We start from the raw sequence: 112,221 nt of genomic DNA, 5'->3' as shown, positions 1-112,221 counted from the left end.
GTTCGCCTTTCAGGCGTTTTGCTTGCCATTTGTCCGCCGCACCAAAGATGAAATCATGCAACGTATAGCATCATCCCGAAGGCAGTTTATGCCTCCGGGCGACATATTTTTTTCCTCAGGCCGAAGCGGCCAGCGGTACGACAGCATTTGCGTTGTCAGCAGGCGCCTTGGTCATGATCTTGAGCAGATTGGCCAGCGTGTCGGGAATTTCGCGGCGGTCGATCACCATGTCCACCATGCCGTGTTCCAGCAGATATTCCGAGGTCTGGAAGCCTTCGGGAAGCTTTTCGCGAATGGTCTGCTCGATCACGCGCTTGCCTGCGAAGCAAATCTCGGCGCCCGGCTCGGCGATATGCACATCGCCCAGCATGGCGTAGGAGGCCGTGACACCGCCGGTCGTCGGGTTCGTCAGAACCACGATATAGGGCATGCCGGCTTCTTTCAGCATGTTCACGGCAACCGTGGTACGCGGCAGCTGCATCAGCGAAAGAATGCCTTCCTGCATGCGCGCGCCACCCGAGGCCGGGAACATCACGAGCGGGCAACGCTCGGAAATGGCACGCTCGAAGGCCTTGACGATGGCTTCGCCGGCGGCAATGCCAAGCGAACCGCCCATGAACTGGAATTCATGCACGACGGCGACGATCTTCAGGCCTTTCAGGAGGCCGACGCCGGCAAGGATCGTGTCTTCCTGCTCAGTCTTCGTTCGGCTGTCGCGCAGGCGGTCGGTGTATTTTTTGGAATCGCGGAACTTCAAGGGGTCCTGCGCTACCTTCGGCTGCGGCAGTGCCTCATAGACGCCGCCATCGAAAAGATCGGCAAGGCGCGCCTTGGCCGGCATCTTCATATGGTAGCCGGAAGCCGGGATGACCCACTTGTTGTCTTCCAGATCCTTGTGGAAGACCATCTCGCCCGTTTCCGGGCACTTGATCCACAGGTTCTCCGGAACCTCCGGGCGGCGGCCGAGCATGGAATTGATCCGCGGCCGAACGTAATTGGTGATCCAGTTCAACTGTCTACTCCTGACTGGGCCGCGCGCTTATTCCGCAGCGGCAAGGCGCGACGCACGCACGCCCGTTGAAAGTCCTTTTACCAGCGTCGTAACGGCCGGCACGGTATCGGCGGTAGCCTGCCCGTCTTTGGTCAGGCTGCCCGCAATCTGGTTGACGATGGCCGAACCAACCACCACGCCATCCGCAACGGCACCGATCGCTTTTGCATGATCGGCCGTCTTGACACCAAAACCGACACAGACCGGCAGTTCCGTATGCGCCTTGATACGACCGACAGCGCCCGATATCAACGAGGGATCGGGAAGTGCTGAACCGGTAATACCGTTCATCGAGACGTAATAAACGAAACCTGAGGTATTTTTAAGGACGGCAGGCAGGCGCTTGCCATCCGTCGTCGGCGTGGCCAGACGGATGAAGTTGATGCCGCGCGCAAGTGCCGGGATGCAGAGTTCATCGTCCATTTCCGGCGGCAGATCGACAACGATCAGGCCATCGATGCCGGCCGCGATTGCGTCGTCCAGAAACTTTTCGACGCCGTAGATATAGATCGGATTGTAATAGCCCATCATCACGATCGGCGTTGCATCGTCTTGCTTGCGAAACTCGCGGGCGAGATCGAGCGTCGTCTTCAGCGTCTGGCCGCCCTTCAGCGCACGCTGACCGGCCAGCTGAATGGCCGGGCCATCCGCCATCGGATCGGAAAAGGGCATGCCGAGTTCGATGACGTCGGCACCGGCTTCCGGCAGGGCCTTCATGATACCGAGCGAGGTTTCGAAATCCGGGTCGCCGCCCATGAAATAGGTAATCAGGGCCGGGCGATTTTCAGCGCGCAGATCGGCGAAGCGCTTGTCCATACGTGCAGTCATGATCTTATACATCCATTCCAAGGAACTTGCTGACGGTGTGGACATCCTTGTCGCCGCGACCGGAGAGATTCATCAGGATGATTTCATCCTTGCCCATCTTCGGTGCGCGCTTGATGACCTCGGCCAGGGCGTGGCTCGGCTCCAGAGCCGGAATGATGCCTTCAAGGCGGGTCAGCATCTGGAAGGCGTCCAGCGCCTCATGGTCCATGATCGGTACGTATTCCACGCGACCGATATCGTTCAGCCAGGAATGCTCAGGGCCGATGCCGGGATAATCGAGGCCTGCGGAGATCGAATGGCCTTCCTTGATCTGGCCGTCCTCATCCTGCAGCAGATAGGTGCGGTTGCCATGCAGCACGCCCGGCGAACCGGCGGTGATGGAAGCGCAATGCTCGTCGCCCGAAAGACCCTTGCCGCCGGCTTCGACGCCGACGATGCGGACATTCTTGTCATCGAGGAAAGGATGGAAAATGCCGATGGCGTTCGATCCGCCGCCCACGGCTGCCACGACCAGATCCGGCAGGCGGCCTTCGGCCTCCAGCATCTGAGCCTTGGCTTCCTCGCCGATAACGGCCTGGAAATCGCGAACCATTTCCGGATAGGGATGCGGGCCGGCCGCGGTGCCGATCAGATAATAGGTATCCTCGACATTGGTGACCCAGTCGCGCAGGGCCTCGTTCATGGCATCCTTCAGGGTGCCGTGGCCAGCCGTTACCGGCTTCACCTCGGCACCGAGGAGCTTCATGCGGAACACATTCGGGGCCTGACGGGCAACATCCGTCGCGCCCATATAAACGACGCAGGGCAGGCCAAAGCGTGCAGCGACGGTAGCGGAGGCCACGCCGTGCTGGCCGGCGCCGGTTTCGGCGATGATGCGGGTCTTGCCCATGCGCTTGGCAAGCAGGATCTGGCCAAGGCAATTGTTGATCTTATGCGAGCCGGTGTGGTTCAGCTCTTCGCGCTTGAAATAGATCTTCGCGCCGCCAAGTTCCGCGGTCAGTCGTTCCGCAAAATAAAGCGGGCTCGGACGACCGGTATAATGCGCGCCGAGATGCTTGAGTTCCGCCTGAAACGCGGGATCGGTCTTGGCCTTGTCCCATTCCGCCTGCAAATCCAGAATGAGCGGCATCAGCGTTTCGGCAACGAAGCGACCTCCGTAAATGCCGAAACGGCCGTCCTCATCGGGACCAGCGCGAAAAGAATTGGGTGTTGGCGCGTCGTTCACTTCAAGCTCCCTTTGGGCCTTTCGACCAATCATTCACCACATCGAAAAATGCGTCGATCATGGACAGATCCTTGACCCCCGGCGCGCTTTCCACACCGGACGATAAATCTAGTCCGCTTGCCCTGGTCTCCGCCAGCGCCTCGGCGACATTGTCCTTGTTCAATCCCCCGGAAAGCATGTAATCCACACTTGCGTCAAGTGATCGCAGGATGGTCCAGTCGAAGGAGACGCCGTTGCCGCCCGGAAGCTCGGAACCGGCGGGCGCCTTGGCATCCAGCAGAAAACGGTCGGCTATTCCAATATAAGGGTCGATTTTGGCAAGATCAGCGGCATCGCGAATGGAAATCGCCTTCATGACAGGCAGGCCATACAGCGCCTTGATGTTCAGCAGCCGCTCCGGGCTTTCATTGCCGTGCAGCTGCAGGATGTCCGGTTTTACGAGATCGACGATTTCATCGAGATAATCATTATCGGCATTGACGGTGACGGCAACCACCTTGGCGGCGCCTCGGGCGGCTTCCGCCAGCCTGCCGGCAATATCGGGCTCGATGTTGCGCGGGCTCTTTTCAAAGAAAATAAAACCGACATGGGACGCGCCACGCCTGACGGCGCGCTCCAGCGCTTCCGGTGTCTTCAATCCGCAAATCTTGATATCCGGTTTCATACCCGCGACCTGACATGAAATGCGACAAGAGTCGAGCCAAATCGCATCCATTTCCGATGGAATGTTTCACGTGAATCCAGATGGCGATCCGCGCCGCAGGTTTCAATCGAAATCGATGGCGTGAAGTTTGGAACCATGGCGTTTCAGCCAGCTCTTAGCTTCTTCCGTATGCGGGCAGAGCTTTTCGCATAATGCCCAGAATTTCGGGCCGTGGTTCATCTCGCTCAGATGCGCAACCTCATGGGCGGCGAGATAGTCGATGACCCTGTCCGGGGCCATGACAATGCGCCAGGAAAAGCTCAAGTTGCCGTCATGGGAACAGGAACCCCATCGGCTGCGCGTATCCTTCATGCTGATGGAGCGCACCGGCCGGCCGGCTGCGCGCGCGTGAACGGCAACCAGTCGCTCCAGATCCGCCTTCGCTTCCTTTTTCAGAAATGTCGCTATCCGTCGTCTCAGATGTTCCGGCGCACCGCTGACCTTCAAAACGGCCACCCCGTCGGCGTCTTTCGCGACATGTGTCAACCCTCGCAGGCTGCCAGTATGGTCAATGCGGTGGGCTATGCCGCGAATATCGATGGTCGCACCGGGACGTAAACCGTCATCGGGGCTGAATTTTACAAGCTTGCCTTCCAGCCAGCCCTGATGCCTCTCGAGAAAATCATCCACCTGGCGGTGGTGCAGGCCCATAGGGATCGTCAGCTTCAGTGCCCTGCCGCCCGGTTCGATGCGCAGGGTAATGCGCGTGGCGCGCGGATTCTCCCTGACCGTGATCGGCACCTGCCTGCCCGCCACGGCGACCGTGCGCTGGCTCGGTGCAACCTTCTTTGGGGCCGGCGATTTCAGGGATTTTCTGAGGAGCGAAAACATGAACCCTTCATAGCCGATTCGTCCATCGCTTGGCCATGCAAATGCGTGGCACGGCCGGCCGTCTGCCCTAAGCTGCCTGGTGTTTGCGGATGAAGTCCAGCATGCGCGGCACGATTTCCTTGCGGAAGCGCGACCCGTTGAAGACACCATAGTGACCGACATCCGGCTGCATGTAATGGGCGCGTTTGTCTTCAGGAATGTTCCGGCAAAGATCGTGCGCGGCCTTTGTCTGGCCAACGCCGGAAATATCGTCGTTCTCGCCTTCCACCGTAAACAATGCGACTTTGCGAATGGCCGCGGGATCGACCGCCCTGCCCCGGTGCAGCATGTTCCCTTTCGGAAGCGCATGATCAATGAAGACCGTTTCCACCGTCTGCAGATAGAACTCCGCCGTCAGATCCATGACAGCCAGATATTCATCGTAAAATTCGCGGTGCTTTTCAGCGGAATCGCCGTCATTCTTGACGAGGTTGAGGTAAAAATCCTTGTGCGCCGTCATATGCTTGTCGAGGTTCATCGACATGAAGCCGGAGAGTTGCAGGAAGCCGGGATAGACATTGCGGCCAAACGCGGGCTGCGGCCACGGCACCTGCATGACGACATTGTCGCGGAACCATTCAATGGGTTTCGCCTTGGCAAGACCGTTGACGGCAGTGGGGTTGATGCGCGTGTCAATCGGACCGCCCATCAGCGTCATGGATGCCGGCGCGAATTTATCGCCATCGGCCTCCATCAGCGAAACGGCGGCCAGCACCGGTACGGACGGCTGACAGACGGCGATCACATGCGCCCCCGGCCCGATCGCGCGCAGCATCTCGATGACGTAGCTGATGTAATCATCGAGATCGAAGGTGCCCTCACTCACCGGCACCGTGCGGGCGTCAGCCCAATCGGTGATGTAAATATCCGCCGAAGGCAGCAGGGCCTCCACCGTCCCCCGCAAGAGGGTAGCGTAGTGGCCGGACATCGGCGCCACCAGCAGCACCTTCGGATCGGACTGGCTGGCTGGATCAAGTTCTTTCTTGAAATGCAGCAGATTGCAGAACGGACGTGACCAAACCGTCTCTTCGACAATATTGACGGTCTGGCCATCGACAACCGTACTGCAAAGAGCGAATTCCGGTTTCGCGTAACGGCGCGTCATGCGCTCAAAGACCTCAAAACCGGCGTCGAGGCTTCTCCCGAAAGCCGTGCTGGAAAGCGGGTTGAGCGGATTGTTGCAAGCCTGGCGCATCATGTCGGCGCCGGCGCGCAGCGGCGCCATGGCCGCATGGTTCATTTCATAGAGGTGGTAGAACACTGATGACGCCTCCCTCGCGATCACGCTCTTTTTTTCAACCATAGCAGCTTTTCGCAGGTGCACAAAATCGAAGGCGCCGGCGGTTTCCCGCCGACGCCTCACTTTCCGTTGAACGCCGTGGCGATCAGATGTCGGCGACGAAGGTCTGCTTCTGGGAACCGAGGCCCTCGATACCGAGTTCCACGACATCGCCAGCCTTCAGGTAACGCGGCGGCTTCAGGCCCATGCCGACACCGGGCGGGGTGCCGGTGGAGATGACATCACCGGGATGCAGCGACATGAACTGGCTTAGATAGGAGACAACGTGCGCGACGCCGTACACCATGGTCTTGCTGGAGCCGTCCTGCATGGTCTGGCCATTGACCTTCAGCCACATGCCGAGGTTCTGCGGGTCAGTGATTTCATCCTTCGTCACCAGCCAGGGGCCGATAGGGCCGAAGGTGTCGCAGGACTTACCCTTGGTCCACTGCCCGGCACGCTCCGTCTGGAAGGCTCGCTCGGACACATCGTGCGAAACGCAATAACCGGCGACGTAGTCGAGAGCATCGGCTTCCGAGACATATTTGGCGGTCTTGCCGATGACGACGCCGAGTTCGACTTCCCAGTCCGTCTTTTCAGAACCGCGCGGAATGGTGACGTTGTCATTCGGACCGACGATGGCAGAGGTCGCCTTCATGAAAATGACCGGTTCCGGCGGTACGGTGGCGCCCGTTTCAGCGGCGTGGTCCGAGAAATTGAGGCCGATGCAGATGAATTTCCCCGTTCCGGCAACGCAGGCGCCGATGCGCTCTTCGTTCAGCACCGGAAGTGTGCCGAGATCGATCGCGGCGATCTTCTTGAGGCCTTCAGGAGAAATAGCTTCGCCGCCAATGTCTTTGACATGGGCGGACAGATCGCGGACTTTTCCTTCCGCATCGAGGATTGCAGGTTTTTCCTGGCCGGACTGGCCGACACGCATCAATTTCATGGAACTCTCTCCCGGTTGTCAGACAAGGTGATGCATATATGAACGATGCATTCATACTTGTCACCCCTTGACTGCGCCAAGTTTCGAAAAATACCTTTTCCTTCCCGTCAATCAAAAGGACATGGCCCGTGACGAACAGCAATTCCCGGCAATCCGAATATCCCGTCGATCCCCTCTTCCTCGATCGCTGGTCTCCGCGCGCCTTCGATGGCCACCCCATGCCGGCCCAGCATCTGATGACCATTCTGGATGCCGCGCACTGGGCGCCTTCCGCCTCCAACTATCAGCCATGGCGGTTTGTCTATGCGCACAAGGATAGTGAGGACTGGCCGCTCTTCGTGGAACTGCTGATGGAGGGAAACCAGCGCTGGGCAAAAAACGCCTCCGTGCTGCTGTTTGTCATTTCCCGCGACTACAACATCTCGCGCGACGGTGAGAAAAAACCATCCGCGACCCATTCCTTCGATGCCGGCGCTGCCTGGTTTTCGCTTGCCATGCAGGCCCACCTGCTCGGTTACCACGCCCATGGCATGGCTGGCATATTGAAGGACAAGATCGTTGAAAAACTGAACATCCCGGAAGGCTACAAGGTGGAGGCCGGGGTCGCCATCGGCACGCTGACCGACAAGTCCGTTCTCCCTGAGGATCTGGCGGAACGGGAAGTGCCGAGCAAGCGTCTGCCCCTTTCGGATGTGGCCTTCGAAGGGCGCTTCACCGGCAAGGTTGATTGATGTTCTCCGAATGACAAAAGGCCCGGCAGAAATTGACCGCCGGGCCTTTTGTTAAATTTTCGTTTCACGTGAATCGTTACGCGAAACACCCCACAGGATTAAATGTCGAGGTTGGCGACACTCAGCGCATTTTCCTGAATGAAGTCGCGGCGCGGTTCCACTTCATCGCCCATCAGGCGGGCGAACAGGCCGTCGGCGTCCGTCGCGTCGCTCACCCTTACCTGCAGCAGCGAGCGGACATTGGCGTCGAGCGTGGTTTCCCACAGCTGCTCGGCATTCATTTCGCCGAGGCCCTTATAGCGCTGCATGGAAAGACCCTTGCGGCCGGCGGCAAAAATCGCATCCAGAAGCGCGCGCGGACCGGCGAGTTCCATGGTGCCATCCTTGCGTTGCAGGACCGGCGGCGTGGCGTAGATATCGCGCGTGCGGGCTGCGAGCTGATCGATATGGCGGGCATCGGCCGAACCGAGCAGTCCCATATCCAGCGTCGAGACTTCCTTGACGCCGCGCACCATGCGCTCGAAGCGCAAGCCGCCATCCTGCAGCACGGTGCCGGACCAGCCACGTTCGGTTTCTTCCGCGATCATGTCGAGACGCCGAGCCACTTCGGCAACGGTTTCCTCGGCGCGGGCAGCATCGGCCGAAAGTTCGGGGTTCAGCGCGCCGGCTATTGCCGCCTGTTCCACGATCGAGCGGCTGTAACGGGAATGGAGCCCGTCGATCAGTGAGCGCATGCGCACCGCATCCAGAATGACTTCGCGAAGATCGGCACCGATACGCACTTCGCCAGAACCGAGGGTCAGCGAAGCTTCCTCGATACCCATGGAGATCAGGTACTCTTCCAGCGCCTTTTCATCCTTGAGGTACTGCACGGATTTGCCACGCGTGACCTTATAGAGCGGCGGCTGGGCGATATAGAGATGGCCGCGCTCGATCAGTTCCGGCATCTGGCGGAAGAAGAAGGTCAACAGCAGGGTGCGGATATGGGCGCCGTCGACGTCAGCATCCGTCATGATGATGATCTTGTGGTAACGCAGCTTGTCGGCGTTGAACTCGTCCTTGCCGATGGAGGTGCCGAGCGCGGTAATCAGCGTGCCGATTTCCTGGCTGGACAACATCTTGTCGAAACGGGCGCGCTCGACGTTCAGGATCTTGCCGCGCAGCGGCAGAATGGCCTGGGTTTCGCGCGAGCGGCCCTGCTTGGCCGAACCGCCAGCGGAGTCACCCTCAACGAGGAAGAGTTCGGATTTCGCCGGATCGCGCTCGGAGCAATCGGCAAGCTTGCCGGGCAGAGAGGCGATATCGAGTGCGCCCTTGCGGCGCGTCAGTTCGCGCGCCTTGCGGGCGGCTTCGCGGGCGACCGCCGCTTCCACCACCTTGCCCACGAGGATTCTTGCGTCGGAAGGATGTTCTTCCAGCCAGGTGGAGAGCGCTTCGTTGACAAGGCTCTCCACGACCGGACGCACTTCGGACGAAACGAGCTTGTCCTTCGTCTGCGAGGAAAACTTGGGGTCGGGAACCTTGACGGAAAGAATGGCCGTCAGACCTTCACGGCAGTCCTCACCCTGCAGGCTGACTTTCTCCTTTTTCAGGATGCCCGAGGTTTCGGCATAGGAGGTCACCTGACGGGTCAGCGCCGCGCGGAAACCGGCCATATGGGTGCCGCCGTCGCGCTGGGGAATGTTGTTGGTGAAGCAAAGCACGTTCTCATGGTAGCTATCGTTCCACCAGAGCGCGACCTCAACCGTAATGCCGTCCTTTTCGCCCTTGATGGCGACTGGCTTGTCCACCAGCGGCTTCTTGGCACGGTCGAGATAACGAACGAAGGCTTCGAGACCGCCATCATACAGCAGCTCTTCCTGCTTGATGTCTGAATGGCGCTTGTCGGTGAGCAGGATGCGCACGCCGGAATTCAGGAATGCCAGTTCGCGCAGGCGATGCTCCAGCGTTCCATAATCATAGTCCGTCATGGTGAAGGTCTGCGGGCTCGCCAGGAAGGTCACTTCCGTGCCCGAGCGGCCTTCATATTCGCCAATGACGGAAAGCGGCGCATCGGCGACACCGTGGGTGAAGCCGATTTCGTGCAGCTTGCCGTTACGGCGAATCCTGAGCTTCAGCCAGACGGAAAGCGCGTTGACCACGGAGACGCCGACGCCATGCAGGCCGCCCGACACCTTATAGGAGTTCTGGTCGAATTTGCCGCCCGCATGCAGCTGGGTCATGATGACTTCGGCGGCGGAAACGCCTTCGGAGGAGTGAATGTCGGTGGGAATGCCGCGTCCGTTATCCGTCACCGTCACCGAGCCGTCGGCGTTCAGCGTCACCGTCACCAGATCGGCATGACCGGCAAGCGCCTCGTCAATGGCGTTGTCGACGACTTCATAGACCATGTGGTGCAGGCCGGAACCGTCATCGGTATCGCCGATATACATGCCGGGCCGTTTGCGCACGGCATCAAGGCCCTTGAGGACCTTGATCGAATCGGCTCCATATTCCGCGTTCGCGCCGACTTCGCTTGACGATGTTTCGGTCATAAATACTCTTTCCAAAGTTTTCTCGGGCCAGGTTTCCAGTGAGAGGGCCTGAAGCCAGCGAATCACTCAAATCCGACATACGACTATAGAAATTCTACACCCAATCCCAAAGGCCGCATGCTTCAGGATGCTGCATAAAGCAGGGGATAGAGGGGTTTCAATCGCAAGAACGGCTTTTTTGCAGCACGGCTGACAGTTCCTCTACCACACTCGGCGGCAGCTTGCGAATATCCCGTGCCAGCCTGTTGGCGAAAGCCGTATATTGCGGCGGCAGACCGATGGTGTCGATCACCACTTTCGGGTCGGACGAACCGGCCAGAAAGAACAATTCCTCCGCCTCGTCCCAGATGATGTTGAAATATCCGGCGATGCGCTGGAGGAGATCGAAACTCGGCTTGCCGCGCTTGCCATGCTCCAGCGCCGAAAGATAGGCGGGTGACACGCCGATTGCGGCGGCCATCTGTTTCTGCGTCACGCCCTTGCGTTCACGAAGCTGCCGCACGGCCTCCGCAAAGGGCGTCATGACTTTTCACCCCGCCGACGCGCCAGCCGCACATAAAGCGCGCCGTCGCCGCCATGATTGGCGGATGCATCCTCATAGGATGAAATCAGGTGGCGATATTCCGGCTTGGAAAACCACATGGGCACCGCCCTTTTCAACGCGCCGTCGCTGCCGATGGAGCGGCCCTTACCCGTTATGACGAGCACGTGTCTCAGACCGCGTTCATGCGCGCGCAACAGAAAATCAAGCAGCACCGCATGGGCTTCGCTCTGGAACATGCCATGCAGATCGATCCGCCCTTCCAGCGGCAACCGGCCACGGGTGAGCTTACGCTTGACCGGTTTTTCCATCGGCTGATGAATCTTCGGCTTCTTGTCCGGAGCGGGTGGCGACGGCTCGGTCGGCTCCAAAAGCATGCGCGGAAAAGCGCCTTTGCCGGTCTGCGGAACATCGGGTTCCACCGGAGGCTCCTCTATGTCGTCAAAAGCCAGCAGGTCTTCCAGTCTGCCGGAGATCGGCCGCGTGGTTTTTGCGACCTTTCCCCACAGAATGCGCTCTTCCTTGCCGAGCTTGCGACTGCTCTTCATCGCCTATACCTCTGCGCAGCCACCTGCGGTATCAGTATATAAAAATCGGCCTCATTGCGCACCGTACCGGCCAGCTCTCCCGCTTCGAAACCGGAGCCGGTAAAAATATCGCCACGCGCCGGGCCAACGATGGCCGAGCCGGTATCGAGCGCCAGCATCAGACGCGCGAAAGGTTTTCCGTCATCGAGATGGGTGAGCGACGGCGCATGGATGAAGAAGGGAAGCCCGAAAGTGTGGATGAGCCTGTCCACCGCAAGCGCTCGCCCCGCGACCAACGGAACCTTCGCAGCTGCAATCGGCCCCATGTCCTGATCGGCGACATCCGCCTCCCGGAAAAAAATATAGGAGCGGTTATGCCATAGCACCCCGTCCACCTTATCCGGATGGTCAGCGAGCCATTTGCGGATCGTCTGCATCGACACGGTTTTCGGATCGAGTTCCCCCCGATCGAGCAGCAGACGGCCAATCGGTGAAAAAGCGTGGCCGGCCTTTGCCGCATAGGTGATGCGCTTTACCGCGCCATCGCGAAACACCAGACGCGCCGCACCCTGCACATGAACGAAAAACAGGTCGACCTTCGATCTTGCCCAGGCAATCTCAAGGCCCCTGCCCTCCAGATATCCTTCGTCGATCTCCCGGCGGTCAGGAAAATAGGAAATACCGTTTTCATCCTCCCTGCCGAAAGCATAGGACGTGTCGAAGCCGGCGGGCCGATTGGCGTTGTCGATATCCACCAGCTCCGACGGCCGGCGGTAAATCGGATAACGCCAGATGTCGTCGGGCTCGGACGACACTTCCAGTTCGGGTTCGTAAAAGGCGGTTACGAAACCGCTTTTTCCCTGAGCTGGAGAAATCCTGAAAGGCACGCAATTGGTTTCAAAAAACCGGCGCGCCTGTTCCGGACTGCTTGTCTGGTTTTTCTCGGCGCTTTCCAGAAGCGGGACCAGTTCCGCCGCCGTGACCCCGAGCGCGCCGGTCCTGTAGGGTTTTGCATTCCGAAGATGCGACAGGATTGTCGCCATCGCCGGAAAAAGCTTGCCCGGATCGTCTTGCCGCCATCCGGGCAGGTCGCTGAAAGAAACTTCTTCGATCGAAAAGGGCGCGGTCATTGCTCGGATTCGGTAGCGATCAGCTTCCAGTTCGGATCGCGTGAGCGGATATCGCGCGAGAAGGTCCAGATGTCGTCCACCTCCGCAACCGCATCCGGATCGCCATCCACCAGCTTGCCATCCTTGTCATAGGTCGCGGAAATCAGCTGGCTGACGATCCTCAGCGTGATCTGCACTTCGGAATCACGTACACTGGCCTGCGTGATATCTGCTTTCTCGATACCCACGAAGGTAGACTTCACCACCTCGCCACGACCTTCTCTCTCGGAAATTGCCGCCTCGAAACCGTCGAAAACCTCCTTCGACAGAAGGTTCTTGAGCGTCTTGCGGTCGCCATCGGCAAAGCCCATGACAATCATTTCATAGGCCATGCGGGCACCGTTCAGGAATTCCTTCGGCCCGAAGGACGGGTCCCTGGTCATCACCTCACGCAGCGACGCATTGAGCGGCGTATCGACAGGCGCAAGCGCATCCGCCTCGGCAAAACGGTTTTCGTCGTCACCCTCGCTGCGCCTCGGCAGGGTCACGACCTTGTTATCGTCTGCAACGGGACCCTTTGCCACATCTCGCGGGCTATAGGGGTCGAATGGCGGCTTCTCATTGCCCGTGCGACGACCGAGGACACTGCGCAGCTGAAAGAAGATCAGCACCGCTGCAACGAGAAAAAACAATGTGATAAAGTCGCTGAAGCCCATCTTTTACCAAAACCGCCATTTAAATTCGAAAACCACACCATCATATAGTCTGCATCTTATCATCATTCAAATGTGCAGATTCAATCATCGGTGTCCCGGGAACCGGCAATCTGCCAGAGATGCACACGCAAGGCTAGAAGATGCGTTTTTCCTTTCTCCCCATCGTCATCCTGATGATGCCCATCCTCGAAATTGCCGGTTTCATAATCGTCGGCAAGGCAATCGGTTTGTGGCTGACATTGGCGCTTGTCCTGTTCACCTCGTTTCTGGGGTTGCTCATCCTGCGGCTCGGCGGCATCGGCATGGTGAGAAACCTTCAGGATGCGGGGCGTACCGGTGCGCAGCCGGCGGATGAGCTGGTGAATGGCGCCATGCGCGTCGTTGCCGGGATCCTGCTTTTCATTCCCGGTTTCATTACCGACATTCTCGGCCTTCTGCTTCTGTCGCCCACCGTGCGGCGCTTTTTCTGGAAAGCCTTCGGGCCGCGTGTCGTCGTTGCTGGTTCGTTTCGGCAATCCGGCCAGCAATCCGGTCCTCAGCACGGTGATTTTTCCGGCTTTCGGAACGATCCGGGACATGCGGGTAATTCGAAGGTGGTGGACCTCGACGAGGAAGAGTTTCATCGCGAAGAGCCAAAGGGTTCGCCATGGTCGCACAAACCGGACGATCGCGATCTGCCCAAACCCTGATCCCGGGCGGAATGGATCGCGATGAGCCGATCACGAAGGGTTGTAAGCCCCCGGTCGAAATGATAGACCGCCTTCCACGAATTCACGCCGTGAGGAAATGTAATGACCGCTGAAAATGGTGCACAGGGCGCAGTAAGTCCTTCCCTCAACATTCTTGCCCAGTACATCAAGGATCTTTCCTTCGAAAATCCGGGTGCTCCTCGCTCGCTTCAGGCCCGTGACAATGCGCCGTCGATCAACATCAATGTCAACGTCAACGCAAACCCGATCTCGGGTTCGGATTTCGATGTTGTCCTGACGCTGAACGCGGAAGCCAAGGATGGCGACAAGGTGCTGTTCGCGGCCGAGCTGGTTTATGGCGGCGTGTTCCGCATCGCCGGCTTCCCGCAGGAACATATGCTGCCGGTGCTGTTCATCGAATGCCCGCGCCTGCTGTTCCCCTTCGCGCGCCAGATCATTGCGGACGTTACCCGCAATGGCGGTTTCCCGCCGCTGATGATCGATCCGATCGATTTCGCGCAGATGTTCGCCCAGCGCGTTGCCGAGGAACAGGCAAAGGCCAAGGTTCAGGCCGTACCGAACTGAGCGACGCGGCTCTGCGCTGAAGAATTCAGACAAAACAAAACCCGGGTTCATGCCCGGGTTTTTCTTTGACGGCATTCACCGTTTCCGGTGCCTGGACAGGTATCAATTCTGGTAACGGTTCCAGATCGCCTTGTCGCCCATGCCGAGAACGAGTTTGCCATGGGCCGCAACCGTTTCCGCATCCAGCCTTGAGGGCAGAGCCCGCGGCCTTTGCAGCGGCTCAAGCGGAACGTCTTCCTCGACGATGATGGTTTCCTGCTTGGCGGCGGAACCGAAACCGAGCGCTGTCTGGCGCCCGCCGATCATTTCAATATAAACTTCGGCGAGCAGTTCGGAGTCGAGTAGCGCGCCGTGCTTGGTACGGTGGGAATTGTCGATGCCGTAACGCCGGCAAAGCGCGTCGAGTGAGTTCGGTCCCATCGGGTGCTTGCGACGGGCGAGCGAAAGTGTATCCGTCACCAGATCGGCAGCGACCGGTTCAATACCGAGACGGGCAAATTCCGCATTGATGAAGCCCATGTCGAATGTGGCGTTATGCGCTACCCACCGCGCACCCTCGAAGAAGTCACGAATCTGGTCAACGACCTCGGCGAATTTGGGTTTATCCTTCAGAAACTCGTCGGTAATCCCGTGAACGGCAAGTGCGTCGGGGTGAACCTTGCGATCTTCCGGGCTGATGTAGAGATGCAGCGTGCGGCCCGTGGGAAAGTGGTTGATCAGCTCGATGCCGCCGATTTCAATCACGCGGTCCAGCTTCGATTCCAGTCCCGTGGTTTCCGTATCGAAAATGATCTCACGCATTCGTCTCTCCGCGGCGCGACTCAGCGGCCAGTTTCTGCAGAATCTCTCTTACCTGATCCCGTGCCGCTTCGACACCATTTCCGGAATCGACGATAAAATCGGCACGGCGGCGTTTTTCGGCGTCGGGCATCTGCCGGGCGAGGATCATTTCGAATTTCTCTTCCGTCATTCCCGGCCGGGACAGAACCCGCTCGCGCTGAATCTGCGGCGCGCAACTGACGACAACGACTTTATCGACGCGGCTTTCCGCCCCGGTTTCGAACAGCAGAGGAATGTCGAGGAGGGCGAATTGCCGATCCTCTTTCCTTGCCTGCTCCAGAAAAGCCTCCTGCCTTCCGCGCACCAGCGGATGCACGATCTCTTCCAGTCTGCTAAAATTAGCCGGATTCTGCCGCAAGACCTCACCGAGTCTCTGCCTGTCCACCGTGCCGGAAACGGTTGTGCCCGGAAAGGCCGCCTCGATCAGCGGAACGGCTTCCGCCCGGTAAAGCCCGTGCACGACCTCATCCGAATCGAGAACCGGAACCCCCTCCCCGGCAAACAACTTTGCCGTCGTCGTTTTTCCCATTCCTATCGAGCCGGTGAGACCGATGACGATCATCAATGTTTCTCCATATCCTCGATGATGAGAGAACGCAGGGCCTCATCGACCTCCGGCATTTTGCCGAACCATCGCTTGAAACCGGGTTTTGCCTGATGGAGCAGCATGCCGAGTCCGTCGACGGTTGCGATGCCCTGCTCTTCCGCCATTTTCAGGATCGGGGTTTTCAACGGCACATAAACGATATCGGTTACAATGGCCTGATCTGCCAGCGGCGAGAAATCGATATGTGGTGCTTCCGTTCCATCCATGCCGAGCGACGTCGTATTCACGAAAAGCCCGGCACCCTGCATGACCTCATGAAGTGCTGCCTGGGGATGGGCAAAAACCCGCGGCCCAAAACGGTCGGCCAGTTCGCGCGCGCGTTCGACGGTACGGTTGAGAACATGGATTTCGGCGATACCGCGATCACGCAGCGACTGAATGACCGCCCGACTTGCGCCGCCGGCACCCAGAACCACTGCCCGCTCTGTCCTGTCCCAGCCCGGACGCCGCTCATCGAGATTGGAGACGAAACCATAACCATCCGTATTGGTGGCGTGAAGCTCGCCCTCCTCCATCCAGACAGTGTTGGCGGCACCGAGTTCTTCCACCAGAGCATCTGGTCTGTCTGCCAGCCGATAAGCCGCTTCCTTATGGGGAATGGTGACATTGCCGCCGACGGCCGTGCCTGGCCTACCCTGCTTCAGTGTTGCAATGAAATTCGCGAAATCGTCCGGAGAGATTTCCACCGCCTTATAGGAACCGGCAATGCCGAATTTCCTCAGCCAATAGGAATGGATAATCGGCGATCGAGAATGCTTGATCGGATAGCCGACAACGAAGGCGTTTATGGTTAATGTTTCACGTGAATCAGCCATCGATGACATCCATGTCGCGCAGTTTCGATAAAAGCGGCAGAAGCGGCAGGCCGAGAATCGTGAAATAATCGCCCTCGATAGAGGTGAATAGCTGGATTCCCTCTCCTTCGAGCTGATACGCGCCGACGCTGCTCAGGGCCTTTTCTCCCACCCGTTGCAGGTGGCGGGAGACAAATTCGGCGCTCAAAGTCCGAACGGTCAGCTCGGCGCTGGAAACGATCTGCCATACCACCTCACCATGTCGGACGAGAACGGCAGCGCTGTTCAGGCGATGGACCTTGCCGGACAATGACAGCAGATGCGCTTCGGCCTCGGCCATGGTTTTTGGCTTGTGATAGACGCGGGCGCCGAGCGCCATGGTCTGGTCGCAGCCGAGAACCAGTGCTTCCGGATAAAGCGCACCGATCGCAAGAGCCTTGGCCCTGGCGAGTTCCAGCGCAACCTCTTCCGGACTGGCGCCGTCTCGTTCCAGTTGTTCATCGAGCGCACGCTCGTCAATATCCGCCGGGATGGCCGAAAATGTCAGCCCTGCATTGCGCATCAGCATCTGGCGGGATGCGCTGGACGAGGCGAGGATCAATTCTTGTTGCATCGACTGTCTGCTCCGAATGGTGCGATTCGGATTATCGTGTCCTCGAACGAAGGGCAAGGATCGCCGCCGCCGTTTCCTCGATGGAGCGGCGCGTGACATCGATCAGCGGCCAATTGTTGCGGGCGCAGAGCGCTCGTGCATATTTCAGCTCTTCCATGATGGTGGCCCGATCCGTGTATCGGCCGCTGTCAAATCCGCCCGTCGCGCCGAGTTCCCGGTTTTCACGCACCTGCGATATCCGGTCCGATGTTGCGACCAGCCCGACGATCAGCGGCCGCGTGGCCGCATAGAGGCTGTCGGGCAAAGGCACATTGGGAACGACCGGTATATTGGCGGTCTTTATCCCCCTGTTGGCGAGATAGATGCTGGTCGGTGTTTTTGAGGTGCGGCTGATGCCGATGATGACGATATCAGCCTCGTCATAGGTCTCGGGCATTTGCCCGTCATCATGATCCATGGCGAAATTGAGCGCCTCGATCCGGGCGAAATAATCCGCATTCAAGGCATGTTGCGCGCCCACCCGCCGTCTGGACGGCGCACCTAAATAGGTCTGGAAGATGCCGATGATGGGTTCAAGGACATTCACGCAGGGCACCCCGATCGCATGGCACCGCAGATCCAGAAACTCGGCCAGCTGCTGGTCGACGATCGTATAGAGAACGATGCCCGGTTCCTTGTCGATGAGATCGACGACCTGCGCGAGCTGCTTCTGGTTTCGAATCATCGGATAGACATGTTCCACCGGCATGGAGGCGTGGAACTGGGCCGAAACGGCCCGACCGGCCGACATCAGAGTCTCTCCCGTTGAGTCCGAAATCAGGTGCAGATGGAAGAAGCTTTTTTTGTTCTCCACGCTGTTTTTCTCCCGCTGTTGATAAACCGGGACAAATCTCCGAATTGTCCTGCGGGTCGAACCGCGACGTGAATAAAGTGGTGTTTTTCCACAATCCGCAAGCGACTTCAATCGTCTCCGATGTGCTTGTGAATTGTTGGAAGAATGCGAAACCGTTCAAAATTTTCCCCAGATTATCCACAATCTTCCTGTTTTTCTGGGTCGCCATAAATAACTGAAATTATTTATAAAACTCCTATTTTCCAGATTATTCAAAAACCAGCGGGCCGACAACATCCGCAGGCACGCTTGAAACTTTGCGGCTGCGGCATTTCGACTGGAATGATTTTAATCCTTGCTACCCACAGACTCTAAGAAATAGAAAATCTTTTAAATCTCTTTGATTTTATTTTTTAGAAGCTGGGTGCCATGAGCGAACGCAAGGTTATGACGGTGTTGAACGGGCAGACGGTCACACCGCCGCCCATATGGCTGATGCGACAGGCTGGGCGTTATCTTCCCGAGTACAGGGAAACGCGAAAGAGCGCCGGTAGTTTCCTCGATCTCTGTTATAATCCCGAACTGGCGACCGAGGTGACCCTTCAGCCCATTCGTCGGTTCGGGCTGGATGCTGCCATTCTCTTTTCCGATATTCTGGTGATACCCGATGCGCTTCACCGCAACGTGTCTTTCAGCGAAGGAAAAGGTCCGGCCATGGACCCAATCGATGTCAGCGGTATCGAGAAGCTGGACGCCGCAAATGTCATGGCGCATCTTTCTCCCGTTTTCGAAACCGTTTCCCGTCTGCGTACCTCTTTGCCCGATGAAACGACGCTTCTCGGTTTCTGCGGCGCGCCGTGGACGGTTGCGACTTATATGATCGCCGGACACGGAACGCCGGATCAGGCCCCGGCGCGGCTGTTCGGTTATCAGGAGCCGGCCGCCATGGAAAAGCTGCTGGCTTTCCTCGCCGACGTTTCCGCCGATTACCTGGTGGCGCAGATCGATGCAGGTGCGGATGCGGTTCAAATCTTCGATTCCTGGGCCGGCGTGCTCGGTGAGAAGGAATTTGAGGATTATGCGATAAAACCCGTTGCACGCATTATCGCATCGGTGCGCGCCCGTCGGCCTTCGGCAAAAATCATCGCCTTCGCCAAGGGGGCTGGTTATCTTCTCAAGGATTATCGTCGCAAGACGGGCGCCGACGCCATAGGGCTCGACTGGTCGGTGCCGCTGAGCTTTGCAAGAGATCTGCAGAAGGAAGGGCCCGTGCAGGGCAATCTTGACCCCATGCTGATGGTGGCGGGCGGCAGGGCGCTGCAGGATGGTATAGATGCCGTGCTGCAGGCTCTTGCACAGGGTCCGCTGATCTTCAATCTCGGCCATGGCATCACCCCGCAGGCTGACCCGGAAAACGTCACCCGGCTGGTGCAGCAGGTGCGTGCCGGCGGAGCCGGGGCATGAGCGGCGAAAAACAGACCTCCGCCCGTTCCGGGAACCGGGCCGCTTTGCGCGCCGGCATCGCGCTCGGTGTCTTTGCTGCCTTCGTTGCCCTGTTATTTTATGTCGATCCGGCCGATCTCTATCTCTGGATCAAGGCGCTGCATATCATCGCCGTTATTTCCTGGATGGCGGCGATTTTTTACCTGCCGCGGCTCTTCATCTACCACACCGATGCACCCGCCGGTTCGCAGCAGTCTGAAACCTTCAAGGTGATGGAGCAGCGGCTGATCAAGGTAATCATGAACCCGGCGATGATGATATCCTGGATATTGGGACTTTATCTCGCATGGTCGGTTTATGGTTTTTCCGGCGGCTGGCTGCATGCCAAGATCGCGCTGGTGGTGCTTCTGACCGCGACCCATGTTTATTTCACGCGCAGTGCAAAACGTTTCGCGCGGGATGAAAATACACGGCCTGCCCGTCACTGGCGGTTGATGAACGAGGTTCCGACGGTGCTGATGATCCTCATCGTCATACTTGTGGTTGTGAAACCCTTCGGTTAAGACCGTGCGACGATAAATTTCGCGGAATTCGTGCTTTCCTCTTGCAGCGGCCGTGTTCAATCGCTATTTTCGGGCCACTCATCTTCGTGGCATGTGAATTATTCAGTCATCTGCGGTATCTCCCACAGCATCTGATTCGCGAACACGCCCTCCCCCGACATTACATTATCAAACGGTCTTCTCTTCATGGCTGAAATGAAGCTTCAGGAACTTAAGAGCAAATCGCCTACCGACTTGCTGACTTTTGCCGAATCCCTGGAAGTTGAAAATGCGAGCACCATGCGCAAGCAGGAGCTCATGTTCGCAATCCTCAAGGTTCTCGCGAGCCAGGACATCGAAATCATCGGCGAGGGCGTCGTTGAAGTCCTGCAGGACGGTTTCGGGTTCCTGCGATCCGCAAATGCAAACTATCTGCCCGGTCCGGACGATATCTATATCTCGCCCTCGCAGATCCGCCGCTTCTCGCTTAAAACCGGTGATACGGTCGAAGGCCCGATCCGCGGCCCCAAGGAAGGCGAACGTTATTTCGCGCTTCTCAAGGTCAATACGATCAATTTCGACGATCCGGAAAAGATCCGCCACAAGGTTCACTTCGACAATCTGACGCCGCTTTATCCGAATGAGCGCTTCAAGATGGAACTGGATGTTCCGACCTCGAAGGACCTGTCGTCGCGTGTGATCGATCTCGTTGCGCCGCTCGGCAAGGGTCAGCGCGGATTGATCGTGGCGCCGCCGCGTACCGGTAAGACCGTTCTGTTGCAGAACATCGCCCATTCCATCACGGCAAACCATCCGGAATGCTACCTGATCGTTCTCCTGATCGATGAACGTCCGGAAGAAGTGACCGACATGCAGCGTTCCGTGAAGGGGGAGGTTGTCTCCTCCACCTTCGACGAACCCGCTGTCCGTCACGTGCAGGTCGCCGAGATGGTCATCGAAAAGGCGAAGCGTCTGGTCGAACACGGCCGTGACGTCGTCATCCTGCTTGATTCGATCACACGTCTCGGCCGCGCGTATAATACGGTTGTTCCCTCCTCCGGTAAGGTTCTGACGGGTGGTGTGGATGCCAATGCCCTGCAGCGTCCGAAGCGTTTCTTCGGCGCCGCTCGTAATATCGAAGAAGGCGGTTCGCTGACCATTATCGCAACCGCGCTGATCGATACCGGCAGCCGTATGGATGAAGTCATCTTTGAAGAATTCAAGGGTACCGGTAACTCGGAAATCGTGCTCGACCGCAAGGTTGCCGATAAGCGCATCTTCCCGGCACTGGATATTCTGAAATCCGGTACGCGTAAGGAAGACCTGCTGGTGCCGCGTCAGGATCTGCAGAAGATTTTCGTTCTTCGCCGTATTCTCGCGCCGATGGGTACGATGGACGCCATCGAGTTCCTCATCGACAAGCTGAAGCAGACCAAGAATAATTCCGATTTCTTCGAATCGATGAATACCTGATCCGAACTTTAGCCGGATTCATCATAAGAGCTTTAAAGCCGTATCCGTTTATTCGGATGCGGCTTGACTGTTTTAGACCGAGGTGAATGATGCCAGCTTCCGCCGATACGATCTATGCGCTTTCCAGCGGTGCGCTGCCGGCGGGTGTTGCTGTTCTGAGGATCAGTGGCTCCAAGGCTTTCCATGCCCTAGAGATGTTGACGGGCCGGGAACTTCCTTCACCCCGAAAGGCTACGCTCTGCTCGATTCGGAATCGAAACGATGAGATCATCGACCAGACGCTGGTAATAGTCTTTCCAGCTCCAAATTCTTTCACGGGTGAACATTGCGTTGAAATTCATAGCCATGGCAGTCGCGCGGTCATGGCTTCGATTTTCGCCGAACTGGAAAATCTTGAGGGACTTCGGCCTGCCGATGCCGGTGAATTCTCTCGTAGAGCCTTCGAGAATGGGAAGATGGATTTGCTTGAGGTCGAAGGCCTCGCCGATCTGTTGCAGGCCGAAACGGAAATGCAGCGACGGTTGGCGGTAGAGCAGAGTACCGGTAAATTGTCGGCACTCTATGACGGCTGGGCCAGCCGCCTGACGCGCGCTCGCGCTCTCATCGAAGCGGAACTGGATTTTGCCGACGAGGAGGACGTTCCAGATTCCGTGGCGGCTCAAGTTTGGGAAGCCATGGCGCTTCTCAAAAAGGAAATCCGTGATCATCTCCAGGGCGGCGAAAGCGGCGAAATCATTCGCGACGGATTCAAGGTCGCTCTCGTCGGTGAACCGAATGCAGGCAAATCCACTCTTCTGAACGCCCTTAGCGGCCGCGATGTTGCTATCGTTACCGATATTGCCGGTACCACGAGAGATGTCTTGAGCGTCGATGTCAATCTGGAAGGATATCTGGTCCGGATATTCGATACGGCAGGAATACGGGAAACACAGGATGTTGTGGAGCTAGAAGGCGTGAGGCGCGCGGTTCTGACAGCGGAAACAGCAGATCTCATTCTGCTGCTGCAGGATAAGGATTCGTTTCCGAAACAATCTCTAGAATCGTTTAAGAACCGGAGCTATTTACGGGTTAGAACGAAAACGGCGCTCAATTCCCCTGTCTTGGATGATGGATTTGATTTGTCTATCTCAGCCAAGGAAGGAATAGGCTTGAACGAACTGCGTTCGATACTGAAGCAGGAGATAGAAAAGCGCGTCGGCGCCGGCCAGACTTTGGTTCCCGCGCGCGCCAGGCATAAAAAACGACTTGAAGAGACGCTGAACTATGTTAGTGATGCGCTCAATTCCGGGACCCTGGACCTTGCGATAAGGTCGGAATATTTAAGGCTCGCCGCGACATCGCTCGGACGGATTACGGGTCGCGTTGATGTGGAAGATTTGCTCGGCGTGATCTTCTCGGAATTCTGCATAGGAAAATGATTCACGTGAAACATCGACGGCCGGGGCGGTGATGTCGATGCTGATAGAACAGGGCGCAAGGATATGCACCATTCATTCGATGTCGTTGTTATTGGCGGCGGCCACGCGGGCAGCGAAGCCGCGGCCGCCGCTGCAAGGCATGGTGCAAGAACCGCCCTTGTTACTCACAAGCGTGAGACGATTGGCGTCATGTCCTGCAACCCTGCTATCGGCGGTCTGGGCAAGGGGCACCTCGTTCGGGAAATCGATGCACTGGATGGCTTGATGGGTCGGGTTGCCGATGCAGCTGGCATCCAGTTCCGCATGCTCAATCGCAAAAAGGGACCGGCCGTCCGCGGTCCGCGCACACAAGCCGACCGGCGGCTCTACCGCGAAGCCATGCAGCGTGAGATCGATGCTATTGAAAACCTGACCATCATTGAAGGTGATGCTTTCGATATTGAGATGGCAGATGATCGCGTCGCAGCCGTTATCATGAAGAACGGTAGCCGGATTCCTTGTGGCGCGGTTGTGCTGACGAGTGGCACCTTCCTGCGCGGTCTCATTCATATCGGTTCCGAAAAGATTCCGGCGGGGCGCGTGGGAGAAATGCCGTCTGTTGGCCTCTCAGACACTCTCGCGAGACTGGGTCTCGTTATGGGTCGCCTGAAAACCGGCACCCCTGCCCGACTGGACGGACGCACGATTGACTGGAACGCGGTGGATCGGCAGGCTGCCGATGAGGATCCTGTCCCTTTTTCCTTCATGACGGATCGTATTCTCAATCCGCAAATAGAATGTGGCGTAACTCGCACTACTCCGGCTGGCCATAAGATCATTCAGGACAATATTCATCTGTCGGCGATGTATTCGGGACAGATCGAGGGGGTGGGTCCGCGTTATTGCCCGTCGATTGAGGATAAAATCACCCGTTTCGGTGAACGGGACGGTCATCAGATATTCCTCGAGCCGGAAGGTCTAGACGATCACACCATTTATCCAAACGGCATATCGACCTCTCTTCCCGCTTCCGTGCAGGAACAATTTATCCGAACTATACCGGGCCTTGAACAGGTGACGATCCTGCAGCCGGGTTACGCGATCGAATATGACTATGTCGATCCGCGCGAGCTGAAGCCGTCGCTGGAATGCCGCAAGATTCCGGGATTGTTTCTGGCCGGCCAGATTAATGGCACGACGGGTTATGAAGAAGCGGGCGCTCAGGGTCTCGTTGCAGGCTTGAATGCATCGCTTTATGCGGGCAATGCGGATCCCGTCTATTTTAGCCGAACCGAGTCTTATATCGGCGTCATGATTGATGACCTGACATCGAAGGGCGTCAGCGAGCCCTACCGCATGTTTACGTCCAGAGCGGAGTATCGTCTATCCCTGCGCGTGGACAATGCGGATCTGCGGCTTACACCAGTTGGCCAGATGGCTGGAATTGTCGGCCGTGCACGGCAGGAACGCTTCGCAAATTTCATTTCCGATCTGGATCGCGGTCGAGAGCTGATGAAGGCGATTTCCATCAGCCCATCCCAGGCGGCGAAGCAGGGGTTGAAACTTAATCAGGACGGCCAACGCCGGTCCGTTTATGAATTGCTGGCCTATCCGGATATGACTCTCGAAGTCCTTACCGAACATTGGCCGGAATTGGGCGCCCTTGACGGAAAAGTTGCCGAGGTCTTGCAGATCGAGGCGAGTTATGCGGTCTATATGCAGAGGCAGAGCGCTGATATCGTTGATATCAAACGGGATGAAGACAGAAAAATCCCTGATGACTTTGATTTTAAGAGTCTGTCCGGCCTTTCCAACGAGCTTAAACAAAAGCTGGAAAAAGCCCGTCCTGAGAATATTGCCCAGGCCGCGCGTGTTGACGGCATGACGCCGGCTGCGATATCGCTGCTGCTCGCACTTCTGCGGAAAGATTCCGCAACGCGAAGTGAAAAATTACGCATGCACCAATAGCGAGTCGGATTATGAAGATAAACGGCCAGAGTGTTTCACGTGAAACACAGGAAAGGCTCGAACATTTTGTCGAGCTTTTCAAGAAGTGGAACAGAACCACAAATCTGGTAGCGCCTTCCACTCTCGCCGAGCTTTGGAACCGGCATGTGGCCGACAGCGCGCAAATATTCCAACTCTCTCCGGAGCCAAAAAAGTGGATTGATCTTGGAAGCGGCGGCGGATTCCCCGGTGTTGTCACCGCGATTTTTCTGGCGGAGCTTGGCGACGGTTGGGTCGATCTGGTCGAAAGCAATAATAAAAAGGCGGCATTCTTGCGAATTGCACTGAAGGAAACCGGTGCAAGAGGTGCAGTTCATCCCGTCAGGATCGAAGCAGCACCGGAAATCATCAAAAATTGCGACGCTGTTTCAGCGCGTGCACTCGCCGAACTGGATCTACTTTTCGACTATATTCATCCGTGGGCGCAGAATAATCCGAATCTCAAGGCCTATTTTAATAAAGGCCGGGATTATGATTCTGAAGTGCAGAAAGCACATGGTCGCTGGGAGTTTGATCTGGTAAAACACCAGAGTGCCATTGAGGCAGATTCTGTTGTTCTTGAAATCAGCAACCTCGCTTTGAGGCGCTGACGAGCTGGCCAGGTGCGGCATGACTTTGGAAAAAAACCGGATTATCGCAGTTGCAAACCAGAAAGGCGGCGTTGGTAAAACAACAACCGCCATCAATCTGGCTACCGCGCTGGCGGCTATTGGTGAGCGCGTACTGATCGTGGATCTGGACCCGCAGGGTAATGCGAGTACCGGACTTGGAATCGACCGCAAGGAGCGCAAGCTTTCGTCCTATGATCTTCTGGTGGGGGATCATGGAGTAGCGGAAGTTGCTGTTCCGACCGCCGTTCCCAATCTCGACATCGTGCCTTCCACGATGGATTTGCTTGGTTTCGAGATGCAGGTCGCGAATGTTTCCAACCGCGTTTTCCTGCTGCGTGCGGCAATGGAGACGCAGGAAGCCAGAGGCTACTCGTATATTCTCGTCGACTGCCCCCCTTCTTTCAATCTTTTGACGATGAATGCCATGACGGCCGCACATTCCGTGCTCGTGCCGCTGCAATGCGAGTTCTTTGCGCTGGAGGGTCTTAGCCAGTTGCTGGATACGGTCAGTCAGATTCGTGGATCGGTGAACCCGCAGCTCGATATACAGGGCATTGTCCTTACAATGTTCGATGCGCGAAATAATCTTGCACAGCAGGTTGTTTCCGATGTGCGCACGCATCTGGGCGAAAAGGTTTACCACACGCTCATTCCACGCAATGTGCGTGTTTCCGAAGCGCCGTCCTATGGTAAACCGGCAATTCTCTATGATCTGAAATGTGCCGGCAGCCAGGCCTATCTGCAACTGGCGTCCGAAGTGATTCAGAGAGAGCGTCTGCGTAAAGCCGCCTGACGTTTGCCGGAATGTATGGAGTAATATCTTATGAGTGATGATCTTTCCAAGCGTCGGCTGGGGCGCGGTCTTGCCGCATTGATCGGAGAAATGGACCAGCCTGTGCCGGTGGGTGAGCCCCAGCGCGCTGTTAACGCTGATCGTACCATCCCCATCGAATTCATCGCTCGCAGCCAGAGAAACCCGCGACGTCACTTCGACGAGAATGAGCTGCAGGATCTTGCCGCCTCCATTCGTCAGCATGGAATAGTTCAGCCTGTGGTCGTGCGAACGGTCGGAGTCAACCGCTACGAGATTATTGCGGGTGAGAGGCGTTGGCGTGCAGCGCAACTGGCGGGCTTTACCGATGTTCCCGTCATTGTTCGCGATGTGGATGACCGCACGGCGCTGGAACTGGCGATTGTCGAAAACGTACAGCGTTCCGACCTCAATCCGCTCGAAGAAGCGATGGGGTATGAGCAGCTGATCGCCGAACACGGCTATACGCAGAATGATCTCGGCGAAATCATCGGCAAGAGCCGAAGCCACGTTGCCAATAGCCTGCGGCTTTTGAAGCTTCCCGATCCGGTGCGGGATATGCTGGCGGATGGCTCGCTCTCCGCAGGTCATGCCCGTGCGCTTGTTTCCACCTCCGATCCGGCGACGCTTGCTAAAACAATCGTATCCAAGGGACTTTCGGTGCGTGATGCCGAGCGCCTGGCGCAGAACGATATCAAATCGCAGGGCGATGTCGCGGAGAAGCGACCTGCTGCGGAGAAGGATTCCGATACGATCGCGCTCGAACGCAGCCTGTCCGATGCTCTCGGGCTGGATGTGAAAATCAGCCACAAGGGCGGATCGGGTCAAATCCGTATCGGTTATCGCACATTGGAACAGCTTGAAGCGGTATGCCGGCTTCTCGAGCAGAAATAAGTAACTATTTGTTTTAAAATATAAAATACCCGCCTTTGGCGGGTATTTTTATTTACGGCGCTCAAAAATCGATGGCCCGGCCTTTTATTTCGTAATCGCCGAAACGCACGGGTTCGGCGCCGCCGCGGCCGCCGGTTTCCGGCGGCAACTGGAGATCGGTCTGTTGTTTGCGCCGCTCGTCCGCTTCTTTCAACGCTCGCTGCGCGGCGGGCGAAAGTCGCTTTACACTTTCCGCGCCACTGTCTGTGGCGTTGTCATTATCCGCATTCTGCATGAAATCCTCCCTATGACGGGATATTGAAATACGTTTGCCGCTTACCAGATTATATAATCTGAGGGGCTTTATAAACCCCGGAATATTCCCGGTGAGTGACAAGGAGAGTTTAACGGATGAACATGATGCGCACGGCAATGCTTCTGGCCTTCATGACCGCATTGTTCATGGGTGTCGGTTTTCTGATCGGCGGCAAGGGCGGCATGATGATCGCCCTGGTCATCGCAGCCGGTATGAATATTTTTTCCTACTGGAACTCTGACAAGATGGTTCTCTCCGCCTATCATGCGCGGGAGATCGACGAGGCGAATGCGCCCGAATTTTTTCACATGATCCGCGACCTGTCGCAGAATGCCGGTCTGCCAATGCCGAAAGTCTATATTTACGATAGCCCGCAACCCAATGCCTTCGCGACCGGGCGGAATCCGCAGAACGCCGCTGTTGCCGCTTCGACAGGACTGCTGGAGCGTCTGACGCCCGAGGAAGTGGCCGGTGTCATGGCGCATGAGCTAGCGCATGTGCAGAACCGGGACACGCTGACCATGACAATCACCGCCACGTTGGCGGGCGCCATCTCCATGCTCGGCAATTTTGCCTTCTTCTTTGGCGGTAACCGGGAGAATAACAATAACCCGCTCGGCTTTATCGGCGTGCTGGTCGCGATGATCGTGGCGCCGCTGGCAGCGATGCTGGTGCAGATGGCGATCAGCCGCACGCGGGAATATTCCGCCGACCGGCGCGGCGCGGAAATATGCGGCAACCCGCTCTGGCTTGCTTCCGCCCTGCAGAAGATTTCAGGCATGGCGCAGCGCATTCACAATGACGATGCCGAGCGCAACCCGGCAACGGCGCATATGTTCATCATCAATCCGCTTTCTGGCGAGCGCATGGACAATCTCTTCTCCACGCATCCGAATACGGAAAACCGCGTGGCGGCGCTGCATGCGATGGCGCAGGAGTTTTCCCCGCGAGGATCGACGCCGCCGCCATCGGGTGATAGACCTCTGCGCAAATCAGGCTCCGTTCCCAAAACAGGCTGGGGACGAGGCAATGAAAACGAGCGCAAGGGGCCGTGGTCTTGACATCCGATATTCAGAATAAGCCGGCGCGGTCCAGAAAACCGAGACCGGCAAATGGGAGGGGCCGTGAAGACGGCCCTTCGTCTTTCCAGGACAAGCCGGGTCTCGCTGCGCGCATTGCCGCCACCCGCATTCTGGCCGCCGTTCTGGAAAAGAAGACCTCGCTGGATGGGATGCTCGACAGCGAAAACGGCAATCCCGTCTATCGAGCCCTGTCGCTTGCCGACCGGGCGCTGGTGAGGGCCATCGTCAACAGCGCGCTTCGCCACCTCCCCCGGATTGAAACGGCATTGTCGATGCTGCTTGATGGGCCGCTGCCGCAGGGCGCGCGATCGCTGCATCACGTTCTTGTCGTCGGTGCGGCGCAGATGCTTTACCTCGATGTGCCGGATCATTCCGCTGTCGATCTCGCCGTTGAGCAGGCTCACCGCGATCCGCGTAACCGGCGTTTCGTCAAGCTGGTGAACGCCGTTCTCCGACGGCTCGGTCGTGAAAAAGCGGATATCGAGAAGGCCGTCGCCAGTGTTCCCGTACTGCCGGACTGGTTCCATGCGCGGCTTGTTTCCGCTTACGGCAATGAGGTTGCGCAAAGGATTTCGGAGGCGCAGCTGACACCCTCCTCGATCGATCTGACAATCAAGGCTGATCCCACTCTCTGGGCGGAAAAACTGGGCGGTACGCTCATGCCAAATGGCAGCGTGCGTCTGGGTGAATTCGAGGGGCAGATCCCATCGCTCGAAGGCTTCGCTGAGGGTGCATGGTGGGTGCAGGATCTCGCCGCGAGCATGCCGGTTCGGCTTATGGGTAATATCGCGGGCAAACGTGTCGCAGATCTCTGTGCTGCTCCTGGCGGTAAGACGGCCCAGCTTGCACTGGCGGGCGCCAATGTGACGGCACTGGATCAGTCCGGTAACCGTCTTCGTCGTCTCAGGGAAAATCTCGACCGACTTGGCCTCCGTGCCGAAACGGTGGAGGCCAATATGCTGAAGTACCAGCCGGAACAGCTTTTTGACGCGGTCCTCCTCGATGCCCCCTGTTCTTCCACCGGGACAATTCGCAAACATCCCGATGTCTGCTGGACCAAGGATGAGAACGATATTGCCAAACTCGCTGCCCTTCAGGGCCAGATGCTGCGGCATGCGCTGACCCTTGTTGGTCCCGGCGGCCTCGTGGTCTTCTCCAATTGCTCCCTCGATCCTTCCGAAGGAGAAGCGATGATTGCCGAGGTTCTGGCGGAAAATCCCGGCGTGGAGCGTGTTGCCGTCCGCCGCGAGGATTGGCCCGGAATGGAAGCGGCCATCAGCCCCAGTGGCGATCTTCGCACGACACCGGACATGTTCGGGGGCGTCGATGGGTTTTTTAGCAGTGTCTTGCGTAAGAAGTAGAAAAAAGCCAAGCTTTCGCGAATCATTAGATATTTATCGAAAACGTTCCGGTCGTCGCGGTTCACTGATAAAAACAAAACATGTGAAACGGGAAACACAGCTTGTTAGGGTCCTTTGCAGGCAGCATGAATGCCGCCGGTCTTCTGTCGCGGATGGCGTATCGTCATCTCTGTGTCGGCCTCACCCCTTTGCGCCTGCATGTGTCGCGATTTGCCACTCGGGCGCCGGACGGTCTGGTGGCGGCGCCGACCGATCTCAGAGCCATCGATCCCTATTTCGCCGAGGAACTGTTGCGGGGCCGCATCGCGCTGGCTGGACGTGTTGTCGAAACCGGCGGAGCTTCGCCATTTCAGGTGGAATATCCCTCGGCGGTCTTTGAAGAACGGCTGCATGCGTTCAGTTGGCTGCGGCATATTCGCTCCGATAAATCGAGCGAGGCCTGCAAACGGGCGCGTCGTATCGTTGCGGAATGGATGGTGCTTCATGGCAAACGGCTTGCAGGCACCGCCTGGTCGCCGGAAATCGCCGCACAAAGGCTGATTGCCTGGCTTTCGCACTCTCCCGTGGTTTTATACGAGGCCGATGCCGGCTTTTATCGCCGGTTCCTGAAAAGCCTCGCCTTTCATGTGCGTTATCTCGAAAGAATCGTCAGACACGCGCCCGATGGCGAAGCGCGGCTGAGGATCAGGATTGCCTTGGCCATGGCTTCCATCGCCATGCCAACGCGCCTTTCGCGGATCACGCGGAACGGTATGAAGCTGGCTCAGGAAATGGAACGCCAGATTCTGCCCGATGGCGGGCATGTTTCCCGCAATCCACGCGTCATGCTGGACCTGCTGCTCGATCTCCTGCCGCTTCGGCAAAGTTATATCAATCTCGGCCATGATCTGCCCTCCGGCCTGGTGCCTGCGATAGACCGCATGTTCCCGGCGATCCGGTTCTTCCGGCATCAGGGCGGCGATCTCGCGCTGTTCAACGGCGCCACGGCGACGCTCGCCAATGAGCTTGTTTCCGTGCTGCGCTATGATGAAACGGCAGGCCGGCCTTCCAAAGTCCTGCCAGACGTGAACTACCATCGGCTTGCGACGGACGACACGGTCATCATTGTGGATACGGGTTATCCCGGCTCGGCGGAGCTTTCACGCAATGCCCATTCGGGTTGCCTGTCTTTCGAAATGTCCTGCGGCAAGAACCGCTTCATCGTCAATTCCGGCTTCCCACGCAACGCCGCGCCGGAATATCAGCGGGCCAGCCGTTCCACGGCGGCGCATTCCACCGTCACGCTTGCGGATACATCATCGTGCAGACTGTCACGCTCGCGGCTGCTTGGTCCGATCATGGTGTCAGGCGTCAGCCATGTCGACAGCCGGCGTGGAACGGATGCAAACGGCAATGACGTTCTCTGGGCGTCTCATGACGGTTATTTGCAGAATTTCGGCTGCTACCATGAGCGGGAAATAGAATTGAATGCGGCCGGTACCAAGATAAAGGGTCGGGATCTGCTTCGGGCCGATGCGAGTGCGGCGAAAACGCAATTGCAGTCGGTCACGGCGGTTTCACGTTTCCATATTCATCCCCACATTCAGATACACCAGCGGGATGAGGAGTCTGTCTATCTGGAGGCAGCGGATGGAACCGTCTGGCTGTTTTCCGCACCCGGGCTCGAGCTTTTCGTCACCGAGGATGTCTTCATGGCCGATGCATCCGGTATGCGCCCGTCGCAGCAGATCGAGCTCCCCTTCAATCTCGCAAATACGCGGGAAATCCGCTGGCTCATCGAACGCCAGGCCTAGACAATTTCCGGCGGTTCCGGTCAAAAACCACCATAGTTTTCACCGTTCGGCATCCCTGCTGTTTATTAATCCGGTAAGCTGTGTTAACGCGGCGGCAATTGCTGGATCAATCCCATTCCAGCCTGTCCTCCCCGTTAAACGGAGTATGCCTGATGGCCGTCGTGTCCAAGAAAATCCCCGCCCCCGATAAGGTCAAAATCCGCACGGCGCTTCTTTCCGTGTCCGATAAGACTGATATTATCGAGCTGGCGACGGTTCTGTCGAAGCTTGGCGTCAAGCTTCTGTCGACCGGTGGAACGGCGAAAGCCATTGCCGAAGCAGGCCTGCCTGTGACGGATGTCTCCGACGTAACGAATTTTCCCGAGATCATGGATGGCCGCGTCAAGACGCTGCATCCCAATGTCCATGGCGGGCTTCTGGCCATCCGGGACGATGCGGAGCATGTCGAGGCAATGAAGGCGCACGGCATCGAGGCGATCGATCTCTCGGTCATCAACCTCTATCCTTTCGAAGAAGTTCGCGCCAAGGGCGGCGATTATCCGACGACGGTGGAAAACATCGATATTGGCGGCCCGGCGATGATCCGCGCTTCCGCCAAGAACCACGCCTATGTCACGGTGGTTACCGATCCGTCTGACTATCCCGATCTGGTTGAAGCCCTGCAGGCCGATGACGGCCAGACATCCTATGCGCTGCGCCAGCGTTTTGCCGCCAAGGCCTATGCCCGCACCGCCGCCTATGATGCGGTGATTTCCAACTGGTTCGCCGAGGCGCTTGCGATCGAAGCGCCGGATTACCGCGCCATCGGCGGCGCGCTGAAGGAAAAGATGCGGTATGGCGAAAACCCGCACCAGAGCGCTGGTTTTTACCTCACCGGCGAAAAGCGTCCTGGCGTCGCAACCGCGACGCTGCTTCAGGGCAAGCAGCTTTCCTATAACAACATCAATGACACCGATGCAGCTTACGAACTCGTGGCGGAATTCCTGCCGGACAATGCGCCGGCAGTCGCCATCATCAAGCACGCCAATCCCTGCGGTGTGGCGACGGGTCCGACACTTGCCGAAGCTTACCGGCGGGCGCTGGCATGCGATTCCGTTTCCGCTTTTGGTGGCGTGATTGCCCTGAACCGTACGCTCGATGCGGAAACGGCGGAAGAAATCGTCAAGCTCTTCACTGAAGTCATCATCGCGCCTGATGTCACCGAAGAAGCCAAGTCCATCATCGCCCGCAAGCCGAACCTGCGCCTTCTGGCCGCCGGCGGCCTGCCTGATCCGCGCGCGGCCGGTATTACCGCAAAGACCGTCTCGGGTGGCCTGCTCGTGCAGAGCCGCGACAATGGCATGGTCGAGGATCTGGACCTCAAGGTCGTCACCAAGCGTGCGCCGACGCCGCAGGAACTTGAAGACATGAAGTTTGCCTTCAAGATCGCCAAGCATGTGAAGTCCAATGCCGTCATTTACGCCAAGGACGGGCAGACCGCTGGCATCGGTGCCGGCCAGATGAGCCGTGTGGATTCGGCCCGTATCGCTGCCCAGAAGGCGGAAGATGCCGCCAAGGCTCTTGGCCTTGCCGAACCGTTGACGCGTGGCTCCGCCGTCGCTTCGGAAGCGTTTTATCCCTTTGCCGACGGCTTGCTCGCCGCGATTGCCGCAGGCGCCACCGCTGTCATCCAGCCGGGCGGCTCCATGCGCGATCAGGAAGTGATCGACGCTGCGAATGAGCATAATGTTGCAATGGTCTTTACCGGCATGCGCCACTTCCGCCACTAAGCGCGGAAACAACCAGGAATAACGAAGGCCCGGAAATCACTTTCCGGGCCTTTTGTTTCACGTGGGACAGTCCTGGTGCGGCAGGTTCAGGTCACGGCCCCAACCTGCCACGGCACAAATTCATTGTCGCCGTAGTCGTAGATCTCGCTGACCGTCTTGTCGCCGGAAGCGACGGCTAGAATATGCTCGAAAATTCGTTTGCCGGATTCTTCGATGGTTTCAGCGCCGGTGACGATCTCACCGCAATTGATATCCATGTCTTCCTTCATGTGTTCATACATTTCGGAATTGGTGGCTATCTTGATGCAGGGCGACGGCTTGAAGCCCGAAACCGAGCCGCGGCCGGTGGTGAAACAGATGACGTTGCAGCCGCCAGCAACCTGGCCGGTGACGGCAACAGGGTCATAGCCGGGCGTATCCATGAAGACGAAACCCTGTTCCGTCACGGTTTCGGCGAACTCATAAACCGCCTTCAGCGGCATGGAGCCGCCCTTGGCGACCGCGCCCAGCGATTTTTCCAGAATGGTGGTCAGGCCGCCAAGCTTGTTGCCGTGGGAGGGGTTGTTATTGAGTTCGTCGCCATTACGGGCGGTATAATCACGCCACCAGTCGATACGCTGTAGGAGCTTCTCGGCGACGGCAGGGGTGACGGCGCGCTTCGTCAGGAGGTGCTCGGCGCCATAAATCTCCGGCGTCTCCGAGAGGACAGTGGTGCCGCCGTTACGGACGATGAGGTCGGAGGCATAACCCAGAGCCGGGTTGGCGGAAATGCCGGAATAACCATCCGAACCGCCGCATTCCAGCGCCACCTTCAGCTTGGAAAGCGGTTGCTCCGTGCGGCGGGCGGCATTGACCATCGGCAGCATGGCCTTGATCTCGGCAATCGCCGCATCGATCGTCTTGCGGGTGCCGCCATGCTGCTGAATCGTCATGGTGCGCAGCCGCTCACCCTCTTCCATCTTGTAATGTTCGAGGATGGGGGCGATCTGGTTGGTTTCACAGCCGAGGCCGATCAGCAGAATGCCGCCGAAATTCGGATGGCGGGCGTAGCCCTGAATGGTGCGGATCAGCAGGCGGTAACCTTCCGATTTCGTATTCAGCGCACAGCCGCCGCCATGGGTCAGCGCCACGACGCCATCGACATTGTCGAAACCATCAAGGCCGCCCTGCTTGTTGAAATAATCCGCGATGTAACGCGAAACCGTGGCGGAACAGTTCACCGAAGCGATGACGCCGATATAGTTTCTTGTTCCGACGCCACCGAGGCCGCGGTCATAACCCTTGAACGTCCGGCGTTCGGCTTCCGGCACCATGCCCTTTTCTTCGATATCGACGCTGAACTGATGCGCGTGTTCGGAAGGCACCATGGCGAGATTGTGCAGGTGCACGTGCCGGCCGGGCTCGATATCCTGGGTGGCGATACCGATGACCTGTCCGTATTTCAGCACCTCATCGCCCGATTTGATGAACTTCAGGGCCACCTTGTGCCCGCGCCCGATCAGTTCGAGCGCTGCCAGATCGCCCCTGCCCGTCGCACCGCCGGCCGGAATGGACCGACGCGCCACTGCGACATTGTCGTTGGCGTTCAGCAAAATGGTTGCCTCGGAATTCTCACTCACGGGTTTTCCTCCTCCCGGTATATTGCCTGCTATGTTTCTAGATCAGTTTTCGACCCAGCGTCTCTTCGAACCTTCCAGATGGGTATGCATGGCGGCCTGCGCCAGCAGCGGGTCTTTCAGTTCAAGCGCCGCTAGAATGGCTTCGTGTTCCTGAAGCGCATGGGTCCAGGTATCGCGGTCTTCGAATTTCACGCGAAGCTGGGCCGAAATGGGGCTGTGGCGCTCATCGAAAAGGTTCGCCACCATTCGCGCCAAAACGCTGTTACCGGATTGTTCGGCTATGGTGACGTGAAACAGCCGATCCTGATCCAGAGGCTTGCGGCCGGCCTCAATTTCCCGCTGCATGGTATTGAGTATCTGGCGGAGGGTCGCGATTGTCTCATCGGTCATCCGGCTTGCCGCCAGCACGATGGTGGCACCCTCAAGCGCGCCGCGCGCCTGCATCAGTTCGGAGGGGCTGTCACCCAGCGATTTGGTATGGTGGGTCGTCTGCAGCGCTTCCGCCGAAACATAAACCCCGGAACCCATGCGAATTTCGACCGTGTTGTCGATTTCAAGCGCAATCAGCGCCTCGCGCAGGGACGGCCTCGATACACCGAGCTTCTGTGCCAGTTCGCGTTCGGCGGGAAGCCGCGTGCCGGGCAGGAATTCACCCATGTCGATGAGTTCGCGTATCTGATCCGCAATCTGCTGATAAAGCCTGCGCGGTTCCGCTATTTTGGCCTGACCACTCATGTGTTTTTTGACGAGCCCTGTCTGCAATTCGTATTTGGCCTTACCGTAACGCCAAGCGTGTCAATACGCAAGGAATTACTTAAGTACATGAAATTACGTATTTATTATCGGTTATCGTTTCATGTATTGCTTCTGTTTTGGATATGGCTTCGCAAATTTTGGCCTAATTGGCTTGACCATTCAGAAAAACCGGCCTAACCATTTGGCCTGTTCATGACCCCGGTGGAGCGGGGATACGGGTGGGAGGTTTCCAGATGTCGCAGGGCGCATCGACAATTCGGGGCGATTTTTCGCCTGAACAGATGGCGCATGGACAGCGTGCGGTGCTCCTGCGCCTCGATAACATCAGCAAGGAATTTCCCGGCGTCAAAGCACTGTCGAACGTGCATTTCGATCTGCGCGCCGGCGAGGTGCATGCCGTCTGCGGCGAAAATGGCGCGGGAAAATCGACGCTGATGAAGATCGTCAGCGGCGTCTATCAGCCGAGCGACGGCACCATCCTTCATAAAGGTGTGAAGGTGCAATATGCATCGCCGCTGGAATCCGAAGCCGCCGGCATCGCCATCATCCATCAGGAACTGAACCTCGTTCCGCATCTTTCCGTCGCCGAAAACATCTATCTTGCGCGCGAACCGCGTCGCGGTTTCCTCGTCGACCGCAAGAAGCTGCGTCTCGATGCCAAGCGCTGTCTCGACCGCCTGGGTGTCGATATCGACCCCGACCAGATCGTCCGCGGTCTTTCGGTCGCCCAGTGTCAGATGGTGGAAATCGCAAAGGCGCTTTCTCTTGACGCTGAAGTGCTCATCATGGATGAGCCGACCTCTTCGTTGACCGAACAGGAGACCCGGCTCCTGTTCAAGGTCATCCGCGATCTCAAGGCATCCGGTGTCGGGATCGTTTATATTTCCCACCGTCTCGATGAAATGGCCGAAATCGTCGACCGTGTGACGGTTCTGCGTGACGGACGTTATATTTCGACCGACGATTTCGCTTCGATCACCGTTGACGACATCGTCACGCGCATGGTCGGGCGTTCGCTGGAAGACAAATTCCCCGAGCGCACATCGCGCCCCACGGAAGATGTTATTTTTTCCGTCGAGGGCCTGACGCGCAGCGGCGTGTTCCACGACGTCGGTTTTTCGCTGCGACGTGGTGAAATCCTCGGTTTTGCCGGGCTGATGGGTGCTGGCCGCACCGAAGTCGCCCGGGCCATCTTCGGCGCAGACCCGCTTGATGCTGGCAGGATCGTTTTCAACGGGCGGGAGCTTTCGATCAGCTCGCCGCAGGACGCCATCGAGGAGGGCATCGCCTATCTCTCGGAAGACCGCAAAAGCGATGGCCTCGCTATCAAGATGTCGGTGGCGGCCAATACGACGCTTGCCAATCTCGGCGAGGTTTCCAACCGTTTCGGCCTGATCGATTTCAAGAAACATGACGATGTGGCAAAACGCTACGTCGATCTCCTGAATATCCGTACTCCCTCGATCGGGCAGACGGTGCGGCTGCTCTCCGGCGGCAATCAGCAGAAAATCATCATCGGCAAATGGTTGTTCCGGCAATCTCGCGTGCTGTTCTTCGACGAGCCGACACGCGGCATCGATGTCGGCGCGAAATTCGCGATCTACAAGATCATGGACGAGCTCGCCGCGCAGGGCATCGGTGTCATTCTCATCAGTTCGGAACTGCCGGAAATTCTGGGGCTGACGGATCGTATCGCCGTTTTCCACCAGGGCCGGATTACGGGCGTGCTCGAAACCGCCAAGACCAATCAGGAAGAAATCATGCGGTATGCGTCCGGTTACGGCCGGACCGCGCAGTGAGGAACGACATGGCCAATATTGCAGAAACCAAGAAGAGCTTCGCAGTCAGCGACCGCCAGAAGGACATTATCCAGAAGTTTGCCGCACTTGGCAGTCTTTTTGCGCTTGTCGCGGTCTTTTCCGCCACCAGCAGCGCCTTCTTCACCGTCAATAACGGCATGACGATTGCGTTGCAGGTCACGTCCATCGCCCTGCTCGGCATCGGGGCCACCTGTGTCATCATCACCGGCGGCATCGATCTTTCCGTCGGTTCGGTGCTTGCGCTTGCCGGCGTCGTCGCCGCCCTTGCGGTGAAGGAACTCGGCATGCCGGTGCCGGTCGGCATGTTGCTCGGCATTCTGACGGGATCGCTCTGCGGGCTCATCAACGGTCTTCTGGTCACCCGTTTCAAGCTGCCGCCCTTCATCGCCACCCTTGGCATGATGCTGATCGCCCGCGGCGTGGCGCTGCAGATCACCGGTGCGCGCGCCGTCTCCGGTCTTGGCGAATCTTTCGGCGAACTCGGCAACGGCGCCCTCTTCCGCATCGTTAACATTGGCGATGACGGCTTTCCGAATGTGGTGTTTCCCGGCATCCCCTACCCCGTCATCCTGATGGTGGTGATTGCGCTTGCGGTTTCCTTCATGCTCAACCGCTCGATCCTCGGCCGTCACATTTACGCTGTCGGTTCCAACGCCGAAGCCGCGCGCCTTTCCGGCGTCAATGTCGCCCGCGTTACCAATTTCACCTACATCCTGTCCGGGACGCTCGCCGGGTTGACGGGCTGTGTGCTGATGTCTCGCCTCGTCACCGCCCAGCCGAACGAGGGTGTGATGTATGAGCTGGACGCCATTGCCAGCGCCGTTATCGGCGGCACATCGCTGATCGGCGGCGTGGGCACGATTTCCGGCACGGCCATCGGCGCCTTCGTCATCGGCATCCTGCGCAACGGTCTCAACATGAACGGCGTGTCCGCCTTCACGCAACAGATCATCATCGGCCTCGTCATTCTGGTCACCGTCTGGATCGACCAGTTGCGCAACCGCCGCTGATCAAGGGCCTGCGGACCCTTTCCGCAAAAAAGATCGGCAAGGGGAGGCCCGGTATGCCGACATCACGGAGGAAGAAATGAAGAAAATTGCGACTGCCCTTCTGACATCCGCAATCGCGCTGTGGAGCGTTTCCACCGTGCAGGCCGGTGAAATCGCCGTCATCGTCAAGACCGTCAACTCCACCTTCTGGCAGAACGTCCAGAAGGGCGCTGATGCGGCGATGAAGAACTCTTCCGGCAATACCATGACCTTCCAGGGTCCGGCTGCCGAGTCCGCCATTGCCGACCAGGTCAACATGGTCGAAAACGCCATCAACCGTAAGGTCGCGGGCATTGTTCTGGCGCCTTCCGATCCGGACGCGCTGGTGCCTGCCGTCAAGAAGGCCTGGGAAGCCCGTATTCCGGTGGTTCTGATCGACTCGCAGCTCGCAAAGGGCTCGGAGCAATATTACCAGTCGTTCCTGGCGACCGACAACAAGAAAGCCGGCGAACTGGCAGCGCAGGCGCTGATCGACAAGGTGGGCAAGGAAGGCAAGATCGCCGTCATGTCCTATGTCGCCGGTGCCGGTTCTGAAATCGGTCGTGTCGGCGGTTTCACCGATTACATCCAGATGAATTCCAACCTGAAAATCGTCGGCCCGTTCTATTCGCAGTCGCAGATGGCGACCGCGCTGAACCAGACGACCGACGTTCTGGCCGCCAATTCCGACCTCAAGGGCATTTTCGGCGCCAATGAGCCGACTGCGATCGGCGTCGGCCGTGCGCTGGCCCAGAGCGGCAAGGCCGGCAAGGTCGTCGCCATCGGCTTCGACGGCAACCAGGACCTTCAGGGCTTCGTCAAGGATGGCACACTGGCCGGTATCGTGGTTCAGGGTTCCTATCAGATGGGTGAAAAGGGCGTAGAGACCATTTCCAAGCTCATCGGCAAGGAAAAGGTCGAGAAGTTCGTCGACACCGGCGTCGTTGTTGTCACCAAGGACAATATCGAAAAGCCGGAAGCCAAGAACGTTCTTTATTGATTGCGTGATGACGCGCCGCTTTGCGGCGGCGCGTCTTTCCAAAGACAAGCTGGAAAGTCCCTGCGATGAAAGTCTCCGATACACGTAAATTGCCGCGCCGCGCCGTCGACGTCACCGTCATGGGCCTCGGTTGCGCCCAGATGGGTAATCTCTACCGCGTCACGCCCTATGAAGAGTCCAAGGGTGCGTTCGACAAGGCATGGGAAAGCGGTATGCGTTATTTCGATACCGCGCCCTTTTACGGCTATACGCGGTCGGAGCGTCGCCTCGGCACCATGGTGACGGAGCATGACCGGAGCGAATATACGCTGAGCACCAAGGTCGGCCGTGTGATGGTGCCTGACGAGACCGTAGGTCCGGAGGAGGATGCCTATATAGCGCCCCTGCCGTTCCGCCCGGTCTATGATTATTCCTATGACGGTATCCTGCGCTCCTTCGAGGCAAGCCAGCAGCGGCTCGGCGTTCTGAAGCCGGATATTCTTTATGTGCACGATATCGGCTCCTTCACCCATGGCGAAAAGCACCAGCATTACTGGGAGCAGCTGACCACGGGCGGTGGGTTCCGGGCGCTTGGCAAACTACGCGAGGAGGGATCGACGGGGGCCGTCGGTCTTGGTGTCAATGAATGGGAAATCGTCAGCGACACGATGGATGTCTTCGATATCGACGTCGCCATGCTCGCCGGCCGTTATACGCTGCTGGAGCAGCAGAGCCTTGCTTTCATGAACCGTTGCGCTGAAAGCGGTGTTGGCATCGTTGTCGCGGGCGCGTTCAATTCCGGCATTCTGGCCGGTAACCGCAAATTCAATTATGCCGATGCGCCCGCCGATATTCTCACGCGTGTCGATGCGCTGCAGGGTGTTTGCGAGGAACTCGGCGTATCGCTGCAGGCTGCTGCACTGCAATTTCCGCTTGCCCATCCGGCGTCGGTCACGGTCGTTTCGGGTGCGCGCAATGCGCAGCAGCTCGCCTCCAATATCGAATGGTTCGAACAGTCGATCCCGGATGAATTCTGGTCCGAACTGCACAGGCGCGGTCTGATTGCCGAAGGTGCGCCCGTACCGGGCGGAAAGGCCTGAGGCAATGCTCATCGACGCCCACCAGCATTTCTGGCTGATGAAGGATCGCGCCGGGCAATGGCCGCCGCCGTCGCTCGCCGCCATCTACCGGGATTTTCTCCCCGTCGACCTGTCGCCTTTGCTGGCCGCTGCCGGAGTTACCGGTACCGTGCTGGTTCAGACGATGGAGACGGCGGCCGACACGGATTTCATGCTGGCGCTGGCGGAAAAGACCGATTTCATCAAGGGCGTGGTTGGCTGGGTGGACATGAAGTCTGCTGATGCGGCAGCGGAAATCGCACGCCGCGCGAAACATCCGGCTTTCAAGGGTGTCCGCCCGATGCTGCAAGGCATGGAGGATGTGGCCTGGATCGATGATCCGGCGCTGGAGCCTGCCGTGGCGGCGCTGGTAAAACATGGTCTGGCGTTCGACGCACTGGTCCTGCCGCCCAATCTGCCGCATCTCCTCGCTTTTGCCCGCCGCCATCCGCAATTGCCGATAGTCATCGACCATGGCGCGAAGCCGTTGATTGCTACCGGTCACTACAGCGACTGGCGCAAGGATATGGCCGCTCTGGCGGCTCTTTCCAATGTCCATTGCAAGCTCTCCGGTCTGCTGACCGAGCGCGGTGAGCAGCGGCCGGAAGCGGTACGGCCTTATGCCGAGACCATTCTGGAACTCTTTGGCGGCAACCGCGTGATTTTTGGCAGTGACTGGCCGGTGTTGCGGCTGGCGGGCGATTATCAGGCGTGGCTGGATTTCTGCCGCGATATCGTGCCGGCAGAGGACCATGCGGCAGTCTTTGGCGGTAACGCCGTTCGTTTTTATTCCCTTTCCCACAGGTGATGCATGCTGGCGATTTTCTGCGAAACCCCTGGTCAACTCGTCTCCAAGGAACTGCCGAAACCAGCGCGTGGCGAAGGTGAAGTGCTGGTGCGTATTCGCCGCATCGGGGTTTGCGGCACGGACCTGCACATCTTCACCGGCAACCAGCCTTATCTTTCCTATCCGCGTATCATGGGCCATGAGCTTTCCGGCACGGTGGAAGAGGCGCCGCAAGGCAGCCATCTTTCCGCAGGCGACGTGGTCACCGTCATTCCCTATATCTCGTGCGGCAAATGCAGCGCCTGCCTGAAGGGCAAGAGCAATTGCTGCCGCAATATCGGTGTGCTGGGCGTTCATCGCGATGGCGGCATGGTTGAATATCTGAGCGTGCCGCAGCAATTCGTGCTGAAGGCGGAGGGGTTGAGCCTCGATCAGGCGGCGATGACCGAATTTCTGGCCATCGGTGCGCATGCGGTGCGCCGTGGCGCAGTCGAGAAGGGGCAGAAGGTTCTGATCGTCGGCGCCGGGCCGATTGGCATGGCGGTTGCGGTTTTCGCGGTTCTCGATGGTGGCGAAGTGACCATGATTGACGGACGTACCGACCGGTTGGAGTTCTGTAAGGAGCATCTCGGTGTTGCGCATACGGTGACACTTGGCGAAGGTGACAAAGATCGTCTTTCCGAAATCACCGACGGCGATTTCTTCGATGCGGTCTTCGATGCGACCGGCAATCCGAAAGCCATGGAGCGCGGCTTTTCCTTTGTCGGCCATGGCGGTTCCTATGTGCTGGTCTCCATCGTCGCCAGCGATATCAGCTTCAACGATCCGGAGTTCCACAAGCGGGAGACGACGCTGCTCGGCAGCCGCAATGCCACGCCTCAGGATTTCGAGCGCGTCCTGCAGGCGCTGCGGGAAGGCAAGGTACCGGAAGCGCTGATCACCCATCGCATGACGCTTGCCGATGTGCCCTCCAGATTCGCCGGCCTGACCGATCCGAAGGCTGGAGTGATCAAAGGCATGGTGGAGGTCGCATGACGCCCGATACGCCCATCCTGCAATTCGGCACCAGCCGCTTTCTTCTGGCGCATGCGGATCTCTTTGTTTCGCAGGCGCTGGACAAGGGCGAGGCTCTCGGGCGCATCGCGATTGTCCAGACGACCGGCAATGCGGAGAGCTTGAAGCGTGTTGCGGCGCTGAACAGCGGGGCACCCTACCCCGTGCGTATTCGCGGCATCCGCGATGGGCAGGAAGTGGATGAGGAAATTCAGGGCGGGGCCGTCGCGCGGGCATTGACGGCTGCGACCGATTGGGCCGAAGTGCGCCGCCTTGCCTGGGAGGTCGAGGTCATTCTGTCCAATACGGGCGATCGCGGTTATGAGCTGGATTCGGCTGATAGTGCCGGGCTTGCTGGCGATTTCACGATCGTACCGAAAAGCTTTCCGGCGAAACTCTGCATGTTGCTGCTGGAGCGTTTTCAGCGCAATCCGGAAGCGCCTGTGTCCATCTTCCCCTGCGAACTCGTGCCGCGCAATGGCGAAAAGCTGAAACAGGTCATTCGCCGGCTTGCCGATGAATGGCAATTGCCCGCGGGTTTTGCCTTTTATCTGAATGAGAAATGCCGTTTCGCCAATAGTCTGGTGGATCGCATCGTCTCCGAGCCTATCGACCCGGTGGGTGCGGTGGCGGAGCCCTATGCGCTATGGGCAGTAGAGAAGCAGGACGGGCTTGTCCTGCCCTGCACCCACCCTGCCGTGGTGCTGACCGACGATCTCGATCACTATGAAAAGCTGAAGCTTTTCCTGCTCAATCTCGGCCATTCCTATCTGGCGGAACGCTGGTTGCAGGATGCGCGTGCGAAGGACGAGACGGTGCGTCAGGCAATGGCCGACGATGCTCTCGTTGCGGATCTGGAGACGCTTTGGCGCGACGAGGTTCTGCCGGTCTTTGCTGCTGAAGGCATGGGGGATGATGCGCAGGCCTATATTGGCGTGCTGCGGGAGCGTTTGCGCAACCCCTTTCTCGCGCATCGGCTCTCCGATATCGCCGGCAACCACGATGAAAAGAAGCGCCGCCGCTTTGTCCCGGTCATTGCCGCAGCGGAGCGGCTGGAATTGAGCCTGCCGCAGTCGAAGCTGCGTGCTGCGCTCGCCACCATCAAGCAATAACGGAGTTTTTAATGCAGCGCATGGGCATGGTCATAGGCGTCAAACCGGAGATGATCGCGGAATATAAAAGGCTGCATGCGACTGTGTGGCCTGAAATTCTGGCGCTTATCAGCGACTGCAATATCCGCAACTACACGATCTTCCTGCGCGAGCCGGAAAATCTGCTCTTCGGCTATTGGGAATATCACGGCAGCGATATCAGCGCCGACATGGCGAAGATGGCCGCAAGCCCCAAGAACCAGGAATGGTGGTCCTTCACCATTCCCTGCCAGCAACCGCTCGAAAGCCGGAAGGAAGGCGAGTGGTGGGCGATGATGGAAGAAACCTTCCACCACGATTGAACGATTTCCTTTGACACTGACCGCGAGTGAACGGCCATGACCAAAATTACTGATCTGCGTGTTTTCGACCTGCGTTTTCCGACGTCCCAGAGCCTCGACGGTTCGGATGCGATGAACCCCGACCCGGATTATTCGGCGGCTTACGTCATTCTCGATACCGATGAGCCGGGTCTCAAAGGCCACGGGCTGACCTTCACCATCGGCCGCGGTAACGACATCTGCTGCATGGCCATCGAAGCGATGCGTCATCTGGTCGTCGGCACCGATCTTGCCACCGTCACCGAGAACCCCGGCAAATATTGGCGGCATCTGACCAGCGACAGCCAGCTGCGCTGGATCGGTCCGGACAAGGGCGCGATGCATCTCGCCACCGGCGCCGTCGTCAATGCCGTGTGGGATCTGCTGGCCAAGAAGGCGGGCAAGCCGGTCTGGCAGCTCGTTGCCGATATGAGCCCGGAAGAAATCGCCGATATCGTCGATTACCGCTATCTGACGGATGTGCTGACCCGTGACGAGGCGCTTGCGATCCTCAAAAAAGCCGAAAGCGGCAAGAAGGAACGTATCGAGACGCTGAAGAACGAAGGTTATGCCTGCTATACCACGTCGGCCGGCTGGCTCGGTTATGACGACGCCAAGCTGCGCCGCCTTTGCCAGGAAGCCATCGATGCCGGATTCAACCATGTGAAGATGAAGGTCGGCCGCGATCTGGAAGACGACATCCGCCGTCTCACCATTGCCCGTGAGGTGATCGGTCCCGACCGTTACCTGATGATCGACGCCAACCAGGTATGGGAAGTGGATCAGGCAATCGACTGGGTGAAGAAGCTCGCCTTCGCCAAGCCATTCTTCATCGAGGAGCCGACCAGCCCGGACGATGTCGCGGGCCATCGCAAGATCCGCGCGGCCATCGGCCCGGTGAAGGTGGCGACCGGTGAAATGTGCCAGAACCGCATCATGTTCAAGCAGTTCATCGCCGAAGGCGCGATCGACGTGGTGCAGATCGACAGCTGCCGCATGGGTGGTTTGAACGAGGTGCTGGCGGTGCTGCTGATCGCCGCCAAATACAATCTGCCGGTTTGGCCGCATGCCGGCGGCGTCGGCCTTTGCGAATATGTGCAGCATCTGTCGATGATCGACTATCTGGTCGTATCAGGCACGAAGGAAGGCCGCGTGATCGAATATGTCGACCACCTGCACGAGCATTTCATCGAGCCCTGCGATATCAGAAATGCTGCCTACACGCCGCCGAAACTGCCGGGCTTCTCCATCGAAATGAAGCCGGAGTCGATTGAGACCTACACCTTCGAGGAATAGTCAAAGGATGACAGCGCCTCCTTGAGGCGCTGCCACTCCGTTTCGCTACCCGGAAGGCCGAAACGCATGTCGTTCGGCCTTTCATCAAAAATGCGGACCAGAATGCCGTGCCGGCCGAGATGGCTGAACAGGTCTGCCGCGCGGGGATCCCGCACCAGAGCAAACAGTGAGGTGCCGCCGGCAATTGCCAGCCCCGCTTTCTCCAGCATGGCATTCATGCGCCGGGCGTCTTCGGCAAGGTGCCGCCGCATGGATGATTGCCATTCCCCATCCGCCAGAGCCTGCGTCGCGATATGCAGCGCCGGGCCGGAAACCGCCCAGGGTCCGAGCCTTGCCTCCAGTTCAGCAGTGATATCGGGCTGCGCAATCGCGAAACCCAGCCGAACGCCCGCCATGCCGTAAAATTTGCCGAAGGAGCGCAGGACCACAAGCGCATCCTGACCGGCGGCATCTGCGAGGCTTTCGGCACCTCCTGTCTCGATGAAGGCTTCGTCCACGACGAGCAGCCCGCTCCTGCGGCGCATGGCTTCGGCCAGCGACAACAATGCGGCGCGATCCGTGATGCGGCCATCGGGGTTATTGGGATTGACCACCACGGCATAGTCGTGAGCCGACATCGCGTTGATGTTTTCCACCTCAGTCACAGCCAGTCCGGCCATGCGTGCGGTCCGGGCATGTTCCGCATAGGCGGGTGAAAGAACGGCGCCGCTCTTGGCCCCGAGGGCGATAGCGATCTGAGCCAGCAATGGCATCAGCATCTGGGTGCCGGGGGAAAGCGCCACATGCCGGGCGGAAGGCGCGTCGAAATGCGCTGCGGCCAGATGTTTCAATTTTTCGGCGGCGTCCGGTTCCGGCAGGCGCGCGAATGCGCTGGCGGGGATCGGCGAATGCGGATAGGAGTGCGGATTGATCCCGGTCGAAAGGTCGATCCATGGTTCTGGCGCTTCAGGAAACATCAGACGCGCCCTGCCGAGATTGCCGCCGTGACGGATCGCAGCTTTCGCCTTTTCTGGTACTGTTTCGCCCATGTTTTTTGCTCTCGCTTTCCTGTCGCTCGTGATCGAACGTCTGACCGGCTATCCGGACTGGCTGTTCAAACGCATCGGCCATCCCGTCACCTGGATCGGTTCGCTTATCGCGCTGCTGGATAAAAAATGGAACCGGGAGAGCGCGTCATTTTCACAGCGCAAGGGGGCAGGCGTGGCGGCTCTCGTTGTTTTCGTCGGGCTGACGCTGCTTGTTGCATGGTTAGCGCAATCCATTCTCCTCTTCCTGCCCTTCGGCCTTTTGCTGGTTGCCGTGCTTGGCGCTTCGCTGCCGGCGCAGAAAAGTCTCGAGCAGCATGTGGAGGCTGTCGCCACTGCGCTGGAACGAGAGGGTGTGGAAGGCGGCCGCAAGGCGGTATCGATGATCGTCGGGCGCGATCCGCAAAAGCTGGACGAGGCGGCGATCTGCCGGGCAGCTATCGAAAGTCTGGCCGAGAATTTTTCCGACGGCATCGTCGCGCCTGCCTTCTGGCTCGGTCTCCTGGGCCTGCCGGGCGGTGCGGTTTACAAGGCGATCAATACGGCCGACAGCATGATTGGCCATCGCTCACCCCGCCATGAGGCCTTCGGCTGGGCCTCCGCCCGGCTGGACGATCTGGTCAATCTACCGGCCTCGCGGCTGAGCGGCGTTCTTTTCGTTGTCGCGGCGTTTTTTGTTAAGGGCGCATCACCCGGCGGGGCCATGGCCGCGATACGTCGCGATGCCCACCATCACCGTTCTCCCAATGCCGGCTGGCCGGAGGCGGCGCTGGCCGGCGCTCTCGGCTTTGCGCTCGCAGGGCCGCGCTCCTATGGCGGGCAGATGATCGAGGCCCGTTTCATGGGCGAAGGCGGGAGGGCGGCGCTGATTGCCGGCGATATTCGCAAGGCGCTGCGGCTCACACGGGTTGCCGACCTCTTATTGATCGGCCTGTTGGGACTTCTGGCAATCCTTATCGCGCTATAGCAAGCAGACGGTCGAGATCGAGGTGCTGTTCCATATGCGCCGCGAGGCGATCAAGAACGGCGTCCACCTGAGCATCGTAGTTCAGTTCCGTGTTCCGTCCGCCAAGCCGCTCAAGCCACGCGCCGCGTTGGCGGTCATCCGAAAACAGGCCGTGAATATAGGTGCCGAAGATGCGGCCGTCAGGCGACACAGCGCCGTCTTCATGCCCATCAATTTTCGAAAAAGGCAGGCCGTCGGTTCCGCTCGTGGTTTCACCGACATGCATTTCATAGCCGGATAAACCAATTCCGTCGAAACTCTTCCCTGTAACGGAAACCAGCCTTTTGTCGCCCGTCAGAACAGTGTCTACATCCAGCAGGCCGAGCCCATCGACTGTTGCCGGCGGTCCTTCGATGCCTTCGGGATCGGCAACTGTTTTCCCAAGCATTTGGTATCCGCCGCAGAGGCCCAGAACATGGCCGCCGCGTCTCACATGCGCCTTGATATCGATGTCGAGCCCTGTATTTTTCAGCACGGCAAGATCGGCGATGGTGGCTTTCGAGCCGCAAAGCAGTACCAGCCGGCAATCGGCGGGAATGGTTTCGCCCGGCCGCACGCGGATGAGCTCGACATCCGGTTCCATATCCAACGGATCGAGATCGTCGAAATTGGAAATATGCGGCAGGATCGGTACGGCAATGCGGATCTTCGCGCCAGGTTTCCGCTCAGCCGGGCCGGAAAGCCCGAGAGCATCCTCTGCCGGCAACTTAGCGGCGTCGGCAAAATGTGGCAGGAGCCCGATGGAGGCCCAACCGGTTTTTTCTGCAATTATCCGCATGCCGTCTGAAAACAGGGCCGGATCCCCGCGAAAGCGATTGACGATAAAACCTTCGATCATCGCCGCGTCTTCAGCGTCGAGCACGGCTTTGGTGCCGACGAGGCTGGCGATGACGCCGCCCCGGTCGATATCGCCGATCAGGATCACAGGCGCGTCCGCAGCTCTCGCAAAACCCATATTGGCGATATCATTGGCACGCAGGTTGATTTCGGAGGCGCTGCCGGCACCTTCCACCAGCACCAGATCGGCCTGTTGTTTCAGGCGGTTAAAGCTTTCGAGCACGCGCGGCATCAGCCCGGCCTTCATGTGCTGATAATCGGCCGCTTTGGCATTGCCGGCGATCTTGCCCTGCACCACCACCTGTGCGCCGGTCTCGCTCTGCGGCTTCAGGAGCACCGGGTTCATGTGCACGGAAAGCGGCACGCCCGCCGCCCGTGCCTGCAGCGCCTGCGCACGGCCAATCTCGCCGCCATCGGCGGTGACCGCCGCATTGTTCGACATGTTCTGCGGTTTGAACGGCGTGACGGACAGGCCGCGCTTGGCGAAGGCACGGGCAAGGCCGGCCACCATCAGCGATTTGCCGACATCCGAGCCGGTTCCCTGAAACATCAGCACGCGTGCAGCCATGTCAGAATTCTATCCCCGCCTGCGCCTTCACGCCCGCCTTGAAGTGATGTTTCACGAGGGTCATTTCCGTCACCATATCGGCCGCGTCGATGAGCGGTTGCTTGGCGTTGCGGCCGGTGACGATGACATGCAGATCGGGCCTGCGGCTGGAAAGCGTCTCGACCACCTCTTCCAGCGGCAGGTAATCGTAACGGAGCGCGATGTTCAGCTCATCGAGGATCAGCAGGCCGATGGTCTCGTCCGCCATCAGGATCTTGGCTTCTTCCCAGGCCTTTGCCGCCGCTGCGACATCGCGTTTCAAATCCTGCGTGTCCCAGGTGAACCCTTCGCCCATGGTGCGCCACACGACCCTGTCGCCGAACAAAGTCAGCGCCTGCTGTTCTCCCGTCGACCATGCGCCCTTGATGAATTGAACGATGCCCACCCGCCGCCCGGTGCCGAGCATGCGCAGGGCAAGGCCGAAAGCGGCGGTGGATTTGCCCTTGCCGGGGCCGGTATTGATCATCAGCAGACCTTTTTCGATGGTCTTTTCCGCAACCTCTGCGTCCTGCACCGTCTTGCGGTTGACCATTTTCTGCCGGTGGCGTTCGGCTTCGCTATCGCTGATGTCGCGTGTCATCGCGTTTTCCTTTTCATCCAGCGGCGCGGGACCCGGTGCCCCCGCCATTCGGAGCGGCGACTATACCCAATTTGCCGCACCCGGCAATGTGCGTGCCACAGGGCCGCGGCATTGACCCTCACGCCCGTTCAGCCTAAGGGTAACGGACTGACGGTCTTTTCCCGGCAACGGGAAAAGCTAAGAGGGAACACGGTTCCAGCCCGACTACCGGGTCATTCCGTGGCTGCCCCCGCAACTGTAAGCGGTAAGCCCGCACCGTAAAGCCACTGGACACCTCAACGGGTTCGGGAAGGCGGTGTCAGGGTGTAAAGCCGCGAGCCAGGAGACCTGCCGTTTCAGGAAAAACGTCTGCCGGGCGGGGTGCTCCGGTCAGTCGGTTAGATCGAACATCCGGTTTGCGTCTGGCCGCATACCGTTTTCGACATCCGCACCCCAAAGATTTTTTGCAAGGCGCGGGAAACGATACGGTTTGGATATTTCAGCGACATCTTCATCTGCTGACGGAAACACGCGGGACGAAACGGCGTCCGGCGTGACCGTCTTCGTTTGCAGAAGCTGTCGTGATGAAGCCGACCCCAATGCCGAACCGCGCCCCGGCTCACGCCTCGCCGATGCCGTCATGGCAAAAGCGGAGGAAACGGGTGTCGCCGCTCGTTCCGTCAACTGCCTCGCCAATTGCAAACGCGGGCTTAGCGCCGTGCTGCGCAGCGCCAATGGGTGGTCCTATGTCTTCGGCGGGCTGACGACCGGTGATGCGGAAGATTTGCTGACCGGCGCACGGCTGCTGGCGGCCGCTTCCGACGGCCTGATGCCCTGGCGCGGCCGCCCCGAACCCTTAAAGCGCGGCATGGTGGCGCGCATTCCCCCATTCGATTTTACCGAGGAGAGATCATGAGCACCCTTCTGGACCGCGTTCCCTGCACCATCGTCACCGGCTTTCTGGGGGCTGGCAAAACCACGCTGCTGCGCGGCCTTCTCGAAAAGCTGGACGGCAAGCGGCTGGCGATCATCGTCAACGAGTTCGGCGATATCGGCATCGATGGCGAGATTCTCAAAGGCTGCGGTATTGAAAGCTGCCCGGAGGAAAACATCGTCGAACTGGCCAATGGCTGCATCTGCTGCACGGTGGCGGATGATTTCCAGCCCGCCATCGAACAGATTCTGAGCCGCCAGCCGAAGGTGGAGCATATCCTCATCGAAACTTCGGGCCTCGCTCTGCCGAAGCCGCTGGTGCAGGCCTTCCAGTGGCCGGCGATCAAGAGCCGCGTGACGGTGGATGCCGTCGTCGCCGTGGTGGATGGCGCCGCCCTTGCCGAAGGGCAGGTGGCGCACGACATGGAAGCACTCGCCGCCCAACGGGCCAATGACGAGGCGCTCGATCACGATGACCCGGTCGAAGAGGTTTTCGAAGACCAGGTCGCCTGCGCCGATCTTATCGTGCTGACCAAGGCCGATCTTCTTGACGATGCCGGTCTGGACAAGGCCAAGGCGCATGTTCTCGAACATCTGCCGAAGGCGGCAAAGATCGTCGTGGCCTCCAATGGCGCCATCGACCCCGCCGTGCTGATCGGTCTTGGCCTTGCGGTGGAAGAGGATATCGAAAACCGCCGTACCCACCATGATGGCGAACTCGACCACGAGCATGACGATTTCGACAGCTTCGTCATCGATCTGCCGGCCGTGACTGATCCGGAAGCGCTGGCAGCCCGTATCGCAGAGACGGCGGCTGCGGAAAATGTCCTGCGTATCAAGGGCTTCATCGAGGTTTCCGCAAAGCCGATGCGCCTGCAGGTGCAGGCTGTCGGCAGTCGCGTCAACCATTATTACGACCGGCCATGGGCCGCGGGTGAGGAACGCCGCAGCCGCCTCGTCGTCATCGGTGAAAAGGGCATCAACCGCGAAAAGATCGAACAGATGCTGGCCGCCTGACGATGCACATCCTCGCCACCACATCCTCGTCTCTGGACGACCTGATCGAGCCGGTTGATCTCAACCAGCCCCGGTCGGATGTGGTGGTGCTGTCTTTTTCGGCGAGCGATCTGGCCGGGCTGGAGCAGGCCTGGCGGCGAACAGAGGGTGCGCTCCCCTCCCTGTCAGCCGCCAACCTCTCCGAGCTTCGACATCCCATGTCGGTCGATCTCTGGATCGAAAAGACGGCGGAACATGCCAAGGTTATTCTTATCCGGATTCTCGGCGGTGCGGAACGCTGGCGTTACGGTGTCGATCAGCTTTCCATTCTTGCACGCAGGCGCGGCATCAAGCTTCTGCTTTTGCCGGGTGAGTGCAGCGAAAGGGACGAGAAACTCGAAGTGGCCTCGACCGTCGATCGGCGGATTTTGGCCTCGGTCCTCTCCTTCTTCCGCGAGGGCGGGCAGGAGAATATGGGCCGGCTTGCTCTCGGTCTCGCCGCTCTTGCAAGGAGCGAGGCATGGCCGGATATCGAAGCCGAACCGCTGCCGAAAGCCGGTTTTTACCGGCCTGGCAGGGGCGTAGTGGATAGGGCGGAAGCCTGCGCGGGTTTTCCCGGCGGTGCGCCCGTTCTGCCCATTCTGTTTTACCGTTCCATGCTGCTGGCGGCAGATGCTGCACCGGTGGATGCGCTTTTCGAGGCGCTCTCGCAGCGCGGTTTTGCACCCCTGCCGATTTTTGTCAGTGGTCTGAAGGATGGGGAGGCGATTCGTTTCCTCGAAACGGTACTGCCCGATCTGAAGCCCGCCGCCATCATTACCGCCACCGCCTTCGCCAGCCAGACGAATGACGACGGAACAACCCTGTTCGACCGTCTCGGCGTGCCGGTGTTTCAGGTGGTGATGGCGACGACGCGGCGGGACGGATGGGCGGAAAATGCGCGGGGTCTCAATCCCTCCGATCTTGCCATGCATGTCGTCCTGCCGGAACTGGATGGCCGGATTCTCGCTGGTGCGATCTCGTTCAAACGGGCGCGCGTGGATGGCCGCGCGAGTTTGCTCAATGTACCCGAGGCTGATCGTGTCGAGCAGGTGGCAAATCGCATCGCTGCTTTCCTGCGGCTGAGGAATGCCCTTCCACGGGATCGCCGCATCGTCATCCTGATGCCGGATTATCCCGGTGCGGCGCCCGGGCGAACCGGTTATGCCGTCGGTCTCGATGTGCCGCAAAGCGTTCTCGAAATGCTGCAGGATCTCGCCGGGGCCGGTTATACGGTGAAGGATATTCCTAAGACCGCGCGAGCGCTGCTCGACTGCGTCGAGCAACAGGAAGCGGCAATCGATCTTTCCACCTACGAGGCTTTTTTCTCCGCCTTGCCGTCGGCATCTGCCGGGTCCATAAACGCGACATGGGGCGTGCCAACCGATGACGATGGACTCGTCAATGGTGCATTCCGGTTCCGCGCTGCCCGTTTCGGCGAAGTATTCGTGGCGCTTGCGCCGGACAGGGGCCGCAATGAGGATCGTCGGGTGGACTACCACGACCCTGCCCTGCCGCCGCGTCACGCGCTTGTTGCCTTCGGTGCATGGATGCAGCGGATTGCGGGCGCGCATGCCATTGTGCATGTGGGCGCGCACGGCACGCTGGAATGGCTGCCGGGCAAGACGGTGGCGCTTTCCCGCAATTGTTTTCCCGAAATCGTCACCGGCTCGCTGCCGGTGGTCTATCCATTCATCATTTCCAATCCGGGCGAGGCGGCGGTCGCCAAGCGGCGGATCGCGGCCGTGACCATCGGCCATGTCCCGCCGGTGCTGGTCAATGCCGGACTTTCGCTGGAACAGTCGGCGCTGGAGCAGCTCGTCGATGAATATGCACAGGCGGATGGGCTGGATCGCCGCCGGCGTGACCGGCTGGCGAAACTGATCGTCGAAAAGGCGCTGGAGACCGGGCTTGCGGCGGAAGCGGGCGTGGCTGCGAAGGATGATGCCGATGCGGCCCTCTCACGCATTGACGCCTTTCTCTGCGACCTCAAGGATTTCGCCATCAAGGACGGCCAGCATGTTTTTGGGCGCAGCTCCGAGGGTGAGACCGGCTTTCTGAGGCTCGAAAGCGCCAGATCGGAAAAAGCTGCCCTGCTTGCCGCGCTAGATGGCCGGCATATCGTCCCCGGCCCTTCCGGCGCGCCTGCGCGCGGGCGGCTCGATGTGTTGCCCACGGGCCGCAATCTCTATGCCGCCGATCCACGCACCATGCCGACGCCGACGGCTTTCGAGCTGGGCCGCATGGCGGGCGAAGAGGTGCTGCGCCATCATCTGCAGTCCCATGGCGACTGGCCGAAACATCTTGTTTTCGATCTGTGGGGCAGCGCCAGCCTGCGCAATGGCGGTGAGGATGTAGCGCAGGCGCTGCATCTGATGGGGGCAAGACCGATCCACGACCCCGCCACCGGCCGGGTCACCGGTATCGAGGTTCTGCCGCCGGCGAGCCTGGGGCGGCCGCGTGTCGACGTCACCTTTCGCATTTCCGGCCTGTTCCGCGACATGTTCCCCGCGCTGATCGCGCTTCTCGACGCCGCCGCCAAGGCCGTCGCGCGGCGGGAGGAAGCGCCTGGCGACAATCCGCTTGCGGAAGAGGCCGCCACGCTCGGGCATATTCCGGCGCGCATTTTCGGCTCCGCGCCCGGCACCTATGGTGCCGGTATTGAAGAAAAGTTGGCCAGCGGGAAATGGGACGAACGCGAGGAGCTGGGGCAGGCCTATCTCGATGCGGCGAGCCACGCTTTCGGCGGTGCGGACGGGCTGGAGATTTTCGAAGATACCGGTTTTGTCGAGCTGGTCAGGCGTGCCGATCTTCTGGTTCATACCGGTGACGATCCAGGCCGCGACCTTCTGGACGGTTCTTCGGATGTCGCCTTCATCGGCGGTTTTTCCGCCGCGAAAGCCGTGCTTGGCGACGTCGCCGATATTGTTGCTCTGGATACGACAGATCCGGCGCGCCCGCGTGCGAGGTCGATGACGCAGGCGCTGACGCGGGTGGTGCGCGCGCGCGCCGTCAATCCCCGCTTCATTGCCGGCCAGATGCGGCACGGTCCGCGCGGGGCTGCGGAATTCCTCGAGACGGTGGATCGGTTGATCGGCTTTGCCGAAACCACCCATGCGGTGTCCTCCTCGTTGATCGAGGCGCTTTACGATGCCTATTTCGGCAATGAGGATGTGCGCGATTTCATCCTGCGGGAAAACCCGAGAGCGGCGCAGGTGATGGCCGAACGCTTTTTATCCGCCCGCCGTCGCGGGCTGTGGCACAGCCGCCGCAACGCGGTGGATGCGGAACTTGAAATGCTGATCCTGCCGCGCTCCCAAAGGGTGGAGGCGTAATGATGGCCGCTGCCGATCCCGTTCAGCCATTTGGCCGCCGTGGTCTCTGCCCGGCCCTGTCCGCTCCCATGCGCACCGGCGACGGTTTTTTGTCGCGGATCGCTTTCGAGGCGGATATCGACCCGCGTGACATGGTGGTGCTTTGTCATCTTGCCGAGCGGCACGGCAACGGATTGGTCGACATTACAGCACGCGGCAGCCTGCAATTTCGCGGCCTGACGCCGGAAAGCGCCTGCGCTCTGGAAAAAGATGTGCTGGCGCTGGATTTGCCGCTGCGTGCGGGGCTCGCGGTCGAGACGTTGCCTCTTGCCGGCCGTGATGACGCTGAAATTGCTGATGGTCGCCCTCTCGCCGAGGAGATTCGAAAAGAGGCCGACAGGCTCGTTCTCCATGAAAAGCTTGCCGCTAAAATGTCTGTCGTCATTGATGGCGGCGGGCGCCTCTCCATGGAAGATTTGTTGGCCGATATTCGCCTGAAAGCTGTGTCGCTTAATGGGCGGGCCGTCTGGCGATTGCTCGTGGGTGGACCGGAAAGTAAGTCGCTGAATGCCGGATTGGTCGAGACGGACACAGCGGCGGGTGTCGTCCTGTCGCTGCTCGTCTATCTGGCCGGCGAAGGGCCGCTTGCCCGTGGCCGCGATCTGGACCATTCGACGATAAAAGCGATCTGCGGTGATCGCCTTTTGGATCGTGTGATTGTTGATGACGCCAGGGCGGCTTCTGCGTCTCTCGGACTGATGATGACGGGAAAGGATCGCTTCGCCATTGGTGTCGCGCCTGCTTTCGGGCAAATCCGGGCCTCCGATTTGGCGCATCTCTGCGAACGGGCCGGTATGCTCGGTATCACGGCCCTGCGGCCGGCACCAAACCATAGCCTGCTATTTTTCGGATCGTCATCTGCCTGCGGCGTATTGCTTGAGATTGCAAGGGCGTCCGGTTTCATCACGATGGCAGGTGATGCGCGCTCTTCCATTGCGGCCTGTCCCGGTGCGCCGGGCTGCGCTTCGGCTTTTCTCCCTACCCATGAATTGGCCGCCTTTGCGTCTGAGGAATGCGCCTCGTTGCTGGATGGCTCTTTCACGCTGCATATTTCCGGCTGCGGCAAAGGTTGCGCGCACCCCGCGCCGTCGCTTCTCACTTTTTCCGGCACCGCCGATGGCCTGGCCTTTTCGATTTCGGGCCGCGCCGGTGACGTGCCGGATGGCATTTTACCTTTCCAGCACCAGAGGACGGCGCTTTCGCGGCTTGCCCGTCTTTACGAAAAAGAACATAAGCCCGGTGAAAACGCCGCCACCCTGTTTGCCCGGCTGGGTAAACAGACGATCGGTGCGGCGCTTCGACAGGATGAGCAATGACCGACTATGACTATATTCGCGACGGCAATGCGATCTATGAGCGCTCCTTCGCCATCATTCGCGAGGAAGCGGATTTGTCCGCCTTTACCGAAGAGCAGGCGGACATCGCCATTCGCATGATCCACGCCTGCGGGCAGGTGGAGGCGGCTAGCCATTTCCGCTTTTCACCGGATTTTGTTGCCGCTGCACGCGGTGCTCTACGAGCCGGCAAGCCTGTTCTTTGCGATGCGGAAATGGTTGCCCATGGCGTGACGCGCGCCCGCCTTCCGGCTGATAACGAGGTGGTCTGCACCCTTCGCGATCCCCGCACGCCGGATCTGGCGAAAACGATCGGCAACACCCGCTCCGCCGCCGCGCTCGACCTGTGGGCAGAGAAGCTGGACGGCGCTCTGGTTGCCATTGGCAATGCGCCGACTGCACTGTTCTATCTGCTTGAGATGCTGGAAAAAGGCGCCGCGCGCCCGGCCGCCATCATCGGCATGCCGGTTGGCTTTGTCGGTGCGGCGGAATCGAAAGATGCGCTGGAGGCAAGTTCGCTTGGCATTCCCTATGCCATCGTCAAGGGGCGCATGGGTGGTTCGGCCATGACCGCTGCCGCCATCAACGCCGTTGCGAGGGCTGGCCTGTGAGCGCGGCTCTTTTCGAACATCCGAAGGGTAAACTCGTGGGCGTCGGCACCGGCCCTGGCGATCCTGAGCTTCTGACACTGAAGGCTGTCCGCGCCATTGAAAACGCCGATGTGCTCGCCTTTTTTTGCAAGAAAGGCGGCACCGGCAACGGTCGCGGTATTGTCGAAGCCTTCATTCGCCCCGGCACGCTGGAAATGCCGCTGGTCTATCCGGTAACCGTCGAAAGCGACAAAAACGGCGACGATTACCGTGATGCCATCGCCGCCTTTTTCGATCAGTCGGCAAAGGACATCGCTGTGCATCTCGAAGCCGGGCGCAATGTCGCCGTGCTGTCGGAAGGCGATCCGCTGTTTTACGGTTCTTATATGCACCTTCATCTGCGGCTTGCGCCATCTTATCCGGCGGAGGTCGTTGCGGGTATCACGGCCATGTCCGGCTGCTGGTCCATGGCCGGTCTGCCGCTTGTGCAGGGCGATGATATTTTGAGCGTGCTTCCCGGTACGCTCGGCGAAGATGTTCTGACGGAACGTCTGTCCGGCACGGATGGCGCGGTGATCATGAAGGTGGGGCGCAACCTGCCGAAAATTCGCCGGGCGCTGGAAAAGGCTGGCAAGCTTGAAGACGCGCTTTATGTCGAGCGTGGTACAATGGCCAACAGCCACGCGGTGCGGCTCATCGAACGCGATGCATCGCCTGCGCCCTATTTTTCGCTGGTTCTGGTGCCGGGCTGGAAAACCAGACCCTCTTCAGGTGAAAAGTCATGACCGGCAGGCTCGTCGTCGTGGGCCTCGGCCCGGGCAGCGCGGCGCAGGTGACGCCGGAGGCGCTTGCTGCAGTCGAGACTTCTGAGGATTTCTTCGGTTATATTCCCTATCTCGACCGGCTGGCGCTTGAGCCGCACCAGCGTCGTCATGCATCCGATAATCGCGAGGAGATTTCCCGCGCCGAGCAGGCTCTGCGGCTTGCGGCTTCAGGCGGCAAGGTGTGCGTGGTGTCCGGCGGTGATCCCGGCGTTTTCGCCATGGCGGCGGCGGTTTGCGAGGCGATTGAAAGCGGGCCCGCCGAATGGCGCGATATCGATTTCTCCGTCGTGCCGGGTGTGACTGCCATGCTGGCCGTGGCCGCAAAGGCCGGCGCGCCGCTTGGCCATGATTTCTGCGCCATTTCGCTGTCGGATAATCTCAAGCCGTGGGGCATTATTGAAAAACGGCTGATCGCGGCGGCAGAAGCAGGCTTTGTGATGGCATTCTACAATCCCGTCAGCAAGGCGCGTCCGCACCAGCTCGCTACCGCTTTTGATCTGTTACGCGCGCATTTGCCCGGCTCGGTGCCGGTTATCTTCGGTCGCGCGGCAGGCCGGGCGGATGAGCGTATTCGGGTCGTGCCTCTTTCGGAAGCCTCGAGCGACATGGCGGATATGGCCACCTGTATCATCGTCGGTTCGGTTGAAACCCGTCTGATCGAGCGTTCCGGCAAAGAACCGCTGGTTTATTCGCCGCGTTTTTCGAAAAGAGAGAGCTGATGGTGGATGGCGGTGAGCGCAGCGGTAATATCCGGCACCGTCAGGTCATTCAGGGGCGTGTCGTACCGCTGTCGCGGCCGGTCGATCATGATGACCGGCAGGCCGAGCCGTCGCGCTGCTTCGATCTTGCCATAGCTCGCGCTGCCGCCGGAGTTTTTCGAGACCACCGTCTCGATGCGGTTTTCTTCCAGCATGCGGATTTCGTCGTCCAACGCAAAGGGGCCGCGCGCGGTAATGTAGCGCGCATGCGGCAGTTTCAGTGGCGGCTCCACCGGATCGACGCTGCGGATGAGATAGTTGTGCTGGGGCGCCGCTTCGAAAGGAAGAAGCTCCTGCCGTCCCAAAGCCAAAAACGCGCGCCTGCCTTCGCTGCCGAGCGCGGTGACAGCCTGTTCGACGCTGTCCACCTCATGCCACCTGTCACCCGGCTGACGCTGCCAGGCAGGACGCGAAAGGACGACCAGCGGAACTTTGGCACGCCCTGCGGCCTCAATGGCGTTGGCGGAAATCTTCGCCGCATAGGGATGGGTGGCGTCCACCAGAATATCGAAATTCTCTGCGCGAATGAAATCCGCGAGACCGCCCGCGCCGCCAAAACCGCCGCTGCGCATCGGCACCGGCTGTTCGACCGGCGCGAGCGTGCGGCCGGCCATGGAGAGCAGAATTCGGTAGCCGGGTTCTTCCGCCAGCCTGCCGGCCAGAATACGGGCATCCGCCGTGCCACCAAGGATGAGTATGGAGCGTGTCATGACGTCTGAATATTCTGGAACGGGCGATGCTTCCACCGAAAAGAAAGAAAAGCCCTGGCTTTCCATCGTCGGCATTGGTGAAGATGGGCTTGAGGGGCTGGGCCGGAATGCGATTGAGGCGATTGAGGCGGCCGAGGTGGTTTTCGGCGGCAAACGCCATCTGGAACTGGCGGCTGCGGCCATTCGTGGTGAAGCACGGCGCTGGCCGGTGCCGTTCGACACGGATATGAGCGATGTCGTGGTGTTGCGTGGCAAAAGGGTTTGTGTGCTGGCTTCCGGCGATCCGTTCTTTTATGGCGTCGGTATTACGCTTCTGCGGCGGATTGAGGCGGATGAGACAGTTTGTTATCCCTCGCCCTCGGCTTTCTCGCTGGCTGCCGCACGGCTCGGCTGGGCGCTGCAATCGGTCGACTGCGTTTCGCTGCACGGACGTTCCATCGATCTCCTGCGGCCGTATCTTCATACCGGCGCACGCATCGTCGCGCTCACCTCGGATGCCCACGCCCCGGCCTTGATCGCGGAATTGTTGTCCGATTTGGGTTTCGGCCAGTCGGAATTCGTCTTGCTTGAAGCCCTGGGTGGAGAGCGGGAGAGGCGGCGGCAGGTCAGAGCGGCTGATTTCGCATTTGCTGATATTGATCCGCTGAACGTGGTAGCGATTGACGTCGTGACGGATGAAGGTGCGCGCGTTCTGCCTCTCACATGTGGGCTTGATGATAGCCTGTTCGAACATGACGGGCAGATCACCAAGCGTGAAATCCGGGCCGTGACACTTTCCTCTCTGGCTCCAGGGCGGGGCGAGTTGCTGTGGGATATCGGCGCCGGTTCGGGTTCGATCGGTATCGAATGGATGCTGTCCCATCCCTCGCTCCGTGCCATCGCCATAGAGCAACACCCGGAAAGGGCGGAGCGTATCGCCCGCAATGCTGAAGCTTTCGGTGTGCCGGCGCTTGAGGTGATGATCGGCGCGGCCCCTGCGGCTTTTGAAGGCTTGCCTCAGCCGGATGCTATTTTCATCGGTGGCGGCGGCAGTGAAGCGGGCGTGCTTGAGGGTGCCATGGAGGCCCTGAAGCCCGGCGGGCGGCTGGTCGCCAATGCGGTAACGCTGGAAATGGAGGCGGCGCTGCTTGCTGCCCATGCGCGGCACGGCGGATCGATGATCCGTCTGGATGTGTCGCGGGTGACGGCTGTCGGTTCCATGTCGGGTTGGCGTCCGGCAATGCCGGTGACGCAATGGAGCTGGACCAAGCCATGGTGACAGTGGCTGGCATAGGCTGCCGCAGAGGTGCGGGTTCGGATGCTGTCATCGCCGGATTGCGCGCTGCGGAGCATGCTTTTGGCATGACGGTGGAATGCCTGGCGACTGCGCCGCTCAAAGCCGATGAAGCCGGTCTTGTGGAGGCGGCGAAAAGCCTGTCGCTGTCGCTGGAAATCGTCTCGCAGGAGCGGCTTGAGGCGGTTGCTTCGAAAACGATGACATTTTCACAGGCAAGCCTTGATCATGCCGGCTCGCCAAGTGTGAGCGAAGCGGCGGCGCTTGCCGCCGCCGGAGAGAATGCAAGGCTGGTCGCGCCGCGTCTTGTGGTTGGCGATGTGACGGTGGCCATCGCAACGACTGACGATGCCCCGCAAGATAGCGGCTGCCCCATCGAACATGGAGAACAACAATGACGGTTCATTTCATCGGCGCCGGTCCGGGTGCTGCCGATCTCATTACGGTGCGCGGGCGCGATCTTATCGCCGCCTGCCCGGTGTGCCTTTATGCCGGCTCGCTGGTTCCGAAGGCGCTTATCGATTATTGCCCTCCGGGTGCACGCATCATCGATACGGCAGCACTTTCGCTGGATGAGATCGAGGCGGAATTCGTGGCTGCAGCAAAGGCCGGCAAGGATGTGGCGCGGCTGCATTCCGGCGACCTTTCCGTCTGGAGCGCCATGGGTGAACAGATCCGCCGTCTGGAGCGACTGGGTCTCGATTATACCGTCACGCCCGGCGTACCCTCCTTTGCCGCCGCCGCCGCCACTTTGCAGCGGGAACTGACGGTGCCGGAAGTGGCGCAGAGCCTTGTGCTGACCCGCATTTCCGGGCGCGCATCGAAGATGCCTGACGGTGAGACGCTGAAGGCTTTCGGTGCGACGGGTACGACGCTTGCCATCCATCTCGCCATTCATGCCATCGGCAGGGTGGTGGAAGAGCTGACGCCGCTTTACGGCTCCGATTGCCCGGTCGCCATCGTTGTTCGCGCTTCCTGGCCGGATGAGCGGGTCATTCGCGGCACGCTGTTCGACATTGAGGACAAGCTCGCCGCCGAACCGGTGGAGCGGACGGCCCTGATTTTCGTCGGGCGTGGACTTGCCTCCACGGATTTTCGCGAAAGCGCGCTTTATAGCACCGATTATGTCCGGCGGTTCCGGTCTCCGAAGGAAGATGCGAAGGGCTGATGCGACGGCGTGGAGGCGGTGCGCCCCTTGAGCGCGCCCTGACGATCGAAAACCAGAATATCGAGCGCAATGGCGGGCGTCTTCAGCGCCGCCGCGGCGGTTACCCAGGCTTTTTCAGCAACGACCGCACCGAGGTCTATTCCCGCACGTTCGGACAGCTCAAAGGCGTGCGCGACCATGTTGGCCTGACGGATGGCAATGGCGAGATTTTCATCGCCTCCGGCTTCCGTCGCCAGTGCCGCCAGCGCATCGAGATCGGCCAGCCCCTTCTTGGAGTGCACATCGAGCATGCCCTGGGCGAGCTTGGTCATCTTGGCGACGCCGCCGGCAATCGTCACCTGCTCGACGGGGTGGCTGCGCAGATATTTCAGCATGCCGCCAATGAAATCACCCATGTCGATCAGCGCGGTTTCAGGCAGATCGTAAAGCGCCTGACCGGCTTTTTCGGAGGTGTTGCCGGTGGCGCCCAGCACATGGGTGCAGCCGGTCGCGCGCGCCACATCGATGCCGCGCCAGATGGAGTGGATCCAGGCAGAACAGGAAAAAGGGATGACGACGCCCGTTGTGCCAAGAATGGAAATGCCGCCGACGATGCCGAGCCTGCCGTTCAGGGTTTTCTCCGCCAGCTTCTCGCCATCGCAGACGGAAATCTCTACCTCGAAATCGGCACTTTCTCCGGCCACCTCGCGAATGGCGGTTTCGATCATCTTGCGCGGTACGGGGTTGATGGCGGGTTCTCCCGGTGGCAGGGGCAGGCCCGGTCGGGTTATGATGCCGACGCCTTTACCGGCCTTGAAGGTGATGCCGCTTCCCGGCTGACTGCGCCGCACCGTGCTTTCGATCAGCGCGCCGTGGGTAACATCAGGATCGTCTCCCGCATCTTTGATGACGCCGGCGCGCGCGAAGTTTTCGCCCTTTTCCTCGGTGGCGAGGGAAAATGCCGGCCTCGCGCCGCTTGGAAGTTCGACCTCGACAGGGTAAAGAAATTCGCCGGTCAGAAGGGCGGCGCAGGCCGCCTTCGTGGCGGCTGCCGCGCAGGTGCCCGTGGTCCAGCCGCGGCGAAGGGTCTTTCCATCCGTATCCATATGAATTTCTATAGCCGGGACGGCTTTTTCCGTCATCGTTAAAAAGCAGCCAAGAAGAATGTCGATAGCGCAGATTTTGAACAGCATTGCCGCAAAAGGTCCGGTCTTCGAGGCCGGTCACGTCTGGCTCGCGGGTGCAGGGCCGGGCGATGTGCGTTATCTGACGCTGGAAGTGGCGCTCGCGCTTTCTCAGGCCGATATTATCGTGCGCGATGCATTGGTGAGCGACGAAGTCGTTGCCCTCGGTCCGCAGGCGGAGATTGTTTTTGCGGGCAAAAGGGGTGGCAAGCCCTCCGCGACACAGGATGATATTACCGCTTCGCTGATCGATTTCGCCAGCCAGGGCAAAAAGGTGCTGCGGCTGAAGGGCGGTGATCCCTTTATTTTCGGGCGCGGCGGCGAAGAGGCGGAGGCGCTTGTCCATGCCGGCATTCCGTTTCGCATATTGCCGGGCATGACCTCGTCGTTCACCGCGCTTGCTTCAGCCCGCATTCCCGCCACCATGCGCGGTATCAGTCGCGCCGTAACTCTTGCCACGGGCCACGCGGCGGGCACCGAGGAGGATCTGGACTGGCTGGCGCTGGCGAAAACACGGGAACCCATCGTCGTTTACATGGGGCTGAAGAATATTGGCACGATCGCCAGCCTTTTGATGCAGGGCGGCCGTTCCGGCGAAACGCCGGTCGCCGTCATCATGTCGGCAACGACGGCGCATGAGCGGATTTTCATCGGTTCGCTGGAAAGCATAGCTGACGATGCAATCAGGCAAAATTTCGAAGCGCCGGCTTTGATCGTCATCGGCGAGATTGTTTCGATGCGGGCGCGTCTTGGAGTTTCCGGTTCATGACGGCGCGGGCGATCATCATTGGTGCGCCGCGCTCGGGTTCCGGCAAGACCAGCGTGACCGTCGGCCTGCTCCGGGCTTTTGCCCGACGCGGCATCAAGGTGCGCGGTATCAAGACCGGGCCCGACTACATCGATCCCGGTTTCCATGCCTTCGCCACCGGCACATCGGGTCTTAATCTGGATAGCTGGGCCATGCGGCCGGAATTGCTGCGGCATCTGTTTTTGCAGCAGACCGAGGATGCGGAACTCGTTCTGATCGAAAGCGCCATGGGCCTGTTCGACGGCATTCCGGTTGCGGAAAATCGCACGGGTTCGGCGGCGGATCTGGCGCGGCTGTTTGGCATTCCCGTGCTGCTGGTGCTCGACGTATCCGGCCAGTCGCAGACGGCCGCTGCCATCGCCCATGGTTTTGCCCACTACGATCCGGCCGTTACCATGGCGGCAACTGTGCTCAATCGGGCCGGCAGCGAAAGACACCGGACGCTGTGCACGGAAGCCATCGAAAAAATCGGCCTTCCCGTTGTCGGCTGCGTACTGCGTGATCCTTCGCTCATTCTGCCTGAACGGCATCTGGGGCTGGTGCAGGCCAGCGAACATCCGGAGATCGATGCGCATATAGAACGGCTGGCGGATGCGATGGAAAAATCCATCGATCTCGATGCCCTGCTTTCACTCGCCGCGCCGGTGAATGTGCCTTCCGGCTCGGTGAATGCGGCGATTGCACCGCCCGGCCAGCGCATCGCGCTGGCGGAGGATGCGGCGTTCACTTTCCTTTATCCGCATCTCAGGAGGCATTGGCAGGCGGCCGGAGCCGAGATCGTGCCGTTCTCGCCGCTCGCGGATGAGGCGCCCGATGGGAGCTGCGATATCTGCTGGCTGCCGGGTGGGTATCCCGAGCTTTTTGCTGGAAAGCTTGCGGATGCGGCTGGTTTCAAGGCCGGCCTTGCCCGCTTTGCCGCGACAAAGCCTGTTCATGGCGAGTGCGGCGGCTACATGGTGCTTGGAGAGGCACTGGAAGATGCGGATGGAGTGACCCATGCCATGACAGGGCTTCTGTCGCATGCCACCAGCTTTGCGACCCGCAAGATGAATCTCGGCTACCGTCAGGCAACAATCGCGGCAAGCGGACCGCTCGGCGCGGCGGGTGATGTTCTGCGCGGTCATGAATTCCATTATGCGCGGGTTACCGATCCCGGCAGCGATGAGCCCTTCGCCCAGATTGCTGACGGACAGGGTCGTCCGCTCGGGCCATCGGGCGGCAGGAGAGGATTTGTCTCGGGCACCTTTTTCCACGCCATCGCCAGGGGCGGTTGACCGTTTCCGGGTTTGGTCCGTGGACCTGCGGCAAAGTGGACCAAGCTGCGAAAGTTTGTAGGCTTGGCTCACGGGAAAGTGCTATAGATTTCTTTATAGGGCATGGAAGAGCGGAGTTATCTCCCGTGATCCATGTTCGGTGAAGCGCGGCGGGATCGAAAGCCGCTTCATATGTCCCGGTCCGAACCTGCTCTCGCGCATTTATATCGAGCGTGCCTATCGATGATGAAACCCGGATTTTTTGTCTCTGCTGCTCTTGCCGCATCCATCCTGCTGGCCCCCTTGGGCACCGGTGTCGATGGCATGGCTGCCCACGGCGGTGAAGACTATGCGACGCTGGAAAAGCTTGGTGCCGCGCTGTTCGACGATCCCAGTCTCTCGATGAACCGCACCATGGCCTGTTCCACCTGCCACATGCAGGCCGCCGGTTTTTCCGATGCGCGGGAGAGCGACAAGGTGGGACGGGACGTATCGCTCGGCGATGACGGCATTTCACTGGGCGACCGCAACGCGCCGACTGCAGCTTATGCCCGCTTCACGCCGCCTTTCGGCAGGAATGCGGCGGGAGAGTATATCGGCGGGCAGTTCTGGGATGGCCGCGCCTCCCTGCTTGAAGATCAGGCGGGCGGTCCGCCGCTCAATCCCCTCGAAATGGGCATGCCGGACAAGGCCTCGGTCGTCAAACGGCTCAGGGAAAACCCGGACTATGTCGCGGCTTTCGGCACGCAGTTCGGCAAGGATGTTTTTGAAAGCGACGACACCGCCTATGCCGCGATGACGAAGGCGCTGGCGAGCTTTGAGCGCTCGGATGAGTTCTCCACCTTCGATTCCAAATATGACCGCTTCCTGCGTGGCGAGGAGAAGCTGACCGATCAGGAAGAGTTGGGTCGGGTTCTGATCTCCTCGACGCAATTCACCAATTGCAATACCTGCCATGAAATCCGTGGCGCCAAAGGCCTGGAAGACGGCCTCTTCACCAACCACAAATATTTCAACATCGGCGTTCCCGCCAATATATCGGTTCGGGCCGTGAACGGCTCCAAACCGGGTGCGGTTGATCTGGGGCTCGCGCAAAATCCGGAAGTTGCCGGCGATGTCGCCCAGCGTGGCAAGTTCAAGGTGCCGACGCTGCGCAATGTCGCGGTCACCGGTCCTTACATGCACAATGGCGTGTTCAAGGATTTGCGCACAGTGGTGCTGTTTTACGTGAAATACAAAAGCAAGAAGCCGAGCCGCCAGATCAATCCGGAAACGGGCAAGACGTGGGATGCGCCGGAAGTGCCTGAAAATATCGCCATGGCGGAACTGACATCCGCGCCGGCGCTGGACGACAAGCGTGTGGACGCCATCGTCGCCTTTCTGAAGACGCTGACTGACAAAAGATATGAGCATCTTCTGCCGAAGGAAGATGGGCAGGCGAAGGTGCCGCCTGCCCAGCCGGTTTCGTCCAGCGTTACGCCGAAAGCGCCTTGAATTCGGCGAGAACCGCGTCACCCATTTCAGAGGTTCCGACCTGACGGCTGCCCTCGGCCATGATGTCGGCGGTGCGGATGCCCTTGTCCAGCACGTTGGCGATTGCCGCTTCGAGCTTGGTCGCTTCGTCAACCATGTTGAACGAGTAACGCAGGCACATGGCGAAGGAGGCGATCATGGCGATGGGGTTGGCGATACCCTTGCCGGCAATATCCGGGGCCGAACCGTGGACCGGCTCATACATGGCCTTGCGCTTGCCGGTCTTGGCGTCAGGCGCGCCAAGCGAAGCGGAGGGCAGCATGCCGAGCGAGCCGGTGAGCATGGCGGCGACGTCGGAGAGCATGTCGCCGAAGAGATTGTCGGTGACGATCACGTCGAACTGCTTGGGCTTGCGCACCAGTTGCATGCCGCCGGCATCGGCCAGCATATGTTCCAGCTGAACGTCCTTGAATTTGGCGGCGTGGGTTTCGGTGACCACCTGGTTCCACAGAACGCCGGATTTCATCACGTTGCGCTTTTCCATCGAGCAGACGCGGTTGTCGCGGGTGCGGGCCAGTTCGAAAGCGACGCTGGCGATGCGCTCGATTTCGAAAGTGTCGTAGATCTGCGTGTCGATGCCGCGCTTCTGGCCGTTGCCGAGATCGATGATCTGCTTCGGCTCACCGAAATAAACGCCGCCCGTCAGCTCGCGGACGATGAGGATATCGAGGCCTTCGACCAGTTCCGGCTTCAGCGAGGAAGCGGCGGCAAGTGCGGGGTAGCAGATGGCCGGGCGCAGATTGGCGAAAAGTTCGAGATCCTTGCGCAGGCGCAGCAGACCGGCTTCCGGGCGGTGCTCGTAGGGCACGCCATCCCATTTCGGGCCGCCGACGGCGCCGAACAGGATCGCATCGGCGGCAAGCGCCTTTTCCATATCCGCATCGGAAATCGCCACGCCATGGGCGTCATAGGCAGAGCCGCCGACCAGACCCTCCGAGACGGTGAAGCCGGCATTTTGCGCGCTGTTCATGTAATCGATCAGCTTGCGGACCTCAGTCATGGCCTCCGGGCCGATACCGTCACCGGGCAGAAGGAAAAGCGAACGAACTGTCATGAGAACCCTCCTTGGGCGGCGTGCCGGAAAACATCCTGAAGGGTTTTCGATTGCGGCGAACGCGGCGTCAAACTCGTTTCCGTCCTGCACATGAGAAGTCGTATCGCGGCCGGACGGGATCGGAGGCTTCTTATCTCCGCCTCAAGGGCTTTTCAAGCAAAGCAAAAGCCGATCCGGTACGGTTTGGTACGGGATCGGCTTTTTTGAAGAGCAGAAATGCGGTCAGGCCCAGGGGCGGACCGAGGCGTTTGCCTTTTCGAACGTATCGATAGCGCCGGAATGTTCGAGCGTCAGGCCGATATCGTCCAGACCGTTCAGCATGCAGTGACGCTTGAATTCATCAATCTCGAAGGTAATCGTGCCGCCATCGGGGCCGCTGATTTCCTGACTTTCCAGATCGACGGAGAGGACGGCATTCGATCCGCGGGACGCATCGTCCAGCAGCTTTTCGAGGTTCTCGGGGCTGACGACGATCGGCAAAATGCCGTTCTTGAAACAGTTATTGTAGAAGATGTCGGCGAAGCTGGTGGAGATCACGCAGCGGATGCCGAAATCGAGAAGCGCCCATGGCGCATGTTCGCGCGAGGAACCGCAACCGAAATTGTCACCCGCGACGAGAATCTGGGCGTTCTGGTAGGCGGGCTTGTTCAGTACGAAATCCGGATTGGGCGAGCCATCCTCGAGATAACGCGACTCGGCGAAGAGGCCCTTGCCGAGGCCGGTGCGCTTGATGGTCTTCAGATAGTCTTTCGGAATGATCATATCGGTGTCGATATTGACCACCGGCATGGGCGCGGCAACGCCCGTCAGCTTGGTGAATTTTTCCATCTGTCGCTTCCCGTGTTTCCCTTCGACAAAATCCGGGGCTGGTTAAAGCTCACCGAACGTGTTCTGCCGGGAAATACTGCAAAACTCATCACTTTAGAAGCGCAAACCCGCGTTCTTCGGTACGCCGCGCGCGGCGCTCTGGCATTTTTGCCGATTAGAGACGATCTCAGAGATCGATAATCGTGCCTTTGCCGTCGTTCCAGACGCGCATATCGCGCTGGTTACGGGGCTTGACCGGAATGGGGGCCGGCTTCAGACGCGCGGAAAGCAGGCGGGCAGCACTGAGAACCGCGAGCACGCCGATGAAAGCGACCGTGAGCGACGCGGTGAACAGGGCGACTATCGCCAGAATTGCAATGCCGGATGCGGCGATGAAAAACGAACGTATGCCTTGCATGATCCAAACCTTTCTATCCAGACGAATGTGGGCCTTCTTCTTCCGGCTTGCAAGAGGATTCAGTGGATTGTCAGCTTGCAGATGTCACAAAAGCTTGACACAAGTGCGGCATGGTCAATTTTTCCGAAAATATTCTTGTGAGACCACGTCGTTCGTTGCTCTCCGTGCCGGCGATCAATGTCCGGGCACTGGAAAAAATCCGCGATCTCGATTGTGATGGGGTGATCCTCGATCTGGAGGATTCGGTCGCACCCGGGATGAAGGGCAAGGCGCGGGACAATCTGCAAAAACTGTTTTCGGAAGGGCCTTTTGCAGCGGGCGAGACCATTATCCGCATCAACCCGCTTTCCACGCCCGACGGGAAGGCGGATTTGCAGCTTGTGCTTTCCTGCCGGCCGGATGCAATTCTTTTGCCGAAGGTGGAGCAGCCGGCCGATATTCACGATGTGGCCGATCTTCTGGCCGAGGCGGATGTGCCGGACCACCTGAAAATCTGGGCGATGATCGAAACGCCGCTTGGTGTCCTGAATGCCGCCTCGATTGCTGACGCGGCCCACACGCCGGATGCGCGGCTTTCGGCTTTTGTCATCGGGCTCAACGATCTGCGCAAGGAAACGCGGGTGCCGGCCCTTGCCGGACGCACTTATCTCGTACCCTGGATGATGCAGGTGGTGCTTGCCGCCCGTGCCTATGGTCTGGATGTCATCGACAGCGTCTCGAACGATTTCCGCGATATCGCCGCTTTCGAAGCCGAATGCGAGCAGGGTCGCGCCATGGGGTTCGATGGCAAGATGCTGATCCATCCGGCCCAGATCGAGCCGGCCAATCGGCGCTTCGCCCCGGACGAGGCAGCGGTTGCGGAAGCTCGCGAGATCATTGCCGCTTTCGCAAAACCCGAATCTGTGGAATTGAACGTCATCAACATGAACGGGCGGATGATCGAACGGCTGCATGTGGGCCAGGCCGAAAGGCTGGTCGCCATGGCCGATATCATCGCACAAAGAGAGGCAAATAAGACGTGAAGGTCTATCGTTTCATAACTGGTCCCGACGACGCGAAATTCTGTCACCGGGTCACCGAGGCGCTGAACAAGGGATGGGAACTCGCGGGTTCGCCAAGCTACGCCTTCAACGCCGCAAGCGGCGTAATGCATTGCGGCCAGGCCGTGACCAAGGTGGTCGAGGGCAAGGAATACCATCCGGACATGAAGCTCGGCGAGCAGTGAGCGGCGCCAGCCGCCCCGATCAGCGATCGGCGGCGGCTTCGTCGGCGCTTTCCTCTATCCGCTCCATGTCGTCGTCCGACAGGCCGAAATGGTGGCCGATTTCGTGGATGAGGACATGGGTGATGATATCGCCCAGCGTTTCCTCATTCTCGGCCCAGTAGTCGAGAATGGGACGGCGATAAAGCGTGATGCGGTTCACCATCTCGCCCGTTTCCATGGTGAAACGTTCGGAGATGCCGCGCCCTTCGAACAGTCCGAGAAGATCGAAGGGTGTTTCGAGCGCCATGTCTTCGAACACGTCATCGGTCGGAAAATCGGCGATCTCGATGATGAGATCTTTTGTCAGTGCGCGAAATTCTTCCGGCAGGTGGCCATATGCCTCGATCGCAAGCGACTCGAAGGCGGAAAGTGTCGGCGCATGGCGGTCCCGCCAATCGTCGGTCTGGTCTATGCGGGCCATTTCTGCTCCTTGTTGGAAGGCCCATATAAACACTTGCTGGACAAATTTCGAGACCCGACTGCTTCACCCGCCGAAAAAGCATGAAATTCTTGGCGTTACAGTTACTTTTCAAGCCGTCGTCATCTTGACATAAACGGGCGTCTCGCGTAATCGGCACCCAAATTGATGGCGTAGTGCGCCTTCTGTTTATTCCGCCCTTCAAAAGGCGGCTTCACCGGCAGACATTCAAAGGGGCATTCAGTCCTGACGGATTTCCGCTACTCCGACTGATAAAAAGACGGCCAGCTTGCATTTGCGGGCAGAGCCGGAACGAACATGAAAGGATAAAAAATGTTCGCAGTCATCAAGACCGGCGGTAAGCAGTACCGCGTAGCGGCCGACGCCGTGCTGACCATCGAAAAGCTGGAAGCAGAGGCAGGCGCAACTGTAGAATTCACCGAAGTTCTCGTTGTTGGCGAAGGCGCCGACGCCAAGTTCGGTGCACCCTTCGTCAAGGGCGCCATCGTCAAGGCTGAAGTTGTCGAGCACAATCGCGGCAAGAAGGTCATCGCCTTCAAGAAGCGTCGTCGTCAGAACTCCAAGCGTTCGCGCGGCCATCGTCAGCATCACACTGTCGTCCGCATCACGGACATCGTTGCTGCCTGATCGGCGCGACACGGGAAACAAGGTTTAAAGGAGAACTCCAATGGCACACAAAAAAGCTGGCGGTTCCTCGCGTAACGGTCGCGATTCCGAATCCAAGCGCCTTGGCGTAAAGAAGTTCGGCGGCGAAGCTGTCATTCCAGGCAATATTATTCTGCGTCAGCGCGGCACGCAGTGGCATCCGGGCGCCAATGTTGGCATCGGCAAGGACCACACGATTTTCGCACTGACCGCAGGTAACGTGAACTTCCGTACGAAGGCCAACGGCCGCGTATTCGTATCCGTGGCCCCGAAAGCGGAAGCCGCAGAATAAGCCGGTAAGCGTCATATGCAGCCGGTGTCCCATCGACCCGGCTGAGACGTATCAGGTTCAGTCAAGAAAACAGGGGAGATGGGGCACCACCCAACTCCCCTTTTTCTTTAACCCCAAGGAGGGACTGAACCATGCAAGCTGAATTGTTGAGGGTCGACCAATCACGGTCACCCGAAGAGCGGCCGAGGCCCGATCGGTCGAGGAGCGATTGCCCCGTTTTACTGTCGCAGAGGCTGGTTTTACGCAAGCCTCACGAAGAAGACATCGACGCCCTTGCCCATCTTGCCAACAATGCCAATATCGCGACCATGGTGTCGCGTATGCCGCACCCTTACACGGCCAAAGACGCCGCGGATTTTGTGCGACGCTCCAAAGCTGGCGAGATTGGCAAGTGCGTCTATGCGATCACCCGCATGGACAATGGCGAGTTTCTGGGCTGCTGCGCGCTCGAACCCCAGGAAGACGAAAAGACGCTGGAAATCGGTTACTGGCTGGGGGAACCCTACTGGAACCGGGGTTACATGACGGAAGCCGCGCATGCGCTGATCGACATGGCCTTCCGCACGCGTGAAATCGATCAGATCGATGCCCGTTGCCGGGTCACCAACATCGCGTCGCGCCGCGTCATCCAGAAGTGCGGTTTCCAGTTCCAGGGCTCCGGCATGGTCGGGTCTCTGGCGCTTGGCGGCATGGTGCCGGTCGAATGGTACAGGCTCGACCGCAAGACCTGGGTTTCGCTGAAGAGCTGGGGGGACATGGGATGAGTGCGCTCGAACTGACCCGACGGCGGACTGCCCCCACCGTGGCGCCGCCCGGCCCCTGCCCCGTCATCGAGACATCGCGTCTGGTGCTGCGGCCGCAGCGGCTTTCCGATGCCGGCAGCATTGCGGAATCGCTTGGCGATTTCGCCGTGACCAGAATGCTGGCCCGCGTTCCCGCGCCCTACCACAAGCAGGATGCGCTGGAATGGCTGGTCTTGCGCACCTCCGGCACCCTGCCTGACTGGGATTTCGCCATTACCAGCGGCGACGATACCCTGATCGGTGTCGTCTCGGTGGAATTGCGGCACGGCGAGTGGCATCTCGGCTATTGGCTGAACCGCTTCTACTGGGGCAAGGGTTACATGACCGAGGCGGTGGCCGCCGTGGTCGAGCGGTTCTTCCGCCGTATGCCCGGAGTGACCCTTCACTCCGGCGTATTTGCGGATAATCCCGCCTCGCTGCGCGTGCAGGAAAAACTCGGCTTCCGGGTGACCGGTTGCCACCAGGTCTACGCCACGGCACGTGCCGCCATGGTGGCGCATATCGGTACGATGATTACGGCTGAAGATTTCATTCAGCCGCATCGCACTTGAGGAGCATTGCAGGGCCGGTTTGATCCAAACCGGCCTTGTCTCGCGCATGGGCTTCCCGCACGATAGTCTTTGACCTCGTGAAGAAGCGCTTGTATTCGAAATGACGATATTTTTGTTCGACGCAACGGCAAGATTGTTGCGTCCGCAAACCGACAGAACGGCAGTCCGATGAAATTTCTCGATGAAGCAAAAGTCTATATCAAGTCCGGTGATGGCGGCGCGGGGGCCGTTTCCTTTCGGCGCGAAAAATTCATCGAATTCGGCGGCCCTGACGGTGGCGATGGCGGGCGCGGCGGCGATGTCTGGGTTGAAGTGGTCAACGGTCTCAACACGCTGATCGATTTCCGTTTCCAGCAGCATTTCAAGGCCTCCATCGGACAGCACGGCATGGGCAAGACCCGCACCGGCGCCAAGGGTTCGGATGTGGTGCTGAAGGTACCCGTCGGAACGCAGATATTCGAGGAAGACAATGAGACGCTGATCGTCGATCTGACGAAAGAAGGCCAGCGCTTTCGTCTTGCCGCCGGCGGTAATGGCGGTTTCGGCAATGCCTATTTCAAGTCGTCCACCAATCAGGCGCCCACCCATGCCAATCCCGGCCTCGCAGGCGAGGAAAAAACAGTCTGGCTTCGCCTGAAACTGATCGCCGATGCCGGTCTCGTCGGTCTGCCCAATGCGGGTAAATCCACGTTCCTTGCTACGGTCACCCGTGCGCGGCCGAAGATCGCCAATTATCCCTTCACCACCCTTCATCCGAACCTTGGCGTCGCTACCATCGATGGCCGTGAATTCGTGCTGGCCGACATTCCTGGCCTGATCGAAGGCGCGCATGAGGGTGTTGGCATCGGTGACCGCTTCCTCGGCCATGTGGAGCGTACCCGCGTGCTTCTGCATCTCGTTTCCGCGCAGGAGGAGAAAGTCGGCAAGGCCTATAAGACTGTTAAGGCCGAGCTGGACGCCTATGGCGGCGGGCTGACCGACAAGCCGGAAATCGTGGCGCTGTCGCAGATCGACGTGCTGGATGAAAAAGAGCTGAAAAAGAAGGCCAAGGAACTGGAGAAGGCCTGCGGCCGTCCGCCGCTCCTGTTGTCCGCTGCTGCCCATATCGGCATGACGGAAGCGCTGCGCGCCCTTCGCGATATCATTGTCTCGGCGAGCAATGGCGGCGAAACCGCCCTTCCCGATCGTTCGATGCCTTCCGAGAGCGAGGTTGAGGAAGAGGACGACCGTCTATGAGCCTGATGCGCAAGCCGCTGGCGAGCCATCACCGGATCGTCATCAAGATCGGGTCGGCGCTTCTGGTGGACCGGAAGACCGGTCTCAAGAAAGACTGGCTCGACGCCATCTGCGAGGATATCGCCGCGCTGAAGAAAAACGGTGCGGATGTCCAGGTTGTGTCTTCGGGCGCCATCGCGCTTGGCCGCACCGTGCTTGGCCTGCCTTCCGGTGCATTGAAGCTGGAAGAAAGCCAGGCGGCGGCGGCTGTCGGCCAGATCGCGCTGGCGCGGGCATGGTCGGAAAGCCTGTCGCGGCATGAGATCGTCGCCGGCCAGATTCTTCTGACGCTCTCCGATACCGAAGAGCGTCGCCGTTATCTCAATGCGCGCGCCACCATCAACCAGTTGCTGAAGATCGGTGCTATCCCGATCATCAATGAAAACGATACCGTGGCGACCACCGAGATCCGTTATGGCGACAATGACCGTCTGGCGGCGCGTGTGGCGACCATGACGGGCGCCGATCTTCTGGTGCTGCTTTCGGATATTGACGGGCTTTACACGGCTCCGCCGCATCTCGACCCCGACGCGAAATTCCTTGAGACGATTGCCGATATTACGCCCGAAATCGAGGCCATGGCAGGCGGTGCGGCATCCGAGCTTTCACGCGGCGGCATGCGCACCAAGATCGACGCGGGCAAGATCGCAACCGCTGCCGGCTGCGGCATGATCATCGCTTCCGGCAAGACGCTTAATCCCTTGAAGGCTATTGAAAACGGCGCGCGCTCCTCATGGTTCGCACCTTCGGGCACGCCGGTGACGGCGCGCAAGACCTGGATTGCCGGGCAATTGCAGCCGGCCGGCGAAATCCACGTGGATGCCGGCGCGGAAAAGGCTCTCTATGCCGGAAAAAGCCTGCTTCCAGCGGGTGTGCGACTGGTGAAGGGCAATTTCGGCCGTGGTGACGCAATCGCCATTATCGGTGCGGAAGGCCGTGAAGTCGCTCGTGGTCTTGCGGGCTACGATGCTGAAGAGGCGCGTCTTATCATCGGTCACAAGTCCAACGAGATCGAGGCGATCCTCGGTTATGTCGGGCGGGCGGCCATGATTCATCGTGACGATCTGGTGATGACGGGCGCTGCCGTCAAAGTTAAAAATGCAAAGAAGGATGAGGTCCATGCCTGAACAGGCCGTGAAGCAGAGCCATGATATTGACGCGCTGATGATCACCATCGGCGCTCAGGCGAAAGCTGCTTCGCGACCGTTGTCCATTGCCGGCACAGACCAGAAGAACCGCGCGCTGCTTGCCATGGCCTCCGCCATCGAGGCATCCAGGGATGCGATCCTTGCCGCCAACAGGAAAGATCTGGCCGCGGCGGAAAGCGCAGGCCTTGCCGCTTCCTTCGTGGACAGGTTGACGCTCAACGATGGAAGGATCGCCGGTATTGCCGAAGGCATCCGTTCGGTTGCGGCGCTGCCAGATCCGGTTGGCGAAGTCATCGCCGCCTGGGATCGTCCGAATGGGCTGAAGATCGAGCGCGTGCGCACGCCGCTCGGCGTCATCGGCGTGATTTACGAAAGCCGTCCAAACGTGACGGCGGATGCCGGCGCTTTGTGCCTCAAGGCGGGCAATGCCGTCATTCTGCGCGGCGGCTCGGATTCGCAACATTCATCGCGTGCTATCCATGCCTGCCTCGTGGAAGGCCTGAAGATCGCCGGTCTTCCCGAGCATGCCATTCAGCTGGTGCCGGTGACCGACCGCGCCGCTGTCGGCGCGCTTCTCAGTGGCCTGAACGGCACGGTTGATGTCATCGTGCCGCGCGGCGGCAAAAGCCTCGTGGCGCGCGTGCAGTCGGAAGCCCGTGTGCCGGTTTTCGCGCATCTGGAAGGCATTTGTCATGTCTATATCGACAAGTCGGCCGATCTCGACATGGCGAAACGCATCGTCGTTAATGCCAAGATGCGCCGCACCGGTATTTGTGGGGCGGCCGAAACGCTGCTGGTGGATGCCGCTGCCGTTTCCACGCATCTTATGCCGCTCGTCAAAGCCTTGATCGAAGCCGGCTGCGAAGTGCGCGGTTCGCAGGCCGTTCGCGATGTGGTGGCGGGTCTCACGCCGGCAACGGAAGAGGATTGGCGTACCGAATATCTCGATGCGATCATTTCGGTCGCCGTGGTGGAGGGTATTTCGGGCGCGATCGAGCATATCGGCACCTATTCGTCCAACCACACCGAGGCGGTGATCGCCGAGGATCCCGATGTGGTCGCGCGTTTCTTCAACGAACTCGATTCGGCCATTCTGTTGCACAATGCCTCGACGCAGTTCGCGGATGGCGGCGAATTTGGCATGGGTGCTGAAATCGGCATTGCCACCGGCAAGATGCATGCGCGGGGCCCGGTCGGCGTCGAGCAGCTCACCTCGTTCAAATACCGGGTGCATGGCACCGGCCAGACACGGACCTGATATTTGCCGGCTGACAAGCGCCTCGACAGACGTTATCTCACCATGCCGCATGTGGAGCGCGGCATGGTCGTCGGCCTGTTCGGTGGTTCTTTCAATCCGCCGCATGCGGGTCACGCACTTGTGGCCGAGATTGCGTTGCGCAGGCTCGGTCTCGACCAGCTCTGGTGGATCGTCACACCGGGCAACCCGCTGAAAAGCCGCTCAGAACTGGCGTCTCTGGAAGATCGCATCGCCGCCTGCGAAAAGCTGGTCCACGATCCGCGCATCAAAGTGACGGCCTTCGAAAAATCACTGGGGATGAGCTATACGGCCAATACGCTCGCCAAGGTGAAGGCAAAAAATCCGCATGTCCGTTTTATCTGGATCATGGGAGCGGACAATCTGAAAAGCTTCCATCGCTGGCAGAAATGGCGGCGGATCGCCGAGACATTCCCGATTGCCGTGATCGATCGGCCAGGCTCCACGCTTTCTTATCTCTCCTCCACCATGGCGCAGGCCTTCAGCCATGCACGGGTGGATGAGGACGATGCCGGCGTTTTGTGGAAAAAAGCGGCCCCTGCCTGGGTTTTCATTCACGGTCCGCGCTCCACGCTCAGCTCCACGGCGCTGCGCAACGGTCGTAAATGACGCCTTCGATCACAAATGATGTATGTGCCGGGTGTCGAAGGGTCCATATCTTGAAAAGTTAATGCTTTGATGCCACCTTCATTGTGTGACGCAGAGAATCGCGTCGCCAGTGCCTGTTTTGTCATTCTTGGAAAGGAAAACCTCTGACAACAGTACACGCCAAGGGAAGAGCATTTGTTGCTATCCCGAAGGGCCAGGACAGTGGCGCCGATGCCGCCGGCCATGCCCTCGAAACCGTCCTCGCGAGCCTCGAGGACTCCAAGGCTGAAGATATCGTCTCTCTCAACATTGCCGGAAAATCGGCGCTTGCGGACTACATGGTCGTGGTCTCCGGGCGGTCGAACAGGCATGTCTCGGCGATTTGCGAGCATCTTCTCAAGGATATGAAGGATGAAGGGTTCGGAAACGCCCGCGTCGAAGGTCTCGAGACCGGAGACTGGGTGCTGATCGATACCGGCGACATCATCGTTCATGTGTTCCGCCCGGAAATCCGCGCCTTCTACAACATTGAAAAAATGTGGGCGACGCCGGACATGCCGGAAGAGACGCTGCATTGATGCGGTAAGCCTTTGAGCGAGTGCATCGCTTTTGCCGAAGATCATATCTGACTTCGGAAACGGTGCCTCTGGCCGGAAATCAGACCGGCCGCATAGGAATCCGCAGGCTATGCTGTTAAGAGCGTGACCCTGTTGGGTCACGACGAATGCAGGTTTGCGATGCGGATTTCAATTTTTGCGGTGGGACGGCTGAAATCCGGCCCCGAAAAGGATCTTGCGGCCCGTTATATCGAGCGTCTGGCAAAGACCGGCCCGGCGATCGGGCTGGAGTTTTCACGGGTGATCGAGGTTGCCGAAAGCCGCGCTTCCAATGCGGAGACCCGCAAGCGCGAAGAAGCCGCGATGCTGGAAAAACATTTGGCCGATGGTGCTGCCCTCGTGCTGCTGGACGAGCGCGGAAAGGCGCTGGACAGTCCTGCCTTCGCTTCATTTTTTGGCGATTTGCGCGATAGCGGCAAGCGAGACCTCGTGATCGCCATAGGCGGAGCTGACGGGCTCGATCCCGCGCTTTACGACAAGGCGACGGCCGTTCTCAATCTCGGCAAGCTGACATGGCCGCATCAGATAGTTCGTATCCTGATCGCCGAGCAGCTTTACCGCGCCGTCACGATCCTCTCCGGTCATCCCTATCATCGCGTTTGATCGGGTTTCGATTCGGATAATTGTCTCAATTTCAACATGAAGCTCCGCGACACCGCTGGCAGCGCACGGCTTCGGCGGCGGCCTTTCCAGAGCCTCTTGGAAGATCGCGGCAAAATCCCTAATATCGGCGCTTCTGCTTCGGCATCAAAGAAAGTTCACATGGACAACAGGCCTCAACGAAAACGGCACGCTGCCCTTGCGGGCGCGGTTATTGCTGCTTTCGTCATGGGCATCGGTCCGACCTATTCGCGGGACGATGCAGGCGCCGTTCCTGCCGCTGGCGATGATTCGTCGCCGGATGCGCTGCAGACGCTGGAGAAGCGCCGTGACCAGAACCGGCAGGATCTGGAGGAGCTGGTCGACAGCATTGGTCTTTCGGAAGACAAGACAAGGAAGCTTGAGGAAAGCATCGCCTCCCTCAATCAGGACAGCGCCCGCATCCGGGAAGAACTGATCGCATCGGCTGCCCGGCGCAAGGCGCTGGAAACCAAGATCAGCGATGGTGAGGATCGCCTGGCCAAGCTTTCCGTGCGCGAGGATGGCGTCAAGGCGTCGCTGCGGGAAAGACGCGGCGTGCTGGCGGAGGTTCTGGCGGCGTTGCAGCGCATGGGCCGAAACCCGCCCCCCGCCCTTCTCGTCTCGCCGGAGGATGCGCTGGCGTCCGTGCGCAGCGCCATTCTTCTCGGCGCCGTCGTGCCCGGCATTCGCGGTGAAACCGACAAGCTGGTCGCCGCTCTCAAAGAATTGACTGATCTGAGGCAGGCAATCGCTCGCGAAAAGGACGATCTTACGGGTATGATGACGGCAAGTCTGGAAGAGGAAAAACGCCTCGACCTGCTGATTGCCGAAAACGATCGCAAGAACACCCAGACGGCGGCGGAGCTGGAGGCGGAACGCAAGCGATCCGAAGAGCTTGCGAGCAAGGCGACGAGCCTTGAGGGGCTGGTCAGTTCGCTTGAAGGCGAGATTACCTCGGTGCGGGAGGCGATGGAAAAGGCGCGGGCGGAAGAGCAGCGCCTGGCCCGTCTTTCGGAGGCGGAACGCGAAAAGGAGCGGGCTGCGGCCGAGGCTGGAATGCCCGATAAAAACCGTATTGCGCCCGCATATCCCTTCGCGAGTTTGAAGGGAAAGCTGGAGCTGCCGGTTACCGGCGAGGTGCTGCGGCGCTTCGGCGATGCGGATGGAACGGGCCACTTTTCCAAGGGAATTGTCGTCGCGAGCGGACCGGAAGCCATCGTGACGGCGCCTGCAGACGGCTTCGTGGTGTTTGCCGGAGATTTTCGCAGTTATGGCCGGATGATCATCCTCAATACGGGCGATGGATATCATGTGGTGATGACGGGCATGGACAATGTGAGGACGCGGCAGGGAATGTTCGTGTTCTCCGGAGAGCCCATCGCCTCCATGGGTGCAAAAAGAGTAGCGAGTGCAGCAGCATTGGCGCTGGAAACCGACAGGCCAACGCTCTACATTGAGTTCAGGAAAGATGGTGTACCGGTTGATTCCCAACCATGGTGGACCGCAAAAAATACCGGAAGGGCGCACAATGATTCGTAAGGTTTCGCTTCTCCTTATCGGTGGGCTTATGGGCGCCACGGCGATGAGCGTGATTTATTCGGCGAGCATGCCGGCACAGGCGGCCGGGCCTTCGACCTATAAGGAACTGTCGATCTTTGGCGACGTGTTCGAGCGCGTGCGCGCACAATATGTGACGCCGCCGGATGACGAGAAGCTGGTGGAAAACGCCATCAACGGCATGCTGAGCTCGCTCGATCCGCATTCGAGCTTCATGAATGCCAAGGATGCCAACGACATGCGCACCCAGACCAAGGGTGAATTCGGCGGTCTCGGCATCGAAGTGACCATGGAGAACGAGCTCGTCAAGGTCATTACGCCGATCGACGATACACCGGCTTCCCGCGCAGGCATTCTCGCCGGCGACTTCATTTCGGAAATCGACGGTACGCCGGTTCGTGGCCTGAAGCTGGAACAGGCGGTCGAAAAGATGCGCGGCGCAGTCAAGACGCCGATCAAGCTGACGATCATCCGTCAGGGCGCCGACAAGCCGCTCGAATTCACCGTCATGCGCGATGTCATTGCCGTGCGGGCCGTCAAGTCCCGTGTCGAAGGTGACAATGTCGGTTATCTGCGCGTCATCTCCTTTACCGAGAAGACCTATGACGATCTCGAAAAGGCGATCAAGAAGATCAAGGCGGATGTGCCAGCCGACAAGCTGAAGGGTTATGTGCTTGACCTGCGCCTCAACCCGGGCGGTTTGCTCGATCAGGCGATCAATGTCTCCGACGCCTTCCTCGAGCGCGGTGAGGTCGTTTCGACCCGTGGCCGTAACCCCGACGAGACCCGCCGCTTCAACGCGACGGCAGGCGATCTGACCGATGGCAAGCCGGTAATCGTGCTCGTCAACGGCGGTTCGGCTTCGGCTTCGGAAATCGTTGCCGGCGCCCTGCAGGATCTGCGTCGTGCGACCGTGGTCGGCACGCGTTCCTTCGGCAAGGGTTCGGTCCAGACGATCATTCCGCTCGGCGAGGCGGGCGCGCTGCGCCTGACCACGGCGCTCTATTACACCCCGTCGGGTAAATCGATCCAGGGTACGGGCATTGAGCCTGACATCAAGGTGGAGCAGCCATTGCCGGCCGAGCTGCAGGGCAAGGTGACCACCGAAGGTGAATCCGGTCTTTCCGGCCACATCAAGGGCCAGAGCGAAACCGACGAAGGTTCGGGTTCCTCCGCTTATGTTCCGCCGGAAGCCAAGGACGACATCCAGCTCAACTATGCTCTGGACCTGTTGCGCGGCAGCAAGACGGATCCGTCTTTCCCGCCGAACCCGGAAAAGGCTGTGGTCAACAAGCAGTAAGATAGTGCGCCGGTCAGCCGGCGCATTCCATCTATTGCCAACCGTTTGGACGGATCGTTCATTGCCTTCGGACCTGCGAAAACCGCTTCTGGGTCGTCAGAAAAAAAGCGCCGGTATCAACCGGCGCTTTTCCGTCATTATGGCTCTGTCGGTGCTTGCGGTTTTCTCAATCGGCGGCCTGTCCGTCTATACGGCGCTTTCGCCCGGCAATTTGCAGAAGACGGCGAGCGGGCCGGATGCACAGCCTCAGCTTGCCGAAAAAGCACCTGAAATCGCACCGGCCGATGGAACGGCTCCCGGCGATGCCGCCGGTCTCCAGCCGCAAAGCGGTCGCTCCGGCGCCAATATCAATCGCGAGACGATGCCCGACGGCAATGTCGTATCGGTTTACTCTCCCCGCCCGCGCGAGGGTGATGGGCCGGTGCTGATGAGCGGCCAGACCTATGGTCAGGATCCGCGCATGGCGACGCGACCCAATGAGGAATTGCTGGAAGAAACCGCATTCGGCAGATTGCCGGTTGTCGGTGCGGACGGTTTGCGGCCGATGGAGCAATATGCGCGGCCCTGGTCCGGTGCACGTGGCACCCGGGTGGCGATCGTGGTCGGCGGGCTGGGTCTCAGCCAGACCGGGTCGCAAAAAGCGATACGGGAGCTGCCGCCGGAGGTGACGCTCGGTTTTGCCGCCAGCGGCAACAGCCTGCAACGCTGGATGCAGGAAGCGCGCCGACAGGGACATGAAATCCTTCTGCAGATACCGCTTGAGCCTTTCGGTTACCCCGGCACCAATCCCGGCCCGGACACCCTGCTGGCGGGTGATCCCGCCAAGGTCAATATCGACCGGCTGCATCGCTCCATGGCGAAGATCACCAATTACACTGGCATCATGAATTATCTCGGTGGGCGTTTCCTTGCCGAGCAGGCGGCGCTTGAGCCGGTCATGCGGGATATCGGCAAGCGCGGCCTGCTGTTTCTGGATGATGGTTCTTCGGCGCAGTCGCTGAGCGGCGGTATTGCCAAGGCGATTTCCGCGCCACAGGGTTTTGCCGATATTCTGCTCGACGGCGAAGTCACCGAAGCTGCCATTCTGCGCAAGCTGGACGAACTGGAGCGAATTGCACGGCGTAACGGCCAGGCGATCGGCGTTGCTTCGGCTTTCGATGAAAGCGTTGCCGCGATCTCCAGGTGGTCGCGCGAGGCTGGCGGGCGTGGCATCGAGATTGTCGGTGTTTCTGCGCTTGTTTCCGGGCAGGCAGGGCAGTAAACCTTGCGTGCGGCCATTTCTGGCGCTCAGACAGTGCGGGTTTCCCATGACAATCAAAGCAGAAGATTTGCCTTACCGTCCCTGTGCGGGAATTATGGTGCTGAACGCCGAGGGCCTTGTCTGGGTCGGCCGGCGTATCAAGGAAGGTAATCCCGAATATGATGGCTCACCGCATTTGTGGCAGATGCCGCAGGGCGGCATCGATGATGGCGAACGGCCTCTGACGGCCGCCATTCGCGAACTCTACGAAGAAACAGGCATGAAAACGGTGAGCCTGCTTGCGGAGGCGAGCGACTGGATTCACTATGACCTGCCACCCGAACTGATCGGTATCGGCCTCAGGGGTAAATATCGCGGGCAGGCGCAGCGCTGGTTTGCGTTCCGTTTCGAAGGCGACGAAAGCGAGATCCAGATCGATCCGCCGCCGACCGGGCACACGGCCGAATTCGATGCATGGGACTGGAAGCCGATGGAAAGCCTGCCGGAACTCATCGTGCCGTTCAAGCGCGGGGTATACGAACAGGTCGTGGCGGAGTTCCAGCACCTTTCCGGCAAATAAAAAAGGCGGCCAAGGCCGCCTTTTCTGTCCTGTCGCCAGTGCTTATTCCGCTTCGTTGGCGGAATCGGCGTTGAGCTGGCCGTATTTTTCCTCGCCGATCTTGCCGAGCAGTTCGAGCTGGGTTTCGAGAAAGTCGATATGGCCTTCCTCGTCGATCAGCAGTTCTTCGAAAAGCTTCATGGAGACGTAGTCTCCGGCCTCATAACAGATATCACGCGATTTCTTGTAGGAGGTGCGGGCGTCATATTCGCCGGCAAGGTCGGATTCCAGAACTTCCTTGACGTTCTGGCCGATGCGCAGGGGCGCGACGGTCTGAAGGTTGGGATGGCCTTCAAGGAAGATGATGCGTGCGACCAGCTTGTCGGCGTGCTGCATTTCCTCGATGGATTCAGCACGTTCCTTTTTGGCGAGCTTCGTGTAGCCCCAGTCTTCCAGCAAACGATAGTGAAGCCAGTACTGGTTTACCGCACCGAGTTCGAGAAAAAGGGCCTCGTTAAGCCGCTCGATGACTTTTTTGTCGCCTTTCAATGTCCGCTCTCCTGTTCTCTTCATGGAATTGCTTCAGGCGGGACATAAAATCAAAAACATCGGCCTCAGTCGAGTGGCGACGGGCATGATATTCTTCAGTGGTTTTGATGATCAGGTCGACAACGGTGGGGAAACAGCCGCAGCAGCGACCGCGTTTTTCCATGGCGTGATACACTTTTGCAGGAACGATGAGCTGCCAACAGTCCTCGTCGAGGAGCTCGTTGATGACGTCCCGGATATCGTGATCGGTGATGTAATTGCAGCTGCAAACCAGCATGATGGACTGCCTGTATGACGCAACACGTTGTTTTCGTTCTTAAACCAAAACAGGACAGCAAATGTCAAGAAAAACCTCTTAATGAGTCGCCAAGGATTTTCTAGACTCATTCTAAACTATACAAAAACTATCGTATTTTCATTAGTTTAGGCGGCGCGTCATTCCAGTGTTTCATCTTCAAGTTTTTGTGCGCAGCAAAATTATCGAAGCTGCGATCACGGAAAGTTTACTGGGTTCAGGCGGTCGGGAAGGCGGGATTGACGACTTCAGGCGAAATATTGTCCGCCATTGGCCGTCATGGTCGAACCGGTGATGAAACCGGCCTCGTCGGAAACCAGAAACAGAACGCAGCGCGCGATTTCTTCCGGTTCACCCAGCCGTCCAACGGGAATTTGCGGCACGATGCGCTCAGTCAGAACCTTCTCCGGTATCGCTCTTACCATCTCCGTGCCGATATAGCCGGGGCAGATGGCGTTGACGGTGATATTGCGGCTGGCGCCTTCCTGGGCGAGCGCCTTGGTAAAGCCGATGTCGCCCGCTTTCGAGGCGGAATAATTGGCCTGCCCCGCCTGCCCCTTCTGGCCATTGATGGAGGAGATGTTGACGATGCGGCCGAAGCCGCGGTCGCGCATGCCCGGCCATACGGGATGGGTCATGTTGAAGACGCCGGTGAGGTTGGTATCGATAACCTCGCGCCATTGCTGCGGCGACATTTTATGGAACATCGCATCGCGGGTGATGCCGGCATTGTTGACGAGCACCTCGACGGGACCGAAGGTCTCTTCCACCTGGGCTATGCCATTGACGCAGGCGTCATAGTCGCGCACGTCCCACTGAAAAGCGGGGATGCCGGTTTCTTTCTGGAATGCTTCCGCCCTGTCCGTCGTGAAGGCATAATTGACGGCCACCCGGTAGCCGGCCGCCTGCAGGGCGCGGGCGATTGCGGCGCCTATGCCGCTCGTCCCGCCGGAAATCAAAGCAACCCGGCTCATATCGGCCTCCATGACCTGTCATTGAAGCGCCTGCATATGCAAGGATGCTTCCATATCTTGCAGAACTTGTTCGTCGTGCTCACCGGCCACAGAAATGCGGCCAATGGGAGGCCGCTTCTACCCTATTGCGCGCTGAACCGGAATTGCTTTTTGGTAAGTCGTTTGGCGGTTTCAAAGTGCTTCGATGCACATGGCGACACCCATGCCGCCGCCGATGCAGAGCGTTGCGAGACCCTTCGACACGTTACGGCGGCGCATTTCGAAAATCAGGGTGTTGAGGACGCGCGCGCCGGAGGCGCCGATCGGATGGCCGATGGCAATCGCCCCGCCATTGACGTTGACGATGGCAGGATCAAGACCAAGTTCGCGCACCACGGCGCAGGACTGGGCCGCAAAGGCTTCGTTGGCTTCCACAAGGCCAATATCGCTGATCGACCAGCCGGCCTTGGCCAGCGCCTTGCGGGAGGCGGGAATGGGACCGGTGCCCATGATCTGCGGATCGACACCTGCCGTCGCCCAGGAGGCGATACGGGCGAGCGGTCTGATGCCGCGCTTTCCTGCTTCCTGTTCCGACATCAAAAGCGTGGCGGCGGCGCCATCGTTCAGACCGGAGGCGTTGCCGGCCGTGACCGTCCCTTCCTTGTCGAAGGCGGGGCGCAGCTTGGCCATGGTTTCCAGCGAAGCTCCGGCGCGGATATGCTCATCTGTATCAATGACGATATCGGCTTTACGGCCCTTCACCGTGAAAGCCACGATCTCATCTGCAAAACGGCCGGCGCTTTGCGCGGCTTCGGCCTTGTTTTGCGATGCGACGGCGAATTGGTCCTGCTCGTCGCGGGAAAGCTGCCATTGGCGGGCGATGTTTTCAGCGGTGATGCCCATATGATAGCCGTAAAAGGCGTCAGTAAGGCCATCTTTCAGCATGGTATCGATCATCTTGAAATCGCCCATCTTCACGCCGCCGCGCAAATGGGCGCAGTGAGGCGCCATGGACATGGATTCCTGGCCGCCGGCAATGACGATGTTCGCATCGCCGGTCGCGATCTGCTGCATGCCGAGGGCCACGGCGCGCAGGCCGGAGCCGCAGAGCTGATTGAGGCCGAAGGCGGTCGCTTCCTGTGGAATGCCAGCCTTCATGGCAGCCTGCCGCGCCGGGTTCTGCCCCTCGCCCGCCGTCAGGACCTGACCGAGAATGACCTCATCGATTTCGTTCGCCGCGACACCGGCGCGCTCCAGCACGGCGCTGATGACGGTCGCCCCGAGTTCGTGGGCTGGCGTATTGGCGAAGTGGCCATTGAAAGAGCCGACGGCTGTGCGCGCGGCGCTGGCAATCACGATTGAAGGCAGGGTCATCAGTTTTCTCCTCACTTGCGGGCGGAGACTGGCAAAGCTTTCAATACAAGTCAAATGGCGAAAGTTGCTTTAAAAGATGTTGCTAAATCACGCCGAAATCTTACGGAAAATTGCTGCGCAAAAAACAAACTGTTGCGATGCACAAAACATTTGTCAGAGGGCTCGTTTTGCGCATACACTTTGCGCCGGGAAGAGCAAGAAGACCAAAAAACAAGAAAATACCATCATCGCGAGGAGGCGGGCATGGCGAAACACGACGGCGAAACAATCATTAAAAAATACGCCAACCGGCGGCTCTACAATACCGGCACCAGCACCTATGTGACGCTCGATGATCTGGCGCAGATGGTCAAGCGCGGTGAGGACTTCAAGGTTCAGGATGCCAAGTCCTCCGAAGACATCACGCATGCGGTGCTGACGCAGATCATCGTCGAACAGGAGGCCAAAACCGGCAATACGTTGCTGCCGACGGCGTTTCTGCGACAATTGATCTCCTATTACGGCGACCAGATGCAGATGGTGGTGCCGACATTTCTCGAACATTCGATGAAGACCTTTTCCGACCAGCAGAGCCAGATGCAGGAGCATATGGCCAAGGCTTTCGGCGATGGTTCGCTTGCCCGCAATTTTCAGGCGCCGCTGCAAATGATGGAAGAGCAGATCCGCCGCAATACGGAACTGTTCCGGCAGGCGATGCAGGGTTTCACGCCTTTCGCAATGCCGCAGGCGCCCAAGGAAACCCGCAAGCCGAATGCATCCGAAATCGATGAGCTGAAGGCGCAGTTGCGCGCATTGCAGCAAAAGCTCGATCAGCTCTGATTCTGCGTCATTCTGGCCGATGCTGGATTTGACCGCCGCATCGGCTGCTGCTTCTGGCTTTCAGCCTGCCGTTCTTTCCGGCACGCGCAACAGGAGCAGGAAACCTGCCCCCAGAAATACGATGAGCGTGGCCATGCCGATATGGGCGGAGCCGCTTATATAGGTTGCTATGGAAAATGACAGCGTCGCCATGAAACTCGTGGCACGTCCGGAAAGCGCGTAGATGCCGAAATAACGGCCCGCTTCTGCAACAGTGATATTGCGGGCGAGATAAGAGCGGGACGATGCCTGGACAGGGCCGAAGGCGAGGCCGATCAAAACGCCATAGAACAGATAGGCTTTTTCCGCGCCTGTCGCGAAGATGCCGCCATGGTCCGCCGTCGACAATTGTATCCAGCCAAACAGCGTCGAGCCTTTTTCCGTGGAGACGATGCCGAGCGTGGCGAGCAGCAAAAGCACCAGACTGATAAGGATGGTGATGCGCGAGCCGAGTTTCTGATCAACCCGCCCGGCGGCAAAACAGCCCGCGATGGCGACGACGTTGAGCAGGATGCCGAAGAGGCCGATTTCCATCGTCGCCCAGCCGAACATGCCGGCTGCGAAGGCCCCACCGAGAATGAGAACGCCATTGACGCCATCCTGATAGAGCATGCGCGCGATCAGGAACCGCAAAAGCATGGGGCGGTAGCGCAGCTCGCGGAGCGTGATCTTCAGCTCCCCCAGTCCCGAGCGGATCGCGGCTGCGAAGGGCAAGCCCTTTTCAGCGTCGGGAGTGAGAAGAAACATCGGCAGAATGAAGATGAGATACCAGAGCGCGGCGAGCGGGCCGGTTATTCTGGCATCCTCGCCGGTTGCCGGGTCGAGACCGAAAAGCGGCTTGATGCCGGCGATGGTCAGCCCGGTCTGTGGATTGGCGGCCAGAAGCGTCACCACGGCAATCAGCACCACCATCCCGCCGAGATAACCAAGCCCCCAGGCGAGATTGGAAATGCGCCCGACATTTTGCGGGTTGGTCAGGCGCGGCATCATGGAATCGTTGAAGACGATAGAAAATTCCGCCGCGATGGAGGCGAGGATCATGCAGACGATTGGAAGGATGAGCGGCGAACCGGGTGCGGCAAACCACAGGAAAAAGAGACTGACAATCTTGATGACGGCAAAGAAGGCGATCCACGGCTTGCGCGCGCCGGACTGGTCGGCGATGGAGCCGAGAATGGGGGAGAAGAGGGCGATGATGATCGAAGACACCGTCGCCATGTTGCTCCATGTCGCCTGCGCCGAAATCGGATCGTCGGTGAGCCGGGCGACGAAATAAGGCCCGAAAACGAAGGTCGTGACGACCGTGAAAAACGGCTGCGCCGCCCAGTCGAACATCACCCAGCCCCAGATGCCGCGTTTGGCAACCACTGTTTCCGCATTTGGGGAAGGGACAGTCATTCATCGTCCTATCGGAAAATCGGGAAATAAAATGCGCGATGCGGGCGCATCCGTCTTGTCTGACGCCATCCGGGGGACCCGGATGGCGTTTTTTTTAAGGCTGCCGATCAGCGTGCCTGAACGATATCGCCAAGCAGCCCGGCCGCGACCGTCAGACGGGCAAGGTTGGTATCGCCGCTGTCGCTGAGCGCGCCGAGTTCGGAGACGATGCGATTGACCCGCACGCGGTCCGCCGCATACCAGGCCTGAACCGGGTCCTTCTCCTTCGCATGCTCGGTAAGCGCTGAGATGACGATCCGGCGTCTCGACGAGGAGATCTGGTCCTGGCTGCGCAGGAGAGCCAGGCTCTCGTAATGATCCGCCGGGGTGATGCGCTGGCTTGCATCCAGCAGACGCGCGACGCGGAAGGTCGACGAGACGGTGGCATAGCTTTCGGCGGCGCGGGCAAGCGTGGTGCCCGCGCTTTCGGCGATGCGCATGATCTCCGGCACATAGACGAGCAGGGAAAGCGTATCGAGTTCCTCCAGAAGACCGGAAGGAACGCCGTCGATTTCCGTGACGCCGAGTTCGCGGCGATACTTCGCCGCTGCCGGTGACAGCGTCTTGATCGCGGTTTTCAGGCGCTCGATTTCGGTTGCCATGTCGCCTGCGGTCGCACCCGCGCTCCCGGTTTGCAGGTAAAGCCTGCTCGCATCCGAGAAGATACGCGTGATCGTGGCATAAAGCCCGTTCTGGACTTCACCGCCGACCTTGCCGTCAAGCGCGTCGACTTCGCTCCACAGGCGTTTGAGACCGAAACCATCCTCGACGATCACGGCAGCCTTGACGACATCGGCCGCCAGAAGGCCGCTCGCATCGGCAAGTTTTTGCACGAATCCCGGGCCGCCGCGATTGACGACGGCATTGGCGAGTGCGGTCGCGACGATTTCGCGATGCAGACGATGCGACTTGATATCGCCCGCATAGTTCTTCTGCATCTTGGCCGGGAAATAATCGACCAGAAGATGCTGGAGATAGGGCTCGTCGGGAAGCGTGCTTGCCACCAGTGCATCGAACAAGGTGAGCTTGGCATAGGAGAGGAGCACGCCGATTTCCGGCCGGGTCAGCGGTTTGCCGGTGGCGTATCTTTCGCTGAATTCGGCATTGTTCGGCAGGGTCTCGACCTTGCGGTTCAGTTGTCCGGCCGCCTCCAGCGCGCCCATCAGGCGGCCGAGTTCTTCGCGATTGGAAAGGCCCAGCCGCTCCGTCAGCGAGATCGCCAGCGATTGCAGGTAGTTGTTGCGCAATACGAGCTGCGCCACTTCCGGCGTCATGGAAGCGAGAAGCTGGTTGCGTTTCGGCATCGTCAGGCGACCGCTGTTAACGGCGGAGGCAAGCGCGATCTTGATGTTGACCTCCACGTCCGAGGAGTTCACGCCGGCCGAGTTGTCGATGGCGTCGGAATTGCATCGTCCGCCCGAAAGCGCATAGGCGATACGCCCCTTCTGGGTGATGCCGAGATTGGCGCCTTCGCCGATGACCTTGGCGCGCAGTTCGGTTGCGTTGACGCGGATGGGGTCGTTCGCCCTGTCACCCACCTCGGCATTGGTTTCCACCGCCGCCTTGATGTAGGTGCCGATGCCACCGAACCACAGAAGATCGGTTGGCGCCTTCAGGATGGCCGTCATGATCTCGAATGGCGTGGCGACAGACTTGTCTATACCGATGGCAGCGACGGCTTCCGGTGTCAGCGTCACCGATTTTTCGGAGCGCGAGATGATCATCGCGCCGGCGGAGAGAGCCGAACGATCGTAATCCTGCCAGCTGGAACGCGGCAGTTCGAAAAGGCGCTTGCGTTCGGCAAAGGACTTGTCGGTATCGGGATCCGGATCGATGAAGATGTCGCGGTGATCGAAGGCGGCGATCAGCCTGATCTTTTCCGACAGCAGCATGCCGTTGCCGAAAACGTCGCCGGACATATCGCCCACGCCCGCCACCGTGAAGGGGGTGGTCTGGATGTCGGTGTCCATTTCACGGAAATGGCGCTTCACCGTTTCCCAGGCGCCGCGGGCGGTAATGCCCATCTTCTTGTGGTCGTAACCGGCCGAACCGCCCGATGCGAAGGCGTCGTCCAGCCAGAAACCGGCCTCATGGGCAAGACCGTTCGCCGTATCGGAGAAGGTTGCCGTTCCCTTGTCGGCGGCGACGACGAAATAGGGGTCGTCACCGTCGAGGCGCAGCGTGTCGGCTGGCGGCACGATGGCATCGTCGACGATATTGTCGGTGATGGACAGCAGGGTGCGGATATAGGTCTTGTAGGCCTCGCGGCCGGCGTTGAACACCTCGTCGCGGGAGCCGCCGACCGGCAGGTTTTTCGGGAAGAAGCCGCCCTTGGCGCCGACCGGAACGATCACCGCGTTCTTGACCTGTTGCGCCTTGACGAGGCCGAGCACTTCCGTGCGGTAATCCTGGCCGCGATCCGACCAGCGCAGACCGCCGCGCGCGACCTTGCCGAAGCGCAGATGCACGCCTTCGACTTCTGTTCCGTAGACGAAGATTTCACGGAAAGGCCGTGGGTCGGGCAGGCCGTCCAGATGTTTCGGATCGAACTTGAAGGCCAACAGGTCACGCGGCGTACCATCGGCATTTTTCTGGAAGTAGTTGGTGCGAAGCGTCGCGTCGATGGCGTTGACGTAACGCCTGAGCGTGCGGTCCTCGTCGAGATTGGGAACGCCGCTTAATGCCGCTTCGATCGCCTTGTGTATTTCGGCGAGTTTCTTCAGCCGCTTCTTTTCGTCGACGGACGGATCGAAGCCGGCCTTGAACAGCGCGAAAATATTGCGGGAAATCGCCGGATACTTATAGAGCGTTTCGGAAATATGCTCCTGCGAATAGACGATGCCGGTCTGGCGGAGATAACGCGCATAGGCGCGCAGCACGGAGACTTCGCGCACGGTGAGGCCGCAGGCGAGGATCAGGCGGTTGAAGTTGTCATTGTCGACCTTGCCGGAGAAGGCGGCGAGGAACGCTTCTTCGAGTTTCTGCCCATACTGCGGCAGATCGAGCGTCGTTCCCTTGGCGACGGACAGTTCCATGTCGTGCAGCACGATGTCGCGCTTTTCGCCGTCCGAAACGACGCCGATATCGAAGGTGCGTTCGCTGATGACGTTGAAACCGAGATTTTCGAGCAATGGCACGCGGCGTGAAAGCGGCAGATGGCCGTCGCGGTGGAAAATCTTCAGCGACAGCGTTTCCGCCGACTGACCTTCCTGCTGGTAAAATTCGATGCGGACCGGTTCGCCCTTCGCGGCGCCCAGAATATCCGGCATGTCGCCGATCGCTTCTTCCGGCGTAAAGGCTTCCTGATAGGCCTGATCGACCTCCAGCACCGGTGCACCCGGCTCGGAAAGGGCGACGAAATGGTCTATCCAGCGCGCTGCAATGTCGCTGACGGCGTCTTCGAGCCTGTCCTGGGCGATGCGCGGCGTCTTGCCTTCCGTTCGGCCGACAATGAAGTGAACTCGGGCGACGGCGCCTTCGGGGAAGGCGGGGTAATAGGCGGAAATATGCCCGTCATAGACCCTGCTCAGATAGTCGCCGATCTTCTCGCGCACATAGGAATTATACTCCTCGCGCGGAACGAAGATGATGGCCGAAACGAAACGGTCGAAACGGTCGATACGTGCAAGCACGCGCACGCGCGGCCGGTCGCTCAGTTCCATGATCTGCTCGACGAAGCGGATCAGAAGGTCCGTCTCGATCTGGAAGAGATCGTCGCGCGGATAGGCTTCCAGCGTGTTCTGCAGGATGCGGCCGGAGTGGCTGTTCGGATCGAAGCCGAAATGCCGCTCGACTTCCGCGACCTTCGCGCGCAGCAGCGGTATCTGTTTGACCGAGCGCGTATAGGCGGTGGCGGTGAAGAGGCCGACGATGCGCAGTTCGCCGATGACATTGCCGTCCTCGTCGAAGCGCTTGATGCCGATATAATCCATATAGGCGCGGCGGTGCACGATGGATTTCACATTGGCCTTGGTGACGATGAGGAAATCCGGGCCGTCGAGGAAGGCAAGGATTTCGGGCGTCGTCGTCACGGCGTTCTTTCCGAGGCGCAGCACGCGCACATCCGGATCGCTGAGGCTGCCGAGACCGACGCCATCACCGCGCTCGATCTTCGCGTTCTTTCCCTTACCGGAATAGGTGTAGTCGCGCATGCCGAGGAAGGTGAAATTGTCGTTGCGAAGCCAGTTGAGGAATTCGACGGCTTCCGCACGCTCGGTCTTGCGCCGTGACGAACCGCGTTTGGACAATTCATCCAGCGCCTCGTCGAGTTTCGCCAGCATGGGCCGCCAGTCGCGATAGGCGAACTGGACCTGCGTCAGCACGAAGCGCAGTCTTTCTTCCAGCGCCGTGGCGGCTTGCGATGTGAGCGGCGCGATATGCAGCTGGATGAGGCTGATATTTTCAGCGGGATCATCCTCGGGTTCCGCAAGACGATAGCCCGCCTGCGCGCTTTCGTCGCGCACCAGGATCGGGTGCACAGCGAGGTAAAGACCGCGATAGCTGCTGGTGACCTCGCCCATGACGGAATCGTAAAGGAAGGGCATATTGCGGCCGATAATGGTCAGCACCGTTACCGGAATATCCCGCGGCGAAACGCCCTCCACCTGGGAGATACCGATGTACGGAGCGTCTCCGGTCCAGTGCGAAAGCGCCTCGAAACTGTGAGCGGCGCTCGCAGCCAGCATCTCTGCGGAATAATATTCTATATCGTCCGCACTTGCCCTTCCATAAAGAATACCCGGATCAAGAAATTGGACATTTTCGGCAATTGCCTGCTGGCGCGCTTTTTCGATCTGTTTTTCGCGTTTTGGATTATTTCTGTAGCCCATTTGACGTGGATTCCTCCAAAAATCACACTTTAATATAAAAAAGCATCGCCAATTTGCGGATTTTGCCTTTTCAGTCGAATCGGATATTGGCGTGGAATTACGAAGAGTTTAAGAGGCTTTCGTGTTTCTTCAGTCGGTAAGTGAAATTTTTTTGCTCCTTTTGCCATGAGGGCCTGTCACGAAGCATTTTGACAGTATTTCTGCGGCTAATTTTTAGGCGGTTCTTTGGCTGCCATGTGATGTTGCGGCCACGGTCGAAGCAAATTATTGATTTGCGCCTATTTTTGTGGTACACCAACGACACTGATCCACAGCGTGGCATTTGTGTGCCCAAAAACACCACGAAAGCAACACCTCTTTTGCACGCGGTTTCCGTGACATATCGAGCGTTTACGTTATCGAACCCCGCAAGACGGGAAGGTGTGTTTTTGCGTGCACGGCTGGACCAGTGCGGAGTCACCTGACGGTTCCCCCGTCTCATCAGGGCCTGACCGACCCAACCCCGGCATCCCCGGGTATGTAACAGGGAGTTTTTAGAACGAATGACGACCCAGCAGAAGAAATCTCCAGCACATCACGGTTTCAAGACCGGTGAAGCGATTGTGTATCCCGCTCATGGTGTCGGTACCATTTCTGCAATCGAGGAACAAGAAGTCGCCGGCATGAAGCTTGAGCTTTTTGTCATTGATTTCGAAAAAGACAAGATGCGTCTTAAAGTTCCCGTCGCAAAAGCTGTCAGCATCGGCATGCGCAAGCTTTCCGAAGGCGATTTTGTCGAGCGGGCGCTGAAAGTGGTGCAGGGCAAGGCGCGTGTGAAGCGTACCATGTGGTCGCGCCGCGCGCAGGAATATGATGCGAAGATCAATTCCGGCGATCTCATCGCGATTGCGGAAGTCGTGCGCGATCTCTACCGTGCGGAAAATCAGCCGGAGCAGTCCTATTCCGAGCGTCAGCTTTATGAAGCTGCTCTCGACCGCATGGCGCGCGAAATCGCCGCTGTCAACAAGATGTCTGAAACCGAGGCTGTTCGCCTGGTGGAAGTGAACCTTGCCAAGGGCCCCAAGCGCGGCAAGACCGTCGAAGAGGACGATTCTCAGGACGAAGCCGCTTAATAACCGGCTTTTTCCCTCTAAAAAAACCCGCCTTGATGGCGGGTTTTTTGTTGCCCGATTGCAGGCTGAAATTCACAGGATGCGGATTTTCGTGCCCTTGCGCAGATGCGGCAGAACGCGCCGCATATCACGGGGATGGAGGGCGACGCAGCCCGCGGTCGGCTCATATCCCGGTCTGATCAGATGCATGAAGATTGCCGAGCCGCGGTTGCGGCTTCTCGAGGTGATATTCCAGTCGAGCACCAGGCAGACGTCATAGAGGCTGTCTTTCCGCATCATTTCTTCATGGCTCGGGGCGAAGGGCGCCTTGACCAGCCTGTTGTAATTGGGACTACGGGGCTCGTCGCACCACAGCATGGACTTGCGTGTTCGCTGCATCGGCAGTGCCGTGGCGATGCCGGGAAGGCGGTCGCCGCGATAAAACCCGTGCAGCAGGCCGATGGTGGAGATGGGAGATTTTCCGTCTCCTTCACGTTTCAATGCAGTGCGGCCATTGCGTCCGATCGCGGCTGGAAAGGTGAGATGCCCGAGCTGGACGATGGCGCGGCTGATTTTCGAGGGGGCCGGCCGAACCATGAGCGTCGATGCGCGTTTGCGTTGTCTTACGGGCTGGGTGCTCATGTTTTTCACGAGATTTTGCTTTGCAGGTTATTTAACGTGAAGTCATAGCACTTCGTTATATCATGGCAATGGGTTGACCTTTCATCGGCAAACCGCTGAATTGGCTGATAATTAGAGCGCCGGGCGTCTTTTGGGATGCATAAGGGACGCTCTAACTCTTTTAAACTACGCATCGTGTCTCTCGAAAATCGAGCCTGATTTTCGGGCCGATGCGCTAAAGTAAGAAAGGCTGAGAATCCGAATGACGGCTCGCACTATCCTTCTGGTGGACGATGACGACGATCTTCGGGAGACGCTGACCGAGCAATTGTCTCCCTATGAGGAATTCTCGCTGCTCAGCGGCGCCAATGCCGCGCAGGCGATGCAGACCGCCAAGACCGCCCAGGTCGATCTTCTGATCATGGATGTCGGCCTTCCGGACATGGACGGCCGTGAGGCGGTAAAGCTGTTGCGCAAGGGCGGCTTCAAGGCGCCGATCATCATGCTGACCGGGCATGATACCGATTCCGATACTATTCTTGGGTTGGAAGCCGGGGCGAACGACTATGTGACGAAACCCTTCCGTTTCGCCGTGCTTCTGGCGCGTATCCGGGCGCAGCTGCGTCAATACGAGCAGAGCGAGGATGCGGTTTTCACCGTCGGTCCCTATCAGTTCAAGCCCAGCCAGAAGCTGTTGACGACGGAGGACGGCAAGAAAATCCGGCTGACGGAAAAGGAAGCGGCGATCATCCGTTATCTCTACCGCGCCGGCAGCACCGTCGTTACCCGCGACGTCCTGCTGGAGGAGGTCTGGGGTTACAATTCCGGCGTGACAACGCACACGCTGGAAACGCATGTCTATCGTCTGCGCCAGAAGATCGAACGCGATCCGTCCAACGCTGAAATTCTGGTGACCGAGAACGGCGGATACAAGATCGTTCCCTGAGCAAGTGCCTCTTTGCACCTGTCATGTGTCCAAAGCTCACGCTACGCGTCCGAAAGGGCGCGCGGCGTTCTAACAGCTTGTATTTTGAGGGCCGATATTGGAAAACCGCTATAGTGATGCAGGCGTTTTTCCGGAGTAACGATCGACATGGCCTTGACGGACGATATCATGCTGCTGGGGCAAGTGCCGTTATTTGCGGGGTTCAGCGATGACCAGCTGCGACTTATCGCCTTCGGTGCGGAGCGCCGCCGTATATCGGCCGGACAGACGTTGTTTCGGGAGCACTCACCGGCCGAATGCGCTTTTGCGGTGACGGCTGGGCATTTCGAGCTTTTCACGGCGGGGCGGGATGGCAAGCCCGTGCTGCAGGCGACGCCGGGCAAGGGGGCGCTGCTTTCGGAGCTCGCACTTTTCACGCTCTGCGAACGGAAGTTTACTGCCGTGGCAGTGGAGGACTCCGAAGTCATCCGCATAACGCGTATCCTCTTCCACCGGCTGGTGGAGGAGTTTCCGGAAGTTGCCGATATCGTGTCGGCGCGTATTCGCGACAATATCGCGTCGCTGGCGGCGGGCGCGGCCCGTTTGCAGAACCGCTTCGTCTGACGCCAGACAATTCCGCCTGTTTCAGAACCGGAAATGGGCGGTGACGGGAACATGGTCGGATGGCCGGTTCCAGCCGCGGGCCTCGCGCAATATGTCGATTTTTTCGAGCGAGGAACCGAGATCCTGCGAAGACCAGATATGGTCAAGGCGACGACCGCGATCAGCCGCTTCCCAGTCCTTGGCGCGGTAGCTCCACCAGGTATAGATCTTTTCCGTCTCCGGCACGTTCAGGCGCATCAGATCGAGCCAGTTGCCCTGCTTCATGATGTCCAGCATGCCTTCGGTTTCGACGGGCGTATGGCTGACGATCTTCAGAAGCTGTTTGTGGGACCAGACGTCATTTTCAAGCGGCGCGATGTTAAGATCACCGACAAGAATGGACGACGTGCCGGGTAGACCATCAGCGCGCAGGGCCTTCATTTCTTCGATGAAATCGAGCTTGTGACCGAATTTCGGATTGATCGAGCGATCCGGCTCGTCGCCCCCTGCTGGCACGTAAAAATTATGCAGCCGCACGCGGCGCGATCCCACTTGGAAAATCGCCGAGATATGCCGCGCATCGCCAATGCCGCAATAATCCTGCCGGTGGTCTTCGGTCAGCGGGATTTTGGAGGCGATGGCGACGCCGTGATAGCCCTTCTGGCCATGAATGATGACATGCTCATAACCGAGCGCCTTCAGCGGCTTCATCGGAAACTCGCCATTCGGGCATTTCGTTTCCTGCAGGCAGAGAATGTCGGGTTTGTAACGTACCAGAAACTGCTCAACGATCGGCATTCTGAGCCTGACCGAGTTGATGTTCCAGGTGGTTATCGAAAACGACATGCATGTGCTCCGCTTTTACTGCCGCGAGCCGCTTGGCCCAGGACATGTTTCCGGGGCGCAGGCTTATAACATCGCGACGAAAACGGGAATGTATTTTAGCGGTAAAATAAAAAAGGCGACCGCAGGGTCGCCTTTCGAAGAACTCCTTGGGGCTTAAAGCCTCAGCCGCCTTTGCGGACTTCCTCGTAGTTGATGTTGAAGACGCGTTCATCGAGGTTCACGCCGGTCTGTACGTTGAAGATCATGACGGTCGTGTCCTTGTTCTGGGCGTCGGTCGTGGTCCATTGCCTCAGATCGAAGGTCTTCGGATCGAACATCAGGGTAATCGTGGAATCGCCGAAGACGCTTTTGTCGCCCAGCACGATGGTGGTCAGGTCCGATTCTTCCTTGACGTTGCGAACCTTCTGGTTGCCGAGATCGATCTTGTCGGACAGAAGCAGGCTGAGCGGCGTCTTGGAAAGCGGATAAAGATCCCAGGTCTTGAGCTTCATATTGCCGATGACGACGTTCTTGCCATCGGCAATGACCCGCATGGGCGAGGGGTCTTCGTAATTGAAGCGGAGTTTGCCGGGGCGTTCGATGTAGAATTTGCCGCCGGTCTGTTCCCCGCGCGGGCCGAACTGGACGAATTCCCCCATCATGGTTTTGACCGACGAGAAGTGGTTGGCGATTTTCTGTGCTGTCGCCGTATTGCCGGCCGCCTGGGCAAAGGCGTCAAGCGGCGACAGGCCGGCCATGATTGCAGCCATGGAAAATGCCGTCAGCACGCCACGACGCGTCACGCCGTTTTGCGGTGTGTTTGCGTTGGCCGTTTCGCCGGTGGTGAGGTCGTTCATTCTATTCTCCTTCATCGCAGCGATTGTCCGCATAAAAGGCGGCGGCTTCATGACGTTGAAAGCATGGAATAACGTCTATCAGCCCCGCTTGGTTGCGGACGTTACCGCTCGATGATGTCTGCTTCCGTCGGTACGAGTATTTCGCGTTTTCCGGCGTGGTTCGCGGGGCCGATAATGCCCTCTTGCTCCATGCGCTCGATCAGCGAGGCGGCGCGGTTATAGCCGATGCCGAGACGCCGCTGCACATAGGAGGTGGAGGCTTTGCCATCGCGAAGCACGACGGCCACGGCCTGATCGTAAGGGTCCTCGGAATCGGAGAAACTGCCGGCGCCGGCCGGGCCGCCGCCATTGCCTTCCTCGTCGTCTTCCTCGGTAATCGCTTCCAGATATTCCGGGGCGCCCTGTGTCTTCAGATAGGCGACGATCTCTTCCACCTCGTTGTCGGAGACGAAAGGACCGTGCACGCGCTGGATGCGTCCGCCGCCTGCCATATAGAGCATGTCACCCATGCCGAGCAGCTGTTCGGCGCCCTGCTCTCCGAGGATGGTGCGGCTGTCGATTTTCGACGTTACCTGGAAGGAGATGCGGGTCGGGAAGTTTGCCTTGATCGTGCCGGTGATGACGTCGACGGAGGGGCGTTGCGTCGCCATGATGACATGGATGCCGGCGGCGCGCGCCATCTGCGCCAGGCGCTGCACCGCGCCTTCGATGTCCTTGCCGGCGACCATCATCAGGTCGGCCATCTCGTCGATGATGACGACGATATAGGGCAGGGGCTTCAGATCGAATTCTTCCGTCTCGTAGATCGCCTCGCCGGTCTGGCGGTCGAAACCGGTCTGCACCGTGCGGGTAAGGATTTCGCCCTTGTCGAGCGCCTGCTGCACGCGGCTGTTGAAGCCGTCGATATTGCGCACGCCGATCTTCGACATCTTCTTGTAGCGCTCTTCCATCTCGCGCACCGTCCATTTCAGCGCGACGACGGCCTTTTTCGGATCGGTAACGACGGGAGAGAGCAGATGCGGAATGCCGTCATAGATCGACAGTTCGAGCATTTTCGGGTCGATCATGATCAGGCGGCACTGTTCCGGCGACATGCGGTAAAGCAGCGACAGGATCATGGTGTTGATTGCGACCGACTTGCCCGAGCCGGTGGTGCCGGCAACGAGAAGATGCGGCATCTTGGCGAGATCGGCGATGACGGGTTCGCCGCCGATGGTCTTGCCGAGCGCCATGGCGAGTTTGGCCTTGCTGTTTTCGAAATCGCGGCTGCCGATCAGTTCCCGCAGGAACACGGTTTCGCGCGTCTGGTTCGGCAGTTCGATGCCGATGGCATTGCGGCCGGGAACGACGGCGACACGGGCGGCGATCGCGCTCATGGAGCGGGCGATGTCATCGGCAAGGCCGATGACGCGGGAGGATTTGATGCCGGGTGCCGGTTCCAGTTCGTAGAGCGTGACGACCGGGCCGGGGCGGACATGAATGATTTCGCCCTTGACGCCGAAATCCTCGAGAACGCCTTCCAGAAGGCGGGCGTTCTGTTCCAGCACCTCCTCGCTCAGCATATTGTCGCGAACGACATTCTTCGGCTCCGCCAGAAGATGGACTGTAGGCAGCTGGAAACCGTCTGCGGCGATGAAAGAGGCCTGCGCCTCCCTTGCCACGCGCTCGCTGGGCTTCGGGCGCGCGGAAGGGGCGGTTATTCTGGGCTGCCCGCGTCCCGGCGCCTGTCGGGCCGTGAATTTCTGGTCGGACTCGTCGTCGGAGAGAATGCCGTTCGGCAGCCGGCGTCCATCCGCATCGAAGGGTTGTTCGTAATCCATGTCCTCGTCATGATCTAGCGCGATGGAGGGAGGAGACATCTGGCGACGCGATGCGGCGCGTTCTTCGAAAGACGGCTCTGCGCGCTGGTCGAGGCGGTTAATCGCGGTCTTGAGGCGCGAGGGTTCGTTCAGCGTGCCGAATTCATATTCGTTGAAGTCGTAAGGATGCTCGAATTCGTCGTGCAGGGATTTAGACTTCAGGCCGAACAGGCGGCGCAGGCGCGCCTGGGTGATGTACCAGTAATGCGCCAGTGCGCCGAAGGCGAGCATATTGGCGAAGAAACCCTCGCCGTCGTCTTCGTCATCCTCTTCCGCCTCACGGGCGGCGCGGGCTTTGCTGGTGGCGACGGGAGCGGCTTCTTCGCGTTCCAGCTCATCATCCAGACCGCCAACGATACCGGCGGCAAACAGCATCAGCCATGCGGCAGGCGCGGCAAATATGACACCGAGTACCGTGGCAATCGTGCCGGTGGGGTAAGCGCCGATGAAAAGGGCGGGAAAACGCAGGATCATGTCACCGATGACGCCGCCGATGCCGTTCGGCAGCGGCCATGTCACGGGGGCCGGAAAACAGCCGAGTGAGGCGGCGCAGACGATGGCGCCTGCGACCCAGGCCACGAGGCGAACGGGTATGCGGTGGAATTTGCGGCCGGCGATCAGCGCGATAGCCCAGGCGATGACGGGCAGGAGCGAGATGATTGCGGAAAGCCCGAGGAACTGCATCACGATATCGGCGAAAATCGCACCGCCGTAGCCCAGAAGATTGGTGGGCTGGTTTCCTGTCGCGTAGGAGAGGCTCGGATCCGCGACATTCCATGTCGCGAGCGCGGCGATGCCCAGTGCAATCGTGGCCAGCAGAGCGAAACCGGCGAGAGCCATGATCTGACGCACGAAAAACGCCGTCAACACGAAGCGCGTGTGACGACCATCGAATGTCGGAGAATGCATTCTGCCCATGTCCCTGAACCCGTCGTTTTATGGTTTCGGCAAGATCCGGCAGGAGACCTGATCCCGGATTGACAGGGAAAACTAACCGCTTGCTGGTTAATGTCGTGTTAACCATGCGGTTTTTTGAAGCGCTTCGGATTTACGGCAAAGAAAAAGGCCCGCCGGAGCGGGCCTTCTTTTGGGAGAGGGGATGGAGAACCCCTTTTCCCGGATATCAGGAGTGGTAAGCGGCTTCGCCGTGGGTTGCGAGGTCGAGGCCTTCGCGTTCGGCTTCGACCGGAACCCGCAGACCAACGATCACGTCGACGATCTTGTAGAGGATCGCGGAGACGATGGCGCACCAGACGATGGTGATGGCGACGGCGACGAACTGCGTCCAGACCTGCGAGGCGATGGAGAAGTCTTCCTTGCCCGTGCCGCCAAGCAGCGGCGAGGTGAAGATGCCGGTGCCGAGAGCGCCGATGATGCCGCCAATGCCGTGGACGCCGAAGACGTCGGCAGTGTCGTCATAGCCGAACTTGTTCTTCACCACGGAGACGAAGAAGTAGCAGATCGGCGAGACGATGAGGCCGAGAACGATGGCGCCCATCGGGCCGACGGAGCCGGCGGCAGGCGTGACGGCGACGAGACCGGCGATCATGCCCGAAGCGGCGCCCAGCATGGAGGCCTTGCCGCGGGTGAAGCTTTCAACCAGCGACCAGGAAACGATGGCGGCTGCGGTTGCGAGGAAGGTGTTCATGGTTGCGAGAACCGCACCGCCCGATGCTTCGAGGTTGGAACCGGCGTTGAAGCCGAACCAGCCGAACCACAGCATGGCTGCACCGACCAGCGTCAGCGTCATCGAGTGAGGGGCCATCATGTCCTTGCCGAAGCCGGTACGCTTGCCGACCATGATCGCACCGATCAGGCCTGCGATACCGGCATTGATGTGAACGACCGTGCCGCCGGCGAAGTCGAGAGCGCCCATGCCGAAGATCAGGCCGTTTGCATCCCAGACCATGTGAGCGATCGGGAAATAGACGAAGGTGGCCCACAGGATGGTGAAGAGGATGACGGCGGAGAATTTGACGCGTTCTGCGAATGCGCCGATGATCAGCGCCGGTGTGATGGCCGCGAAGGTCATCTGGAAGGCTATGAAGGTATATTCGTAGATCACGACGCCCTCAGAGAAGGTTGCCGAGGTGCTGTCAAGCGAAACGCCCGACAGGAACAGCTTGCCGAAACCGCCGAAATAAGGGCCGGTGCCGCCGCCAAAGGCGAAGGAGTAACCGTAGATGACCCAGACGAGCATCATGACTGCGCCGATGACCGTGCACTGCATGAGAACGGAGAGCATGTTCTTGGTGCGGACGAGACCGCCGTAAAACAGGGCGAGGCCCGGAATGATCATGAAAAGTACGAGGATCGTCGCGACATACATGAATGCGGTGTCGGCTTTTTCCGGAACGGGCGCTGCGGCTGCTGCTGGCGCGGCGTCCTGGGCAAAGGCGATGGCCGGAGCCATCAGGGCCGCCGCTGCGGCGCCCAGCTTGCCGAGCGTTGAAAACTTGTTGAGTTGCATAGCTAGAAAACTCCCCTGTCAGCCGTGCTTCAAAGCGCTTCTGTGTTGGTTTCGCCGGTACGGATGCGCACGGCCTGTTCGATAGAGTAGACGAAGATCTTGCCGTCACCGATCTGCCCGGTCTTTGCCGCAGACGCGATCGCTTCGACAGCCTTGTCGACGACGTCGGATGGAACTGCGATCTCGATCTTCAGCTTGGGAAGGAAGCTCACCGCATATTCCGTGCCGCGATAAATCTCGGTATGCCCCTTCTGGCGTCCGTAACCCTTTACCTCGGTCACGGTCAGGCCCTGGATGCCGACGCCGGTGAGCGCTTCGCGCACCTCATCCAGCTTGAACGGCTTGATAATGGCCATCACAATTTTCATCTGGTTTCCCATCCTTTGTTTTGTCCTCGGCACGGAGCCGACTCTCCTGCCGCTGGCAGATCAGTAACAGCGACTGCGGACATACATTCAAAGGGCGTGCCAGTTTTGAGTGTGTATCTAACGTATTGAAATATAAAACTTATATGAAGGTCGTCTGAAAAAGGGGCATTTGTCGCCAAAATTTGCGTCTATTAAATGTGCGATTTTCAGAAAAAGCACACTATTTAATCATTTGCCCTTTTGCGGATCAAACCCTCCTGCGCCACGGAGGCGACCAGTTCACCCTGTCTGGTGAAAATATTGCCACGAGTCAAACCGCGTGCGCCGGAAGCGCTGGGGCTGTCCTGTGTGTAGAGCAGCCAGTCGTCCAGCCGGCAAGGGCGGTGGAACCACATGGCGTGATCGAGGCTCGCCACCTGAATCGAGGGATCGAAGATGGTCGTGCCATGGGCGTAGAGCGAGGTGTCGAGCAGGGTCATGTCTGAGAGATAGGCGAGAATGGCCGACTGCAGGCGCGGATCATCAGGCACATCGCCGACGGCGCGGACCCAGATATCCTGCTGCGGTTCGAGTTTTTCCCTGGAGATATAGTGGGTCAGCGATACCGGCCGTATCTCTATCGGCCGCTTGTTGCTCCAGTATTTGCGGATAGAAGCGGGCGCCTTGGCAAGAAAGGCCGCCTGCATCTGCTCTTCGCTCATCAGTTTTTCAGGCGGCGTCACGTCAGGCATTTTAATCTGATGGTCGAAACCGTCCTCGAAAATCTGAAACGAGGCCGACATGGAAAAAATGGCCTTGCCATGCTGGATGGCGACCACACGGCGTGTGCAGAAGCTCGCGCCGTCGCGGATGCGTTCCACCTGGTAAACGATAGGCACCAGCGGATCGCCGGGGCGCATGAAATAGGCATGCAGCGAATGCACGAAACGGTCTTCATCCACGGTCCTCTGCGCGGCGATCAGGGCCTGCGCGATGACCTGGCCTCCGAAAACCCGCTGCCAGCCGATCTGTGGGCTTTCGCCCCGGAACAGGTTCTCTTCCAGCTTCTCAAGATCGAGCGTGGCGATGAGATTGGCCATCGGGTCTGACGTTTGCGAGGGATGCGACATTTTTTCGGCCTGCTCCGGCTGTAGGAAGACGTCACATGGTCTATAGTGCGCCGATGATGCGTGCACAAGATTTGAGGAGAAGCGCGATGCTGGACATAGTGGTGGCAGGCGGCGGATATGTCGGTCTTTCCGTTGCTGTCGCAATCAAGCAGGCGGCCCGGCATCTTGATGTGCAGGTGGTTGAGGCCTCTCCCGAGGATGTCTGGGCGAAGGACGTTCGCGCTTCCGCCATTATTGCGGCAGCCACCCGGATGCTCGATGTTTTCGGCATATGGAACGAGATCGAGCCGGAAGCCCAGCCGATACACAAGATGATCGTCACCGATTCGAAGACCGCCGATCCGGTGCGTCCCGTGTTCCTGACTTTCGACGGCGCCGTGGAAGAAGGCAGGCCGTTTGCCCATATGGTTCCGAACGTCGCTCTGGTGGGCGCATTGCGAGGCCTGTGCGAGCGCCTTGGCATAAAAATCCGTCACGGTCTCAGTGTTTCCGATTTTACCGCGGGTCCACAGTCGACGGCCATTCGCCTTTCCGACGGGTCGACGCTCGAAGCGCGATTGCTGATTGCCTGTGACGGCGTTCGCTCCGCGCTCAGGGACATGGCCGGTATCAAGACCGTGCACTGGGCTTACGATCAGTCCGGTATCGTGACGACCGTTGAGCATGAGCGGCCGCATGAGGGCTGCGCCGAGGAGCATTTCCTGCCATCGGGCCCCTTCGCGATCCTGCCGCTGAAGGGAAATCGCTCTTCGCTCGTCTGGACCGAACGCACGGCCGATGCCGACAGGCTGGTAGCCTCCGACGATCTGGTGTTCGAGGAAGAACTGGAGCGCCGGTTCGGTCACAAGCTCGGTCCTCTTCGTCCGGTCGGCTCTCGCCGCGCCTTCCCATTGGGTCTGACGCTGGCACGCTCTTTCGTCGCGCCGCGTTTCGCGCTTGCGGGTGATGCGGCGCACGGCATTCACCCGATTTCCGGGCAGGGCCTCAATCTTGGCTTCAAGGACGTGGCGGCTCTCGCCGAAACCGTGGTCGAGGCCGACCGTCTCGGCCTCGATATCGGTTCGCTCAACGTTCTGGAGCGTTATCAGTCCTGGCGGCGGTTCGACACGTTGCGGATGGGCGTGACGACGGATGTGCTGAACCGGCTTTTCTCCAACGATATTGGCCCCATTCGTATCATGCGTGATTTCGGTCTCGGTGTCGTGGATCGTTTGCCGGGTCTCAAATCCTATTTCATCGGTCAGGCCGCCGGCACGACGGATGCGAATGCGCCGCGCCTGCTTGCCGGCGAGGCGCTCTGATCCGACCCTTCGTGCATGTTTCGGATCGGCTTTTCCGGGATTGCCGCTTGACAGCTGATTCCGGGATTTCCTGCCCGGAGGCTTTGCCGTAAAGCCGAATCCGGCCAAGGACTTATCCGGATTCATAATCTGGTATGGTCTGCGCCTTGGCCAACCAGATATTGCGGAGAACAAAAGCTGAATCCCGTCGAGTCAGCGATTCGTATTCGATTCGTTCGCAGACTGTTCCGCAACCGAATCGATTTCATTTTCGCTGGATTCTTTTTGTTTGTTCAACTGACTGAATCTGAAAAGAAAATTCCGTCGGCGGGTCGCCCTGCGCCACTTTGCGGGTGAGGCCTATTGCCTTTGTCTTCGGGCGTTGCCATGTGTGGTGCGTGCGGCCCCATCGGCAATGGCGGGTGCACGGCAAGCAGATGAAGTCGATTCGCGGATAGTACGTTGAATTTTCGCCCCATGATCCTGAGCGGCCGCGGTGTCACGGCCGTTCTCGGCCCCACCAATACCGGCAAGACCCATTACGCGATCGAGCGGATGGTCGCGCATGGCAGCGGTGTCATTGGCCTGCCGCTGCGTCTTCTGGCGCGGGAGGTCTATACCCGTCTCGTTGAAAAGGTGGGTGCGCCGAATGTGGCGCTGATTACCGGCGAAGAAAAAATCGCACCGCCCAAGGCCAAATATTCCGTCTGCACGGTGGAAGCCATGCCGCGCGAGACGACGGCCGCCTTCGTCGCGATCGACGAGGTGCAGCTGGCGGGCGATCTCGAACGCGGGCATATCTTCACCGACCGGGTGCTGCATCTGCGCGGGCGGGAGGAAACGCTGTTGCTTGGCGCCGGCACGATGCGCCCGATCCTCGAAAAGCTGCTGCCGGGAATTACCGTTGTGGAACGCCCGCGTCTGTCGCAGCTTTTTTATGCGGGACAGAAGAAGATCACCCGCCTGCCGCAACGCACGGCGATCGTCGCCTTTTCCGCCGATGAGGTCTATGCCATCGCCGAGCTGGTGCGCCGCCAGCGCGGTGGTGCTGCCGTGGTGCTGGGCGCGCTTTCGCCGCGCACGCGCAATGCGCAGGTAGGGCTCTACCAATCCGGCGACGTCGAATATCTGGTGGCGACGGATGCCATTGGCATGGGTCTCAACCTCGATGTCGACCATGTCGCCTTTGCGCAGGACCGCAAATTCGACGGCTATCAGTTCCGTAATCTCAATCCGGGCGAGATCGGCCAGATCGCCGGCCGCGCCGGGCGCCATCTTCGCGATGGCACATTCGGCGTGACAGGGCGTGTCGATCCGTTCGATGACGAGCTGGTGGAGCGGATCGAAACCCATCAGTTCGATGCGGTGAAGGTTCTGCAGTGGCGGACGAAAAATTTCGATTTTTCCTCCATCGCCAATCTGCGCCTGAGCCTCGATGCCGCGCCGGCGATCCAGGGACTTTCGCGCGCCCTGCCGGCAATCGACCAGCAGGCGCTGGAATATCTGTCGCGTTATCCCGAGATCATCGATGTGACGACGACCGATTCGCGGGTGGAAAAACTCTGGGAGGCGTGTGCGCTTCCCGACTATCGCCGTATTGCTCCTGCCCAGCATGCGGATCTGATCTCCACCCTCTATTTCGACCTCGTCAAACGCGGGGCGGTGAACGAGGATTTCATGGCCGAGCAGGTGCGCCGCGCCGACCGGACGGATGGAGAGATCGATACCTTGTCTGCGAGGATTGCGCAGATCAGAACATGGACTTATGTATCGAACCGCCCAGGATGGCTTGCCGATCCGACACACTGGCAAGAAAAGACTCGGGAAATCGAGGATCGATTGTCCGATGCGCTACATGAAAGGTTGACGAAACGCTTTGTTGATCGCAGGACATCTGTGCTCATGAGGCGCCTGAGAGAGAATGCGATGCTTGAAGCTGAAATCAGTGTAAATGGTGATGTCTTCGTAGAAGGCCATCACGTCGGCCAGTTGGCCGGGTTCCGGTTCACGCCGGTGCCGGGAATGGAAGGGCCGGATCAGAAGGCCGTGCAGGCTGCGGCGCAGAAGGCGCTCGCGCTCGAATTCGAGGCGCGTGCCGCGCGTCTGCATGCCAGTGGAAATGGCGATCTCGCTTTGAGCTCCGATGGTCTGGTTCGCTGGTTGGGCGAACCGGTTGCCCGCCTTTCGGCCGGCGACAACATCATGAAGCCACGGGTGATCCTGCTTGCCGACGAGCAGCTGAACGGCAATGCCCGTGATCACGCGCTGGCGCGCGTCGAGCGTTTCGTCAATCATCAGATTGCGACAGTGCTGAAGCCGCTGGACGATATTTCCCGCGCCGAAGACCTTCAGGGTCTGGCGAAGGGTCTGGCGTTCCAGCTCGTGGAAAATCTTGGCGTGCTGTTCCGCCGCGACGTTGCCGAAGACGTGAAGTCTCTCGATCAGGACGCGCGCGCTTCGATGCGCCGTTACGGCGTGCGTTTCGGCGCCTATCACGTTTTCCTGCCTGCGCTTCTCAAGCCCGCCCCGGCGGAGCTTGTAACGCTGCTCTGGGCTTTGAAGAATGACGGTCTCGGCAAGCCGGGTTACGGCGATCTCATTCCGGTGCTGGCCGCAGGCCGTACCTCGGTCGTCACGGATGCCAGCTTCGAGCGCATGTTCTACAAGCTCGCCGGTTTCCGTTTCCTCGGAAAGCGCGCCGTGCGTATCGACATTCTCGAGCGTCTGGCCGATCTCATCCGCCCGCTGCTGCAGTGGAAACCCGGTCAGCAGCCGCGCCCGGAAGGCGCCTATGACGGTCGCCGTTTCACGACCACGACCGCCATGCTTTCCATTCTCGGCGCGACGCTCGATGACATGGAAGAAATTCTGAAGGGCCTCGGTTACCGCGCCGATCAGGTGACGGCGGAAGAGGCGCAGGCCTTCCTCGCCAGCCACGCCGGTGCCTCTGCTCCGGCTGTCGCAGAAGCGGCGACAGCTGAAGAGGAAAGCGTCGAGACCGAGGAACACGAGCCGGCTTCCGAAGAACAGGTGTCCGAGACGGCTGCTGCTGTCGAAGGCGAAGCTGTCGAGGCGCCGGTTGCGGAGGCTGCAGGCGAAGAGGCTGTCGCAGCCGAGCCCGCGCCGGAAAGCGCTGAGGCCGCCGAGCCCAAGCCCGTTCTTCTGTGGCGTCCGGGTGGTCGCAACGAAAATCAGCGTGGCGAAAACCGCCGTCCCGGCAATCGCGGTCAGGGCCGTGGTGAAGGAGCGCGTGAACAGGGCGAGCGTCGTGGCGAAGGTCGTCGCGACAATCGTGATGGTGCAAACCGCGAAGCTGCCAATCGCAGTGGCGACGGCGAGCGCAAGCGCGATGGCGGCCGTCCGGACCGTGGCAACAACCGCAACAATGATCGTCATGATCGCGGGGAGCGCAAGGACCGGCCGGAACGCAATGACCGTGGCGGAAAGCCGCAGGGTCAGCAGCGCTTCGAAGCCAAGCCGCCGCGCAAGGAAAAGCCGCTCGATCCGGATTCGCCTTTCGCAAAGCTGGCTGCTCTCAAGGAGCAGCTGAAGAAGTAAGCCCATGGGAAGCAACGAACAGCCACTGGAAAGCACGCGTCAGCGTCTCGACAAGTGGCTGTTCTTTGCCCGCATGGCCAAATCCCGTTCGCTTGCCCAGAGCTACATTCAGTCGGGCCACGTCAAGGTCAACGGTATTGCCATTCGCCAGTCCAGCCACGTGGTGAAGGCGGGCGACAGGCTGGAGATCGGCTTCGAGCGGATGGACAAGGTGCTCGTCGTCAAGTCCGGCGGAACACGGCGTGGACCCTATGAGGAAGCCCGACTTCTCTATGATGACGAGACGCCGCCACGGGAACCTTCCGACAGGCTGACACCTCTCGAGCAGGCATTGCGTCAGCCGGGCAGCGGGCGTCCCACTAAAAAAGAGCGCAGGGCGCTCGACAGGTTTCTATCTGACAGCGACGGAAGCAAAGATTAGAATAAACCTCTAGGTCGCCCCCGTTTTTCAGAATTGTTTATCCTTGCTATCTGTAAGCAAAGGCATTACGTCACTTGCGAAATTGCCCTGTCTGAATTCCGGGCGACGGCTTGTGTTCCGAAGCCCACAGACCCGGCCTGCATATTCTGGAGTTCATCATGACATATGTCGTGACCGACAATTGCATCCGCTGCAAATATACCGATTGCGTTGAGGTCTGCCCCGTCGACTGCTTTTACGAGGGCGAAAATTTCCTCGCGATCAATCCCGATGAATGCATCGATTGCGGTGTGTGCGAACCGGAATGTCCCGCCGAAGCCATCAAGCCCGATACGGAGCCGGGTCTCGACAAATGGCTGAAGCTCAATGCCGAATATGCGGCAATCTGGCCTAATATCACGATCAAGCGCGACCCGATGCCGGAAGCCAAGGAAATGGACGGTGTCGAAGGCAAGCTCGAACTCTATTTCTCCGCCGAGCCAGGACAGGGCGACTGAGTTTTTACGGCCTGACCGCGAAACCATGATTTAAAAAGCCCTCGCAGCAGCAGCGCGAGGGCTTTTTTCTGGGCCTCATCCACCGCGGCCGGATTGCAGCGTGGTCGACAGCAATGTCAGAAGGGCCACGCTTTCCTCCAGGCTTTGCCGCTGACGGCTTTGCAGGATGGCGGCCTGCAGACGGTTCATCTCGCGGGCGATCGCCGCTGGCTGCCAGGTTCGCAGCGCTCTTTCGATGATGGGTTTTCTGCGGAAATGGATGTGGCGTCCAAGTGTCTGCATGACCTGACCGGCCTGCAGTTTTTTCTCATCCATTTCGGCCCGCATCTGGTCGAGCAACTGGAATTGCTTGAGGCACCCCTGGAGCACAAGAAAGATCGGGGTCTTCGAAGAGACGATCTTCTGCGTCGCGTGAAAAAAGGCGTTTCTGTCGCCTTTCAGAATGGCGTCGACGGCATCGTCTGCGGAAACCGTGCTGGCGTCACCGATGATCGCCAGCACATCGTCTTCCTCGACCACGTCGGCTCCACGGCAATAGAGCGCCAGCTTGCGGATTTCGTTGCGGGAGGCGATGCGGTCACCACCCAGGGATTCGATTAGCCTCTGTCTTGCGGCTGGCGCAATGCGCAGATTATCGGCGGAGAGTTCCTGATCGATCAATGCGTTCAATGAGCGCGCATCGTCGGCATAACAGGGAATCGCGGCGATGGAGCGCGCCGGTTCTGCGATCTTGCGCAGCCCCGTACCCTTCTTGATGTCGCCGGCTTCGATGATGAGGAAGCTCGCTTCAGGCGGTGTCTCGGCAAGAATCTGCAGCGCATCCACCAGCGCCTTTTCGGCCGCAGCACCTTTGACCCAGACGAGTTTTTCACCGCCGAAAAGGCCGATGGCATTCACCTCGTCGAGCAGACGGCCCGGGTCGCCCTGCAGATCGGATGCGGTCAGTTTCAGCGATGCGAAAGCGTCATCGGGATCGATACCGGTCTTTTTGGCGATGACGCCTGCGCGTTCCGACACGAGACCGCGATCCGGGCCGTAAAGGACGAAAACGCGAAAGCGCTCCGCCGGATTTTCGGCGAAGCGCTCAAATTCATGGGACTTTATCTCCGTCACGGCCGCCGCTCTCAGCGGCCGAGCGTGGCGGCGATATCGGTGCGGATGATTTCAGCCAGTTCCCGGGCCGCACGGTTCTCGGCGTCGCGAGTTGCCCGGATCTTGGCGAATTCCTGCTGCGGCAGGTCCACCTGCGCCGTCACGCTACGCCGTGCAGAGCGCAGGATTTGACCGTCGGAAACGCGCGTCAGCACATATTGACCGCTCATCACGACACGACCAGGGTAAGGGCCATCGTAATTGTTGTTCGCGCGGGTCGTCAGGTCGTAATTCTGCACTTCCGTTGACGTGGCGCTCGAGCTTACGGAAACCTTGACGTTATATTGCGCCGTGGTCGGTTCGCCAGCGCCGCCGGACATCAGAAAGATCAACTGATTGCGGACTTCCTGCCCGACTCTGCCGCCGGTCTCGGAGACGCTGACGGCCGCCAGTCTTTCCTTGGTTCCGGAAGCCTCGCCATAGAGCGGGCGCACCTGGCAGCCTGCCAGAAGACCAGCCATCGTCACGACGGAAATCGCTGCCGCGACGCGGCTCCATCTTGAAAAAACGTCAGACAACAATGTTCACAATCCTCTGCGGAACCACGATGACTTTCTTGGGCTCGCCACCGGCAAGAATGGATTTGACGGCATCCAGCGCAAGGGCGGCCGTGCGGACCGCATCTTGATCCGCATCGCGCGCGATTGTCAATTCGCCACGCTTCTTGCCGTTGACCTGCACGGGCATGACCACATCGTTTTCCTCGACCAGCGAAGCGACGAAGGCCGGCCATGGCGTCTGGGCCACGAGTCCCGTATTGCCCAGTACGGACCAGCATTCTTCCGCCAGATGCGGCGTCATGGGGGCAATGATGCGGATGAGGATTTCGACGGCGTCGCGCGCGGCCGCCTTGACGTCATCAGGCTTGCCGCCAGAAGCAACATCGGCGAGCGGGCCGGCCAGCGCATTGACCAGTTCGTAGATGCGGGCGATGGCCTTGTTGAAGGCGAGCTTGTCCAGATCTTCCTGAACGGCCTTCAGCGTCTTGTGCGCCGCCTTGGAGGCCGCCAGCCCTTCGCCTTCGGTCGCAGGCTTCGGCTGGACGGTTCTCAGCTCTTCCGCCGCTTCGCCGATGATGCGCCAGACACGCTGGACGAATCGGTTTGCGCCTTCCACCCCGGCTTCGGACCAGATGACGTCACGATCGGGTGGAGAGTCCGACAGCACGAAGAAGCGTGCGGTATCGGCGCCGTATGATGCGATGATATCGTCGGGGTCGACCACGTTCTTCTTCGACTTCGACATCTTTTCGATGGAGCCGATCTTCACCTCTTCGCCGGAAGAGAGCAGGAAGGCGCGGCGCGTGCCGTCGTTTTCCTCGATCCTGAGTTCGGCCGGCGGCACCCATTCGCGTGCGGTGCCTTCGCCGCGGCTATAGGTCTCGTGCACCACCATGCCCTGCGTGAACAGACCCTTGAAGGGTTCCTTGACGCCGACATGGCCTGTCTCGCGCATGGCGCGGGTGAAGAAGCGCGAATAGAGCAGATGCAGGATTGCGTGCTCGATGCCGCCGATATACTGGTCAACCGGCAGCCAGTGATTGGCGACCTTTGGATCGGTCGGTGCGTCTTCCCACGGCGCGGTGAAGCGGGTGTAATACCAGCTGGAATCGACGAAA

At 59.3% G+C, this 112,221-nt stretch carries 108 protein-coding genes and 1 riboswitch (2 of these 109 only partly in view); of the genes, 62 read left to right on the top strand and 46 right to left on the bottom strand.

Annotation, left to right across the window (positions count from 1 at the left end; genetic code table 11):
* From ACIK7D_RS22725 to ACIK7D_RS22690, 8 genes are all read right to left on the bottom strand, one after another.
* On the bottom strand, positions 1 to 29 hold the 5' end (the start) of the coding sequence (locus ACIK7D_RS22725; RefSeq protein ID WP_400157411.1) for a bifunctional folylpolyglutamate synthase/dihydrofolate synthase. The gene continues 1,351 nt to the left of window position 1, outside the view; 29 of the gene's 1,380 nt are visible here — the first part of the coding sequence; its start codon is at positions 27 to 29; its stop codon lies off the left edge, out of view.
* Between the two features lie 86 nt (positions 30 to 115).
* The gene (gene accD, locus ACIK7D_RS22720) at positions 116 to 1,012 is read right to left on the bottom strand and encodes an acetyl-CoA carboxylase, carboxyltransferase subunit beta (RefSeq protein ID WP_078052261.1); all 897 of its coding nucleotides are present in this window, start codon (positions 1,010 to 1,012) and stop codon (positions 116 to 118) included.
* A 27-nt stretch (positions 1,013 to 1,039) separates the two neighbouring features.
* The gene (gene trpA / locus ACIK7D_RS22715) at positions 1,040 to 1,879 is read right to left on the bottom strand and encodes a tryptophan synthase subunit alpha (RefSeq protein WP_031233963.1); all 840 of its coding nucleotides are present in this window, start codon (positions 1,877 to 1,879) and stop codon (positions 1,040 to 1,042) included.
* 4 nt (positions 1,880 to 1,883) lie between these two features.
* Positions 1,884 to 3,104: a tryptophan synthase subunit beta gene (gene trpB / locus ACIK7D_RS22710; RefSeq protein WP_003521170.1), complete on the bottom strand. Its 1,221-nt coding sequence runs from the start codon at positions 3,102 to 3,104 to the stop codon at positions 1,884 to 1,886.
* 1 nt (position 3,105) lies between these two features.
* The gene (locus tag ACIK7D_RS22705) at positions 3,106 to 3,768 is read right to left on the bottom strand and encodes a phosphoribosylanthranilate isomerase (protein ID WP_174022647.1); all 663 of its coding nucleotides are present in this window, start codon (positions 3,766 to 3,768) and stop codon (positions 3,106 to 3,108) included.
* A 102-nt stretch (positions 3,769 to 3,870) separates the two neighbouring features.
* Positions 3,871 to 4,638 carry a M48 family metallopeptidase gene (locus ACIK7D_RS22700; protein ID WP_400157410.1) on the bottom strand — a complete coding sequence of 256 codons (768 nt, stop codon included), beginning with the start codon at positions 4,636 to 4,638 and terminating at the stop codon, positions 3,871 to 3,873.
* Between the two features lie 67 nt (positions 4,639 to 4,705).
* Positions 4,706 to 5,938, bottom strand: a complete 1,233-nt coding sequence (locus ACIK7D_RS22695; protein WP_400157409.1) for a polyhydroxyalkanoate depolymerase — start codon at positions 5,936 to 5,938, stop codon at positions 4,706 to 4,708.
* A gap of 124 nt (positions 5,939 to 6,062) precedes the next feature.
* Positions 6,063 to 6,905 carry a fumarylacetoacetate hydrolase family protein gene (locus ACIK7D_RS22690; protein ID WP_400157408.1) on the bottom strand — a complete coding sequence of 281 codons (843 nt, stop codon included), beginning with the start codon at positions 6,903 to 6,905 and terminating at the stop codon, positions 6,063 to 6,065.
* 128 nt (positions 6,906 to 7,033) lie between these two features.
* On the opposite strand from ACIK7D_RS22690, the gene ACIK7D_RS22685 reads away from it, so the two are divergent.
* Positions 7,034 to 7,636, top strand: a complete 603-nt coding sequence (locus tag ACIK7D_RS22685) for a nitroreductase family protein (RefSeq protein ID WP_400157407.1) — start codon at positions 7,034 to 7,036, stop codon at positions 7,634 to 7,636.
* 98 nt (positions 7,637 to 7,734) lie between these two features.
* On the opposite strand, the gene gyrB is transcribed toward ACIK7D_RS22685, so the two are convergent.
* The 5 genes from gyrB to ACIK7D_RS22660 form a co-directional block, all read right to left on the bottom strand.
* A complete protein-coding gene (gene gyrB, locus ACIK7D_RS22680; RefSeq protein ID WP_080815419.1) occupies positions 7,735 to 10,170 on the bottom strand; it encodes a DNA topoisomerase (ATP-hydrolyzing) subunit B in 2,436 nt (811 codons plus the stop codon).
* Between the two features lie 157 nt (positions 10,171 to 10,327).
* Positions 10,328 to 10,693 (bottom strand): helix-turn-helix domain-containing protein, encoded by a 366-nt coding sequence (locus ACIK7D_RS22675; protein WP_269314140.1) that lies wholly within the window; start codon positions 10,691 to 10,693, stop codon positions 10,328 to 10,330.
* Positions 10,690 to 11,259 carry a Smr/MutS family protein gene (locus ACIK7D_RS22670; RefSeq protein ID WP_400157406.1) on the bottom strand — a complete coding sequence of 190 codons (570 nt, stop codon included), beginning with the start codon at positions 11,257 to 11,259 and terminating at the stop codon, positions 10,690 to 10,692. The genes ACIK7D_RS22675 and ACIK7D_RS22670 overlap by 4 nt, the downstream gene beginning before the upstream one ends.
* Positions 11,256 to 12,368, bottom strand: a complete 1,113-nt coding sequence (locus ACIK7D_RS22665) for a murein transglycosylase A (RefSeq protein WP_400157405.1) — start codon at positions 12,366 to 12,368, stop codon at positions 11,256 to 11,258. The genes ACIK7D_RS22670 and ACIK7D_RS22665 overlap by 4 nt, the downstream gene beginning before the upstream one ends.
* Positions 12,365 to 13,063: a Tim44/TimA family putative adaptor protein gene (locus ACIK7D_RS22660; protein WP_003521156.1), complete on the bottom strand. Its 699-nt coding sequence runs from the start codon at positions 13,061 to 13,063 to the stop codon at positions 12,365 to 12,367. Before ACIK7D_RS22660 ends, ACIK7D_RS22665 begins: the two co-directional genes overlap by 4 nt.
* A 140-nt stretch (positions 13,064 to 13,203) precedes the next feature.
* On the opposite strand from ACIK7D_RS22660, the gene ACIK7D_RS22655 reads away from it, so the two are divergent.
* Positions 13,204 to 13,752, top strand: a complete 549-nt coding sequence (locus ACIK7D_RS22655; protein WP_400157404.1) for an FxsA family protein — start codon at positions 13,204 to 13,206, stop codon at positions 13,750 to 13,752.
* A 102-nt stretch (positions 13,753 to 13,854) separates the two neighbouring features.
* Positions 13,855 to 14,337, top strand: coding sequence for a protein-export chaperone SecB (gene secB, locus ACIK7D_RS22650; RefSeq protein ID WP_003521154.1), 483 nt, complete (start codon positions 13,855 to 13,857; stop codon positions 14,335 to 14,337).
* A 102-nt stretch (positions 14,338 to 14,439) separates the two neighbouring features.
* Here secB and dnaQ read toward each other — a convergent pair whose 3' ends face one another.
* From dnaQ to ACIK7D_RS22625, 5 genes are read right to left on the bottom strand one after another with little or no spacing between them, the layout of a single operon-like run.
* Positions 14,440 to 15,138 (bottom strand): DNA polymerase III subunit epsilon, encoded by a 699-nt coding sequence (dnaQ, locus tag ACIK7D_RS22645; RefSeq protein ID WP_003521153.1) that lies wholly within the window; start codon positions 15,136 to 15,138, stop codon positions 14,440 to 14,442.
* Positions 15,131 to 15,739, bottom strand: coding sequence for a dephospho-CoA kinase (gene coaE / locus ACIK7D_RS22640; protein WP_400157403.1), 609 nt, complete (start codon positions 15,737 to 15,739; stop codon positions 15,131 to 15,133). Before coaE ends, dnaQ begins: the two co-directional genes overlap by 8 nt.
* Entirely contained in the window at positions 15,739 to 16,599 is an 861-nt protein-coding gene (locus ACIK7D_RS22635; RefSeq protein ID WP_400157402.1) for a shikimate dehydrogenase, read from the bottom strand. The genes coaE and ACIK7D_RS22635 overlap by 1 nt, the downstream gene beginning before the upstream one ends.
* A complete protein-coding gene (locus ACIK7D_RS22630) occupies positions 16,592 to 17,191 on the bottom strand; it encodes a Maf-like protein (RefSeq protein WP_137452571.1) in 600 nt (199 codons plus the stop codon). Before ACIK7D_RS22630 ends, ACIK7D_RS22635 begins: the two co-directional genes overlap by 8 nt.
* A 31-nt stretch (positions 17,192 to 17,222) precedes the next feature.
* The gene (locus tag ACIK7D_RS22625) at positions 17,223 to 18,044 is read right to left on the bottom strand and encodes a pyruvate, water dikinase regulatory protein (protein ID WP_003521149.1); all 822 of its coding nucleotides are present in this window, start codon (positions 18,042 to 18,044) and stop codon (positions 17,223 to 17,225) included.
* A 408-nt stretch (positions 18,045 to 18,452) separates the two neighbouring features.
* Between ACIK7D_RS22625 and hemE the strand changes: the two genes are divergently transcribed.
* The 8 genes from hemE to ACIK7D_RS22585 all read left to right on the top strand — a co-directional run bounded on the left by hemE (position 18,453) and on the right by ACIK7D_RS22585 (position 27,201).
* Positions 18,453 to 19,487 (top strand): uroporphyrinogen decarboxylase, encoded by a 1,035-nt coding sequence (gene hemE, locus ACIK7D_RS22620; protein ID WP_400157401.1) that lies wholly within the window; start codon positions 18,453 to 18,455, stop codon positions 19,485 to 19,487.
* Entirely contained in the window at positions 19,484 to 20,029 is a 546-nt protein-coding gene (gene hemJ, locus ACIK7D_RS22615; RefSeq protein ID WP_400157400.1) for a protoporphyrinogen oxidase HemJ, read from the top strand. The genes hemE and hemJ overlap by 4 nt, the downstream gene beginning before the upstream one ends.
* Positions 20,030 to 20,215: 186 nt before the next feature.
* Complete coding sequence (gene rho / locus ACIK7D_RS22610; protein ID WP_004444236.1) at positions 20,216 to 21,481, top strand: transcription termination factor Rho; 1,266 nt, start codon at positions 20,216 to 20,218, stop codon at positions 21,479 to 21,481.
* 86 nt (positions 21,482 to 21,567) lie between these two features.
* On the top strand, positions 21,568 to 22,899 hold the full coding sequence (gene mnmE, locus ACIK7D_RS22605; protein ID WP_400157399.1) for a tRNA uridine-5-carboxymethylaminomethyl(34) synthesis GTPase MnmE: 1,332 nt from the start codon (positions 21,568 to 21,570) through the stop codon (positions 22,897 to 22,899).
* A 63-nt stretch (positions 22,900 to 22,962) separates the two neighbouring features.
* Positions 22,963 to 24,846 carry a tRNA uridine-5-carboxymethylaminomethyl(34) synthesis enzyme MnmG gene (mnmG, locus tag ACIK7D_RS22600; protein WP_400157398.1) on the top strand — a complete coding sequence of 628 codons (1,884 nt, stop codon included), beginning with the start codon at positions 22,963 to 22,965 and terminating at the stop codon, positions 24,844 to 24,846.
* 11 nt (positions 24,847 to 24,857) lie between these two features.
* Positions 24,858 to 25,475, top strand: coding sequence for a 16S rRNA (guanine(527)-N(7))-methyltransferase RsmG (gene rsmG, locus ACIK7D_RS22595; RefSeq protein WP_400157397.1), 618 nt, complete (start codon positions 24,858 to 24,860; stop codon positions 25,473 to 25,475).
* 19 nt (positions 25,476 to 25,494) lie between these two features.
* Positions 25,495 to 26,289 carry a ParA family protein gene (locus ACIK7D_RS22590; RefSeq protein ID WP_003521142.1) on the top strand — a complete coding sequence of 265 codons (795 nt, stop codon included), beginning with the start codon at positions 25,495 to 25,497 and terminating at the stop codon, positions 26,287 to 26,289.
* A 30-nt stretch (positions 26,290 to 26,319) separates the two neighbouring features.
* Positions 26,320 to 27,201: a ParB/RepB/Spo0J family partition protein gene (locus ACIK7D_RS22585; protein WP_003505321.1), complete on the top strand. Its 882-nt coding sequence runs from the start codon at positions 26,320 to 26,322 to the stop codon at positions 27,199 to 27,201.
* 61 nt (positions 27,202 to 27,262) lie between these two features.
* Here the strand turns inward: ACIK7D_RS22585 and ACIK7D_RS22580 are convergent, their stop codons facing one another.
* Positions 27,263 to 27,475 (bottom strand): DUF1674 domain-containing protein, encoded by a 213-nt coding sequence (locus tag ACIK7D_RS22580; RefSeq protein ID WP_400157396.1) that lies wholly within the window; start codon positions 27,473 to 27,475, stop codon positions 27,263 to 27,265.
* Between the two features lie 116 nt (positions 27,476 to 27,591).
* Here ACIK7D_RS22580 and htpX point away from each other — a divergent pair, with 116 nt between their 5' ends.
* From htpX to purH, 4 genes are all read left to right on the top strand, one after another.
* Positions 27,592 to 28,557, top strand: coding sequence for a zinc metalloprotease HtpX (gene htpX / locus ACIK7D_RS22575; RefSeq protein WP_003520211.1), 966 nt, complete (start codon positions 27,592 to 27,594; stop codon positions 28,555 to 28,557).
* On the top strand, positions 28,554 to 29,939 hold the full coding sequence (locus ACIK7D_RS22570; protein WP_400157395.1) for an RsmB/NOP family class I SAM-dependent RNA methyltransferase: 1,386 nt from the start codon (positions 28,554 to 28,556) through the stop codon (positions 29,937 to 29,939). The genes htpX and ACIK7D_RS22570 overlap by 4 nt, the downstream gene beginning before the upstream one ends.
* A 125-nt stretch (positions 29,940 to 30,064) precedes the next feature.
* A complete protein-coding gene (locus ACIK7D_RS22565) occupies positions 30,065 to 31,732 on the top strand; it encodes a heparinase II/III family protein (RefSeq protein WP_164865387.1) in 1,668 nt (555 codons plus the stop codon).
* A gap of 152 nt (positions 31,733 to 31,884) precedes the next feature.
* Positions 31,885 to 33,501 (top strand): bifunctional phosphoribosylaminoimidazolecarboxamide formyltransferase/IMP cyclohydrolase, encoded by a 1,617-nt coding sequence (gene purH, locus ACIK7D_RS22560; protein ID WP_400157394.1) that lies wholly within the window; start codon positions 31,885 to 31,887, stop codon positions 33,499 to 33,501.
* An 86-nt stretch (positions 33,502 to 33,587) separates the two neighbouring features.
* Here the strand turns inward: purH and ACIK7D_RS22555 are convergent, their stop codons facing one another.
* Positions 33,588 to 35,120 carry a UxaA family hydrolase gene (locus tag ACIK7D_RS22555; protein ID WP_003520218.1) on the bottom strand — a complete coding sequence of 511 codons (1,533 nt, stop codon included), beginning with the start codon at positions 35,118 to 35,120 and terminating at the stop codon, positions 33,588 to 33,590.
* Positions 35,121 to 35,162: 42 nt separating this feature from the next.
* Entirely contained in the window at positions 35,163 to 35,855 is a 693-nt protein-coding gene (locus ACIK7D_RS22550) for a FadR/GntR family transcriptional regulator (RefSeq protein ID WP_400157393.1), read from the bottom strand.
* Between the two features lie 254 nt (positions 35,856 to 36,109).
* Here ACIK7D_RS22550 and ACIK7D_RS22545 point away from each other — a divergent pair, with 254 nt between their 5' ends.
* The 9 genes from ACIK7D_RS22545 (at position 36,110) to ACIK7D_RS22505 (ending at position 45,428) form a co-directional block, all read left to right on the top strand.
* Complete coding sequence (locus ACIK7D_RS22545; RefSeq protein ID WP_161987780.1) at positions 36,110 to 37,675, top strand: sugar ABC transporter ATP-binding protein; 1,566 nt, start codon at positions 36,110 to 36,112, stop codon at positions 37,673 to 37,675.
* Positions 37,676 to 37,683: 8 nt separating this feature from the next.
* Positions 37,684 to 38,706, top strand: coding sequence for an ABC transporter permease (locus tag ACIK7D_RS22540; protein ID WP_080815444.1), 1,023 nt, complete (start codon positions 37,684 to 37,686; stop codon positions 38,704 to 38,706).
* 76 nt (positions 38,707 to 38,782) lie between these two features.
* Positions 38,783 to 39,724 carry an ABC transporter substrate-binding protein gene (locus tag ACIK7D_RS22535; protein WP_003520222.1) on the top strand — a complete coding sequence of 314 codons (942 nt, stop codon included), beginning with the start codon at positions 38,783 to 38,785 and terminating at the stop codon, positions 39,722 to 39,724.
* 65 nt (positions 39,725 to 39,789) lie between these two features.
* On the top strand, positions 39,790 to 40,803 hold the full coding sequence (locus ACIK7D_RS22530) for an aldo/keto reductase (protein WP_400157392.1): 1,014 nt from the start codon (positions 39,790 to 39,792) through the stop codon (positions 40,801 to 40,803).
* 4 nt (positions 40,804 to 40,807) lie between these two features.
* Positions 40,808 to 41,629, top strand: a complete 822-nt coding sequence (locus tag ACIK7D_RS22525) for an amidohydrolase family protein (RefSeq protein WP_400157391.1) — start codon at positions 40,808 to 40,810, stop codon at positions 41,627 to 41,629.
* A 3-nt stretch (positions 41,630 to 41,632) separates the two neighbouring features.
* Entirely contained in the window at positions 41,633 to 42,643 is a 1,011-nt protein-coding gene (locus tag ACIK7D_RS22520; RefSeq protein WP_137452581.1) for a zinc-binding alcohol dehydrogenase family protein, read from the top strand.
* Positions 42,640 to 43,773, top strand: a complete 1,134-nt coding sequence (locus ACIK7D_RS22515; protein ID WP_400157390.1) for a mannitol dehydrogenase family protein — start codon at positions 42,640 to 42,642, stop codon at positions 43,771 to 43,773. The genes ACIK7D_RS22520 and ACIK7D_RS22515 overlap by 4 nt, the downstream gene beginning before the upstream one ends.
* Positions 43,774 to 43,784: 11 nt before the next feature.
* A complete protein-coding gene (locus ACIK7D_RS22510) occupies positions 43,785 to 44,114 on the top strand; it encodes an L-rhamnose mutarotase (RefSeq protein WP_080815456.1) in 330 nt (109 codons plus the stop codon).
* A 36-nt stretch (positions 44,115 to 44,150) separates the two neighbouring features.
* Complete coding sequence (locus ACIK7D_RS22505) at positions 44,151 to 45,428, top strand: L-fuconate dehydratase (protein ID WP_400157389.1); 1,278 nt, start codon at positions 44,151 to 44,153, stop codon at positions 45,426 to 45,428.
* Here the strand turns inward: ACIK7D_RS22505 and cobD are convergent.
* On the bottom strand, positions 45,410 to 46,456 hold the full coding sequence (gene cobD, locus ACIK7D_RS22500) for a threonine-phosphate decarboxylase CobD (protein ID WP_400157388.1): 1,047 nt from the start codon (positions 46,454 to 46,456) through the stop codon (positions 45,410 to 45,412). The genes ACIK7D_RS22505 and cobD overlap by 19 nt on opposite strands.
* On the opposite strand from cobD, the gene cbiB reads away from it, so the two are divergent.
* The gene (gene cbiB, locus ACIK7D_RS22495; RefSeq protein ID WP_400157387.1) at positions 46,455 to 47,420 is read left to right on the top strand and encodes an adenosylcobinamide-phosphate synthase CbiB; all 966 of its coding nucleotides are present in this window, start codon (positions 46,455 to 46,457) and stop codon (positions 47,418 to 47,420) included. The genes cobD and cbiB overlap by 2 nt on opposite strands.
* Here the strand turns inward: cbiB and ACIK7D_RS22490 are convergent.
* A complete protein-coding gene (locus tag ACIK7D_RS22490) occupies positions 47,407 to 48,864 on the bottom strand; it encodes a cobyric acid synthase (protein ID WP_400157386.1) in 1,458 nt (485 codons plus the stop codon). The genes cbiB and ACIK7D_RS22490 overlap by 14 nt on opposite strands.
* 1 nt (position 48,865) lies before the next feature.
* Positions 48,866 to 49,483, bottom strand: a complete 618-nt coding sequence (gene cobO, locus ACIK7D_RS22485; RefSeq protein ID WP_400157385.1) for a cob(I)yrinic acid a,c-diamide adenosyltransferase — start codon at positions 49,481 to 49,483, stop codon at positions 48,866 to 48,868.
* A 134-nt stretch (positions 49,484 to 49,617) separates the two neighbouring features.
* Positions 49,618 to 49,833, top strand: a riboswitch (cobalamin riboswitch).
* Between the two features lie 119 nt (positions 49,834 to 49,952).
* Between cobO and ACIK7D_RS22480 the strand changes: the two genes are divergently transcribed.
* The 7 genes from ACIK7D_RS22480 to ACIK7D_RS22450 are packed head-to-tail and all read left to right on the top strand — an operon-like array spanning position 49,953 to position 58,271.
* Positions 49,953 to 50,378, top strand: a complete 426-nt coding sequence (locus tag ACIK7D_RS22480) for a DUF1636 family protein (RefSeq protein WP_400157384.1) — start codon at positions 49,953 to 49,955, stop codon at positions 50,376 to 50,378.
* Positions 50,375 to 51,412 carry a cobalamin biosynthesis protein CobW gene (cobW, locus tag ACIK7D_RS22475; protein WP_059759744.1) on the top strand — a complete coding sequence of 346 codons (1,038 nt, stop codon included), beginning with the start codon at positions 50,375 to 50,377 and terminating at the stop codon, positions 51,410 to 51,412. Before ACIK7D_RS22480 ends, cobW begins: the two co-directional genes overlap by 4 nt.
* A 2-nt stretch (positions 51,413 to 51,414) precedes the next feature.
* On the top strand, positions 51,415 to 54,765 hold the full coding sequence (gene cobN, locus ACIK7D_RS22470; RefSeq protein WP_400157383.1) for a cobaltochelatase subunit CobN: 3,351 nt from the start codon (positions 51,415 to 51,417) through the stop codon (positions 54,763 to 54,765).
* On the top strand, positions 54,765 to 56,120 hold the full coding sequence (cobG, locus tag ACIK7D_RS22465; RefSeq protein ID WP_400157382.1) for a precorrin-3B synthase: 1,356 nt from the start codon (positions 54,765 to 54,767) through the stop codon (positions 56,118 to 56,120). The genes cobN and cobG overlap by 1 nt, the downstream gene beginning before the upstream one ends.
* Positions 56,117 to 56,749 carry a precorrin-8X methylmutase gene (locus ACIK7D_RS22460; protein WP_400157381.1) on the top strand — a complete coding sequence of 211 codons (633 nt, stop codon included), beginning with the start codon at positions 56,117 to 56,119 and terminating at the stop codon, positions 56,747 to 56,749. The genes cobG and ACIK7D_RS22460 overlap by 4 nt, the downstream gene beginning before the upstream one ends.
* Positions 56,746 to 57,513 (top strand): precorrin-2 C(20)-methyltransferase, encoded by a 768-nt coding sequence (locus ACIK7D_RS22455; protein ID WP_400157380.1) that lies wholly within the window; start codon positions 56,746 to 56,748, stop codon positions 57,511 to 57,513. The genes ACIK7D_RS22460 and ACIK7D_RS22455 overlap by 4 nt, the downstream gene beginning before the upstream one ends.
* Positions 57,510 to 58,271 (top strand): precorrin-3B C(17)-methyltransferase, encoded by a 762-nt coding sequence (locus tag ACIK7D_RS22450; RefSeq protein ID WP_400157379.1) that lies wholly within the window; start codon positions 57,510 to 57,512, stop codon positions 58,269 to 58,271. Before ACIK7D_RS22455 ends, ACIK7D_RS22450 begins: the two co-directional genes overlap by 4 nt.
* On the opposite strand, the gene ACIK7D_RS22445 is transcribed toward ACIK7D_RS22450, so the two are convergent.
* Positions 58,238 to 59,020: a cobalt-precorrin-6A reductase gene (locus ACIK7D_RS22445; RefSeq protein ID WP_400157378.1), complete on the bottom strand. Its 783-nt coding sequence runs from the start codon at positions 59,018 to 59,020 to the stop codon at positions 58,238 to 58,240. The genes ACIK7D_RS22450 and ACIK7D_RS22445 overlap by 34 nt on opposite strands.
* Here ACIK7D_RS22445 and cbiE point away from each other — a divergent pair.
* From cbiE to cobM, 3 genes are read left to right on the top strand one after another with little or no spacing between them, the layout of a single operon-like run.
* On the top strand, positions 59,019 to 60,278 hold the full coding sequence (gene cbiE, locus ACIK7D_RS22440) for a precorrin-6y C5,15-methyltransferase (decarboxylating) subunit CbiE (protein ID WP_400157377.1): 1,260 nt from the start codon (positions 59,019 to 59,021) through the stop codon (positions 60,276 to 60,278). The genes ACIK7D_RS22445 and cbiE overlap by 2 nt on opposite strands.
* Positions 60,272 to 60,691 carry a cobalamin biosynthesis protein gene (locus ACIK7D_RS22435; protein ID WP_262535530.1) on the top strand — a complete coding sequence of 140 codons (420 nt, stop codon included), beginning with the start codon at positions 60,272 to 60,274 and terminating at the stop codon, positions 60,689 to 60,691. The genes cbiE and ACIK7D_RS22435 overlap by 7 nt, the downstream gene beginning before the upstream one ends.
* Complete coding sequence (cobM, locus tag ACIK7D_RS22430; protein WP_400157376.1) at positions 60,688 to 61,461, top strand: precorrin-4 C(11)-methyltransferase; 774 nt, start codon at positions 60,688 to 60,690, stop codon at positions 61,459 to 61,461. Before ACIK7D_RS22435 ends, cobM begins: the two co-directional genes overlap by 4 nt.
* Here the strand turns inward: cobM and ACIK7D_RS22425 are convergent.
* Positions 61,416 to 62,546: a cobalt-precorrin-5B (C(1))-methyltransferase gene (locus ACIK7D_RS22425; protein ID WP_400157375.1), complete on the bottom strand. Its 1,131-nt coding sequence runs from the start codon at positions 62,544 to 62,546 to the stop codon at positions 61,416 to 61,418. The two genes, cobM and ACIK7D_RS22425, sit on opposite strands and share 46 nt — an antisense overlap.
* Before the next feature lie 58 nt (positions 62,547 to 62,604).
* Here ACIK7D_RS22425 and cobA point away from each other — a divergent pair, with 58 nt between their 5' ends.
* The 3 genes from cobA to ACIK7D_RS22410 all read left to right on the top strand — a co-directional run bounded on the left by cobA (position 62,605) and on the right by ACIK7D_RS22410 (position 66,179).
* On the top strand, positions 62,605 to 63,393 hold the full coding sequence (gene cobA, locus ACIK7D_RS22420) for a uroporphyrinogen-III C-methyltransferase (protein ID WP_400157374.1): 789 nt from the start codon (positions 62,605 to 62,607) through the stop codon (positions 63,391 to 63,393).
* Entirely contained in the window at positions 63,390 to 64,706 is a 1,317-nt protein-coding gene (locus ACIK7D_RS22415) for a cobyrinate a,c-diamide synthase (protein WP_400157373.1), read from the top strand. The genes cobA and ACIK7D_RS22415 overlap by 4 nt, the downstream gene beginning before the upstream one ends.
* Before the next feature lie 222 nt (positions 64,707 to 64,928).
* Positions 64,929 to 66,179: a cytochrome-c peroxidase gene (locus tag ACIK7D_RS22410; protein ID WP_400157372.1), complete on the top strand. Its 1,251-nt coding sequence runs from the start codon at positions 64,929 to 64,931 to the stop codon at positions 66,177 to 66,179.
* Here the strand turns inward: ACIK7D_RS22410 and leuB are convergent.
* The 3 genes from leuB to ACIK7D_RS22395 all read right to left on the bottom strand — a co-directional run bounded on the left by leuB (position 66,160) and on the right by ACIK7D_RS22395 (position 68,497).
* Positions 66,160 to 67,272, bottom strand: coding sequence for a 3-isopropylmalate dehydrogenase (leuB, locus tag ACIK7D_RS22405; RefSeq protein ID WP_080815491.1), 1,113 nt, complete (start codon positions 67,270 to 67,272; stop codon positions 66,160 to 66,162). The two genes, ACIK7D_RS22410 and leuB, sit on opposite strands and share 20 nt — an antisense overlap.
* A 222-nt stretch (positions 67,273 to 67,494) precedes the next feature.
* Entirely contained in the window at positions 67,495 to 68,100 is a 606-nt protein-coding gene (gene leuD, locus ACIK7D_RS22400) for a 3-isopropylmalate dehydratase small subunit (protein ID WP_020809820.1), read from the bottom strand.
* Between the two features lie 166 nt (positions 68,101 to 68,266).
* A complete protein-coding gene (locus tag ACIK7D_RS22395) occupies positions 68,267 to 68,497 on the bottom strand; it encodes a hypothetical protein (protein ID WP_020809819.1) in 231 nt (76 codons plus the stop codon).
* Between the two features lie 110 nt (positions 68,498 to 68,607).
* Here ACIK7D_RS22395 and ACIK7D_RS22390 point away from each other — a divergent pair, with 110 nt between their 5' ends.
* Together ACIK7D_RS22390 and ACIK7D_RS22385 are read left to right on the top strand one after the other, a co-directional pair.
* Positions 68,608 to 69,519 (top strand): HpcH/HpaI aldolase/citrate lyase family protein, encoded by a 912-nt coding sequence (locus tag ACIK7D_RS22390; protein ID WP_400157371.1) that lies wholly within the window; start codon positions 68,608 to 68,610, stop codon positions 69,517 to 69,519.
* Entirely contained in the window at positions 69,516 to 69,722 is a 207-nt protein-coding gene (locus tag ACIK7D_RS22385; RefSeq protein WP_003505258.1) for a DUF1737 domain-containing protein, read from the top strand. The genes ACIK7D_RS22390 and ACIK7D_RS22385 overlap by 4 nt, the downstream gene beginning before the upstream one ends.
* Before the next feature lie 19 nt (positions 69,723 to 69,741).
* Here the strand turns inward: ACIK7D_RS22385 and ACIK7D_RS22380 are convergent, their stop codons facing one another.
* Positions 69,742 to 70,182, bottom strand: coding sequence for a metallopeptidase family protein (locus tag ACIK7D_RS22380; RefSeq protein WP_003520258.1), 441 nt, complete (start codon positions 70,180 to 70,182; stop codon positions 69,742 to 69,744).
* 330 nt (positions 70,183 to 70,512) lie between these two features.
* Between ACIK7D_RS22380 and rplU the strand changes: the two genes are divergently transcribed.
* From rplU to ACIK7D_RS22310, 14 genes are all read left to right on the top strand, one after another.
* The gene (gene rplU, locus ACIK7D_RS22375; protein WP_003492690.1) at positions 70,513 to 70,827 is read left to right on the top strand and encodes a 50S ribosomal protein L21; all 315 of its coding nucleotides are present in this window, start codon (positions 70,513 to 70,515) and stop codon (positions 70,825 to 70,827) included.
* Positions 70,828 to 70,867: 40 nt separating this feature from the next.
* On the top strand, positions 70,868 to 71,137 hold the full coding sequence (gene rpmA, locus ACIK7D_RS22370) for a 50S ribosomal protein L27 (protein WP_003492686.1): 270 nt from the start codon (positions 70,868 to 70,870) through the stop codon (positions 71,135 to 71,137).
* Positions 71,138 to 71,268: 131 nt separating this feature from the next.
* The gene (locus ACIK7D_RS22365) at positions 71,269 to 71,901 is read left to right on the top strand and encodes a GNAT family N-acetyltransferase (RefSeq protein ID WP_003505256.1); all 633 of its coding nucleotides are present in this window, start codon (positions 71,269 to 71,271) and stop codon (positions 71,899 to 71,901) included.
* A complete protein-coding gene (locus ACIK7D_RS22360; RefSeq protein WP_080815493.1) occupies positions 71,898 to 72,491 on the top strand; it encodes a GNAT family N-acetyltransferase in 594 nt (197 codons plus the stop codon). The genes ACIK7D_RS22365 and ACIK7D_RS22360 overlap by 4 nt, the downstream gene beginning before the upstream one ends.
* A 168-nt stretch (positions 72,492 to 72,659) precedes the next feature.
* Positions 72,660 to 73,727, top strand: a complete 1,068-nt coding sequence (obgE, locus tag ACIK7D_RS22355) for a GTPase ObgE (protein WP_080815495.1) — start codon at positions 72,660 to 72,662, stop codon at positions 73,725 to 73,727.
* Positions 73,724 to 74,893, top strand: a complete 1,170-nt coding sequence (gene proB, locus ACIK7D_RS22350) for a glutamate 5-kinase (RefSeq protein ID WP_137004108.1) — start codon at positions 73,724 to 73,726, stop codon at positions 74,891 to 74,893. Before obgE ends, proB begins: the two co-directional genes overlap by 4 nt.
* Positions 74,886 to 76,172: a glutamate-5-semialdehyde dehydrogenase gene (locus ACIK7D_RS22345; RefSeq protein ID WP_400157370.1), complete on the top strand. Its 1,287-nt coding sequence runs from the start codon at positions 74,886 to 74,888 to the stop codon at positions 76,170 to 76,172. The genes proB and ACIK7D_RS22345 overlap by 8 nt, the downstream gene beginning before the upstream one ends.
* A 42-nt stretch (positions 76,173 to 76,214) precedes the next feature.
* Positions 76,215 to 76,799, top strand: a complete 585-nt coding sequence (locus tag ACIK7D_RS22340) for a nicotinate-nucleotide adenylyltransferase (RefSeq protein ID WP_052025747.1) — start codon at positions 76,215 to 76,217, stop codon at positions 76,797 to 76,799.
* Positions 76,800 to 76,912: 113 nt separating this feature from the next.
* Entirely contained in the window at positions 76,913 to 77,356 is a 444-nt protein-coding gene (rsfS, locus tag ACIK7D_RS22335) for a ribosome silencing factor (protein ID WP_035236703.1), read from the top strand.
* Between the two features lie 159 nt (positions 77,357 to 77,515).
* Positions 77,516 to 77,998 (top strand): 23S rRNA (pseudouridine(1915)-N(3))-methyltransferase RlmH, encoded by a 483-nt coding sequence (rlmH, locus tag ACIK7D_RS22330; RefSeq protein WP_035265250.1) that lies wholly within the window; start codon positions 77,516 to 77,518, stop codon positions 77,996 to 77,998.
* 159 nt (positions 77,999 to 78,157) lie between these two features.
* Complete coding sequence (locus ACIK7D_RS22325) at positions 78,158 to 79,555, top strand: murein hydrolase activator EnvC (protein ID WP_080857110.1); 1,398 nt, start codon at positions 78,158 to 78,160, stop codon at positions 79,553 to 79,555.
* Positions 79,545 to 80,873: a S41 family peptidase gene (locus tag ACIK7D_RS22320; protein ID WP_080815499.1), complete on the top strand. Its 1,329-nt coding sequence runs from the start codon at positions 79,545 to 79,547 to the stop codon at positions 80,871 to 80,873. Before ACIK7D_RS22325 ends, ACIK7D_RS22320 begins: the two co-directional genes overlap by 11 nt.
* Positions 80,874 to 80,934: 61 nt before the next feature.
* Positions 80,935 to 82,134, top strand: coding sequence for a divergent polysaccharide deacetylase family protein (locus ACIK7D_RS22315; RefSeq protein WP_127756485.1), 1,200 nt, complete (start codon positions 80,935 to 80,937; stop codon positions 82,132 to 82,134).
* A 46-nt stretch (positions 82,135 to 82,180) separates the two neighbouring features.
* Positions 82,181 to 82,693 carry an RNA pyrophosphohydrolase gene (locus tag ACIK7D_RS22310; protein WP_137452602.1) on the top strand — a complete coding sequence of 171 codons (513 nt, stop codon included), beginning with the start codon at positions 82,181 to 82,183 and terminating at the stop codon, positions 82,691 to 82,693.
* A gap of 42 nt (positions 82,694 to 82,735) precedes the next feature.
* Here the strand turns inward: ACIK7D_RS22310 and bfr are convergent, their stop codons facing one another.
* The 4 genes from bfr to ACIK7D_RS22290 form a co-directional block, all read right to left on the bottom strand.
* Positions 82,736 to 83,221, bottom strand: a complete 486-nt coding sequence (gene bfr, locus ACIK7D_RS22305; protein ID WP_003520274.1) for a bacterioferritin — start codon at positions 83,219 to 83,221, stop codon at positions 82,736 to 82,738.
* Entirely contained in the window at positions 83,187 to 83,498 is a 312-nt protein-coding gene (locus tag ACIK7D_RS22300; RefSeq protein ID WP_003505234.1) for a bacterioferritin-associated ferredoxin, read from the bottom strand. Before ACIK7D_RS22300 ends, bfr begins: the two co-directional genes overlap by 35 nt.
* 266 nt (positions 83,499 to 83,764) lie before the next feature.
* A complete protein-coding gene (gene phbB, locus ACIK7D_RS22295) occupies positions 83,765 to 84,490 on the bottom strand; it encodes an acetoacetyl-CoA reductase (RefSeq protein WP_080818541.1) in 726 nt (241 codons plus the stop codon).
* Between the two features lie 171 nt (positions 84,491 to 84,661).
* Positions 84,662 to 85,843, bottom strand: a complete 1,182-nt coding sequence (locus ACIK7D_RS22290) for an acetyl-CoA C-acetyltransferase (RefSeq protein ID WP_080856879.1) — start codon at positions 85,841 to 85,843, stop codon at positions 84,662 to 84,664.
* 243 nt (positions 85,844 to 86,086) lie between these two features.
* On the opposite strand from ACIK7D_RS22290, the gene phaR reads away from it, so the two are divergent.
* The gene (gene phaR, locus ACIK7D_RS22285; RefSeq protein WP_003520279.1) at positions 86,087 to 86,662 is read left to right on the top strand and encodes a polyhydroxyalkanoate synthesis repressor PhaR; all 576 of its coding nucleotides are present in this window, start codon (positions 86,087 to 86,089) and stop codon (positions 86,660 to 86,662) included.
* A gap of 60 nt (positions 86,663 to 86,722) precedes the next feature.
* Here phaR and ACIK7D_RS22280 read toward each other — a convergent pair whose 3' ends face one another.
* On the bottom strand, positions 86,723 to 88,099 hold the full coding sequence (locus tag ACIK7D_RS22280; RefSeq protein ID WP_400157369.1) for an MFS transporter: 1,377 nt from the start codon (positions 88,097 to 88,099) through the stop codon (positions 86,723 to 86,725).
* A 107-nt stretch (positions 88,100 to 88,206) separates the two neighbouring features.
* Entirely contained in the window at positions 88,207 to 92,967 is a 4,761-nt protein-coding gene (locus ACIK7D_RS22275) for an NAD-glutamate dehydrogenase (RefSeq protein WP_400157368.1), read from the bottom strand.
* Positions 92,968 to 93,509: 542 nt separating this feature from the next.
* Between ACIK7D_RS22275 and ACIK7D_RS22270 the strand changes: the two genes are divergently transcribed.
* Entirely contained in the window at positions 93,510 to 94,079 is a 570-nt protein-coding gene (locus ACIK7D_RS22270) for a CarD family transcriptional regulator (RefSeq protein ID WP_003505223.1), read from the top strand.
* Between the two features lie 72 nt (positions 94,080 to 94,151).
* Here the strand turns inward: ACIK7D_RS22270 and ACIK7D_RS22265 are convergent, their stop codons facing one another.
* Positions 94,152 to 94,655, bottom strand: a complete 504-nt coding sequence (locus ACIK7D_RS22265; RefSeq protein ID WP_135398096.1) for a L,D-transpeptidase — start codon at positions 94,653 to 94,655, stop codon at positions 94,152 to 94,154.
* A 286-nt stretch (positions 94,656 to 94,941) separates the two neighbouring features.
* On the opposite strand from ACIK7D_RS22265, the gene ACIK7D_RS22260 reads away from it, so the two are divergent.
* The gene (locus ACIK7D_RS22260) at positions 94,942 to 95,625 is read left to right on the top strand and encodes a response regulator transcription factor (RefSeq protein ID WP_003505216.1); all 684 of its coding nucleotides are present in this window, start codon (positions 94,942 to 94,944) and stop codon (positions 95,623 to 95,625) included.
* Positions 95,626 to 95,772: 147 nt separating this feature from the next.
* Complete coding sequence (locus ACIK7D_RS22255) at positions 95,773 to 96,228, top strand: cyclic nucleotide-binding domain-containing protein (protein ID WP_080815512.1); 456 nt, start codon at positions 95,773 to 95,775, stop codon at positions 96,226 to 96,228.
* A 21-nt stretch (positions 96,229 to 96,249) separates the two neighbouring features.
* Here the strand turns inward: ACIK7D_RS22255 and ACIK7D_RS22250 are convergent, their stop codons facing one another.
* The 6 genes from ACIK7D_RS22250 to tesB form a co-directional block, all read right to left on the bottom strand.
* Complete coding sequence (locus tag ACIK7D_RS22250; RefSeq protein ID WP_174022207.1) at positions 96,250 to 97,053, bottom strand: exodeoxyribonuclease III; 804 nt, start codon at positions 97,051 to 97,053, stop codon at positions 96,250 to 96,252.
* 161 nt (positions 97,054 to 97,214) lie between these two features.
* Complete coding sequence (locus ACIK7D_RS22245) at positions 97,215 to 97,940, bottom strand: outer membrane lipoprotein carrier protein LolA (protein WP_052025744.1); 726 nt, start codon at positions 97,938 to 97,940, stop codon at positions 97,215 to 97,217.
* A 50-nt stretch (positions 97,941 to 97,990) separates the two neighbouring features.
* Positions 97,991 to 100,657 carry a DNA translocase FtsK gene (locus ACIK7D_RS22240; RefSeq protein ID WP_400157367.1) on the bottom strand — a complete coding sequence of 889 codons (2,667 nt, stop codon included), beginning with the start codon at positions 100,655 to 100,657 and terminating at the stop codon, positions 97,991 to 97,993.
* A gap of 214 nt (positions 100,658 to 100,871) precedes the next feature.
* The gene (locus ACIK7D_RS22235) at positions 100,872 to 102,218 is read right to left on the bottom strand and encodes an ammonium transporter (RefSeq protein WP_120947539.1); all 1,347 of its coding nucleotides are present in this window, start codon (positions 102,216 to 102,218) and stop codon (positions 100,872 to 100,874) included.
* A 29-nt stretch (positions 102,219 to 102,247) separates the two neighbouring features.
* Positions 102,248 to 102,598: a P-II family nitrogen regulator gene (locus ACIK7D_RS22230; protein WP_004444057.1), complete on the bottom strand. Its 351-nt coding sequence runs from the start codon at positions 102,596 to 102,598 to the stop codon at positions 102,248 to 102,250.
* 212 nt (positions 102,599 to 102,810) lie between these two features.
* Positions 102,811 to 103,695, bottom strand: a complete 885-nt coding sequence (gene tesB / locus ACIK7D_RS22225) for an acyl-CoA thioesterase II (protein ID WP_080815520.1) — start codon at positions 103,693 to 103,695, stop codon at positions 102,811 to 102,813.
* Here tesB and ACIK7D_RS22220 point away from each other — a divergent pair.
* From ACIK7D_RS22220 to fdxA, 4 genes are all read left to right on the top strand, one after another.
* Positions 103,671 to 104,996, top strand: coding sequence for a ubiquinone biosynthesis hydroxylase (locus tag ACIK7D_RS22220; RefSeq protein ID WP_400157425.1), 1,326 nt, complete (start codon positions 103,671 to 103,673; stop codon positions 104,994 to 104,996). The genes tesB and ACIK7D_RS22220 overlap by 25 nt on opposite strands.
* A gap of 456 nt (positions 104,997 to 105,452) precedes the next feature.
* Positions 105,453 to 108,533, top strand: a complete 3,081-nt coding sequence (locus ACIK7D_RS22215) for a helicase-related protein (protein ID WP_400157424.1) — start codon at positions 105,453 to 105,455, stop codon at positions 108,531 to 108,533.
* 4 nt (positions 108,534 to 108,537) lie between these two features.
* Positions 108,538 to 108,954 carry an RNA-binding S4 domain-containing protein gene (locus ACIK7D_RS22210; protein WP_080815524.1) on the top strand — a complete coding sequence of 139 codons (417 nt, stop codon included), beginning with the start codon at positions 108,538 to 108,540 and terminating at the stop codon, positions 108,952 to 108,954.
* 158 nt (positions 108,955 to 109,112) lie between these two features.
* Positions 109,113 to 109,451 (top strand): ferredoxin FdxA, encoded by a 339-nt coding sequence (gene fdxA, locus ACIK7D_RS22205; protein WP_003520294.1) that lies wholly within the window; start codon positions 109,113 to 109,115, stop codon positions 109,449 to 109,451.
* 75 nt (positions 109,452 to 109,526) lie between these two features.
* Here fdxA and holA read toward each other — a convergent pair whose 3' ends face one another.
* The 3 genes in view from holA to leuS are tightly spaced (at most 11 nt apart) and all read right to left on the bottom strand, a layout consistent with a single transcriptional unit that may run on beyond the window.
* Positions 109,527 to 110,564, bottom strand: coding sequence for a DNA polymerase III subunit delta (gene holA / locus ACIK7D_RS22200; protein WP_003520295.1), 1,038 nt, complete (start codon positions 110,562 to 110,564; stop codon positions 109,527 to 109,529).
* 11 nt (positions 110,565 to 110,575) lie between these two features.
* Positions 110,576 to 111,121, bottom strand: coding sequence for an LPS assembly lipoprotein LptE (gene lptE, locus ACIK7D_RS22195; RefSeq protein WP_233284713.1), 546 nt, complete (start codon positions 111,119 to 111,121; stop codon positions 110,576 to 110,578).
* A protein-coding gene (leuS, locus tag ACIK7D_RS22190; protein ID WP_400157366.1) for a leucine--tRNA ligase crosses the window boundary here: on the bottom strand, positions 111,114 to 112,221 show its final stretch. 1,523 nt of this gene lie beyond the right edge of the window; only the last 1,108 of its 2,631 coding nucleotides appear in the window; its start codon lies off the right edge, out of view — the gene reads right to left on this strand; the stop codon is at positions 111,114 to 111,116. Before leuS ends, lptE begins: the two co-directional genes overlap by 8 nt.

The sequence above is a fragment of the Agrobacterium sp. P15N1-A genome (assembly GCF_044626815.1).
GTDB lineage: Bacteria > Pseudomonadota > Alphaproteobacteria > Rhizobiales > Rhizobiaceae > Agrobacterium > Agrobacterium leguminum.
Note: the sequence above shows the minus strand (reverse complement) of the source record. Positions and strands in the feature narration are given on the sequence as shown.

What these genes read in the sequence shown, in the direction of transcription:
- trpA (WP_031233963.1), bottom strand. Translation starts at nt 1,879, where the DNA reads ATGACTGCACGTATGGACAAGCGCTTCGCCGATCTGCGCGCTGAAAAT.
- ACIK7D_RS22705 (WP_174022647.1), bottom strand. Translation starts at nt 3,768, where the DNA reads ATGAAACCGGATATCAAGATTTGCGGATTGAAGACACCGGAAGCGCTG.
- ACIK7D_RS22700 (WP_400157410.1), bottom strand. Translation starts at nt 4,638, where the DNA reads ATGTTTTCGCTCCTCAGAAAATCCCTGAAATCGCCGGCCCCAAAGAAG.
- ACIK7D_RS22690 (WP_400157408.1), bottom strand. Translation starts at nt 6,905, where the DNA reads ATGAAATTGATGCGTGTCGGCCAGTCCGGCCAGGAAAAACCTGCAATC.
- gyrB (WP_080815419.1), bottom strand. Translation starts at nt 10,170, where the DNA reads ATGACCGAAACATCGTCAAGCGAAGTCGGCGCGAACGCGGAATATGGA.
- ACIK7D_RS22675 (WP_269314140.1), bottom strand. Translation starts at nt 10,693, where the DNA reads ATGACGCCCTTTGCGGAGGCCGTGCGGCAGCTTCGTGAACGCAAGGGC.
- ACIK7D_RS22670 (WP_400157406.1), bottom strand. Translation starts at nt 11,259, where the DNA reads ATGAAGAGCAGTCGCAAGCTCGGCAAGGAAGAGCGCATTCTGTGGGGA.
- ACIK7D_RS22665 (WP_400157405.1), bottom strand. Translation starts at nt 12,368, where the DNA reads ATGACCGCGCCCTTTTCGATCGAAGAAGTTTCTTTCAGCGACCTGCCC.
- ACIK7D_RS22660 (WP_003521156.1), bottom strand. Translation starts at nt 13,063, where the DNA reads ATGGGCTTCAGCGACTTTATCACATTGTTTTTTCTCGTTGCAGCGGTG.
- ACIK7D_RS22655 (WP_400157404.1), top strand. Translation starts at nt 13,204, where the DNA reads ATGCGTTTTTCCTTTCTCCCCATCGTCATCCTGATGATGCCCATCCTC.
- secB (WP_003521154.1), top strand. Translation starts at nt 13,855, where the DNA reads ATGACCGCTGAAAATGGTGCACAGGGCGCAGTAAGTCCTTCCCTCAAC.
- dnaQ (WP_003521153.1), bottom strand. Translation starts at nt 15,138, where the DNA reads ATGCGTGAGATCATTTTCGATACGGAAACCACGGGACTGGAATCGAAG.
- coaE (WP_400157403.1), bottom strand. Translation starts at nt 15,739, where the DNA reads ATGATCGTCATCGGTCTCACCGGCTCGATAGGAATGGGAAAAACGACG.
- ACIK7D_RS22635 (WP_400157402.1), bottom strand. Translation starts at nt 16,599, where the DNA reads ATGGCTGATTCACGTGAAACATTAACCATAAACGCCTTCGTTGTCGGC.
- ACIK7D_RS22630 (WP_137452571.1), bottom strand. Translation starts at nt 17,191, where the DNA reads ATGCAACAAGAATTGATCCTCGCCTCGTCCAGCGCATCCCGCCAGATG.
- hemE (WP_400157401.1), top strand. Translation starts at nt 18,453, where the DNA reads ATGAGCGAACGCAAGGTTATGACGGTGTTGAACGGGCAGACGGTCACA.
- hemJ (WP_400157400.1), top strand. Translation starts at nt 19,484, where the DNA reads ATGAGCGGCGAAAAACAGACCTCCGCCCGTTCCGGGAACCGGGCCGCT.
- rho (WP_004444236.1), top strand. Translation starts at nt 20,216, where the DNA reads ATGGCTGAAATGAAGCTTCAGGAACTTAAGAGCAAATCGCCTACCGAC.
- mnmE (WP_400157399.1), top strand. Translation starts at nt 21,568, where the DNA reads ATGATGCCAGCTTCCGCCGATACGATCTATGCGCTTTCCAGCGGTGCG.
- mnmG (WP_400157398.1), top strand. Translation starts at nt 22,963, where the DNA reads ATGCACCATTCATTCGATGTCGTTGTTATTGGCGGCGGCCACGCGGGC.
- rsmG (WP_400157397.1), top strand. Translation starts at nt 24,858, where the DNA reads ATGAAGATAAACGGCCAGAGTGTTTCACGTGAAACACAGGAAAGGCTC.
- ACIK7D_RS22590 (WP_003521142.1), top strand. Translation starts at nt 25,495, where the DNA reads ATGACTTTGGAAAAAAACCGGATTATCGCAGTTGCAAACCAGAAAGGC.
- ACIK7D_RS22585 (WP_003505321.1), top strand. Translation starts at nt 26,320, where the DNA reads ATGAGTGATGATCTTTCCAAGCGTCGGCTGGGGCGCGGTCTTGCCGCA.
- ACIK7D_RS22580 (WP_400157396.1), bottom strand. Translation starts at nt 27,475, where the DNA reads ATGCAGAATGCGGATAATGACAACGCCACAGACAGTGGCGCGGAAAGT.
- htpX (WP_003520211.1), top strand. Translation starts at nt 27,592, where the DNA reads ATGAACATGATGCGCACGGCAATGCTTCTGGCCTTCATGACCGCATTG.
- ACIK7D_RS22565 (WP_164865387.1), top strand. Translation starts at nt 30,065, where the DNA reads ATGAATGCCGCCGGTCTTCTGTCGCGGATGGCGTATCGTCATCTCTGT.
- purH (WP_400157394.1), top strand. Translation starts at nt 31,885, where the DNA reads ATGGCCGTCGTGTCCAAGAAAATCCCCGCCCCCGATAAGGTCAAAATC.
- ACIK7D_RS22550 (WP_400157393.1), bottom strand. Translation starts at nt 35,855, where the DNA reads ATGAGTGGTCAGGCCAAAATAGCGGAACCGCGCAGGCTTTATCAGCAG.
- ACIK7D_RS22545 (WP_161987780.1), top strand. Translation starts at nt 36,110, where the DNA reads ATGTCGCAGGGCGCATCGACAATTCGGGGCGATTTTTCGCCTGAACAG.
- ACIK7D_RS22540 (WP_080815444.1), top strand. Translation starts at nt 37,684, where the DNA reads ATGGCCAATATTGCAGAAACCAAGAAGAGCTTCGCAGTCAGCGACCGC.
- ACIK7D_RS22535 (WP_003520222.1), top strand. Translation starts at nt 38,783, where the DNA reads ATGAAGAAAATTGCGACTGCCCTTCTGACATCCGCAATCGCGCTGTGG.
- ACIK7D_RS22530 (WP_400157392.1), top strand. Translation starts at nt 39,790, where the DNA reads ATGAAAGTCTCCGATACACGTAAATTGCCGCGCCGCGCCGTCGACGTC.
- ACIK7D_RS22525 (WP_400157391.1), top strand. Translation starts at nt 40,808, where the DNA reads ATGCTCATCGACGCCCACCAGCATTTCTGGCTGATGAAGGATCGCGCC.
- ACIK7D_RS22520 (WP_137452581.1), top strand. Translation starts at nt 41,633, where the DNA reads ATGCTGGCGATTTTCTGCGAAACCCCTGGTCAACTCGTCTCCAAGGAA.
- ACIK7D_RS22515 (WP_400157390.1), top strand. Translation starts at nt 42,640, where the DNA reads ATGACGCCCGATACGCCCATCCTGCAATTCGGCACCAGCCGCTTTCTT.
- ACIK7D_RS22510 (WP_080815456.1), top strand. Translation starts at nt 43,785, where the DNA reads ATGCAGCGCATGGGCATGGTCATAGGCGTCAAACCGGAGATGATCGCG.
- ACIK7D_RS22505 (WP_400157389.1), top strand. Translation starts at nt 44,151, where the DNA reads ATGACCAAAATTACTGATCTGCGTGTTTTCGACCTGCGTTTTCCGACG.
- cbiB (WP_400157387.1), top strand. Translation starts at nt 46,455, where the DNA reads ATGTTTTTTGCTCTCGCTTTCCTGTCGCTCGTGATCGAACGTCTGACC.
- cobD (WP_400157388.1), bottom strand. Translation starts at nt 46,456, where the DNA reads ATGGGCGAAACAGTACCAGAAAAGGCGAAAGCTGCGATCCGTCACGGC.
- ACIK7D_RS22490 (WP_400157386.1), bottom strand. Translation starts at nt 48,864, where the DNA reads ATGGCTGCACGCGTGCTGATGTTTCAGGGAACCGGCTCGGATGTCGGC.
- cobO (WP_400157385.1), bottom strand. Translation starts at nt 49,483, where the DNA reads ATGACACGCGACATCAGCGATAGCGAAGCCGAACGCCACCGGCAGAAA.
- cobW (WP_059759744.1), top strand. Translation starts at nt 50,375, where the DNA reads ATGAGCACCCTTCTGGACCGCGTTCCCTGCACCATCGTCACCGGCTTT.
- cobN (WP_400157383.1), top strand. Translation starts at nt 51,415, where the DNA reads ATGCACATCCTCGCCACCACATCCTCGTCTCTGGACGACCTGATCGAG.
- cobG (WP_400157382.1), top strand. Translation starts at nt 54,765, where the DNA reads ATGATGGCCGCTGCCGATCCCGTTCAGCCATTTGGCCGCCGTGGTCTC.
- ACIK7D_RS22460 (WP_400157381.1), top strand. Translation starts at nt 56,117, where the DNA reads ATGACCGACTATGACTATATTCGCGACGGCAATGCGATCTATGAGCGC.
- ACIK7D_RS22450 (WP_400157379.1), top strand. Translation starts at nt 57,510, where the DNA reads ATGACCGGCAGGCTCGTCGTCGTGGGCCTCGGCCCGGGCAGCGCGGCG.
- cbiE (WP_400157377.1), top strand. Translation starts at nt 59,019, where the DNA reads ATGACGTCTGAATATTCTGGAACGGGCGATGCTTCCACCGAAAAGAAA.
- ACIK7D_RS22445 (WP_400157378.1), bottom strand. Translation starts at nt 59,020, where the DNA reads ATGACACGCTCCATACTCATCCTTGGTGGCACGGCGGATGCCCGTATT.
- ACIK7D_RS22435 (WP_262535530.1), top strand. Translation starts at nt 60,272, where the DNA reads ATGGTGACAGTGGCTGGCATAGGCTGCCGCAGAGGTGCGGGTTCGGAT.
- cobM (WP_400157376.1), top strand. Translation starts at nt 60,688, where the DNA reads ATGACGGTTCATTTCATCGGCGCCGGTCCGGGTGCTGCCGATCTCATT.
- ACIK7D_RS22425 (WP_400157375.1), bottom strand. Translation starts at nt 62,546, where the DNA reads ATGGATACGGATGGAAAGACCCTTCGCCGCGGCTGGACCACGGGCACC.
- cobA (WP_400157374.1), top strand. Translation starts at nt 62,605, where the DNA reads ATGTCGATAGCGCAGATTTTGAACAGCATTGCCGCAAAAGGTCCGGTC.
- ACIK7D_RS22415 (WP_400157373.1), top strand. Translation starts at nt 63,390, where the DNA reads ATGACGGCGCGGGCGATCATCATTGGTGCGCCGCGCTCGGGTTCCGGC.
- ACIK7D_RS22410 (WP_400157372.1), top strand. Translation starts at nt 64,929, where the DNA reads ATGATGAAACCCGGATTTTTTGTCTCTGCTGCTCTTGCCGCATCCATC.
- leuB (WP_080815491.1), bottom strand. Translation starts at nt 67,272, where the DNA reads ATGACAGTTCGTTCGCTTTTCCTTCTGCCCGGTGACGGTATCGGCCCG.
- leuD (WP_020809820.1), bottom strand. Translation starts at nt 68,100, where the DNA reads ATGGAAAAATTCACCAAGCTGACGGGCGTTGCCGCGCCCATGCCGGTG.
- ACIK7D_RS22395 (WP_020809819.1), bottom strand. Translation starts at nt 68,497, where the DNA reads ATGCAAGGCATACGTTCGTTTTTCATCGCCGCATCCGGCATTGCAATT.
- ACIK7D_RS22390 (WP_400157371.1), top strand. Translation starts at nt 68,608, where the DNA reads ATGGTCAATTTTTCCGAAAATATTCTTGTGAGACCACGTCGTTCGTTG.
- ACIK7D_RS22380 (WP_003520258.1), bottom strand. Translation starts at nt 70,182, where the DNA reads ATGGCCCGCATAGACCAGACCGACGATTGGCGGGACCGCCATGCGCCG.
- rplU (WP_003492690.1), top strand. Translation starts at nt 70,513, where the DNA reads ATGTTCGCAGTCATCAAGACCGGCGGTAAGCAGTACCGCGTAGCGGCC.
- rpmA (WP_003492686.1), top strand. Translation starts at nt 70,868, where the DNA reads ATGGCACACAAAAAAGCTGGCGGTTCCTCGCGTAACGGTCGCGATTCC.
- ACIK7D_RS22365 (WP_003505256.1), top strand. Translation starts at nt 71,269, where the DNA reads ATGCAAGCTGAATTGTTGAGGGTCGACCAATCACGGTCACCCGAAGAG.
- ACIK7D_RS22360 (WP_080815493.1), top strand. Translation starts at nt 71,898, where the DNA reads ATGAGTGCGCTCGAACTGACCCGACGGCGGACTGCCCCCACCGTGGCG.
- obgE (WP_080815495.1), top strand. Translation starts at nt 72,660, where the DNA reads ATGAAATTTCTCGATGAAGCAAAAGTCTATATCAAGTCCGGTGATGGC.
- proB (WP_137004108.1), top strand. Translation starts at nt 73,724, where the DNA reads ATGAGCCTGATGCGCAAGCCGCTGGCGAGCCATCACCGGATCGTCATC.
- ACIK7D_RS22345 (WP_400157370.1), top strand. Translation starts at nt 74,886, where the DNA reads ATGCCTGAACAGGCCGTGAAGCAGAGCCATGATATTGACGCGCTGATG.
- ACIK7D_RS22340 (WP_052025747.1), top strand. Translation starts at nt 76,215, where the DNA reads ATGCCGCATGTGGAGCGCGGCATGGTCGTCGGCCTGTTCGGTGGTTCT.
- rlmH (WP_035265250.1), top strand. Translation starts at nt 77,516, where the DNA reads ATGCGGATTTCAATTTTTGCGGTGGGACGGCTGAAATCCGGCCCCGAA.
- ACIK7D_RS22325 (WP_080857110.1), top strand. Translation starts at nt 78,158, where the DNA reads ATGGACAACAGGCCTCAACGAAAACGGCACGCTGCCCTTGCGGGCGCG.
- ACIK7D_RS22320 (WP_080815499.1), top strand. Translation starts at nt 79,545, where the DNA reads ATGATTCGTAAGGTTTCGCTTCTCCTTATCGGTGGGCTTATGGGCGCC.
- ACIK7D_RS22310 (WP_137452602.1), top strand. Translation starts at nt 82,181, where the DNA reads ATGACAATCAAAGCAGAAGATTTGCCTTACCGTCCCTGTGCGGGAATT.
- ACIK7D_RS22300 (WP_003505234.1), bottom strand. Translation starts at nt 83,498, where the DNA reads ATGCTGGTTTGCAGCTGCAATTACATCACCGATCACGATATCCGGGAC.
- phbB (WP_080818541.1), bottom strand. Translation starts at nt 84,490, where the DNA reads ATGAGCCGGGTTGCTTTGATTTCCGGCGGGACGAGCGGCATAGGCGCC.
- ACIK7D_RS22290 (WP_080856879.1), bottom strand. Translation starts at nt 85,843, where the DNA reads ATGACCCTGCCTTCAATCGTGATTGCCAGCGCCGCGCGCACAGCCGTC.
- phaR (WP_003520279.1), top strand. Translation starts at nt 86,087, where the DNA reads ATGGCGAAACACGACGGCGAAACAATCATTAAAAAATACGCCAACCGG.
- ACIK7D_RS22280 (WP_400157369.1), bottom strand. Translation starts at nt 88,099, where the DNA reads ATGACTGTCCCTTCCCCAAATGCGGAAACAGTGGTTGCCAAACGCGGC.
- ACIK7D_RS22275 (WP_400157368.1), bottom strand. Translation starts at nt 92,967, where the DNA reads ATGGGCTACAGAAATAATCCAAAACGCGAAAAACAGATCGAAAAAGCG.
- ACIK7D_RS22270 (WP_003505223.1), top strand. Translation starts at nt 93,510, where the DNA reads ATGACGACCCAGCAGAAGAAATCTCCAGCACATCACGGTTTCAAGACC.
- ACIK7D_RS22265 (WP_135398096.1), bottom strand. Translation starts at nt 94,655, where the DNA reads ATGGTTCGGCCGGCCCCCTCGAAAATCAGCCGCGCCATCGTCCAGCTC.
- ACIK7D_RS22260 (WP_003505216.1), top strand. Translation starts at nt 94,942, where the DNA reads ATGACGGCTCGCACTATCCTTCTGGTGGACGATGACGACGATCTTCGG.
- ACIK7D_RS22255 (WP_080815512.1), top strand. Translation starts at nt 95,773, where the DNA reads ATGGCCTTGACGGACGATATCATGCTGCTGGGGCAAGTGCCGTTATTT.
- ACIK7D_RS22250 (WP_174022207.1), bottom strand. Translation starts at nt 97,053, where the DNA reads ATGTCGTTTTCGATAACCACCTGGAACATCAACTCGGTCAGGCTCAGA.
- ACIK7D_RS22245 (WP_052025744.1), bottom strand. Translation starts at nt 97,940, where the DNA reads ATGAAGCCGCCGCCTTTTATGCGGACAATCGCTGCGATGAAGGAGAAT.
- ACIK7D_RS22240 (WP_400157367.1), bottom strand. Translation starts at nt 100,657, where the DNA reads ATGCATTCTCCGACATTCGATGGTCGTCACACGCGCTTCGTGTTGACG.
- ACIK7D_RS22235 (WP_120947539.1), bottom strand. Translation starts at nt 102,218, where the DNA reads ATGCAACTCAACAAGTTTTCAACGCTCGGCAAGCTGGGCGCCGCAGCG.
- ACIK7D_RS22230 (WP_004444057.1), bottom strand. Translation starts at nt 102,598, where the DNA reads ATGGGAAACCAGATGAAAATTGTGATGGCCATTATCAAGCCGTTCAAG.
- tesB (WP_080815520.1), bottom strand. Translation starts at nt 103,695, where the DNA reads ATGTCGCATCCCTCGCAAACGTCAGACCCGATGGCCAATCTCATCGCC.
- ACIK7D_RS22215 (WP_400157424.1), top strand. Translation starts at nt 105,453, where the DNA reads ATGATCCTGAGCGGCCGCGGTGTCACGGCCGTTCTCGGCCCCACCAAT.
- ACIK7D_RS22210 (WP_080815524.1), top strand. Translation starts at nt 108,538, where the DNA reads ATGGGAAGCAACGAACAGCCACTGGAAAGCACGCGTCAGCGTCTCGAC.
- fdxA (WP_003520294.1), top strand. Translation starts at nt 109,113, where the DNA reads ATGACATATGTCGTGACCGACAATTGCATCCGCTGCAAATATACCGAT.